The 113,938-nt window shown below is 59.9% G+C and carries 103 protein-coding genes and 5 pseudogenes (1 of these 108 cut by a window edge); 57 read left to right on the top strand and 51 right to left on the bottom strand.

Features of this window, described 5'->3' with window-relative positions; all coding sequences use genetic code 11:
* The 3 genes in view from AB4N84_RS00540 to AB4N84_RS00530 are tightly spaced (at most 30 nt apart) and all read right to left on the bottom strand, a layout consistent with a single transcriptional unit that may run on beyond the window.
* Positions 1–457, bottom strand: partial view of a GMC family oxidoreductase gene (locus AB4N84_RS00540; protein WP_460044793.1) — the start only. Its footprint begins 1,214 nt before the window's first position; only the first 457 of its 1,671 coding nucleotides appear in the window; it begins with the start codon at positions 455–457; the stop codon falls past the left edge of the window.
* Positions 454–1,854, bottom strand: a complete 1,401-nt coding sequence (locus AB4N84_RS00535) for a purine-cytosine permease family protein (RefSeq protein ID WP_460044791.1) — start codon at positions 1,852–1,854, stop codon at positions 454–456. Before AB4N84_RS00535 ends, AB4N84_RS00540 begins: the two co-directional genes overlap by 4 nt.
* A 30-nt stretch (positions 1,855–1,884) precedes the next feature.
* A complete protein-coding gene (locus AB4N84_RS00530) occupies positions 1,885–3,408 on the bottom strand; it encodes an aldehyde dehydrogenase (RefSeq protein ID WP_460044790.1) in 1,524 nt (507 codons plus the stop codon).
* A 240-nt stretch (positions 3,409–3,648) separates the two neighbouring features.
* Between AB4N84_RS00530 and AB4N84_RS00525 the strand changes: the two genes are divergently transcribed.
* Positions 3,649–4,560 carry a LysR family transcriptional regulator gene (locus AB4N84_RS00525; RefSeq protein WP_074754226.1) on the top strand — a complete coding sequence of 304 codons (912 nt, stop codon included), beginning with the start codon at positions 3,649–3,651 and terminating at the stop codon, positions 4,558–4,560.
* A gap of 69 nt (positions 4,561–4,629) precedes the next feature.
* Here the strand turns inward: AB4N84_RS00525 and argE are convergent, their stop codons facing one another.
* From argE to AB4N84_RS00510, 3 genes are all read right to left on the bottom strand, one after another.
* Positions 4,630–5,793, bottom strand: a complete 1,164-nt coding sequence (gene argE, locus AB4N84_RS00520; RefSeq protein WP_460044788.1) for an acetylornithine deacetylase — start codon at positions 5,791–5,793, stop codon at positions 4,630–4,632.
* A gap of 45 nt (positions 5,794–5,838) precedes the next feature.
* Positions 5,839–6,513, bottom strand: coding sequence for a DUF1028 domain-containing protein (locus tag AB4N84_RS00515; RefSeq protein WP_460044787.1), 675 nt, complete (start codon positions 6,511–6,513; stop codon positions 5,839–5,841).
* Between the two features lie 173 nt (positions 6,514–6,686).
* Complete coding sequence (locus AB4N84_RS00510) at positions 6,687–8,069, bottom strand: aspartate aminotransferase family protein (protein WP_074754221.1); 1,383 nt, start codon at positions 8,067–8,069, stop codon at positions 6,687–6,689.
* A gap of 188 nt (positions 8,070–8,257) precedes the next feature.
* Here AB4N84_RS00510 and AB4N84_RS00505 point away from each other — a divergent pair, with 188 nt between their 5' ends.
* The 3 genes from AB4N84_RS00505 (at position 8,258) to AB4N84_RS00495 (ending at position 10,808) form a co-directional block, all read left to right on the top strand.
* Positions 8,258–8,860: a TetR/AcrR family transcriptional regulator gene (locus AB4N84_RS00505; RefSeq protein ID WP_460044786.1), complete on the top strand. Its 603-nt coding sequence runs from the start codon at positions 8,258–8,260 to the stop codon at positions 8,858–8,860.
* 117 nt (positions 8,861–8,977) lie between these two features.
* Complete coding sequence (locus AB4N84_RS00500; RefSeq protein ID WP_460044785.1) at positions 8,978–10,303, top strand: flavin-containing monooxygenase; 1,326 nt, start codon at positions 8,978–8,980, stop codon at positions 10,301–10,303.
* A gap of 67 nt (positions 10,304–10,370) precedes the next feature.
* Positions 10,371–10,808 (top strand): RidA family protein, encoded by a 438-nt coding sequence (locus AB4N84_RS00495; RefSeq protein WP_074754215.1) that lies wholly within the window; start codon positions 10,371–10,373, stop codon positions 10,806–10,808.
* A gap of 67 nt (positions 10,809–10,875) precedes the next feature.
* On the opposite strand, the gene AB4N84_RS00490 is transcribed toward AB4N84_RS00495, so the two are convergent.
* The gene (locus AB4N84_RS00490; RefSeq protein WP_460044784.1) at positions 10,876–11,142 is read right to left on the bottom strand and encodes a hypothetical protein; all 267 of its coding nucleotides are present in this window, start codon (positions 11,140–11,142) and stop codon (positions 10,876–10,878) included.
* 341 nt (positions 11,143–11,483) lie between these two features.
* On the opposite strand from AB4N84_RS00490, the gene AB4N84_RS00485 reads away from it, so the two are divergent.
* Entirely contained in the window at positions 11,484–12,020 is a 537-nt protein-coding gene (locus AB4N84_RS00485; RefSeq protein WP_460044782.1) for a GNAT family N-acetyltransferase, read from the top strand.
* Here AB4N84_RS00485 and AB4N84_RS00480 read toward each other — a convergent pair.
* The gene (locus AB4N84_RS00480; protein ID WP_460044781.1) at positions 12,017–12,421 is read right to left on the bottom strand and encodes a RidA family protein; all 405 of its coding nucleotides are present in this window, start codon (positions 12,419–12,421) and stop codon (positions 12,017–12,019) included. The two genes, AB4N84_RS00485 and AB4N84_RS00480, sit on opposite strands and share 4 nt — an antisense overlap.
* Before the next feature lie 145 nt (positions 12,422–12,566).
* Between AB4N84_RS00480 and AB4N84_RS00475 the strand changes: the two genes are divergently transcribed.
* From AB4N84_RS00475 to AB4N84_RS00465, 3 genes are all read left to right on the top strand, one after another.
* Complete coding sequence (locus AB4N84_RS00475) at positions 12,567–13,481, top strand: LysR family transcriptional regulator (RefSeq protein ID WP_460044780.1); 915 nt, start codon at positions 12,567–12,569, stop codon at positions 13,479–13,481.
* Positions 13,482–13,607: 126 nt separating this feature from the next.
* A complete protein-coding gene (locus AB4N84_RS00470) occupies positions 13,608–14,795 on the top strand; it encodes a GAF domain-containing sensor histidine kinase (protein WP_460044779.1) in 1,188 nt (395 codons plus the stop codon).
* A 137-nt stretch (positions 14,796–14,932) separates the two neighbouring features.
* Positions 14,933–16,501, top strand: a complete 1,569-nt coding sequence (locus AB4N84_RS00465) for an alkaline phosphatase D family protein (protein ID WP_460044777.1) — start codon at positions 14,933–14,935, stop codon at positions 16,499–16,501.
* Between the two features lie 67 nt (positions 16,502–16,568).
* Here AB4N84_RS00465 and AB4N84_RS00460 read toward each other — a convergent pair whose 3' ends face one another.
* Positions 16,569–17,477: a LysR family transcriptional regulator gene (locus AB4N84_RS00460; RefSeq protein ID WP_460047189.1), complete on the bottom strand. Its 909-nt coding sequence runs from the start codon at positions 17,475–17,477 to the stop codon at positions 16,569–16,571.
* Positions 17,478–17,590: 113 nt separating this feature from the next.
* On the opposite strand from AB4N84_RS00460, the gene AB4N84_RS00455 reads away from it, so the two are divergent.
* From AB4N84_RS00455 to AB4N84_RS00440, 4 genes are all read left to right on the top strand, one after another.
* Positions 17,591–18,547, top strand: coding sequence for a hydroxymethylglutaryl-CoA lyase (locus tag AB4N84_RS00455; protein WP_460044776.1), 957 nt, complete (start codon positions 17,591–17,593; stop codon positions 18,545–18,547).
* Between the two features lie 80 nt (positions 18,548–18,627).
* Positions 18,628–19,569, top strand: coding sequence for a D-2-hydroxyacid dehydrogenase (locus AB4N84_RS00450; protein ID WP_460044774.1), 942 nt, complete (start codon positions 18,628–18,630; stop codon positions 19,567–19,569).
* A gap of 36 nt (positions 19,570–19,605) precedes the next feature.
* Positions 19,606–20,904, top strand: a complete 1,299-nt coding sequence (locus tag AB4N84_RS00445; RefSeq protein ID WP_460044773.1) for a dicarboxylate/amino acid:cation symporter — start codon at positions 19,606–19,608, stop codon at positions 20,902–20,904.
* A 100-nt stretch (positions 20,905–21,004) separates the two neighbouring features.
* On the top strand, positions 21,005–21,508 hold the full coding sequence (locus AB4N84_RS00440) for a GNAT family N-acetyltransferase (RefSeq protein WP_074754195.1): 504 nt from the start codon (positions 21,005–21,007) through the stop codon (positions 21,506–21,508).
* 19 nt (positions 21,509–21,527) lie between these two features.
* On the opposite strand, the gene AB4N84_RS00435 is transcribed toward AB4N84_RS00440, so the two are convergent.
* The 3 genes from AB4N84_RS00435 to AB4N84_RS00425 form a co-directional block, all read right to left on the bottom strand.
* Positions 21,528–21,872 (bottom strand): hypothetical protein, encoded by a 345-nt coding sequence (locus AB4N84_RS00435; protein ID WP_460044772.1) that lies wholly within the window; start codon positions 21,870–21,872, stop codon positions 21,528–21,530.
* Between the two features lie 133 nt (positions 21,873–22,005).
* The gene (locus tag AB4N84_RS00430; protein ID WP_074754191.1) at positions 22,006–22,386 is read right to left on the bottom strand and encodes a hypothetical protein; all 381 of its coding nucleotides are present in this window, start codon (positions 22,384–22,386) and stop codon (positions 22,006–22,008) included.
* 171 nt (positions 22,387–22,557) lie between these two features.
* On the bottom strand, positions 22,558–23,295 hold the full coding sequence (locus AB4N84_RS00425) for a lipopolysaccharide kinase InaA family protein (RefSeq protein WP_460044771.1): 738 nt from the start codon (positions 23,293–23,295) through the stop codon (positions 22,558–22,560).
* A 593-nt stretch (positions 23,296–23,888) separates the two neighbouring features.
* Here AB4N84_RS00425 and chrA point away from each other — a divergent pair.
* Both chrA and AB4N84_RS00415 read left to right on the top strand, forming a co-directional pair.
* Positions 23,889–25,250 (top strand): chromate efflux transporter, encoded by a 1,362-nt coding sequence (gene chrA / locus AB4N84_RS00420; RefSeq protein WP_460044770.1) that lies wholly within the window; start codon positions 23,889–23,891, stop codon positions 25,248–25,250.
* A 133-nt stretch (positions 25,251–25,383) separates the two neighbouring features.
* Positions 25,384–26,631 (top strand): annotated as a pseudogene (locus AB4N84_RS00415) (MFS transporter); the annotation flags it as partial.
* 200 nt (positions 26,632–26,831) lie between these two features.
* Here the strand turns inward: AB4N84_RS00415 and AB4N84_RS00410 are convergent.
* Entirely contained in the window at positions 26,832–27,731 is a 900-nt protein-coding gene (locus AB4N84_RS00410) for a LysR family transcriptional regulator (protein WP_074754181.1), read from the bottom strand.
* 99 nt (positions 27,732–27,830) lie between these two features.
* Between AB4N84_RS00410 and AB4N84_RS00405 the strand changes: the two genes are divergently transcribed.
* Together AB4N84_RS00405 and AB4N84_RS00400 are read left to right on the top strand one after the other, a co-directional pair.
* On the top strand, positions 27,831–28,457 hold the full coding sequence (locus AB4N84_RS00405) for an RraA family protein (RefSeq protein ID WP_460044769.1): 627 nt from the start codon (positions 27,831–27,833) through the stop codon (positions 28,455–28,457).
* Between the two features lie 16 nt (positions 28,458–28,473).
* The gene (locus AB4N84_RS00400; RefSeq protein WP_460044768.1) at positions 28,474–29,343 is read left to right on the top strand and encodes an NAD(P)-dependent oxidoreductase; all 870 of its coding nucleotides are present in this window, start codon (positions 28,474–28,476) and stop codon (positions 29,341–29,343) included.
* Positions 29,344–29,628: 285 nt separating this feature from the next.
* Here AB4N84_RS00400 and AB4N84_RS00395 read toward each other — a convergent pair whose 3' ends face one another.
* Positions 29,629–30,735 (bottom strand): alkene reductase, encoded by a 1,107-nt coding sequence (locus tag AB4N84_RS00395; RefSeq protein WP_460044766.1) that lies wholly within the window; start codon positions 30,733–30,735, stop codon positions 29,629–29,631.
* 24 nt (positions 30,736–30,759) lie between these two features.
* Positions 30,760–31,395 (bottom strand): glutathione S-transferase family protein, encoded by a 636-nt coding sequence (locus tag AB4N84_RS00390; protein ID WP_460044764.1) that lies wholly within the window; start codon positions 31,393–31,395, stop codon positions 30,760–30,762.
* Between the two features lie 412 nt (positions 31,396–31,807).
* Between AB4N84_RS00390 and AB4N84_RS00385 the strand changes: the two genes are divergently transcribed.
* From AB4N84_RS00385 to AB4N84_RS00370, 4 genes and pseudogenes are all read left to right on the top strand, one after another.
* Positions 31,808–32,587, top strand: a complete 780-nt coding sequence (locus AB4N84_RS00385; protein ID WP_460044763.1) for an SDR family NAD(P)-dependent oxidoreductase — start codon at positions 31,808–31,810, stop codon at positions 32,585–32,587.
* 179 nt (positions 32,588–32,766) lie between these two features.
* Positions 32,767–33,045 carry a DUF3509 domain-containing protein gene (locus tag AB4N84_RS00380; RefSeq protein ID WP_074754175.1) on the top strand — a complete coding sequence of 93 codons (279 nt, stop codon included), beginning with the start codon at positions 32,767–32,769 and terminating at the stop codon, positions 33,043–33,045.
* Positions 33,046–33,651: 606 nt separating this feature from the next.
* Positions 33,652–34,680: pseudogene (locus tag AB4N84_RS00375) on the top strand (methyl-accepting chemotaxis protein); the annotation flags it as partial.
* Between the two features lie 33 nt (positions 34,681–34,713).
* Positions 34,714–35,586, top strand: coding sequence for a methyl-accepting chemotaxis protein (locus tag AB4N84_RS00370; RefSeq protein ID WP_425262235.1), 873 nt, complete (start codon positions 34,714–34,716; stop codon positions 35,584–35,586).
* A gap of 119 nt (positions 35,587–35,705) precedes the next feature.
* Here AB4N84_RS00370 and AB4N84_RS00365 read toward each other — a convergent pair whose 3' ends face one another.
* The 3 genes from AB4N84_RS00365 to AB4N84_RS00355 form a co-directional block, all read right to left on the bottom strand.
* Entirely contained in the window at positions 35,706–36,635 is a 930-nt protein-coding gene (locus tag AB4N84_RS00365) for a MurR/RpiR family transcriptional regulator (RefSeq protein WP_460044762.1), read from the bottom strand.
* A gap of 77 nt (positions 36,636–36,712) precedes the next feature.
* Positions 36,713–37,825, bottom strand: coding sequence for a succinylglutamate desuccinylase/aspartoacylase family protein (locus tag AB4N84_RS00360; protein WP_460044761.1), 1,113 nt, complete (start codon positions 37,823–37,825; stop codon positions 36,713–36,715).
* A gap of 54 nt (positions 37,826–37,879) precedes the next feature.
* Positions 37,880–38,656 (bottom strand): ABC transporter substrate-binding protein, encoded by a 777-nt coding sequence (locus AB4N84_RS00355; protein ID WP_460044759.1) that lies wholly within the window; start codon positions 38,654–38,656, stop codon positions 37,880–37,882.
* Positions 38,657–39,037: 381 nt separating this feature from the next.
* Here AB4N84_RS00355 and AB4N84_RS00350 point away from each other — a divergent pair, with 381 nt between their 5' ends.
* Positions 39,038–39,337 carry a hypothetical protein gene (locus AB4N84_RS00350; protein ID WP_460044757.1) on the top strand — a complete coding sequence of 100 codons (300 nt, stop codon included), beginning with the start codon at positions 39,038–39,040 and terminating at the stop codon, positions 39,335–39,337.
* Positions 39,338–39,450: 113 nt separating this feature from the next.
* Here AB4N84_RS00350 and phnX (AB4N84_RS00345) read toward each other — a convergent pair whose 3' ends face one another.
* From phnX (AB4N84_RS00345) to AB4N84_RS00320, 6 genes are all read right to left on the bottom strand, one after another.
* Positions 39,451–40,278, bottom strand: coding sequence for a phosphonoacetaldehyde hydrolase (phnX, locus tag AB4N84_RS00345; protein WP_074754117.1), 828 nt, complete (start codon positions 40,276–40,278; stop codon positions 39,451–39,453).
* Between the two features lie 85 nt (positions 40,279–40,363).
* Positions 40,364–41,245 carry a LysR substrate-binding domain-containing protein gene (locus tag AB4N84_RS00340; RefSeq protein WP_074754115.1) on the bottom strand — a complete coding sequence of 294 codons (882 nt, stop codon included), beginning with the start codon at positions 41,243–41,245 and terminating at the stop codon, positions 40,364–40,366.
* 51 nt (positions 41,246–41,296) lie between these two features.
* Complete coding sequence (locus AB4N84_RS00335; protein ID WP_074754113.1) at positions 41,297–42,592, bottom strand: MFS transporter; 1,296 nt, start codon at positions 42,590–42,592, stop codon at positions 41,297–41,299.
* A gap of 119 nt (positions 42,593–42,711) precedes the next feature.
* Positions 42,712–43,803 (bottom strand): iron-containing alcohol dehydrogenase PsrA, encoded by a 1,092-nt coding sequence (gene psrA, locus AB4N84_RS00330; protein ID WP_460044755.1) that lies wholly within the window; start codon positions 43,801–43,803, stop codon positions 42,712–42,714.
* 233 nt (positions 43,804–44,036) lie between these two features.
* Positions 44,037–44,864 carry a phosphonoacetaldehyde hydrolase gene (gene phnX, locus AB4N84_RS00325; RefSeq protein WP_460044754.1) on the bottom strand — a complete coding sequence of 276 codons (828 nt, stop codon included), beginning with the start codon at positions 44,862–44,864 and terminating at the stop codon, positions 44,037–44,039.
* A gap of 25 nt (positions 44,865–44,889) precedes the next feature.
* Entirely contained in the window at positions 44,890–45,993 is a 1,104-nt protein-coding gene (locus AB4N84_RS00320; RefSeq protein WP_460044752.1) for a 2-aminoethylphosphonate--pyruvate transaminase, read from the bottom strand.
* A gap of 106 nt (positions 45,994–46,099) precedes the next feature.
* On the opposite strand from AB4N84_RS00320, the gene AB4N84_RS00315 reads away from it, so the two are divergent.
* Positions 46,100–46,966: a LysR substrate-binding domain-containing protein gene (locus tag AB4N84_RS00315; protein WP_460044751.1), complete on the top strand. Its 867-nt coding sequence runs from the start codon at positions 46,100–46,102 to the stop codon at positions 46,964–46,966.
* Between the two features lie 51 nt (positions 46,967–47,017).
* On the opposite strand, the gene AB4N84_RS00310 is transcribed toward AB4N84_RS00315, so the two are convergent.
* From AB4N84_RS00310 to AB4N84_RS00300, 3 genes are read right to left on the bottom strand one after another with little or no spacing between them, the layout of a single operon-like run.
* A complete protein-coding gene (locus AB4N84_RS00310; RefSeq protein ID WP_460044750.1) occupies positions 47,018–48,040 on the bottom strand; it encodes a putative 2-aminoethylphosphonate ABC transporter substrate-binding protein in 1,023 nt (340 codons plus the stop codon).
* Between the two features lie 45 nt (positions 48,041–48,085).
* Positions 48,086–49,798 (bottom strand): putative 2-aminoethylphosphonate ABC transporter permease subunit, encoded by a 1,713-nt coding sequence (locus AB4N84_RS00305; RefSeq protein ID WP_460044749.1) that lies wholly within the window; start codon positions 49,796–49,798, stop codon positions 48,086–48,088.
* A complete protein-coding gene (locus tag AB4N84_RS00300) occupies positions 49,795–50,880 on the bottom strand; it encodes a putative 2-aminoethylphosphonate ABC transporter ATP-binding protein (RefSeq protein WP_460044748.1) in 1,086 nt (361 codons plus the stop codon). The genes AB4N84_RS00305 and AB4N84_RS00300 overlap by 4 nt, the downstream gene beginning before the upstream one ends.
* Before the next feature lie 493 nt (positions 50,881–51,373).
* Here AB4N84_RS00300 and AB4N84_RS00295 point away from each other — a divergent pair, with 493 nt between their 5' ends.
* The gene (locus tag AB4N84_RS00295; protein WP_460044747.1) at positions 51,374–52,210 is read left to right on the top strand and encodes an EamA family transporter; all 837 of its coding nucleotides are present in this window, start codon (positions 51,374–51,376) and stop codon (positions 52,208–52,210) included.
* Here the strand turns inward: AB4N84_RS00295 and AB4N84_RS00290 are convergent.
* A complete protein-coding gene (locus tag AB4N84_RS00290; RefSeq protein ID WP_074754096.1) occupies positions 52,207–53,064 on the bottom strand; it encodes a LysR substrate-binding domain-containing protein in 858 nt (285 codons plus the stop codon). The genes AB4N84_RS00295 and AB4N84_RS00290 overlap by 4 nt on opposite strands.
* A gap of 119 nt (positions 53,065–53,183) precedes the next feature.
* Positions 53,184–54,137, bottom strand: coding sequence for a LysR family transcriptional regulator (locus AB4N84_RS00285; RefSeq protein ID WP_460044745.1), 954 nt, complete (start codon positions 54,135–54,137; stop codon positions 53,184–53,186).
* 135 nt (positions 54,138–54,272) lie between these two features.
* Between AB4N84_RS00285 and AB4N84_RS00280 the strand changes: the two genes are divergently transcribed.
* From AB4N84_RS00280 to AB4N84_RS00260, 5 genes are all read left to right on the top strand, one after another.
* A complete protein-coding gene (locus tag AB4N84_RS00280; protein ID WP_460044744.1) occupies positions 54,273–55,451 on the top strand; it encodes a M20 aminoacylase family protein in 1,179 nt (392 codons plus the stop codon).
* 56 nt (positions 55,452–55,507) lie between these two features.
* The gene (locus AB4N84_RS00275; RefSeq protein ID WP_460044743.1) at positions 55,508–56,812 is read left to right on the top strand and encodes an MFS transporter; all 1,305 of its coding nucleotides are present in this window, start codon (positions 55,508–55,510) and stop codon (positions 56,810–56,812) included.
* A 210-nt stretch (positions 56,813–57,022) separates the two neighbouring features.
* Positions 57,023–57,427: a g-type lysozyme inhibitor gene (locus AB4N84_RS00270; RefSeq protein WP_074754094.1), complete on the top strand. Its 405-nt coding sequence runs from the start codon at positions 57,023–57,025 to the stop codon at positions 57,425–57,427.
* Positions 57,428–57,535: 108 nt separating this feature from the next.
* Complete coding sequence (locus AB4N84_RS00265; protein ID WP_460044741.1) at positions 57,536–57,856, top strand: CSS-motif domain-containing protein; 321 nt, start codon at positions 57,536–57,538, stop codon at positions 57,854–57,856.
* Between the two features lie 3 nt (positions 57,857–57,859).
* Positions 57,860–59,095 carry an EAL domain-containing protein gene (locus AB4N84_RS00260; RefSeq protein WP_460044740.1) on the top strand — a complete coding sequence of 412 codons (1,236 nt, stop codon included), beginning with the start codon at positions 57,860–57,862 and terminating at the stop codon, positions 59,093–59,095.
* Here the strand turns inward: AB4N84_RS00260 and AB4N84_RS00255 are convergent.
* Positions 59,049–59,525, bottom strand: coding sequence for a GNAT family N-acetyltransferase (locus AB4N84_RS00255; RefSeq protein WP_460044738.1), 477 nt, complete (start codon positions 59,523–59,525; stop codon positions 59,049–59,051). The genes AB4N84_RS00260 and AB4N84_RS00255 overlap by 47 nt on opposite strands.
* Positions 59,526–59,886: 361 nt before the next feature.
* On the opposite strand from AB4N84_RS00255, the gene AB4N84_RS00250 reads away from it, so the two are divergent.
* The 6 genes from AB4N84_RS00250 (at position 59,887) to AB4N84_RS00225 (ending at position 66,133) form a co-directional block, all read left to right on the top strand.
* Positions 59,887–60,288 carry an NUDIX hydrolase gene (locus AB4N84_RS00250; protein WP_074754080.1) on the top strand — a complete coding sequence of 134 codons (402 nt, stop codon included), beginning with the start codon at positions 59,887–59,889 and terminating at the stop codon, positions 60,286–60,288.
* Positions 60,289–60,504: 216 nt separating this feature from the next.
* A complete protein-coding gene (locus tag AB4N84_RS00245) occupies positions 60,505–60,660 on the top strand; it encodes a hypothetical protein (protein ID WP_167362080.1) in 156 nt (51 codons plus the stop codon).
* A 104-nt stretch (positions 60,661–60,764) separates the two neighbouring features.
* On the top strand, positions 60,765–61,565 hold the full coding sequence (locus AB4N84_RS00240) for a GNAT family N-acetyltransferase (protein ID WP_460047188.1): 801 nt from the start codon (positions 60,765–60,767) through the stop codon (positions 61,563–61,565).
* Positions 61,566–61,754: 189 nt separating this feature from the next.
* Positions 61,755–62,996: a DUF1835 domain-containing protein gene (locus AB4N84_RS00235; RefSeq protein ID WP_460044736.1), complete on the top strand. Its 1,242-nt coding sequence runs from the start codon at positions 61,755–61,757 to the stop codon at positions 62,994–62,996.
* 209 nt (positions 62,997–63,205) lie between these two features.
* Complete coding sequence (locus AB4N84_RS00230; RefSeq protein WP_460047187.1) at positions 63,206–65,017, top strand: ABC transporter ATP-binding protein; 1,812 nt, start codon at positions 63,206–63,208, stop codon at positions 65,015–65,017.
* Between the two features lie 270 nt (positions 65,018–65,287).
* Positions 65,288–66,133, top strand: coding sequence for an AraC family transcriptional regulator (locus AB4N84_RS00225; RefSeq protein ID WP_074754072.1), 846 nt, complete (start codon positions 65,288–65,290; stop codon positions 66,131–66,133).
* Positions 66,134–66,177: 44 nt separating this feature from the next.
* Here AB4N84_RS00225 and AB4N84_RS00220 read toward each other — a convergent pair whose 3' ends face one another.
* Positions 66,178–66,687, bottom strand: coding sequence for a YkgB family protein (locus tag AB4N84_RS00220; RefSeq protein ID WP_074754070.1), 510 nt, complete (start codon positions 66,685–66,687; stop codon positions 66,178–66,180).
* 312 nt (positions 66,688–66,999) lie between these two features.
* A complete protein-coding gene (locus tag AB4N84_RS00215; RefSeq protein ID WP_074754068.1) occupies positions 67,000–67,872 on the bottom strand; it encodes a LysR family transcriptional regulator in 873 nt (290 codons plus the stop codon).
* A 127-nt stretch (positions 67,873–67,999) separates the two neighbouring features.
* Between AB4N84_RS00215 and AB4N84_RS00210 the strand changes: the two are divergent.
* Positions 68,000–69,096 (top strand): annotated as a pseudogene (locus AB4N84_RS00210) (oxidoreductase).
* A 134-nt stretch (positions 69,097–69,230) separates the two neighbouring features.
* Here the strand turns inward: AB4N84_RS00210 and AB4N84_RS00205 are convergent.
* Complete coding sequence (locus AB4N84_RS00205) at positions 69,231–70,319, bottom strand: MFS transporter (RefSeq protein ID WP_460044734.1); 1,089 nt, start codon at positions 70,317–70,319, stop codon at positions 69,231–69,233.
* Positions 70,320–70,446: 127 nt separating this feature from the next.
* Between AB4N84_RS00205 and AB4N84_RS00200 the strand changes: the two genes are divergently transcribed.
* Positions 70,447–71,442, top strand: a complete 996-nt coding sequence (locus tag AB4N84_RS00200) for a lactonase family protein (RefSeq protein ID WP_460044733.1) — start codon at positions 70,447–70,449, stop codon at positions 71,440–71,442.
* Positions 71,443–71,533: 91 nt separating this feature from the next.
* Positions 71,534–72,241 carry a transporter substrate-binding domain-containing protein gene (locus AB4N84_RS00195; protein ID WP_460047186.1) on the top strand — a complete coding sequence of 236 codons (708 nt, stop codon included), beginning with the start codon at positions 71,534–71,536 and terminating at the stop codon, positions 72,239–72,241.
* A gap of 19 nt (positions 72,242–72,260) precedes the next feature.
* Here the strand turns inward: AB4N84_RS00195 and AB4N84_RS00190 are convergent.
* Positions 72,261–72,890, bottom strand: a pseudogene (locus tag AB4N84_RS00190) (dipeptidase); the annotation flags it as partial.
* Positions 72,891–72,987: 97 nt separating this feature from the next.
* Between AB4N84_RS00190 and AB4N84_RS00185 the strand changes: the two are divergent.
* Complete coding sequence (locus AB4N84_RS00185; RefSeq protein WP_460044731.1) at positions 72,988–73,299, top strand: hypothetical protein; 312 nt, start codon at positions 72,988–72,990, stop codon at positions 73,297–73,299.
* 150 nt (positions 73,300–73,449) lie between these two features.
* On the opposite strand, the gene AB4N84_RS00180 is transcribed toward AB4N84_RS00185, so the two are convergent.
* Both AB4N84_RS00180 and AB4N84_RS00175 read right to left on the bottom strand, forming a co-directional pair.
* Positions 73,450–74,418: an alpha/beta fold hydrolase gene (locus AB4N84_RS00180; protein ID WP_460044729.1), complete on the bottom strand. Its 969-nt coding sequence runs from the start codon at positions 74,416–74,418 to the stop codon at positions 73,450–73,452.
* 255 nt (positions 74,419–74,673) lie between these two features.
* A complete protein-coding gene (locus tag AB4N84_RS00175) occupies positions 74,674–75,456 on the bottom strand; it encodes an aldolase (protein WP_460044728.1) in 783 nt (260 codons plus the stop codon).
* 131 nt (positions 75,457–75,587) lie between these two features.
* Between AB4N84_RS00175 and AB4N84_RS00170 the strand changes: the two genes are divergently transcribed.
* The 5 genes from AB4N84_RS00170 to AB4N84_RS00150 all read left to right on the top strand — a co-directional run bounded on the left by AB4N84_RS00170 (position 75,588) and on the right by AB4N84_RS00150 (position 85,488).
* Positions 75,588–76,127, top strand: a complete 540-nt coding sequence (locus tag AB4N84_RS00170) for a helix-turn-helix domain-containing protein (protein WP_460047185.1) — start codon at positions 75,588–75,590, stop codon at positions 76,125–76,127.
* Positions 76,128–76,460: 333 nt separating this feature from the next.
* Complete coding sequence (locus tag AB4N84_RS00165) at positions 76,461–77,717, top strand: MdtA/MuxA family multidrug efflux RND transporter periplasmic adaptor subunit (RefSeq protein ID WP_460044726.1); 1,257 nt, start codon at positions 76,461–76,463, stop codon at positions 77,715–77,717.
* Positions 77,714–80,890 carry an efflux RND transporter permease subunit gene (locus tag AB4N84_RS00160; protein ID WP_460044725.1) on the top strand — a complete coding sequence of 1,059 codons (3,177 nt, stop codon included), beginning with the start codon at positions 77,714–77,716 and terminating at the stop codon, positions 80,888–80,890. Before AB4N84_RS00165 ends, AB4N84_RS00160 begins: the two co-directional genes overlap by 4 nt.
* On the top strand, positions 80,887–83,994 hold the full coding sequence (locus tag AB4N84_RS00155; protein WP_460044723.1) for an efflux RND transporter permease subunit: 3,108 nt from the start codon (positions 80,887–80,889) through the stop codon (positions 83,992–83,994). Before AB4N84_RS00160 ends, AB4N84_RS00155 begins: the two co-directional genes overlap by 4 nt.
* 18 nt (positions 83,995–84,012) lie before the next feature.
* Positions 84,013–85,488: an efflux transporter outer membrane subunit gene (locus tag AB4N84_RS00150; protein WP_460044721.1), complete on the top strand. Its 1,476-nt coding sequence runs from the start codon at positions 84,013–84,015 to the stop codon at positions 85,486–85,488.
* Between the two features lie 23 nt (positions 85,489–85,511).
* Here the strand turns inward: AB4N84_RS00150 and AB4N84_RS00145 are convergent, their stop codons facing one another.
* The gene (locus AB4N84_RS00145) at positions 85,512–86,354 is read right to left on the bottom strand and encodes an EamA family transporter (RefSeq protein ID WP_460044720.1); all 843 of its coding nucleotides are present in this window, start codon (positions 86,352–86,354) and stop codon (positions 85,512–85,514) included.
* Positions 86,355–86,500: 146 nt separating this feature from the next.
* Here AB4N84_RS00145 and gcvA point away from each other — a divergent pair, with 146 nt between their 5' ends.
* Positions 86,501–87,406, top strand: coding sequence for a transcriptional regulator GcvA (gcvA, locus tag AB4N84_RS00140; protein WP_460044718.1), 906 nt, complete (start codon positions 86,501–86,503; stop codon positions 87,404–87,406).
* A 3-nt stretch (positions 87,407–87,409) separates the two neighbouring features.
* On the opposite strand, the gene AB4N84_RS00135 is transcribed toward gcvA, so the two are convergent.
* A complete protein-coding gene (locus AB4N84_RS00135) occupies positions 87,410–88,381 on the bottom strand; it encodes a LysR family transcriptional regulator (RefSeq protein WP_460044717.1) in 972 nt (323 codons plus the stop codon).
* A 127-nt stretch (positions 88,382–88,508) separates the two neighbouring features.
* Here AB4N84_RS00135 and AB4N84_RS00130 point away from each other — a divergent pair, with 127 nt between their 5' ends.
* From AB4N84_RS00130 to AB4N84_RS00110, 5 genes are all read left to right on the top strand, one after another.
* Entirely contained in the window at positions 88,509–88,772 is a 264-nt protein-coding gene (locus AB4N84_RS00130; RefSeq protein WP_460044715.1) for a DUF2798 domain-containing protein, read from the top strand.
* Positions 88,773–88,856: 84 nt separating this feature from the next.
* On the top strand, positions 88,857–89,159 hold the full coding sequence (locus AB4N84_RS00125) for a DUF1883 domain-containing protein (protein ID WP_074754002.1): 303 nt from the start codon (positions 88,857–88,859) through the stop codon (positions 89,157–89,159).
* A gap of 141 nt (positions 89,160–89,300) precedes the next feature.
* On the top strand, positions 89,301–89,630 hold the full coding sequence (locus AB4N84_RS00120) for a hypothetical protein (protein ID WP_074754000.1): 330 nt from the start codon (positions 89,301–89,303) through the stop codon (positions 89,628–89,630).
* Between the two features lie 114 nt (positions 89,631–89,744).
* Complete coding sequence (locus AB4N84_RS00115; protein ID WP_460044714.1) at positions 89,745–90,518, top strand: ParA family protein; 774 nt, start codon at positions 89,745–89,747, stop codon at positions 90,516–90,518.
* Positions 90,519–90,608: 90 nt separating this feature from the next.
* Positions 90,609–91,931, top strand: a complete 1,323-nt coding sequence (locus tag AB4N84_RS00110) for a chloride channel protein (RefSeq protein ID WP_460044713.1) — start codon at positions 90,609–90,611, stop codon at positions 91,929–91,931.
* A gap of 34 nt (positions 91,932–91,965) precedes the next feature.
* Here the strand turns inward: AB4N84_RS00110 and AB4N84_RS00105 are convergent, their stop codons facing one another.
* On the bottom strand, positions 91,966–92,277 hold the full coding sequence (locus tag AB4N84_RS00105) for a cupin domain-containing protein (protein WP_074753997.1): 312 nt from the start codon (positions 92,275–92,277) through the stop codon (positions 91,966–91,968).
* A gap of 15 nt (positions 92,278–92,292) precedes the next feature.
* Positions 92,293–93,063: a class I SAM-dependent methyltransferase gene (locus tag AB4N84_RS00100; RefSeq protein WP_460044711.1), complete on the bottom strand. Its 771-nt coding sequence runs from the start codon at positions 93,061–93,063 to the stop codon at positions 92,293–92,295.
* A gap of 244 nt (positions 93,064–93,307) precedes the next feature.
* Between AB4N84_RS00100 and AB4N84_RS00095 the strand changes: the two genes are divergently transcribed.
* Positions 93,308–93,580 (top strand): DUF2790 domain-containing protein, encoded by a 273-nt coding sequence (locus tag AB4N84_RS00095; RefSeq protein ID WP_074753993.1) that lies wholly within the window; start codon positions 93,308–93,310, stop codon positions 93,578–93,580.
* A gap of 64 nt (positions 93,581–93,644) precedes the next feature.
* Here AB4N84_RS00095 and AB4N84_RS00090 read toward each other — a convergent pair whose 3' ends face one another.
* The 4 genes from AB4N84_RS00090 to AB4N84_RS00075 form a co-directional block, all read right to left on the bottom strand.
* A complete protein-coding gene (locus tag AB4N84_RS00090; RefSeq protein ID WP_074753991.1) occupies positions 93,645–94,583 on the bottom strand; it encodes a LysR family transcriptional regulator in 939 nt (312 codons plus the stop codon).
* 150 nt (positions 94,584–94,733) lie between these two features.
* Positions 94,734–96,221 (bottom strand): efflux transporter outer membrane subunit, encoded by a 1,488-nt coding sequence (locus tag AB4N84_RS00085; RefSeq protein WP_460044710.1) that lies wholly within the window; start codon positions 96,219–96,221, stop codon positions 94,734–94,736.
* A 19-nt stretch (positions 96,222–96,240) separates the two neighbouring features.
* The gene (locus AB4N84_RS00080) at positions 96,241–97,740 is read right to left on the bottom strand and encodes an MFS transporter (RefSeq protein ID WP_460044709.1); all 1,500 of its coding nucleotides are present in this window, start codon (positions 97,738–97,740) and stop codon (positions 96,241–96,243) included.
* The gene (locus AB4N84_RS00075; RefSeq protein WP_460044708.1) at positions 97,737–98,876 is read right to left on the bottom strand and encodes an HlyD family secretion protein; all 1,140 of its coding nucleotides are present in this window, start codon (positions 98,874–98,876) and stop codon (positions 97,737–97,739) included. The genes AB4N84_RS00080 and AB4N84_RS00075 overlap by 4 nt, the downstream gene beginning before the upstream one ends.
* 312 nt (positions 98,877–99,188) lie before the next feature.
* On the opposite strand from AB4N84_RS00075, the gene AB4N84_RS00070 reads away from it, so the two are divergent.
* Entirely contained in the window at positions 99,189–99,812 is a 624-nt protein-coding gene (locus tag AB4N84_RS00070) for a TetR/AcrR family transcriptional regulator (RefSeq protein ID WP_074753983.1), read from the top strand.
* 37 nt (positions 99,813–99,849) lie between these two features.
* Positions 99,850–100,374, top strand: coding sequence for a G/U mismatch-specific DNA glycosylase (gene mug / locus AB4N84_RS00065; RefSeq protein ID WP_460044706.1), 525 nt, complete (start codon positions 99,850–99,852; stop codon positions 100,372–100,374).
* A gap of 12 nt (positions 100,375–100,386) precedes the next feature.
* Here the strand turns inward: mug and AB4N84_RS00060 are convergent, their stop codons facing one another.
* Together AB4N84_RS00060 and AB4N84_RS00055 are read right to left on the bottom strand one after the other, a co-directional pair.
* Positions 100,387–101,277 carry a phosphate/phosphite/phosphonate ABC transporter substrate-binding protein gene (locus AB4N84_RS00060; RefSeq protein WP_460044705.1) on the bottom strand — a complete coding sequence of 297 codons (891 nt, stop codon included), beginning with the start codon at positions 101,275–101,277 and terminating at the stop codon, positions 100,387–100,389.
* Entirely contained in the window at positions 101,265–103,619 is a 2,355-nt protein-coding gene (locus AB4N84_RS00055; protein WP_460044704.1) for a bifunctional diguanylate cyclase/phosphodiesterase, read from the bottom strand. The genes AB4N84_RS00060 and AB4N84_RS00055 overlap by 13 nt, the downstream gene beginning before the upstream one ends.
* Positions 103,620–103,839: 220 nt before the next feature.
* Here AB4N84_RS00055 and tcuC point away from each other — a divergent pair, with 220 nt between their 5' ends.
* Complete coding sequence (gene tcuC / locus AB4N84_RS00050; RefSeq protein WP_460044703.1) at positions 103,840–105,141, top strand: tricarballylate/proton symporter TcuC; 1,302 nt, start codon at positions 103,840–103,842, stop codon at positions 105,139–105,141.
* A gap of 28 nt (positions 105,142–105,169) precedes the next feature.
* Positions 105,170–105,946: a substrate-binding domain-containing protein gene (locus AB4N84_RS00045; protein WP_460044701.1), complete on the top strand. Its 777-nt coding sequence runs from the start codon at positions 105,170–105,172 to the stop codon at positions 105,944–105,946.
* Here the strand turns inward: AB4N84_RS00045 and AB4N84_RS00040 are convergent.
* The 4 genes from AB4N84_RS00040 to AB4N84_RS00025 all read right to left on the bottom strand — a co-directional run bounded on the left by AB4N84_RS00040 (position 105,932) and on the right by AB4N84_RS00025 (position 110,106).
* Positions 105,932–106,840, bottom strand: coding sequence for a LysR family transcriptional regulator (locus AB4N84_RS00040; protein ID WP_460044700.1), 909 nt, complete (start codon positions 106,838–106,840; stop codon positions 105,932–105,934). The genes AB4N84_RS00045 and AB4N84_RS00040 overlap by 15 nt on opposite strands.
* Positions 106,837–107,637: an ABC transporter permease gene (locus tag AB4N84_RS00035; RefSeq protein WP_074753969.1), complete on the bottom strand. Its 801-nt coding sequence runs from the start codon at positions 107,635–107,637 to the stop codon at positions 106,837–106,839. The genes AB4N84_RS00040 and AB4N84_RS00035 overlap by 4 nt, the downstream gene beginning before the upstream one ends.
* A complete protein-coding gene (locus AB4N84_RS00030; RefSeq protein ID WP_460044699.1) occupies positions 107,634–108,347 on the bottom strand; it encodes an ABC transporter ATP-binding protein in 714 nt (237 codons plus the stop codon). Before AB4N84_RS00030 ends, AB4N84_RS00035 begins: the two co-directional genes overlap by 4 nt.
* A 283-nt stretch (positions 108,348–108,630) precedes the next feature.
* Complete coding sequence (locus AB4N84_RS00025; protein WP_460044698.1) at positions 108,631–110,106, bottom strand: MmgE/PrpD family protein; 1,476 nt, start codon at positions 110,104–110,106, stop codon at positions 108,631–108,633.
* 111 nt (positions 110,107–110,217) lie between these two features.
* On the opposite strand from AB4N84_RS00025, the gene AB4N84_RS00020 reads away from it, so the two are divergent.
* Positions 110,218–111,117: a LysR family transcriptional regulator gene (locus AB4N84_RS00020; RefSeq protein ID WP_460044696.1), complete on the top strand. Its 900-nt coding sequence runs from the start codon at positions 110,218–110,220 to the stop codon at positions 111,115–111,117.
* 18 nt (positions 111,118–111,135) lie between these two features.
* Here the strand turns inward: AB4N84_RS00020 and AB4N84_RS00015 are convergent, their stop codons facing one another.
* Complete coding sequence (locus AB4N84_RS00015) at positions 111,136–112,059, bottom strand: LysR family transcriptional regulator (protein WP_460044694.1); 924 nt, start codon at positions 112,057–112,059, stop codon at positions 111,136–111,138.
* Between the two features lie 99 nt (positions 112,060–112,158).
* On the opposite strand from AB4N84_RS00015, the gene AB4N84_RS00010 reads away from it, so the two are divergent.
* A complete protein-coding gene (locus tag AB4N84_RS00010) occupies positions 112,159–113,022 on the top strand; it encodes an aldo/keto reductase family oxidoreductase (protein WP_460044693.1) in 864 nt (287 codons plus the stop codon).
* A gap of 349 nt (positions 113,023–113,371) precedes the next feature.
* Positions 113,372–113,770 (top strand): annotated as a pseudogene (locus AB4N84_RS00005) (ATP-binding cassette domain-containing protein); the annotation flags it as partial.
* Positions 113,771–113,938 lie beyond the last annotated feature (168 nt).

The raw sequence follows: 113,938 nt of genomic DNA, 5'->3' as shown, positions 1-113,938 counted from the left end.
GGTCACGCGCAGCTTCCACGTTCAACTCGCCGGTGGTGCCATGCAGGCGTGGGTCCTGGCCAAGCCGGTTGTTCTCGGATTTCTTGAAGTAGGGCAGCACGCTGTTCCAGTCCCAACCGGGGCAGCCGGCCTGCGCCCAGCCGTCGTAATCGCTGGCGTGACCGCGGATGTAGATCATGCTGTTCATCGAGCTTGAGCCACCCAATGCTTTACCGCGCGGGGTGTGCAGGCTGCGACCGTTAAGGTTTTTCTGCGGGGCGGAAAAGAAGTTCCAGCTGTATCTTTTGCTCTTGTACAGCGTGATGGTCCCGGCCGGTGTCTGGATGCGCAGGCTCTTGTCATGACTGCCCGCTTCGATCAAACAGACGCTCACGGCAGGGTCGGCGCTCAGACGATTCGCCAGCACGCAGCCGGACGAACCGGCGCCGACGATGATGTAGTCGTAATCGGTTTTCATGCGTTTCTCCCGAGTGCGCCCACTGAGGGCTTGCGGCTGCGACGGCGGCTGGCGAGGTAGTAGATCGGCGAGATCACCACCAGGCCGACGATCCACGATACGTCGGCGCCGCCCATGGCTTTGGCAATGACCCCGGTGTACAGCTCGGTGGCCATGAACGGGATCTGCACCAGGATGCCCAGCACGTAGCAGCCGACCGCCGTCCAGTTGAAGTAACCGTAGATGCCGCCGTCGCGTCGGAAAAACGAAGCCACGTCGTAGCTGCCGTGGGCGACCAGGTAGTAATCCACCAGGTTGATGGCGGTCCACGGCACGAGCACGTACAGCAACAACAGAATGAAGTTGGTGTAGTTGGCCATGAAGTCGTCCTGCCCCAACAGGGCGAGCGTCAGGGAAATCGAGAACAGCACCAATGCCGTGATGGCGCGGGAGAGGGCGCCTGCCGACCATTTGGGCACCAGCGTCTGGCCGACGGTAATGGCCGAGAGCGTGCCGCAATACAGGTTCATGGCGTTGGTGGCGGCGATACCGATGGAGAACACCGCCACCACCAGCGTGGCGATGCTGCCGGTCATTTCGATCAATCCACTGATGATGTCGCCTTCCACGCACAGGCCGACGATCACGCCCAGGGCCATCGGCAGAATCGAACCCAGGCAGCAACCCCAGTAGCTGGACCAGAAGGCCGCTTTGCCGCCGGTGTCAGCGGGCATGTAACGGGAGTAATCCGACACGTAAGGCGCGTACGCCAGTTGCCACAGCGCCGCAATCGACAGGGTGCCGAGAAAGCCCGCGAGGTTCATGTCGTTGCGCTGCAGGAAGTCTGCGGGCAGGCCGTGTACCGCGATGATCCAGACAAAGCACAGCAGCAGGATGGCCCCGGACAGGTAGGACATCAGCCGGGTGTAAGCGTGAATCAGGCGATAGCCAAACACGGTCGCCACCACGCTGATCAGGCCGACCAGCACGATGCCCTGGTTGGTGCTGAACATCGCGTAGCGGCTGTGCAGTGACTGCCCGCCGAGCACCAGATTGGAGGCGAAGAAACCCAGGTACATGATCACCACCAGGGCGACCACCAACAGCGAGCCGTAGGAGCCGAACTGACCGCGGGTCTGGACCATCTGCGGTACGCCCAGTTGCGGCCCCTGGGCCGAGTGCAGGGCCATGAAGATCCCGCCGATCAGGTTGCCGAGCACCAACGCGACCATGGCGGCGATGAACGGCAGCTTGAACACCGTGACGGCCAGGGCGCCGGTGACGACGGTCAGCAGCATGATGTTGGAGCCGAACCAGATCGTGAACAGATCGCGCGCGCGGCCATGGCGCTGATCAGGTGCAATGGGCTGGATGGTGCTCAATTCGAGGGTGGCGACGCCAGGGTCGTTGTGGCTCATGGGTATTTACTCAAGTAAGGGGGCGACGACTCAGCGCAACTGAAACCAGGTGGTTTTCAGTTGGGTGTATTTGTCGAATGAGTGCAGCGACAGGTCGCGTCCGAACCCGGACTGCTTGCCACCGCCGAACGGAACGGTCACGTCCAAGGCGTCCACGGTGTTGACCGAAACGGTGCCGGCGTTCAAGCGACTGGCGACGCGGTGCGCGCGATTGAGGTCATCGCTCCACACGGAGGCAGCCAATCCATAGATATGGTCGTTGGCCATGTGCACCGCCTCGTCCTCGGTGTCGAACGGGGTGATCGCAAGAACCGGGCCGAACACCTCCTCGCGGGACAAACCCATGTCCGGGGTGACGTGGGTGAACAGCGTGGGTTGAATGAAATTGTTCGAGCCGTTGATCACGACCCGGTCGCCGCCTGCGACCAACCGGGCACCGCTGGCACTGGCCTGGTTGATGTATTCCATCACCCGCGCGGCCTGGTTCGCGTCTACGATCGCGCCCATTCGGCTCGCCGGGTTCAGCGGGTCGCCGGGCTGCCAGTGGCGTGCTTGCTCGATCAGGCGCTCGACGAACGCATCATGAATCGACCGCTGCACCAGCAACCGTGAGTTGGCCGAGCACACTTCGCCTTGATTGAAGAAGATGCCAAAGGCGGCTTTCTCGGCGGCCAAGTCGAGGTCCTGGCAGTCGGCGAACACCAGGTTCGGACTCTTGCCGCCGCACTCCAGCCACACTTGCTTGAGGTTGGACTGCGCCGCGTACTGCATGAAGTACTTGCCGACCTGCGTCGAGCCGGTGAAGGCCAGTGCATCGACGTCCGGGTGCAGCCCCAGGGCGCGCCCGGCCTGTTCACCCAGCCCGGTGACCACATTGAAAACGCCCTCGGGAACACCGGCTTCCAGGGCCAGTTCGGCCAGACGCAACGCCGAAAACGGTGATTGTTCGGCGGGCTTGAGGATCACGCTGTTACCGGCGGCGAGGGCAGGCGCGAGTTTCCAGGCGGCCATGTCCAGCGGGAAGTTCCATGGCACCACGGCGGCAATCACGCCCAACGGCACCCGGGTGATGGTCGCCAGTGTTCCGGGGCCGGTGGGTGCGACCTGGTCATACAGCTTGTCCAGGCTTTCGGCGTACCAGGCGAATACGTGGGCGGCGCCGGGCACATCAATGCTGTACGCGTCCATTACCGGTTTGCCCATGCTCAGTGAGTCAAGCAGGGCCAGTTCTTCGCGGTGAACCAGGATCAGCTCGGACAGGCGCAACAGGATCGCCTTGCGTTCCTTGGGCTGCATGCGCGGCCACGGGCCGTTTTCAAAGCTTCTCCGGGCGACGCTCACGGCCAGGTCGACCTCCGCCTCCGAGCAGGCCGTCACGTTGGCCAACACGGCGTTGGTGGCGGGGTTGATGACGGCGAAGGTTTCGCCGTTGCGGGCCTGATGAGGGCGGCCCGCGATCAGCGCCGCGTCGATGAAGCGTTGATGTCCGGCACGCTGTTGCCAGTGGTTAAAGTCCGTCACTGCACACACTCCTGGATGGCCTCTGCGGGCCATGTTCACGATCAATGGTGCCGATAGTGGGCGATGTGGAGAGGTCAGGAAATGAGTAAAAATGTGTTCGCTGTCGATAAAAAAACTCACCAATAACGCACCTTTGCGGTGCGTCTGCGCACCGTTTTAAGGTCAGTTTTTTTAGCTTCAATGGGCAGGAAATTGCTTGTTTCTCCTGCGCTGGGAACGCCGCAGAATAACGCGCAAGATCTGGTCTGACAGTTCACCGATTTCGAGGTAGCAATGGCCGCGTACAACCTGCGACAACTCAAGTATTTCGTCACCACGGTGGAGTGCGGCAGCGTGGCCGAAGCGTCGCGCAAGCTCTACATCGCACAGCCTTCGGTCTCTACCGCCATCAAACACCTGGAAGAAAGCTTTGCCGTGCAGCTGTTCATTCGGCATCACGCGCAGGGTGTGTCGTTGACGCCCAGCGGCGCGCGCTTCTACCGCAAGGCGCAAGAGTTGCTGCGGGTGGCGCACGAGTTCGAGCAGAACGCCCTGGCGGACAACGATGTCGTGGCCGGTCAGATCGACATCGGCTGTTTCGAGACGGTCGCGCCGCTGTACCTGCCACGCTTGATCGCCGGGTTTCGGGATCGCTGGCCGGGCGTGGAAATTCGCATCCGCGATGGCGAGCAGCAGGAACTGGTGCAGGCCCTGACGTCGGGCAGTATCGATCTGGCGATTCTGTATGAGCACGATCTGGACAGCACCATCGACACCGTGCCGCTGATGGCGCCGCAACAGCCCTATGCGCTATTGCCCGAGGGGCATCGCTTTGCCAGCCAGGCCAAGGTTTCGCTGAACGATCTGGTGCTCGAACCGATGGTGCTGCTGGATGTACAACCCAGCCGGACCTATTTCGTGAGCATCTTCGAGGAGCGCGGACTGACCCCGCACATCCAGTTCAGCTCGCCGTCGATCGAGATGGTCCGCGGCATGGTGGGTCGCGGGTTCGGTTTTTCGATTCTGGTGACCCGACCGAAGTCCGAATACACCTACGACGGGCAGAAGCTGGTGTGCGTGCCGCTGGCCGAGCAGGTCACCGGTTCAGGGCTGTCCGCTGCCTGGCTGCGCCGTTCGCAATTGACCAAACCGGCGCAGTTGTTCGTGGATCATTGCCGGGAAGAGTTGGCGCCGAAAGAAGGGTAATAAGGGTAATAAGGGTAATAAATAAGCCTGCCGCTGATTCGCTCCCACAGGGGAACATGCCCCCCGTTGTTATCGGTGCAGTCCCGTTCGCAAGGCTTCGATCATCCGACGCAGCATCGCGTCACAGGCCTCCAACTGCTCGACGCTGACAAACTCATCCGGCTTGTGCCCCTGATCCATGCTTCCCGGCCCACACACCACGGTGGGGATGCCGATGGCATCGAACAATCCACCTTCGGTCCCAAACGCCACGGTGGTGAATTCTTCCGATCCGCAGAACTGCGCGATCAACCGTGCGGCCTGGCTTTTCTCATCGGTCACCAGGCCCGGATAGGCTGAGAGCGCCGAGAAGCGGATATCGCTGTCCGGGTTGACCGCCTGCATGCGCGGCAGCACCTGGTCTTTGGCGTACTGCTGCAATCGCTGAGCGACTTCAAGGGGATCATGGGCAGGCAATGCGCGCACTTCAAAGTCGAAGCGGCAGTCGGCGGGCACGATGTTCAGCGCCTTGCCGCCGTTGATCACACCGGTCTGCACCGTGGTGAAGGGTGGGTCGAAGCGCGGATCGTGCAGATCCACGGCGCGCAGCGTCGTGCCGATGCGTCCCAGCTCGCCGATGAGCTCCGCGGCGTATTCGATGGCGTTCACACCCTGCGGCGCATACGCCGAATGACAGGCTGCGCCGTGCACATCGCAACGCATGGCCAGCTTGCCCTTGTGGCCCAGCACTGGCTTGAGTTCGGTGGGTTCGCCAATGATGCACAACAGCGGTTTGACCGGTCGCTGTTCAAGCTCGGCCAGCAGTGAGCGCACGCCGAGGCAGCCCACTTCCTCGTCGTAGGACAGGGCGATGTGCACCGGCATCGTCAAGGGTGCCGCCAGCAGGTCCGGCACCGCCGCCAATACGCAGGCTATGAAGCCTTTCATGTCCGCCGTGCCACGCCCGAACAGCTTGCCGTCATGTTCGCTCAGCTCAAACGGCGGCACGCTCCACGGCTGACCGTCCACCGGCACCACGTCGGTGTGGCCGGACAGCACGATGCCCGGGCGATCCGCCGGGCCCAGGGTGGCGAAGAGGTTGGCCTTGCTGCGCTCGGCGTTGTAGATCAGTTCACACGGCACGTCGAGCTGGGCGAGGTAGTCGCGAACGAACTCGATCAATTGCAGGTTCGACTCACGACTGGTGGTGTCGAATCCGACCAGTGCGGCCAGCAATTCCCGGCTTTTGCTCATACGTTGATCCTTGCGGGATTCATAAGCGGGTGATGGATTACCGTTTCACTCATCACCGGGAACGCCATAGCTCGGCGCTTTGGTCGGGTCGAGGGCGCGGGTGATGTAGTCCTGCAGTTGAGGGCGATAGTCGGTCCACAGTTGTGCGAGTTGGCCGATCGGGTCCTCATCGGCCCAGTCCACGCGCAGATCGACGATCGGCCAGGTCAGTTCGCCGACCACCACCAAGGCAGCCGAGTGTACAGGACCTGCTTCGCCGCCGGCCGCGACCGCCGCCTGCATCGCGGCGATCAGCCGATCTGCGAGTTGACCGCCGCTGTTTTCGAAGGTGTGCACCAGCGTTTCGATGACGGCACGATCGGCCAGCATGTTGCCGGCGCCCACGCACTGTTCACCCGCTAAGGCGTTGTGTGTGCCAAGGGTTTCACTGCCGCTGAAATGGGCGGTCTGGCCGAGGTGGTCGATGGCGGTCAACTGCCGAAACTGACTGTAACCGTTGCTGGTCAGGGCCTTGTCCAGCGCTTCGGCAGGGGACAGGCCTTGTTCCAGTTGATCGAGCACGTGCGGGCCCAGCGCGGGGAGGGTGATGTTCTGTGTGGCGACCGCGCCGACGCCGGGGCGCAACCAGGGGCAACGCGCGCCTACCGCAATGCTGGAAGAGCTGATGGCGATGCCCAGTTGTCCGGTTTCGGCGCAACGGCCGACGATTGAAAACGTCATGGTGTGTTCGTCCTGTTTCGTCCTGACCCGCCATCCGGCGCCCGGCGAGCGTGCTTGACGCTGCCCGGGCGTGGATGGGACATGACTGCATTCTGTCCATGGGTTGCGGTTGGCGAAACGAGGTTTTTTGTGGAGCCTGATTACGAAAAAGCGTGCCAGTGCCTCACGGCGTTTTACAGCCGGCCGTACTCGCGGGCGGTGCGGTCCACGGCAATGCGGGTCTTGTCCACCAGTTCGTCCAGCTCCAAGCGTGTGGCGACCAGCGCGGGCGCCATGATCATGCGGCCCAGCGTGGAGCGAATGATGATGCCTTCTTCAAAACCCAGGGTGCGGCAGCGCCAGGCGATGTCGTTCTCGTTGGCGAAGCGTTTGCGCGTTGCTTTGTCCTCGGCGAATTGCAACGCGGCGACCAACCCGACGCCTTGAACCTCGCCCACCAGCGGATGGTTGCCGAAGACTTCGCGCAGGCAGTTCTGCAGGTAAGGGCCCGTGTCGGTCTTCACTTGAGTGACCACGCCTTCGTCGCGCAGTGCCTTGAGGTTGGCAATCGCCACGGCAGCGGCGACCGGGTGCCCGGAGTAGGTCAGACCGTGGGCGAACACACCGCCTTTTTCCACCAGCGCTTCGGCCATGCGCCGCGACAGGATCAAGCCGCCCATGGGGATGTAACCCGAGGTCAGGCCTTTGGCGATTGACAGGGTGTCGGGCTCGAAACCGAAGGTTTGATGCGCGAACCATTCGCCGGTGCGACCGAACCCGCCGATCACCTCGTCGGCACACAGCAGCACGTCGTACTTGCGGCAAATACGCTGAATTTCCGGCCAGTAGGTCGAGGGTGGAATGATCATCCCGCCCGCACCCTGGAACGGTTCGGCAACGAAAGCAGCCACGGTGTCCGCGCCCAGTTCGAGAATCTTCTCTTCCAGTTGGCGAGCCGCGCGCAGCCCGAAGGCTTCGGGGCTTAGATCGCCTTCATGGGCAAACCAGTAAGGCTCGTCGATGTGCGCGACATCCGGAATCGTACCGCCCATTTCGTGCATGAATTTCATGCCGCCCAGCGCAGTCGCCGCCAGGGTCGAGCCGTGGTAACCGTTCCAGCGTCCGATCATGACTTTCTTCTCCGGCTTGCCCATGACCTGCCAGAACTTGCGCACGGTGCGGATCAGCACCTCGTTGGCTTCGGAGCCTGAGTTGGTGTAGATCGCGTGGCTGTAATGGTCGGGTAGCAGGCTGAACAGCAGCTCGGACAGCTCGATCACCGCCGGATGGGTCGTGTGGAAGAACATGTTGTAGTAGGGCAGCTGCTCCAGTTGCGCGCTGGCGGCAGCGGCCAGGTCTTTGCGTCCGTAACCCAGGTTGGTGCACCACAACCCTGACATGCCATCCAGATACCGCTTGCCGTCGTTGTCCCACAGCGCCAGCCGGTCGCCTTTGACCATCACCCGCGGGCCCTCCGCGTTGAGCGCCTTCTGGTCGACGAATGCATGAATGTGGTGGGCGGCATCGGCGGCCTGGTAGTCAGTGGTGGTGCGGGAGGTCTCGGGGCTGATGGACATGTCGCGTCTCCAGGGTCGATGGCGCCCAGCCCCTGCGATCACGGTTTTCCAGTGGGCGGGGCGGGGTGGCCGGGGCTTCGTTGGCAATAAGTTTTGTCACCTAAAAATATTTTTGTAAAGAAAATATTTGTTGAGAAAAACATACGCCCGTAATCTGGGCCGCACTGCACATCCACCTCAGGGGCAACATGACAGGGCTTAGAGAACGGCAGAAGGAACAACGCCGACAGCTGATCGCGGACGCGGCATTGACGTTGTTCAAGGCCAATGGCTTCGGCGCGACCACGCTGGAACACATCGCTAACGAGGCCGGGGTTTCAGCCCCCACCGTCGTGAATTACTTCGGTGGCAAGCAGGAAATCCTGCTGGCGCTGCTCAAAGCGCCGGACGAACAGGCGATGCGCGAGGCGCGGGCCAACCTGGATGAAAACACCGACCCCCTCGACGCCCTGTGCGAGCTTGAAGGGCTGATGACCCGCTACCAGTTGCGCGCCATGCCCGCGTCGTTATGGCGCGAGCTGGCGCCGTTTCTGTTTACCGGCGAACTGGCCCAGGCGTTCCATCCGTGGAATGCCGCCGTGGTCGAAGAAGCCAAGGCACTGCTCCTGCATTTTCAAATGCTGGGCAAAGTGCGCGACTCGGTCGATATCGACGTGGCCGCCACGTTGTTCAACCAGTACGCCAACCTGGCGTTTATCCGACTGGCCACCGAAGCCGTGCCGGATCGCGAGGCTCATGCCGCACATATGCGCAGCGTACTGGGCCTGATGTGCCACGGCATGTTGAGCTGAGCAGCGCAATTCACAGGCCTAGCTTTTTCCTGCTTTGCGACGACAAAAATCATAATTTCGCTATCCCCTGATCCTGCACAGAATGCGCTCACACCCGCCTTCGTGAAGGACACAGGTATGACAGCTGGAAAAACAGAAATCGATACGCTCGTGGTCGGTGCCGGTCAGGCAGGCGTGGCCATGAGTGAGCACCTGAGCAAGCTCGGAATCCCTCACCTGGTCCTTGAGCGCAACCGCATTGCGGAAGCCTGGCGCAGCGGCCGCTGGGATTCACTGGTCGCCAACGGACCCGCCTGGCACGACCGGTTTCCGGGCCTCGAGTTTGATGACCTCAGTCCGGACGGTTTTGCGCCCAAAGAGCGGGTTGCCGACTATTTCGAAGCCTACGCGCGCAAATTCAAGGCACCGATCCGCACCGGCGTCGACGTGCGCAAGGTCCAGCGTAACGTTGGACGTCCGGGCTTTACGGTGGAGACGTCCGACGGTGTCATCGAAGCCAATCGTGTGGTCGTCGCCACCGGTCCGTTTCAACACCCGGTGATTCCCGCCATCGCACCCAAAGACGAACGCCTGACGCAGATTCACTCCGCCCAGTACCGCAACCCGCAGCAGTTGCCGGAAGGCGCCGTGCTGGTCGTGGGCGCCGGGTCTTCCGGTACGCAGATCGCGGACGAACTTCAGCGAGCGGGCAGGCAGGTCTACCTGTCGGTGGGCCAGCACGATCGTCCACCGCGCGCGTATCGCAACCGGGATTTTTGCTGGTGGCTGGGCGTGCTCGGCGAATGGGACCAGGCCGCGATGAAGCCGGGTCGCGAGCACGTGACGATCGCGGTCAGCGGTGCCCATGGCGGCCGTACGGTGGACTTTCGAGAACTGGCGCAGCGCGGTATGAAGCTGGTCGGCGTGACGCGCGGGTTCAACGATGGCAGGGTGAGCTTTCAACCGGACCTGGCCGACAACCTGGCGCGTGGCGATGAGAACTACCTGGCGGTGCTGGACGCTGCAGATGCCTACATCGAACGCAATGGCCTGGACCTGCCGCTGGAGCCCGAAGCACGCCGTGTGTTTCCCGACCCTGAATGCGTGAGCACGCCCATTCTTGAGCTCGATCTGGCCAACGCCGGCATCACCACCGTCATCTGGGCGACCGGCTTTGCCACCGATTACAGCTGGCTGAACGTCGACGCCTTCGACGCCAAGGGCAAACCGCTTCATCAACGTGGGGTGTCCACCGAATCGGGGATCTACTTCCTCGGCTTGCCATGGCAATCGCGACGCGGGTCTTCGTTCATCTGGGGTGTCTGGCACGACGCCAAGTACGTGGCTGACCACATCGCGATCCAGCGCACGTACCTGGAATACCGCGACGCTGAGCAGCGCCAGGCCGTGCAAACCGTGGCGCCGGTAACGGCGACCCAAGGGCAACCCGTCGTCACCGCCTGACCGTGCATACCCGTGCCGACCCACCTGTCGGCGGCGCGACCCGTTTTGTGTTTTCGAGGAGCTTCACATGGCGCAGCCAACCCACACACGCATTCGCATGTTCAACACCAAAGAAACCTACCCGAACCAGTCGCTGGACAATGACCTGTGCCAGGCGGTTCGGGCCGGCAACACCATCTATGTGCGTGGCCAGATCGGCACCGACTTTGAAGGCAATCTGGTGGGCCTCGGCGACCCACGCGCGCAAGCCGAACAGGCCATGAAAAACGTCAAGCAACTGCTGGAAGAAGCGGGCTCCGACCTGTCGCACATCGTCAAGACCACCACGTACATCATCGACCCGCGCTATCGCGAGCCGGTGTATCAGGAGGTCGGCAAGTGGCTCAAGGGCGTGTTCCCGATTTCCACAGGGCTGGTGATTTCAGGGTTGGGGCAGCCCCAGTGGCTGATGGAAATCGACGTGATTGCGGTGGTCCCGGACGACTGGCAGGCAAACCCGGCATAAGCCACGCTGCGATGCGGTCCGCCTGAGTCGTCGCTTCAGGTGTTCGCATCGCGTTGCAGCCAGCGGATCAATAACGCTGATACTGCGAACCGAACTCGGCGCGCACGTCAGCGACGGTTTCGGCAGACTTAAGGTCGAAGCTCACCGCGCCACGCTCGGCGGTGCGGAAGGCTTTCAGGTGATCCGAGCCATCCGACGCCACGCTTTGCTGATTGACGATGTGCGAACCGGCCTGAGCTGTCTGGAACTGTTTGAGGTGTTCCGCGCCATCAGCGGCGAAGACGTTGGCGGCGAGTACGGACAGTGCGATGCTGAGAAGGATCTGGCGTTTCATGGTTGAACTCCTGCGGTCATGACCGATTGGGTTTTCAGGTTTTGATCGCGTTGCCGCTGTGAGGGGCTGCGCTGATCGACGAGCCCAGTAAACCTCTTGGGTGTATCGCGTCTGTGTCCGCTGCTGTCTGCAAATGAGGGTGGATGTATCACTGCGAAGGCTGTACACAGAGCGATACAAAAAGCCCGCTCCCTTCTGTTTTTTTGCACGCCGTCGCTGCCGAGCGGTCATGGATTCTCACAACGGCACCTCACAACGACACCTCACAAACGTCTTGGGGCTATACAGGGCGAAGTGGAAGTGGGTAATGTTTTCCACCTGACTCAAGAGGCCGCACAGACATGCAGAAAACCACCGCCCGACTGGTTTTGCGGCCACCTGTCCTCGACGATCTCGACAGCCTTTTTGCCATTTATGGCGATCCGGCGACCAACCGCTTCAATCCATCCGGACCCCTGTCCAGCATCGAACAAGCGCAGTGGCTGCTGAACGGCTGGATAGCCCACTGGAAAGCTCATGGGTATGGACAATGGGTGATCTGCACACGGGAATCCCCCGACGACATCATCGGCTTCGGCGGGATCGACGCGCGTAAATACCTCGACGTGGAACGCCTGAACCTGGGCTACCGGTTCGGCACCCAGGCGTGGGGCAAAGGCTTCGCAACGGAACTCAGTCAGGCGGCGCTTGACTATGCGTTCACCGAGCTGCACGTGCCGGAAGTCTTCGCGGTGGTCAGGCCCCACCACCAGGCGTCGATACGCGTACTGGAAAAAGTCGGCATGCTGCGTATCGACACGCTGGACGACGTGCCGGGGCAGGCGGCGAGTCTGGTGTATCGATTGAGGCGTGAGGACGCCGGCCCTGGGCGTCATTAGGCGGCATCGCTCTCCGGCAATTTGGCAATGACCTTGATCTCGAAATCAAAACCGTACAGCCAGGTCACCCCGACCGCAGTCACTGTCGGGTGCGGGGCCTGACCCCAGAATTCCGGCACCACTTCCCATATCGATTCAAACCGCGATTGCGGATCGACGATGAAGACCGTGACGTCGATCACGTCATCAAACGTGCAACCTGCCGCATCGAGGATGGCATTGAGGTTGTTGAAAGCCAGCCTGACCTGCGCCTGAAGGTCGGGCTCGGGCGAGCCGTCTTCGCGGCTGCCCACCTGTCCCGAGACGAACAGCAGACCGTTGGATTTGATGGCCGGCGAATACCGGTTGATGTCGTAAAGCGCTTGGCGTCCGGCTGGGAAAACCACGTTGCGAACTGTCATGTGCAGCCTCCATCTGTGGGTCGGGTGTGACCCGTTAGTGACGATGAAGAGACTGTAAAGCGCTTGCGTGCGGCCGATAAACGAGCAACCTTGATCAGGACTGTTTGTAAATCCCAAACAATCCCCTTCATTTTCGGGAGTGGCGATGGACCGTTTTGATGCAATGCAGGCCTTTGTTCGCGTCGTGGAAACCGGCAGTTTCACCAAGGCCGCCGGCACACTGCACATGAGCAAGACCAGCGTGACCCAACTGGTGCAACAACTGGAAGCGCGCCTGCGGGTCAAGCTGCTCAACCGCACCACACGCAAGGTTAACGTGACGGCCGATGGCGCCGCGTATTACGAGCGCGCAGTGCGGGTGCTGGCCGATCTGGACGATGCGGAAACCGGCTTGTCGAGCGCGGCGACGTTGCCCCGTGGACGGTTGCGGGTGGACGTTCCGAGTCCGTTTGCGCGCTTGATCCTGATTCCGGCGCTGCCTGCGTTTCACGCACGCTACCCCGACATCCAGCTCGATCTGGGTGTCAGTGATCGCATGGTCGACATCATCGGCGAGCACATCGATTGTGTGGTGCGCGGCGGTGAGTTGACCGATCAATCGCTGATGGCGCGGCGTATCGGCGATCTGCAGCTGGGGGTGTATGCGGCGCCCCATTATCTGGCGCGGGCAGGACGGCCAGCGCACCCCGGAGAACTGGAAGACACGCATCATCGCATCGTGGGCTATCGCTGGGCGCGTACCGGCAAGCTGTTTGCGATGGTCATGCGCAAAGGCGAAGAAACCGTCCAGGTGCAAGGCCGTTACGTGGTGTCCGTGGACGACGGCAATGCCTACATGGCGGCTGGGGTGGCCGGGATGGGCATGCTCTGGTTGCCGCATTACATGGCCAGGGCGTCACTGGCGAGCGGCGAACTCCTGCCGTTGTTCGAGGACTGGCGTCTGGACACCATGCCCATGTTCGTTGCGTTTCCGCCCAATCGGCACATCAGCATCAAGCTGCGGGTGTTCATCGACTGGATGATCGAGTTGATGGCCGAGCATGCGCCGGTCGTCGGCTGACGACACGGCGAAGGCGAGAACGCCTCGCGGTGGCGGGATTCAGCATTCGTTTTCCTGACCGTTGCGTTAAGATCGAGCGCGTTGTGATGACAGCGACCTTTATTTATTCACTCTCCAGGCGAACCGATGTCTGAAAACGATGCGTTTACCCAGGATATCGCCGCCGTCGCCAGGATCGACGCCGTCCCGATCATTCTGGACATGGTCAAGCATGTGACCGGCATGCGCTTTGCGGCGGTCGCACGGGTCACGGATGCGCACTGGGTGGCGTTGGCGGTCGATGACTCGATCAACTTCGGCCTGAAACCCGGTGGCGAGTTGCTCCTTGAATCGACGATCTGCCATGAAATCCGGCAGAGCCGTCAACCCGTGGTCTTCACCCACGCCAGTGAGCATCCGGTGTACGCGCAGCATCACACGCCCAAAACCTATCAGCTGGAAAGCTATGCCTCGATCCCGATCGTCAAGGCCAATGGCGAGTTTTTCGGCACCCTTTGCGCGATCGACACGGTGCCTGCGCATTTCGACGAGTGCGCTGTCCTCAAATCCTTGGGGTTATTTGCTCAGTTGATTGCGATGCACCTGGATTTGCGGAGCGATCTGGAAAAGTCTGAAAACGCCCTGGCCGATGCGACCCAAGCCGGTCGTCTGCGCGAGCAGTTCATTGCCGTGCTCGGCCATGACCTGCGCACGCCCCTCAGCGCCATCCGCATGAGTGCCGACCTGCTTGAGTCCAGACTCGAGGACAAACGCGAACGCGGACTGGCCAGCGCGATCCGCAAGAGCTCGCAGCGGATGGGCGCCTTGATCGAGGACGTGCTGGATTTCGCCCGTGGCCGACTCGGCGGCGGGATTCCGGTAAGGCGCACGCGGGTGGACGATCTGCAAGGCGTGTTCAGTTCGGTCATTGCAGAGATCCAGGCGTCGGAGCCGGATGTGCAGATTGAGCAGGACTTCGCGATCCCGGCGGACATTTATTGTGATCCGACGCGCATCGGGCAGTTGCTGTCCAATCTGGTGGGCAACGCAGTGACCCATGGCACCCGCGAATCGCCGGTCAGGATCGTGGCAAAAACCGAAGGCGATGATTTTGTTTTGTCGGTGACCAATCACGGGGCGTGCATTCCCGCTGCATTGATGCCGCTGCTCTTTCAGCCCTTCAAGCGCTCGGATGGAGGGCAAAGGGGAGAAGGCCTGGGCCTTGGGCTTTATATCGCTTCGCAGATTCTTGAGGGCCATGGCGGCACGCTTTCGGTCAGTTCGTCGCCGGATCAGGGCACGTGCTTCGTGGCGCGGTTTGCGGCCAGACTCTAGCGGGCTATCGGTATCGTAAAACGAAGCTAGTATGAGTCGTTGCAACCGTATTGGCTTCGCCAGCGATGCGCAGTGGGTAAGCAGTGCAAAGACCGGCATGACTTGGCGTTCACCTCGACCTTCAAAGGATGAAATGTATGAGTGTGTTACTCGGTCCTGTGCTTCAGTTTCGTGGTTGTTCCGACCCTGATTACAACGTGTCCGCCTTGGTTGTCACGCCTCTCGACAGCCCCTCGCCGAAGGTTAGGAAGGATGCGGGCCTTACGGCTGGCAAGCCGGTGCCATTGGCAGACATCCCGCTGCTGAAACCGCAATACCGGGTGTGGCGTATCGATTTGAAGGCGGCTCAAGGCGACAGTAAAAAGACCTTTAACCTGAGCATTGACGACCAGCCGGCCTCCTTTGAAGTGCCCGCCAGGGGCCAGGCGCCGCGTATGGCGTATGCCTCGTGCAACGGGTTTTCGGACCCGAAGCTGATGGACAAGGTCGACAAGAAAAACGATCGCTGGGACGACATGGCCGCAGCGCATGCGCGCAAGCCCTATCACCTCCTGTTGATGGGTGGCGATCAGGTCTACAGCGATGAAATGCGTGGCCTTGTGAAGTCCATGAAGGACTGGTTTGCCAAAAGCATGGCTGGCCGCATCGCGGCGACGTTCACCAAAGTTATCGAGTCGGACCTCGACACGTTCTTCACCATGCTCTACATGGAGCGCTGGAAGCAAACTGAGCCTGCCCGGATGTTTGCGTCCATTCCGTCGATCATGATGTGGGACGACCATGACATCGTGGATGGCTGGGGTTCTTACGATGAAGACTTGCATCTATGCCCTGTTTTTCAAGGGCTGTTTCGAACCGCCAGGCTGTACTTCCGGATTTTCCAGCAACAGTTGATCACCCAACCGGCAGCCAAACCGTCCCCTGACGTACACCCTTGCCAGATCACAGGCATCGAGGACGGTTTTCACATGGGGTTCACCGGCCTGGGCGGTCTCTCGATTCTGGTCCCGGACCTGCGAACGGAACGCCATCCCGATTTCAAACGGGGCGACTTCACGCCCACCCAGATTATTTCCGCGAAGAGTTGGGACGCCATTTTCGCCTGGCTGGACAAGGTTGAAGGGCACCGGCATCTGCTGGTGATGAGCAGCATCCCGGTGGGGTATCTCGATCTGCAGGCCGCTGAGAAGGCGCTTGACCTGCTGCCCGGCCAACAGGAACTTGAAGATGACCTGCGCGATCACTGGCGCAGCCTTCCACACCGGGACGAAAGAAAGCGTCTGATCATGCGCCTGCTTGACTATGCGAGTTCAACAAACGGCTGCAAGGTGACCTTGGTGTCGGGTGACGTTCACGTCGCCGGCGTGTGCGCGATCGAGTCGACCCTTCAGCAACATTCGGTCGGCGGAGCGGGTGTGATCAAACAGCTGATTTCGACCGGTGTCGTGCACCCGTCGCCACCCGCGCTCGCGGTCTATTTTCTGGAATCGCTTGGGGCCGGGCAGGAGCAGATCGATTACAAAATCACCGGGACGATGCTGCCGATCGGCACCCGAGGACGGTACCTGATTCCTGCGAGGAACTGGATGGCGATCGAGCCGGACGAAAACGATCCCCGCGCGCGGCTCTGGATCAATTGGCACGTGGAAGGTCTGGACCATCTGGTCACTCAGGTCATTGATCCGGTCGTGAAAGCGGGCCCCTGAGCGGTCCTTCCCTGAACTCGGGTGTGCGCTTGAGTGGCTGACAGGTTGAGGCCCCTCAAGGCGCCGGTCAGGCTTCGTCCTCCAGGCTGGTCAGAAAAGCGAACAGGTTCGCGGCTTCGGGAGACAGGCGTGCTCCCGACGCCACGCCGACGAACAGCGTGCGCGCGGCCCATGGGTCTTGCAGCGGGATCGCGGTCAGCGTGCTTTCCAGCAGGGCGGGCTGCACTGAACCCAGCGGCAGAATTCCGATACCGAGACCGGCGTCGATCATCCGGCAGATACCGTCGAAGCTGCTGACCTGGATGCGAACCTTCAGCCCTTTCCCCGCGCTGTGGGCCGCGTCGCTGATGCGCTTGAGCAGCGAACTCCCCTGATTCAATGCCACGTAGTCACAGTCCAGCGTCTCGGTAAACTGCACGGACGACCGCTGCGCCAAGGGATGATCGCGAGGCACCAGCACCACCAGCCGGTCCCGCCGGTAAGGCCGCAGGTCCAGATTAGGGGCGGGGACGTTGTCGGCGAAGATCCCGATGTCGGCCCGACCGTCTTCCACGGCCTGAATGGTCATCTCGCTCAGTGCTTCTTCCATGCCGATGCGTACGTGTGGGTTGGCTGAAAGGAAAGTATTGAGGTCCTTGGGCAAGAACTGGATGACCGCCGAGGTGTTGGCGAACAACCTTACGTGGCCGCGTACGCCGTTGGAAAAATCACTGGCGTCATGGGCCATACGCTGCGCGCTTTCCAGAATATGGCGCGCGTGTTCAGCCAGCCCCCGTCCGGCCGGCGTCAGTTGCAGGCCCCTTGGAAGCCTTACGAACAGGGTGCAGTCGGTGATGCGCTCCAGCTCTGCCAGGCGCTTGCTGGCGGCCGACACGGTGAGGTGAGCACTGTCCGCAGCCTTGGTGAGGTTTTCGCTTTCCGCCGCCAGCACCAGCAGGCGCAGGGACACCAGATCCAGTTGAAGCACGTTATGCATGGGTACACCCAGTGTTTCCGTTTCGGAAAGCATAATGGAAATCTTTGAAATTCTCATCGCTCGGGTTTGCGCCGATCATCCAGCCAAGACAAGGCCCAGGAGAGGCAGCCAGAATGAAACGTCTGTTCATGCAGGAAGTGGCGACACGCGACGGTTTCCAGAACGAAAAAACCTTTATCGAAACCGGCGACAAGATCGCCCTCATTGATGCGCTGAGCGAGTGCGGTTACGCCAAGATCGAGGTGACCTCTTTCACCTCGCCCAAGGCGATTCCCGCGCTGCGCGACGCTGAGGCCGTCATGGCCGGCATCACCCGCCGGCCAGGGGTCGAGTACACGGTGCTGGTGCCCAATGTCCGCGGTGCCGAACGCGCATTGGGGTGCGGGATCGATGAGGCGAATCTGGTGATGTCGGTCAGCGAACCGCACAACCGCTCCAATCTGCGCATGACGCGTGAGCAGTCGTTCGCCCAGCTGACCGATGTCATCGGGGTAATAGGGCAGGGGCCGGTTGCGGTCAACGTATCGCTCTCAACTGTCTTTGGTTGCCCGATGCAAGGCGAGGTGTCGGCCGATGAGGTGCTCGCCTGGATTGATCGTTTTGCCGCGCTGGGCGTACGCGGTGTGACGTTGTGCGATACGACCGGCATGGCCTATCCCTCGCAGGTTCAGGCGCTTTCACAGCAGGTCCGAGAACGTTTTCCTCACTTGCAGCTGACCCTGCATTTCCACAACACCCGCGGCATGGCGCTGGCCAACACGCTGGGCGCACTGCAGGCCGGTGTCGATCGTTTTGACGCTTCGCTCGGTGGGCTGGGCGGGTGTCCGTATGCGCCCGGCGCCAGCGGCAACGTGTGCATGGAAGATCTTGTGCACATGCTCGACCTCATGGGGTATCAGACCGGAATGGACCTTGAGCGCGTGCTGGCGGCGTCGGCGCGGTTGCCGGGGTTGATCGGCCACGACACCCCCGGTCAGGTGCTCAAAGCCGGTCGCCGACTGGACCTGCATCCCGTGCCCGAGCACGTTCACACGCTGAGCAAACAGGTCGCCAACGCTGAGCGGGGTTGACGCAGACCCGCTGCGCTTCGGAGTTCTCCGGATCGCAGCACCCACTCACAACGTCACAACGTCACAAAAGAGCACTTGCCATGAACATCGTTTTTCTCGACGGCGCAAGCCTGCCGTCTCCCTTGGCGCGTCCGCCCGAAGCCCGTGAATGGACGGTGCGTGAAACAACACCCCTGGACCAGGTCCTCGATGCCCTGGCGCTGGCCGACGTCGCGATCACCAACAAAGTCCGGATCGACCGTGCAGCGCTGGCGCATCTTCCGAGGCTCAAGCTCATCTGCGTGGCGGCGACCGGTTACGACTGTGTCGACATCGCCGCGTGCCGCGATCAGGGCGTGACGGTCTGCAACGTACCGGCTTACAGCGCCGTCAGCGTCGCCGAGTCGGTCATCGCGTCACTGTTCGCGCTGCGCCGTCATCTGATGGCGTATCGCGCCGCCGCTGCAACCGAATGGCCGGCGTCTTCGCATTTCTGTGTGCATGGGGCGCCGATCCAGGACCTTCAGGGATCAACGCTGGGCATCGTGGGTCGGGGTGACATCGGCAGTCGTGTGGCACGCCTTGCCCGCGCGCTGGAGATCAATGTCCTGTTTGCAGAGCATCGCGGTGTTTCGCGCGTGCGTGAGGGCTACACCGCGTTCGATGACGTGCTCGCGAAGGCCGACGCACTGACCCTTCACTGCCCGCTGACGTCGCACACCCGATACCTGATCGGCGCGGCGCAAATCGCCCGCATGAAACCTGGCGCGCTGCTCATCAACACCGCCCGCGGTCCGTTGGTGGACGAAAACGCGGTGCTGGCCGGTCTTGCCAATGGTCGACTGGGCGGCGCGGCGCTGGACGTGCTCTATGCAGAACCCCCGCAGGCCGACCATCCGTTGCTGCACTGTACGCACCCCAACCTTATCGTCACGCCGCACGTGGCCTGGGCCAGCCAGAGCAGCGTGGCGCGTTTGAAAACAGTACTGACCGCCAACATCGCCGCCTTCGCCGCCGGTGCGCCCATCAACGTGGTGACCTGAACCGCATTCCCCTGAACAACCTCATAAGGCAGAGCCATGACAAAAACAATCAGCTCTACGATCGATACCGCCGCCGTGCACTCGCCGCGCCGCAAGCCGTTCTATCATCACCTGTACGTTCAGGTGCTCGCGGCCATTCTGCTGGGCATCGTGCTCGGGCATTTCAGTCCCGCGCTCGGCGAGCAGATGAAGCCGTTGGGCGACACCTTCATCAAACTCATCAAGATGCTCATTGCGCCGATCATCTTCTGCACCGTCGTCAGCGGCATTGCCAGCATGCAGAGCCTCAAGCGCATCGGCCGTATCGGGTTCAAATCGCTGATCTATTTCGAGGTGCTGACCACGATCGCGCTGGTCATCGGGTTGATTGGCGTCAACGTGCTCAAGCCTGGGGCAGGCATGCACATCGACCCCGCGTCGCTCGACTCATCGGCGATCGCAGGCTACGCCAAGGCCGCCCATGACCAGAGCGTGGTGGGCTTCTTGACGCACATCGTGCCGGGCACGGTGTTCGGTGCCTTCGCTGAAGGCGAGATCCTGCAGGTGCTGTTCATTTCGGTGCTCTTCGCCTTTGGCCTCCAATTGCTGGGCGAGGCAGGCAAACCGCTGTTGGCGATCATTGACCTGGTGGCCAAGGCGTTCTTCCGCATGCTGAAGATCGTGATGTATGTCGCGCCGCTCGGCGCATTCGGCGGCATGGCGTTCACGGTCGGCAAGTACGGCGTTCAGTCCTTGGGCGCCTACGCCAACCTGCTGGTGTGTTATTACCTGACTGCGTTGGTGTTCGTGTTTGTGGTGTTGAACATCGTCGCGTGGCTGGCGGGTTTCAGTCTGTGGAAATTCCTCAAGTACATTCGTGAAGAACTCGTGCTGGTACTCGGCACCTCATCATCGGAATCGGCGCTGCCGCGCTTGATGGACAAGCTTGAGAAGCTGGGCTGCGAGAAATCCACCGTCGGCCTGGTCGTGCCGTCGGGCTATTGCTTCAACCTGGACGGCAGTTGCATCAACATGACCGTGCTGGCGATGTTCATCGCCCAGGCGCTGGACATTGATGTCTCGCTGTACCACCAGGTGACGCTGTTGCTGATTCTGCTGCTGACCTCCAAGGGCGCGGCCAGCGTGACGGGCGGCGCGTTCATTACCCTGGCGGCGACACTGGCCTCCGTCGATGTGATTCCCGCTGCCGGGCTGGTGCTGGTGTTGGGGGTCTACCGTTTCATCTCGGAAGGTGGTGCGCTGATCAATGTGATCGGCAACGGTGTGGCAACCTTGTTCGTCGCGCGGTGGGACGGCGCGCTGGACCGCGAGCAACTGCAGCGTGAACTGGGCTGAGCCTGCCGGACGCGGGTGCACTGAAAGGCGATTCTCGGGCACTATGCCGGCAGCGCATCCGACCTGCGCCGCCATGCACCGATGAAAAAAGGAGAGGGGTTTGAGGGAGTCATTCAGTGTTCGCGAACTGCTCCGCACCGATATCGAAGCACTGCTGGCATTCGAAACGCAGAACCGCGCGTGGTTCGAGTCCCACATCGATGCCCGCGCGCCTTCGTTCTACTCAGTGGAGGGCGTTACCGAGCACATCGACGGGTATCTGTCCGATTTTGCGCGAGGTGTCTGGCATCCTTTCGTGATCGAGGACTCATCGGGAAGAATCGTCGGCCGCGCCAACTTGAAAGGTATCGACACGACTGCACGCCTTGCAGAAGTCGGCTATCGGATCGCGCAAAGCGCCTGCGGCCAGGGACTGGCGACCCATGCGCTGGAACACCTGATCGGGCAGGCACAGACGCGCTGGGCGCTGACGCAACTGGTGGCGTACGTGTTCCCGGAGAATGCGGGTTCAACAAAGGTCCTGGAGCGCTGCGGGTTTCTGCCAGAGCCCCCTTTGAAAAGCGACGCGGTGGCCGCTGAGCGCCGGTTCGTTCGTGCGATCTGATGCCTCGGTCAGCGCTTTATTACTCGGCCCGGTAGTTCCATACCAATTCCACCACGCGTTCCGAGATAAACACGTACAGGACGACGATCATGATCTGCCAGACGATGTGATACCGCAGACGGGCCAACCGGCGAATACCGTCGCTGAGGTTCAGCACCATCAGGATCGCGGCGATCGCGATCAGGCCCCAGCCGGTGGTGCTGGAGTCCACGGGACTCATGAACAACGAATGCCCCTTGCGTAGAGCATCCGTGCCCGCTGCAAGCAACAGGGCACACAGCACCATGTTTTTAAAGTTGTCGAATATTTTGGGGCTGAGATCCTTGTCGAGTAACACCAGATAACGTTGCCAAAGTCGGTGCATGGAGACCCCCTGAACAACAGCGTCGAGTGTGGGCGCAGCTTGGCGCTGCAACCTCGTTGCACAGTCAGGGTAGACCGATACCATGCAAAAAACCGCCGTCAGTGATGACGGCGGCCTTTTTGTCTACAGCGATTTACCAGCGACCGTCGCCACGGCCATGGTCGTAACCTCGATCGTGGCCTCGGTTATCCCAGCCCCGGCGATCATAGCCACCGTGGTAATAGCCGTGAGGCGGTGGCGGGGCGAAGCGGCGGTATTCAACCCGAGTGGCCACCGGCACATACGCTACCGGCTGGTACTGGTACTGCGGTTGATAACGCGGCTGCGGTCGGTATTGCGGGTACTGAGGGCGGTAGTGATCATGGCCCGAATTGCTGAGCGCGGTGGCCAATACGGCACCCACGGCGGCCCCGGCGATGACGGGCACTATCACGTTGCGTTCACCGGCGGATGCTGCACCCCCAGCGACCAGGCAACCGGACAGGATCAAGGCTTGGGTCATCTTCGAAAACATGGTGTCTCCTCAGGCGATGTGTTTGGGTTCGCCATGGATCTATGAAACACCCATTGCGTGTAAACGAACGTCCAGACTCGGTAAACGTTGAGTAAAGGGTCAGGATTTTCGTTTTACATCGCCCTACTTGCTGCACCTGTGAGAGACGTCCGGACTTACATCCCCTCCGGCCTAGACGTTTCGCTCTGCGGGATGCGGTCGCTTTTGGCCCAGACGATGCTGCCGGCTGGACCGGGCGATCGTTTTACCCAGACTCGATTCATAGCGCGACATGAGGGCCTGCCACTCCGACTCGCTCCAGAAAGAGTGGCGCCTGAGTTGGGGAATGTCGTGCCGCGCGGCGCCCAGGGCCGTGAGTCGCCCGTGGGATTTCTCAAGGTCCAGCAGTGCAAGGTCGAATTCATGGCCAGCGTTGCCGTTCCTGACCCTGATGAAAATATGCTTCGAACGCATGCAGCCATGTTGCCAACGGGCCAGGTGCATGCGGGATAAAAGCTGGGCCAGTTGATCCAGGATTTTCAGGTGCTCGTCTTCGGTGAGTCGAGTCCGGCCACCCTCCGAATACCATGTGTCCAGATCTTGAAAGCCGCCTAGATCCTTGGTCACCAGAATCCCGCGCCAAATGCCATCCACTTTCTGCGCGCCGTAAAAAATAGGAGAAGGCGCTGTGACGCCAAGTTGCAATAACTTCGACAGTGCCTTGCCTTCGCGCATGACCGTGGGCCGCCCGAAGGGATAGCGGATGCTGCGGGACAGGTGCCCGGTCTGGCGCTTTACATAGACCAGTTTCCCGTCATGCATGACGCGCTGTACGCCGCTGGTTCCGCTTCTGCGGACATTAGGCTCTTCAACCCACGGTCCTGAAGTATTCCACCAGTAGTCAAAGTTCTTTTCGTGTTGTGCCAGCATCGCTGCTCCTGTTCGCGAATCACTAAGCTCAACACTCAGCGATAAAGCGTGATCCTTCGCAAGTTTCACACCAGTCTGACGGGAAAGTGGGTTATCGCGCGCACCGCTGGTCGATGCGTAGTGCTGTCGTAACGATTTATCCGGCGTTATGGCGGATATGACAGGCAATCTCTTAGATCAACTAAAGGATCAATACCGTTGAACTAACGAGATTGGAGAGTGACGCGATATCTGGATTCGGGAATGACGTTGCTAGCCGAGGGGATCGTCGCTAAGGCGGTGCCGGAGGGTCGGTTGCGACAAATTCTGCCGCGGTGGCAGGCGCCGCCGGTTTGAGTGCGCGCCCTCAATGAAACGCGATTGCTTCCCGCCGAGAGCCAGCGGTACTGAGTTCGGACGCGATCAGCTGAAGGCCGGGGAGCGCACCTTGCAAACGTCCACAAGCGCTATATCGTAACTGCCTCTGGATTGGGGTGGTGATCGCGACATGAACAAATGGATCGCACAGGTGATGGGGCTTCCTGGCACGCCGGGTTCAACCGAACCTCTCCCTGGCTGGCTCATAAGCGCAGACGTCAAAAAAGAAGCCGCCCATGAGTGAGTGGACCACGGATCACACTGAGGCTGCTGCTCCCAAGAAAGTCAGCCTGCGCGAGGCCTTCTGGTTCTGGCTGAAACTGGGCTTCATCAGTTTCGGTGGCCCGGCGGGCCAGATTTCGATCATGCACCAGGAGTTGGTGGAACGCCGTCGCTGGATCTCCGAGCGGCGGTTTTTGCACGCACTCAACTACTGCATGCTGCTTCCCGGCCCGGAAGCACAGCAACTGGCGACGTACATTGGATGGCTGATGCATCGCACCCGAGGTGGCGTAATCGCAGGCGTGCTCTTCGTATTGCCCTCACTCTTCGTACTGATCGCCCTGTCCTGGATGTACATCGCGTTCGGTGAGGTTCCCTGGGTGGCCGGTATTTTCTACGGGATCAAACCCGCCGTGACCGCAATCGTCGTTCAGGCGGCCCACAGGATTGGATCGCGAACGCTCAAAAACACCGGGCTGTGGGGAATTGCTGCGGCATCGTTCGTCGCCATCTTTGCATTTAACGTCCCGTTTCCCCTGATCGTGCTGGGGGCCGCCGTGATCGGCTATCTGGGAGGACGGTTTGCGCCCGACAGGTTCGACACCGCAAACCATCACGCCGTGAATAAATCCTACGGCCCCGCCCTGATTGATGACGACACGCCTTCACCCGAGCATGCCCGTTTCAGTTGGCCGACGCTTGCCGTGATCGCCGCAGTCGGCCTGACGTTGTGGGTGCTGCCCATGGGGTTGCTGACGCTGCTGTTGGGCTGGGATGCCACGCTGACGCAGATGGGCTGGTTCTTCACCAAGGCCGCGCTGTTGACGTTCGGAGGCGCCTACGCCGTTCTGCCCTATGTGTACCAGGGTGCGGTCGGTCACTACGGATGGCTCACACCCACACAAATGATCGACGGTCTGGCCTTAGGGGAGTCAACGCCTGGACCGCTGATCATGGTGGTGGCCTTCGTCGGGTTCATCGGTGCGTACGTGCTGCAGGTATTCGGCCCGAATCACGCGTTCCTGGCAGGCGCCGTCGCGGCATCACTGGTCACCTGGTTTACGTTTCTGCCGTCGTTCCTGTTCATCCTGGCAGGCGGGCCGCTGATGGAGTCCACCCAGAACGCTGTCCGGTTTACGGCTCCACTCACCGGGATCACGGCCGCTGTTGTCGGCGTCATCCTGAACCTTGCGCTGTTCTTTGCGTATCACGTGTTCTGGCCGGCCGGCATGGCGGGAAGCGTTGACTGGGCCTGCGTGATCATCGCGTTGGCCGCCGCCATCGCGCTGTTCAAATACAAGCGTGGGGTCATTACCGTATTGATGGGCAGTGGCATGGCTGGGATGGTGGTGTTTCTGGTGAGGCAAAGTTACTGAGGATCGCGGTCATTTTGATGTCTAGCGCTATGCGCTATCCCTGCATCGATGAGACGCTTAGTCCAATTATTCTCTTAAGGAATGAATGGGGTTTCCAATTTATCGCTTTTTCTACAATGGCTGATTCCCGACCATGGTCACTCCAATAAACATAAAAAGGGGGAGAGCCATGCCTGCAATCGCCACCACGGAGACCGCCGTGCAAACGGCCAGGTCAAAATATCGCTGGGTAGTCCTGTCGGTTATCGTTCTTGTCTACATGCTGGCCGCCGCCGACCGGGCCAACATCGGTATCGCGCTGCCCTACATCCAGAAGGAGTTCGGCGCAACCAACGCCCAGGCAGGGCTGTTGGTCAGCGCGTTCTTCCTGTTCTATTCCTTGGGGCAGATTCCCGCAGGCTTTTTGCTGAGCCGCGTGGGCGTGCGTCTGGTGGCGCCGGTGTCCATTGGCCTGACGTCGGTTGTCACGCTGCTCATTGGCACGGCGCACAACTTTGGGCTGCTCAAGATCTACCGGTCAGCCCTCGGTATCGCCGAAGCGGCGCTGCCGTTGTCGATGCTCAGCACCATCAACCGCTGGTTTCCGGCCCGCGAGAAGGGGCTGGCGACCGGGGCTTTTCTGTCGGCTGCGAAGATGGGGGCGGTGATCGCCCCGCCCATTGGGGCTGCGCTGATCATGTTCGATGGCTGGCGCACGATGTTCTTCGCCTTCGCCATCCCGGGAATTCTGATGGCGCTGATCTGGTGGTGGCTGGTGCCCAACGATCCACGTTCGGGGCAGCGGGTCAACGAGGCCGAAGCCACCTACATCGAGGATCAGACCAAGAGCGAAACGGGCGTTGCACGCGTGCACAAGAACTTCGGCGCGCTGGACAAACTGCTGCGTTACAAACACACGACGCCACTGGCCACGTCGCGCTCGGTGTTTGCGTCGTGGAATATCTGGGGCTGCGGGCTGGGCTACTTGCTGATGACCGGCGTGGTCAATGTGCTGCTGGCCTGGCTGCCGAAGTACCTGGGTGAGGTGAAGCACTTTGAACTGATGCAGATCGGCTTCGTCGCCTCGCTGCCGTTTGCTGGCGGCGTGTTGGGCAACATCGTGGGGGGCTGGCTGTCCGACACCGTTCTGGACCGTCGCAGAAAACCGACCATGATGATCAGCGCCGTGGCCACGTGCCTGATGATGGTCGCGCTGGTCTACGCGCCCAACGATCTGCTGTCGGTCAGCCTGTTGCTGTTTGGCACCGGTTTCTTGCTGAACATCGGCTACTCATCGTTTTCGGTGTATTCGATGGGCGTTACCACGCGCACGACGTACCCGGTCGCTGCCTCGCTGGTCAACAGCGCAGGGCAGGCGGGCGGGGCGATGGCGCCGCTGATCACTGGCATGCTGCTCGATAGCTATAGCTGGACCGCAGTGTTCCTTTTTTGGGTGCCTGTTCACTGGCGGCGCTGGTGTTCGTGCTTACCATTCATGAACCCGTTGACCTCAGCGAGCAGCAAGCTGCCCGGTAAACTGCCTGCCATTCTCCCTATCTGCTTGATCGAACAAGGCGCACGGGCATCAGCCCGTGCGCCTTGTCAGCTCTGCAGTTGTCGCGAGAAATCGCACAGCTCCACGGCCCGAGACGCCACTTCAGTGACGAACGCTGAGGGCCGGTCATTTCGGTACATCGCCATGTACGGCACCGGCGGCAATTCGGGGTCGGTCTTGATGATCGTCAGCTTCCCTTCGTCCACCAGCGGACGAAAGCATTCCAGCGGCAGATAGGTCACGCCCAACCCGGCGGCGGTCAGGCCGAGCATCGCCGTGAGGCTGTCGGAGGACAGCGTCTTGGGCAGGTCGATGCCCAGCGCGCCCAGCCATTTGTTGACGAACAGACCGGAACCCGAGCGTTTGCCCTGCACCAGCACCGGGTATTTGGCCAGCTCTGCCAGGCCCACCACGCCTGAATGCCCGATCAGCCCCGGTGCTGCCATCCAGGCGTTTTCCACGATGGCTAGGGGCACGGCCGTCACCTCGGGCGCCGTGAAGGTGTCGGGGATGATGATGAGGTCGACCAGATCGTCCATGAGCTTTTCGTGGAGGGTGCGACTCATGTCGACCTCAGGCTCGACGGTCAGCCCCGGAAAGTCCTTTACCAGCCGCGCGATCAGCCGTGGCAGCCAGGTGAGCGCGGTGAGTTCGGTCACACCTAGCCTCAAGCGTCGGGTGATGACTTGAGTACCGTCTTTCAATGAGGTGATTCGATCGGCAAGACTGAGTATTTCACGAGCAATGATCAGGAGTTCTTCGCCAGCGGCGGTCAGCCGTGCGCCGCGCTGCGATCGGTCGAAGAGTTGCAGACCCGTTGTCGACTCCAGTTCCTGCACTCGTTTGGAGATAGCGGACTGTGTGGTATGAAGATGTTCGGCTGCACGCTCGAATGTTCCAAGACGTTCGATCCAGTGAAGCGCGGTGAGTTGTCGAAGCGTGATCACCTATATTCCTTATGGGAATGTATTTTCATACAATAATATCGCTTTTTCTATTTAGCGACGCCTTTATTCTCAGAGACATCAGCCATCTGAGGAACACCCATGAACGCTATCGCCTCAACGTTGGAAGTCAGCACCTTGTTGGCAGCCTTCACCCGCACCTCGACCTCAATCATCAGCGACTGCCTGGATCGTCTCCCCGGCGCACGGCTCAAGCCATTTCACCGCATCGAAGGCACCATGGCCGGCATTGCCCTGACCGTGAAAGTCCCTTGTGGCGATAACCGTGCGATTCATGAGGCGCTGGAAATTCTCACCCCTGGCCAGGTGCTTGTAGTCGACGGCGGGGGCGACGTCAGTCGTGCGTTGATGGGCGACATCATGGCCGCAATCGCCGAAAAACGTGGTGCGGCCGGAGTTGTGGTGGACGGCGCCATTCGTGACCTGGCGACCATCGGCCGGGGAACATTCCCGATGTTTGCCCGCGCAGGCTTCCATCGCGGCCCCTACAAAAACGGTCCCGGCGAAATCAACGTGCCGGTCAGCATTGGCGGCATGCTGGTCTCGCCGGGCGACATCGTCGTGGGCGATCATGATGGCATCGTCGCGTTTCCCGCAGCCCAGGCAGAAAGCCTGTTGCAGCGCTGCCTGGCCACCGAGCAAAAAGAAGCAGAGATGCTGGAGCAAATCGCCGCCGGCACTTACAAAGGCGCTTATGCGGCCCACTGAAGCGGAAACCAGAACAATGAAAATCGGAATTATCGGAGCGGGTGAAGTCGGTCTCACGTATGCACAGCCGTGGTCGGCCGCAGGGCATGACATCGTGCTGTGCGATTTGAAACCGTCTCCTCGCGCCCAGGCGTTTGCGGCAGAGCTGGGGCTGAACGTCTCCACGTCCATTGCCGAGGTCGTGCCAGCCTGCGATGTGGTCGTCTCCTGCGTCTTTGGGACGGTCTCCCTGGCGGTCGCCGAACAGGCCTTGGGCAGTCTGCAAAAGAGTGCGCTGTTCATCGACATGACCACCGCCGATCCGGCGCAGATCCGTGTCGCAGCGTCCCACGCGGCGCAACTGGGTGTGGCCTACGTGGATGTTGCTATCCTCGGCGCCATTGCCCTGACCCACGAGAAAACCAACTTGCTCGGTGCAGGGGTAGGGCTTGATCGAGCTATCGAGCTGTTCGCGTCGGCAGGGGCGCCGCTCAAACCCGTGGAAGACGGTGCAGCGGGTGATGCAGCAGCGCTGAAAATCCTGCGTAGCGTGTTCACCAAAGGTCTCGAAGCGCTGACCATCGAGTGCTTCATGGCCGCCGAAAAACAGGGTGTGACTGACAAGCTCCACGACGCTTTGAGCGATATCGATCAGGCCAGCCTGCGCGACTTCCTCGGCGCCCTTATTCGCACCCACGTCGTCCATGCGCCCCGTCGCCTCAAAGAGATCGAAGAAGCTGAGCGCCAACTGCGCGCCGCCGACATGCCGGTGTCGGTACTCCCCGGCGTCAGGGACCTGTTCCAGCGTACGACCGACCAGATCAGCGCTACCCCCGTGCAGGCGCCTGCGCCAACGCTGGAGCAGGCATTCGAGTGGCTTTTCAAGGCCAATGGAATAAGCCGTTAATCCGCTGGGCGGGAAAGGGCTTTTGCCCGCTGCACGTCAGGAGGGAGCACAGGCAGGCTCTCTCTCCCTTTGCACAGGCGATCACACAGGCAGAGGCACGTAAAAAAAGCAGGGGTTTTGCGCTGATATCCTGGTTGGATACGAAGAGGAATCCAGTCCGTTTCCGACCCGAATCAGCCGCTCAGCAGGGATGGAAATTGGCCACTGGCTGACGCTGGTGGGCGAGAGCCCTGGCAGCAAAGTGCACAGCTGGAAAATGCACTTCTCTGCTTGCCGATTACCGGATTATTTCTGAGACACACCCGCGAATGGGTAATCGGTGTAGCCACGCTCGTCACCCCCGTAAAATGAATTCCGGTCGTAGGCGTTCAGTGGCAAGTCCTCACGTAAGCGGCGTGGTAAGTCTGGGTTGGAGATGAAGTGCCTGCCGAACGCCACCATGTCTGCATGTCCCTCGGCAACGATAGCCTCAGCGCTTTTGCGGTCGAAGCCGCCTGCTGCAATGATCGGCCCTTTGAACAAGGTACGCAGGTACTGGACAGCTACCGGCGCAGCATGTGCATCCACCGTTTCGGTGCCTTTGATGCGTGGCTCAACCACGTGCAGATACGCAAGGCCAAGCGTATCCAGCTGCTGGGCCAAGTAACCGAAGGTCGCTTGTGGATCGCTGTCGTGCATGGAGCCATAACTGCTGGACGGGCTCAGCCTTACAGCCACTCGCCCCTTGCCCCAAACTGAAATAGCGGCCTGGGTGATCTCCAACATGAAACGTGCCCGATTTTCCACCGGGCCGCCGTATGCGTCGGTCCGCTTGTTGGTTCCGTCTTGCAGGAACTGATCGGGCAGGTAGCCGTTGGCTCCATGAATTTCGACGCCGTCGAAGCCAGCTTCGAGCGCCAGCGCGGCACCCTTGCGAAACTCTTCAATTACGCCTGGGATTTCGTCGATATCAAGGGCTCGAGGCATCCCAAATGCAACTGGGCCGCTTTCAGCGTAAGCCTCGCCTTCAGCCTGAATCGCCGAAGGCGCAACAGGGTCGATGCCACCTGGCTGCAACAGTGAGTGCGATTGACGACCCACATGCCACAACTGCAGGAAGATCAAGCCGCCCTTGTCATGTACGGCTTTGATCACTTTTCGCCAACCTTCGACTTGGGCCTGTGTGTGTATGCCAGGTGCATGGGCATAACCGTACCCATACGGTGAAACCGGGGTCGCTTCGGAGACGATCAGGCCACCCTTGGTGGTCCGTTGGGCGTAGTACTCGGCCATCATTTCGTTGGGCACGTCACCGGCGCTGGAGCGCATGCGGGTGAGGGGGGCCATCACCACACGGTGCTCCAGTTGGTAAGGACCAACTGAGGTTGAAGTAAACAGTTCTAGCGTTCTCATGGAAAAACTCCGGTTAGAAAGGGATCAGACTTGTGGAATGAGTGCGTTAACTTTCTCGATGGCACGCAACACGGCAGGGCGAGCGTTGACAGCGGCATACCACCGTTCAACGTTTGGGCTGTTGGAGAAGTCGACCCCTGCAAACTCTTTGCGCCACAACCAGCCGAAGTGGGCAATATCCGCGATCGAGAACTCACTGCCAGCAACGAACTCGTGCTGCGCTAAAACACCGTCTAATACCGCGAGCGTGCGTTTGGCCTCGCCGTGATAGCGAGCAATGGCAACTGGATTAGGTTCAGCCGCCAATTTGAGGAAGAAGCCGGACTGGCCGAAAGCCGGGCTTAAGCCCGACGCGTGGAAGAAAAGCTGTTCAAAGACCCGTGCGCGTTCCACGCCGCTGGTGGGCAGCAGTTTCTCTGCACGTTCAGCCAGGTAAACGAGTATTGCTGCAGACTCGCTGAGAACCATGGTGCCGTTGGCTGTCTGCGTATCGATCAACACCGGCACTTTGCCGTTAGGGTTCAACGCAATGAAATCCGCGTTTCTTTGCTCGCCTTGACGAATGTTTACGGGCAGCAGCTCATAAGCGAGGCCCAGTTCTTCCAGGGCAATGACAGCTTTGACGCTATTAGGGGTCGCGAACGCGTGGACGTGCAGCATGTCGAGGACCTTCATTTGAAGTAAGCCGATACAGAAAGCGCTGTCTCAAGTCATCTGAGAAGCGATGAAGCCAGTCTGCGCGCGATAGGTCAGTTCCGGCAGACAGACGCTGGAGATATGAATCATTCCGAAGCGGAATAACGCATCTATGGTGAAGAGCGTTGCGTGTCTCAGCGGCATTCGATCCGAACGTTAGTGGTCAAACCCGGGCATTTCCAAAATCCGCTGTGTATCGACGCAGGTCGATGGTCCGAGCTGTTCAAGGCGCCGCGGCCCCCGGCGTGGATCGTTCGCGTGGTTTTGAAGAGCGTTCGCGTCTGGCCGACTCCCGTCCCTCAGCATCTTCCGTGCATTGATTCGGTCTGGCAGCGTCTACGCTGTATCGCAAGCAGTACATCTGAAGGGGCGGATAATGTTCAATGATTTGAGGGGCCACGTCGCGCTGGTCAGTGGGGCGGGCAGCGAGGGGGGAATTGGTCTCGCCATCGCCAAGCGGCTTGGAGGTCTTGGCGCAAAGCTGATCATCACCGGCAGTAGTGCACGGATCCATGACCGTGTCGCGGAATTGAGCGCGGCGGGTTATGAAGTTGAAGGCCGCGCTGCCGATCTCACAGATCAGTCCCAGGTCGTTGAACTGGTCACTTGGGCTGAATCGCTGTGGGGACGCGTTGATGTGCTCGTGAACAACGCAGGCATGGCGATTCAGGGCGATCCCGAGGCGTTCTCTGAAGTGGCGAGCATGAGTCTTGATGTGTGGAACGCTTCGATTGCCCGCAACCTGACCACCGCGTTTTTGCTGACCCGCTCAGTGTTGCCGGGCATGCAGCGTCGACGATATGGCCGCATCATTAACATCAGTTCCACAACCGGCACCCGTGTCAGTAATCCTGGCGAGGCCGCGTATGCAGCAGCGAAAGCGGGCATGGTGGGAATGAACATGAGCCTGGCTCTGGAAGTTGCGCCTTATGGCGTCACGGTGAATGCGGTTGCTCCGGGATGGATCGCTACGCTGTCCAGTACACCGGAGGAACTGGCCGCAGCGAAGTATGTTCCGGTTGGGCGCGCGGGTAGACCGGATGAGGTCGCCGCAGCCGTTGCCTTCCTCGCGTCTGCTGAGTCCAGCTATATCACCGGCGAGTTGCTCGTGGTCGACGGTGGCAACTGTCTCACCGAGAACAAGAGCCCGCGTTAGCAAGTCCGCACTCGCTAGCGTTATGCAAGATCTCCAGAAGCAAATCAGGCAAAAAGCCCGATGGCAATGACCATAAACGTCTTTAACTTAATGATTTTAAAGGACTTTATTTTTATCTGAATTTGGCACAGTTGCTGCGATATCAGTTGTATTCATCAAACTGCCATGAGCATCCCACTGTGACTAATCATTTCGATCGACTGAGCTCCGCGTTTGCAGGCTTTCAGACCAGCACCCGAAATCGGCCTGATGGCGGCGTTTTATTTGAAATCAAAGATGGCAGCGGCGGCACCATCACCCGGGCCATCTCGCATATGCAACTCCACAATGCCCTGCAGATGGAGTGGTTAATCAGCTCTATCAGACGTGACATGGCAGCGTCGCCTGAACATTTGCCTGCTATTGCGGCGCTTCAGAGTCAGCAACGCTTCGATATGCCCACCTACGTATCGCGATAACCCACCCTCTTCGACACGTCTCTCCTTCAGCCACGATTGACGTCGTGGCTTTTTTATTTCATGTCATCACCCGGTTCACTGCCGTAGACCCACTACGGTGGATCGGGCGAACCGTGCTGCATCGCCGGGGCCTTGCCCTACGCGACACGACTCATCAGCCCGCCGTTTGACGCAAACCCACCTGTCATATCCCGTTTTGACGTCAGAACCACCTGTCCTGAAGAACGCGCCCGTTTAAGCGTCCGCATCATCCTTTCGAACCTGAATCTAGTCTTTAAGCGCGTAACAGAAGCGAGGCATTGCGTGATGGCAAAGTGCTTCATCGGTTGCGAGAAAGTTCAAAAGTTATACAGAAATAAATAAATGTACAACTTTCTCCAAAGCCCATAGCATCCTCGCCGGCCGCAGGTGCTGAAACCTTAAAGCTCGCTCAAGACACTCTGTTTCCAAGTGTTGGGCTGGGGCTTCTGTTCCGCCGGTCGACTTTGAAACTGACCCTGTACCTCGTCTTGGATGACGCCCCCGAACCCGTTGATGGCAACTGTCGTTGCCGAAATTCATGTTGTGCCTCACGGACTGATACGTGCTGGCGTTTGAGGCTGAAAAATGGCAAAGCAAGTGAGATTTCTAGACAATTTAAGGGTTTCCCGAAAGCTGGGGATCGGTTTTGGCACCCTGTTGCTGGCAGTGCTGGCGGTTGCTTTCGTCGGTTACACCAGTAACAACATTCTCGTTGATCGTTTGGATACCACACGCCTGATTGGTACGCTCAACGATGCCGCGCAGGACGTGCGTCTTTCAGAGAAACAGTACGAAGCGTCCGCCGACCCTGCGGCTCTTGAGGCATACCGAACCCAGCTCAGTACCCTGCAAGGGCTTACCTCAAGGGCCTTGCTCTCGCTGACACGTGCCGAGAATCAGCTAGCCCTTACACAGTTGAAAGCCAGGACGGTTGCTTACGACCAAAAGGTCAATCGCCTGGTCGAGACCGATCAATCCACCAGCGGGGCGCTTAAACCGCTAGGGGCCTTGTCTGACAAGTTTGTAAGCACCTTCGCTCAACTGCTTCAAACCACCACGGCCAGTGCTCTGGAACAACCAGGCGCCGAACGCATTATCGAACTGCGCACGGTGGCCGACCTACGCAATGGCATGACGATGTTTCGTCTTGTCTTGCGTCGCTACATCGCTGTTCCTGACGCGACCAATAAAACAGCGCTGCTCGACACAACCGACGTTTTTTTGAACGACATCGTCAAAGCCCGCGCCAGCCTGCCTGCTGCACTTTCCTCTCAGTTGGAGGAAAGTGCAGCAGGCATGCGTCAGTACCGCGACGTACTGGTTCAAGTCGCTGCGTTGTTTGATCTAAAGCAAAGCCTGCGCCAGCAGGTGGATCAGGAAAGCGATGCGATGGATAAAATCATGACCGGCTTGATGGACACCCAGCAAAGCCTGGCGCGTGCCGATCAGCAGAGCGCGTTTATCCAGGTTGCTATCTTGACCTTGGTCGCGTTGCTGGTAGGACTGGTTGCCTCGATCGTTATTTCCCGACAGATCACCTCACCGCTTGCACTCACCGTCGAGCTGGCTCGGCGTATCGCCAAAGGTGACCTCACGGTGCAGGCCAAGTCATCGCGCCGCGATGAGCTGGGGGACCTTCAAAACGCGATGCAAGACATGGCTCAAAACCTGAACACGCTGGTGCAGGGCATCGGCATGGGCGTGACTCAAATCTCGATGTCTGCTGAAAAGCTGTCGGCGATGAGCGAGCAGACCAGCGCAGGTGTTCGTCAGCAAAAAGTCGAAGTGGATCAGGTGGCCACCGCGATGCACGAGATGGCCTCTACGGTTCAGGAGGTCGCGCGCAACACCACCGATGCCTCGGCCGCGGCAACCCTGGCCGAAGAGCAGGCACGTCACGGCGGCGCGGTCGTCAAGCAAGCCACCCTCCAGATCAGTGAGCTGTCGCATGCGATCGAGGATCTGGGCGGCGCCATGAACGTATTGACTCAGGACAGCGAGCAAATTGGCAAAGTCATTGACGTGATCAAGGCAGTTGCCGAACAAACCAATCTGCTGGCGTTGAATGCGGCGATCGAAGCCGCCAGGGCAGGCGAGCAAGGTCGAGGATTTGCGGTGGTTGCCGACGAAGTGCGTTCACTGGCTCAGCGTACACAGGACTCTACCAAGGAAATCGAAACGCTGATTCTTGCGTTGCAGCAAGGTACCCAAGCCGCGGCAACCTTGATGGTCTCGAGCCGCGAGCGCACATTGGACACTGTTGAATTGGCGCACAAGGCCGAGCAGGCCATCACCCAGATCAACCACTCCATCGGCACCATTCAGGAAATGAGCCTGCAGATATCGGCTGCCGCCGAGCAACAAAGCGCCGTGGCCGATGAAATCAATCGCAGCATTCTGAGCGTCCGTGACGTGGCTGATCAGTCTGCCGTGGCGAGCGAGGAAAGTGCTGCGGCGACGATTGAGCTGGCTTCGCTTGGGCACAATCTGCAAAAAATGACATCGCACTTCAAGATCTGAACGCCATGGCCCGGGCTTGGAGAATGTGCCCGTCGACAACGCCGTGGTCGAGAGCCACCGCTGGCTTGGGCATCTGCCACCGCGATTGGATTAAAACGGCGTAAACCGTCCTCCAGGGGTCAGCGGGCCAGCGGTTTTCTCTTGTTTCCCAGAGTAGGTTTTGCAGACACATGGAGGTAGGAGAGCACGCTCTCGGTAAGTTCCGCCGACAGTCTGACCGCCTCCTTGTTACGCGTCATGACGGAGGCGACCAATCCTTCTATCAGCGCCAGCACTGCGGAATTTGAGCTGATCAGCACAGGATGGTTAGCTTCCGCGAACAATATGTGATGGGCAATATTGGCCAAAGGTGATGCGGGCGAGTCTGTGATGGCCAGAACCGAGGCGCCGCGTTCTTTGGCAAATCGCGCTAATTGCAGGGTGTCCTGAGAGTAGCGCGGCAGTGAGATGGCCAGGAGTACGTCGTCGGGGGTGATGGAGGCCAACCGATAGGCTGCGTTTTCGTTGCCGCCTTCCATGCTGATGGCCTGTGCATCAGCGATGAAAGGGATCAGGTTTGAGGCCGCCAGCCCTGCCATGTACGCGCTGTTGCCAAAGCCCAGGATGTAAATCTTGCGCGCCTGAATCAGGGCACTGACGAAGGCGTCGAACAACGCCGGTGGATTGTTTGCGTCGGTCCTGCTCAGGTTGCTCGTGGCGATTTGAATCTGTTCGGTCAAACCAAATTCGCCCGAAGGCCGCTGCGCCATCTCATTACGCAGTTTGTCCACCGGGGACACCATGTCCTGCAAGGTCGCGACCAGCTCCGCCTTTAATTGCGTATAGCCCTTCAGGCCTATGGCCCGCGCCAGCCGATTGACCGCTGCGGGTGAAGTCAGAGATTCCTGCGCCAGTTCTTCAATCGTCAGGGTCGCGGCCTTGAGTGGATGACGCAGGACAAAGTCAGCCACCTTGCGCAGCGAAGGTTGCAGGTCTGGCGCAGCCTCGGCGAGGTTGCGCATGATGGGAGCTGTATAAACGGTGGCATTGCGAGCGGAAGGTTGGAGCATAGGTTGGGCCGGCCTGTCGATCAGTTGCCACAGTGTATCTAAGTATCTGAAGCGAGCGAATTCACGGGAGTCTGGCTTCAGTCGGTCAACAGGCGCCCTTGGCGAATGGGTTCGCTGCCCGCCACCTTGGCCAGCCAGAGGCCGGGCTGCGCAAAACGCAACCGCTCGCGGGCGTAGAGCACGCCATCTGTGGTGGCGCACACACGTGAATGGCGGTCAGTGATGGGATCGAAAACATCAAACAACGCATCGCCCTTGCTGACCCTTGCGCCCAACGGTTTCAGGAACGAGACAACCCCGGCATGGGGGGCATAAGCATACTGCGCGCCTGCAAATGGTGTGGCTTCACAGTGGGAGGAGGGCGCTGTGGGCCAGTCGCCGCTGATCAACTCCAGGCCACCCAGGTACCCCAGGATGGCGTCTGCATGCGCTTCGGCCTCGACGTGACCTGTGTCTGCCATACCGCCCAGTTCCACCGTTGTCGCGATGCACGCCATTGGAATGCTCGCCTCTGGAAATTGCCTGGCCAAGTCAAGCCAGGGCGTGGAGCATGCTTCGTCAAAGGCGTCGCCGCCAGCGGCTTCAGCCAGTAACGCCACGCCGGCGCCGAGTCGGTTTGCCAATGGCTCAAGTGAGTCCCAAAGCTGAGGCAGGCTATAAAGCAGAAGAATGGACTCAAAGTCACAGTGCAAATCAATGACCACATCTGCATCACAGGCGTGAGCCAATAAACGGCGCTGCAAACCTTCAAGCGTTGAGTTCGGCTCAGGCAACTCGTTCAGCACGTCCTGCATCGTGGCTCTGATGAGCTGCACATTCTGTTTGGCATTTGCAGTAAGGCGACCGGCAACGCGGGCAGCCACCGCCTTCCCGAGTGAAGGAAAATCCCGGTTGAAATTCTTGCCGCTGGCAAAGTCGAATCGACCCTGATGCGTCGCTTGAAACATTTGGGACAGCCCGATGGGGTTGGCGACCGGAACCAGCTCAATCGTCGCGTTCAACCGACCTGCGTTTTCCAGCTCGCGCAGGCGTTTTTTCAGCTCGACCGCAACGCGCATGCCTGGCAGTTCATCCGCGTGCAGCGATGCCTGAATGTAGGCTTTTCGTGGGCCGTCACCGAACCGAAAAACTGACAAGCGTCGCTCGATACCGGGGCTGCCCCAAGGGAGCACATGCTCAATATGTTCCATGAAGAATTCCTGAGGAGGGCATGCGTCGTTGACTCACGACGCCCGCGCACGTGATCAGCCGCCGTAGATGTCGAAGCTGAAATACTTGTTCTGGATTTTTTGGTAAGTGCCGTCAGCGCGAACGGCATCGATCGCCGCGTTGAGTTTTTCAGCGGTCGCCGAATCCCCTTTGCGCACGGCAATACCCGCGCCGTTACCGAAGTATTTGCTGTCGGTGAAGTCGGGGCCTACCAGCGCGAAGCCCTTGCCAGCGTCAGTCTTGATGAAGCCTTCATCAGTGTTGACGATGTCGGCAAGGGTCGCGTCCAGGCGACCGGATGTCAGGTCCAGGAACGCTTCACTTTGAGAGCCGTAGCGCACGATCTCAATTCCCGCTGGGGCGAAGTTGTCAGTCGCGTAGCGATCGTAGGTAGAGGCGCGTTGAACGCCGACTCGCTTGCCTTTGAGGTCCACCAGCGGATCGTTGATGACGGTGCCAGCCTTCATCGCCAGTTTGCCAGGCGTGTGATAGTACTTTTTGCTGAAGTCGACCGATTTAAGGCGGTCGGCTGTGATCGACATGGAGGAGAGAATCGCGTCGATCTTGCGAACCTTCAGTGATGGAATCAATCCGTCGAACTGCTGTTCAGTCCACACGCATTTAACCTTCATTTTCTCGCACAGCGCATTCCCGATGTCGTAGTCGAAGCCGGTGATTGCACCGTCGGCTGTTTTGGACGCGAAGGGCGGATAGGCGGCTTCAATGCCGATGCGCAGGGTCTGTTCTTCTGCCACCCCATACGTGCTCATGACAGTCAGCGCCACGGCACCGAGCAGTGCGATCTTTTTCATTGGACGACTCCTATTGCGGGTTATCAGGGTAAGTGGAGCTGATCGACGAGCAGGCATGGCGCCTGGTTTGATCGGATGCCGCTGCGGCGTTATGAAACGATTATTTTCACGTTATGTAAATCAAGAAAATATTATGACCTTTTTTTCAGTGTGGAGAATCGATCTCATAAATTAAATAAATGTCTGAAATTTAAAGATAAATAATGTTTTGTTCATCGCATTTCGTGTTGTTAAAACTCGAATTTCAGGCCTTGATCAGCAAAAAAATGCGGCGTATAAGATTTCAATTAATGAAAAAAATGATGGAAATATTTTCATTTTAGGTGCTGTCGATTCCCGCGGCAGGCCGTCAATGTTCTCCCTGCAACAAGAGCCAGACGGATGAGCAAAATGAGAAAAGGCAGGGTGTTGGTCGCGCTGGCGATCGCGTGTTCTGCGACGTCGGTGTTTGCCGACGGCCATTTACTGGCGGTGGGGGGCATGCTGAGGGCTAGCAACTTGCCCGTGTATCGCAAAAAAACGGTGACCAGGGATGAATGGGTTGAAGCCGTGAATGCCATGGTTGCAAAGGGCCTGGTTACAACAGTGCCAGCTGATGCGCACACAGCCGACGCGACCGTGCGGCGTGACGAAGTGGCCGAATTCATCGCCGGGGCGTATGGACTTGCGGACAACTCCTGAGTGCGGCAAGGCGATGGCAACAGCCCATACCCACTCAATGAATCGGTTGTCGCGCATCTTCACGAAGTGCCCTTATCCCAACGCGGCACTCCGTGACACAGCCACTGATAGGGTCAGTACGCTTGAGGCATTTCACCTCGTGCAAGGCGCGCGTTGATGTGTTCGATGACGCCAGGCAGCTCGACGATGGTGTCGATCAGGTAGTGCGGGCGCGAGCCTTCGAACAGTTCGCCGATGCGCGCGCGCTCGTGTTCGAGTTTTTCGGGGGACAGGGCTTTGAAGGCGTCGTAAGAGAGACCCAGCGCGTTTCCCGAGCAGGTCAACGCGACCGTCCACATGCCTGCTTTGCGACCTTCCAGAATCCCGGGCCACGTGTCGTCGACCTTCACGCACGCCGCCACATCGTCGATGCCCAGCGCGATCACGTTGGCCAACGCTTGTGCGGGGTGAGGGCGGCCGTTAGGCACCTCATCGGTCGCGACAACGTGATCGGCAACGTAGCCGTTGGTGCGCGCCAGCTCCACGACCTTGGCCATCACGACGGCGGGATAACCGGAGCAGGAGCCGATTTTGAGTCCGTTGTCCCGCAGTGTTTTGATCACCTCAAGCGCGCCGGGAATCAGCGCGGAGTGCTCGGCGATCTTTTCAATTTGCAGCGGCATGAAGCGGTTGTAGATCGCGGTGACATCGTCATCGGTTGGCAAGTGTCCGAAGGCAGCTTGATAGCGCTTGGCGATTTCGGGCTGATTGCAGAGGGTGCGGATGTGGTCCCATTTGCCCATGCCCATCGGCCCGCGTGCTTCCTCAAGCGAAACAGCGACGCCAAATTCGGCAAACGCTTCGACGAAGATTTGCGTCGGGGCGAAGGAGCCAAAGTCGACAACCGTGCCCGCCCAGTCGAGGACAACGGCTTGCAGGCGTTCAGGGGATTGATAGTTCATGGGTGTTCTCCTTGTTTTTAGATAAAGGCGGCCCGCTTCTTCAAACAGGAAAAAGGCCGGTGAATCGGGTTTTTTTGGTAAATGTTCAGGTGTGAGATGTTTCCGGCAGCGCGCAGGAGTCGAACAAGTCCGAGATGATCGGTCGGTTGCGGCGCACCCCCAGGCAGCACAGAAAGTAGTGGATGTGCAGAGGGTCTTCGATAAATGACACGGCCTTGGTGCCGGGCTGTTCCGCGTACTCGACCGCCGAGACAAACCCGACGCCGATGCCTTGCACCACGGCATGTACGATGGCTTCGCGGCTGTTCAATTGCATGACGCAGTCCAGGTGGATACCGCGCGTGTGGCAGGCTTCCTCGACGAGTTGCCGCGTGCGCGACGCTTTTTCCCGCAGCACCACCCGCTGCGCGCTGATCTCACTGATGCTGACCTGCGCCTGCTTCGCCCAAGGGTGGTCGTCACGCACCACGCCGAGGATCGGGTAGGTGCGATACAGCTGCGTCGTGAGCCGAGGGTCGAACTCGGAGAGCGCGAGAATCGCGACGTCAATATCGAAGTTGTACAAACGCTCCAGCGTTTCGGCCTCGGTGGTGAAAGAGGTTTCCAGATCGATGTCCGGATACTGCTGCATGAGCGAGTAGGTCAGGCTCATGGCAATCGGAGGCGATACAGCGCCGATTCGCAGCATGCCGTGTTTGCGCTGACTGAAGCTCTGTAGCAATTGCAGCGCTTCATCCTCCTGGCCAAAGACCCCTTGAGTGATCTCGTACAGTTTCACGCCTGCGGCACTCAACTCCACGAACCGGCCACGGCGATGAAACAGTTCGACGGAAAACCGCTTCTCCAGCGCGCTGACCTGTTCGCTGATCGTGGGCTGACCGACGTTCAGGTAATTCGCCGCCAGGGAAAAGCTCCCGGTTTTGGCCACGGCATGAAAGGAACGTAACCACTTGTGATACTGATACATGCGTTCGTTTCCTGAATCGTCGGTGTTTTTAGGGTTGTGATTTGCGCCGCTTCAGCGCCTGACGAACAGCGCCACGAACGCGCTGCACAGGCAGCTGATCGTCACCACAATGAAAATCAGCGAGGTATTGCCTGTGGTGTCCAGCATGCGACCGATCAGTGGCTCCGCCAAGCCCGCGAACAGGTATGACGAGAAGTTCATGATGCCGGTGGCCGTGCCCGCGCGTTTCGCGCCCACCAGATCCGGGCACAAGGCCCAGAAGCTGGACGCAGGCCCATAGACGAAGAACCCGCAGAGAAACAGGGCGATCAGGCCGACCGAGCTGTGCGCCGGCAGGCTCCACATCCACAGGCTGGTCATGGCGCCCAGGCACATGTACAGCATGATCGCCAGATAACGCTTGGACCCGAACAATTTGTCCGACACCCAACCGTTGCTCAAGGCGCCCACCGCCATGCCTACCGGCAGCGCGACCGTGATCCACTTCGGATCGACCAGGCTCTGGCCTTTCTGCCAGTCGGCACCCAGAAAATGCACAGGCACCCAGACGATCAGTCCGTAGCGGGCGGCGTTCTGGAAACCCAGCGAGACGGCGGCGATCAAGAGACGAACGTTTTTCAGCACAGCCTTGTAGCGCTGGGCCGAGGTCTCTTCGTTCTCGTGATGGCCTTCGTGCTGTTTGTCGTCAGCATTGGCAACGCCGGTGTCAGTCAACGGGCTGAAGCCCAGATCCTCAGGTTTCTCGCGGGCGACCAGATAGAAAATGATCCCGCCGGCCAGCATCAGCAGGACGGGGAGCCGGAAGATCCAGCGCCATTCCAGATGAAAGACCTCCAGAACCACCACTGAAGTGACATAGGACAGCACCGACGCGCAGCCTGCCGCGAACACGTAAAAGCCATACATCTTGCCGCGCTCACCGGCACTCCACCAGTTGGAGAGCAGCCGGCTGCCCGGTGCCCAGCCCAGTGCCTGGAAGTACCCGTTAATGCCCCAGGGCAGGATCAGACTGCCGAAGCCTGCGGCAAAACTGGTGACCCAATTGGCGCCGCAGGACAGCACCGCGCCCAAGGTCATGATGCGTCGTCCGCCAAACTTGTCGGCCAGGTTGCCATTGATAGCCTGGCCGATGGCATACGCCCAGAGCATTGCGCTGGATGCCCAGCCCAGTGTTTCCTTGCTCAGACCGAACTCAGCCTGAATGCCGGGGATGGCGAAGCCGAACGTCTGGCGTCCGGTGTAGAAGAACAGATAGCAAAACATGGCCGCCAGCAGCATGCGCCACTGGGCAATACGAAAGCGTGACATCGGTACGGCAAGACCAGAGAGACTTTCGGCACGATTCATGGTGTTTTCCTTTCTTGTTTCGCTCTCGCGTGGCGGCAGCCAGCGAGTCGGCACTCTTTACGGTGCAGCAGGAAATAGAACGATGGGGCGATCGTTCCAGCGTAGTTGCGCAGGGTCCGTCAGGCGGCGCGCGCGCCGATGAAGTTCTTGCCTCGCGCGCCTTGCAGGGCGTATTCGACCATCTCTCGGGCTTCGGTATCGCTCACACCGTAGTCAGAGAACTCAGTCTTCACCTCAAGGCTTTGCAGGAAGTTCTGCAGGTGGTTCTGAGCCTTGGCCAGGTCAGGACCGAAGACCCGTTGAAGCACGCGGTCACGTTCGTGATCACGGCCCCACGCCAGGCCCAGTACGTAAGGCAGGGAGAAGGAACAGGCGATGCCGTGGGGCAAGCCATGGCGCAGGGTCATTTCATAGGAGATGGAATGCGCCAACGCGGTCTTGGTGTTTGAGAACGCCATGCCTGCCTTGAGCGCCGCCAGTGCCATGCGCGAACGCAGCTCCTGGCTGTGCAGGTTCTTGCGCAGGGCCGGCAGACACAGGAACACTTCCTCGATGGCCGAAACGGCAAAGGTGTCCGAGATCGGGTTGGCGTTCACGTTCCAGATCGACTCCAGTGCATGGGACAGCGCGTCAAGTCCGGTGGAAACCGTGACGCTGGCCGGCACTGTGAGCATCAGGTCGGGATCGACGATGGCGGCTTTCGGCCAGGTGCATTCCAGGTGCAGCGAGTATTTTTTCTTCTGCGCCGAATCCCAGATCGTCGCCCATGGCGTGACTTCGCTGCCGGTGCCTGCGGTCGTGGGCGCTGCAATGAGTGATTTACAGCGAGCAGGCGTAAAGGGATTGCCCTGCGCCAGCAGTGCCAGCAACTCATCGAAGTGACCCGATTCGGTGCCCACGATCAGCGCTTTGGCAGTGTCTATCGCACTGCCGCCGCCCAAGGCGAACACCACGTCGCAGTGCTCGGCGTGCTGCCAGAAATGCTCGTAGACCGACCGCAATTGATTGACATCGGGATTGGGCTGAACGTCTTCGAAGACGTAGACCAGGCGCTCGCCCAGCAAGTCTTCGACCTGTTTGATCAATCCCAGACCGCGGGCTTCGGGGAACGTCACCAGCGCCACTTTTTGGCCAGCGGTCAGCGCAGTGATCTGGCTGAGGCTGCCACTGCCAAAGTAAGTGGCGACAGGGTTGTGGAAATGGGCGGGCATGGTGCTTCCTCTTGTTGTTGTTGTTGTTGTTGTTGTTTTCTGGAAGTCATGATCAGGGCGTGGCGAGCAATGCTCAAATCGATTGATTCGGGGTTTGTATCGGTCCAGCCGATAGCGAAAGGTGTGGCAGATGGTTGGGCAATGGCCCACGCCTGCAGATATGAAGCAGCCGATGCGCATTGCATCGGCTGTCGATAGAGCCTACTGAGTTGAGAACTGTCTCAGCGTGTCGGTCATGAGGCCTGAGGCACTTCACCGGCTGCCAGACGTCGGTCGATGTCCGCGATAACGGCCGGAAGTTCGTTGATGGTGTCGATCAGATAGTGAGGGCGAGCGCCTTCGAAGAGGCCGTGAATACGACTGCGCTCACTGGCCAGTGCATCTGAGCTCAACGCTTTGTATTGCTCGTAGGTGAGGCCCAGTGCGTTGCCGGAGCACACCAGCGCCACGGTCCACATGCCCGCACTGCGCCCCTCGAGTATGCCAGGTGCCGTATCGTCGACTTTGACGCAGGCGGCGACATCGCTGATGCCCAAGGCAATCACATTGGCCAGCGCCTGAGCAGGGTGCGGGCGCCCGTTGGGCACTTCATCCGTTGCCACGACGTGGTCGGCGACATAGCCGTTTTGCCGAGCCAGCTCGACCACTTTTTCCATGACCACTGCCGGATAGCCGGAGCAGGATCCGATCTTCAGGCCTTGTTTGCGCAGGCCATCAATGGTCGACAGCGCGCCGGGAATGAGCGCAGAGTGAGTCGCGATTTTCTCGATCTGCAAGGGCATGAAACGGTTGTAAATGGCCGTGACGTCGTCGTCATTCGGCGCGCGTCCAAAGACTTTTCTGTACCGCTCGCTGACCGCCGGAAGGTCGCATAGCGTGCGAATGTGATCCCACTTGCCCATCCCCATAGGGCCGCGTGCCTCTTCGATAGAAACCGCTACGTCAAACTCGGCGAACGCCTCGACGAAGATCTGAGTGGGCGCAAACGATCCGAAGTCGACGACGGTGCCCGCCCAATCGAGAATCAGTGCCTGGGTTTTAGCTGGGTTGTTGTAGTTCATGATTGGATTCCGCTGAGGTGAGGGTTCAGATGGCTTGCATTTCACGCAGGGCCTGGCCGATGGCGTCCACGGCGCCCTGCATGCCGCGGCTGTCAACGCAGCCGATACAGCCGACGCGGAAGGTTTCAACCTGGGTCAGTTTGCCCGGGTACAAAATAAAGCCCTTGGCCTTGACGCGTTCATAGAAGTCCTTGAAGCGGTAGTTCGGACTGTCGGGCGCATGGAAGGTGACGATGATCGGCGCCTGAATGTCTGCGGGGATAAAACTGCTCAGCCCCATCGCGCTCATGCCGTCCAGCAGTGTTCTGCAGTTTTGCGCGTAACGCTGATGACGAGCCGGCAGTCCACCTTCTTCGGCGTATTGCAGAAGCGCTTCGTGAAGGGCTGCGACGACATGGGTTGGGGGCGTAAAGCGCCATTGACCTGTTTTGGCCATGTAGCTGTTCTGGTCGTGGAGATCCATCGCCAACGAATGCGAATTGCCTTGCGCCTGATCCAGTGTCTGCTTGTTGGCGAACACAAAGCCCATGCCCGGAACCCCCTCCAGGCATTTGCCTGACGCGGCGACCAGTGCATCGAATTGCAGCTCACGCGCATCGATGGGCAGCGCCCCGAACGAACTCATCGCATCAATGATCAGCCGCTTGCCGTGGCTTGCGACCACTTCCGAGATGGCTTGCAGCGGATTGAGTATGCCCGTGCTGGTTTCGCAGTGGATCAGTGCGACGTGGGTGATGTCGCGGTCCTCACTGAGCAGTCTGTCGACATCGTCTGCGGTGGTCGGCTGATCCTCGGCCGTTTCGAATGTGCTGTAGGCGCGGCCCAGTACGCTGCAGATCTTTGCCAGTCGCTGCCCATACGCACCGTTGACCAACACCAGTACTTTGCCGTTACGGGGCACCAATGTGCCGATGGCAGCCTCGACGGCGAACGTGCCGCTGCCTTGCAGCGGCACGCAATAGTGGGAGTCCTGGCCATTGATGATCGTGAGCAGTCGCTCACGCAGGCTGGCCGTCATTTCATTGAAGTCCCCGTCCCAAGACCCCCAATCCATCATCATCGCCTGACGGGTACGGGTTGAGGTGGTGAGGGGGCCTGGGGTCAACAGAATCGGCGCAGCAGTGCTCATAGTGATTTCTCAGGGGTGGCTTAAGGTACGGAGCACAGGTTGCAATCGCGCCGGGTATCAAGCAAATTGTTTGTTGTTATCCAAGGTATAAGTCAGGCCGATAGATATGAACCTGTTTCAACTCCGCGCATTTGACGCCGTCGCCCGCGAAGGCAGCTTTACCCGTGCTGCCGCGCGGTTGTTCATCAGTCAGCCCGCGGTCACCGGCCACGTGAAAATGCTGGAGGAGCATTACCAGATCACCTTGCTGCGACGGACGGCCAGGCGCGTAGAGCTGACCCAGGAAGGCATTCAACTGGCGGCCATTACCCGGGCGATGTTCGGACTGGTCGAGGAGGCACAGGCATTGCTGGAGTCCAATCGCCAACTGCTGACCGGACGTCTGGAAGTCGCGGCCGATGGCCCGCACCGGGTCATGCCCATGATCGCCCGCTTGCGTGCCCGATACCCCGGGGTCGTGGTCAACCTTCGGTTGGGGAATGCCCAGGAAACCCTGGCAGCGCTGTTGTCCGAGCACGCCGATGTGGCGGTGATGACTGAGGTCGAACCGCGCAAAGGTCTGCGCTTGCAGGAAATGCCGCCTTCGCAGATCTGCGCACTGGTTCCGCAAGGCCACTCGTTGGCCGGCAAGCGGATCGACATCAACCAGTTGGATCAGCAGATCATGGTGTTGCGCGAGCCGAGCTCGATCACTCGACGTACCTTCGATAAGGCATGCGAACAGGCAGGCGTTCAACCTCGGGTGTTGCTGGAGCTGGACAGTCGCGAAGCGGTGACTGAAGCCGTGGCTGCTGATCTGGGGATTGGCATTGTGTCGTCGGTCGAGCTGAGCCACGACCCGCGAGTGATCGCGGTGCCCATTGTGGGCGAGGGGCTGACCAACCGTCACATGATCGGGTGCCTGGAGCGACGCAGTGAGTCGCGCTTGATCGCGGCCTTCATGGCCCTTGATGGGCGTGTGGATTCAGCGTAAGTCATAGCGGTCACACGCGGTGTGGCCGCTATGGGGAGGCGAGTTCCGGGCTTATTTCTTCGGTTCGGATTTACCGTCGTAGCGAGCGCGCCACTTCTCCAGCACACCAGCACGCTGACTGCCGGCTTTGTCAAAATCAACCGTGATCAGACGGTCATAGTAGGCGGCCGGCATCTCCGCCAGCTTGCTGTTGAACTCCGGACGGGCAAGCGCCGCAGCGTTGGGCTGGTACAGCAGGAATGCCTGTTCGCTCACGGCGAAGTCCTCCAGCTTTTTCGCCGCCTCCAGGTTGTGGCTACCCTTGATCAACGCGACTGCGTTGATGTCCAGCCCGAGCCCTTCGGTAGGGAGCACGATGTCCAGCGGGGCACCTTGGCGTTTCAGGGTGATGGCGCGGAAGTCGAGGGAAATGCCGATCGGGTACTCGCCCATGGCGGCTTGGGTACAAGGCTTGGAGCCCGAGTGGGTGTATTGGCCGATGTTGGCGTGCAGCTTGTCCATGAAATCCCAGGCCTTTTGTTCGCCCATGATTTGTATCCAGGCATTGACCGCTGAATAACCGGTGCCGGAAGAGGCAGGGTTAGGCATCACGATTTTGCCTTGGTACACCGGCTTGGTCAGGTCTTCCCAACTCGTCGGGATGGGGAGGTTCTGCTTTTTCGCCTCCACCGTATTCACGCACACCGCCGTCGCCTCGACCCCGTTGCCGACCCACAGCGGCGGGACCTGCTTGTCCCGAAAACGAGGATCGACTTTCTCCACATCCTTGGGCGCATAAGCCTCCAGCATTCCCTCTTTGCCCAGCAGCGCCACACTTGAGGCGTAGAGTCCCCAGATGACATCGGCTCGCGGGTTGGATTTTTCTGCCAGCAGCTTGGCGGTGATGATGCCGGTGGAGTCCCGTACCCACTTGATCTGGATATCAGGGTTTTTGGCTTCAAAGGCTTTTTTGTAACCGGCCAGCTGTTCGTTTTCCATGGCCGTGTAAACGGTCAGTTCTGTACTGGCGAAGGCGCTGGCGGCAACGCCAAAACCAAGAACGGCGGCAACGGCTGTAGTCCAGGATTTAATCATGGTAGGTCTCTTTAGGTGGAAGGTTGGCAGCAGGAATGTCGGGGGTCAGGCGTGCCCGGTTCGCCAGTGCTGGGTATGCCTGAGCAGGCCGCGCGAGAGCAGGTACAGCGCAAGTGAGACGAGTGCCGAGGTCAGAAGAATCAGCGAGGACAGCGCCGCAGCGGCGCCGATGTTGCCTGCGTCATCCAGGTTGAGCACCGCGACGGCGGCGAGCACGGTGTCGGGGCTGTAGAGGAAAATCAGTGCGGACACGGACGTCATCGAAGAGACGAACAGGTAGCGGAAAACTTCGAGCAGCGCGGGCAGGCAGATGGGCAGCGTGACACGCCGATAGGTGGTGATCAGCGGGACTTTTAACGACAGCGAGGCGTATTCGATCTCTTCGTTCAGCTGACGCAGTGCGGTAGTCGCCGTCATTTGAGCCGGCGTCAGGAAGCGCATCACACAGCACACGACCATCAACGCGATGCCACCGTACATCCCGTTCAATGGGTTATCGGGATGGTTGAAGAAAAATACATACCCCAGGCCCATGACCAGACCTGGCACCGCCATCGGCAGCATGCACAGCAGTCGCAGCAGATTGTCGAGCCACCCGCTGCGGGTTTTTTCCATGAGGTAGGCGCACGTGAAAATCACCGGGGTGCCGATCAGCGCTGTCAGGCTGGCCAGCATCAAGCTGTTGCGGTAGGCCAGCCAGCCAACATCGCCATTGGTTTCAAAGTCGTAATGACGAAGTGAAACCGACAGATCATAGGGCCAGAAGTTGATCAGCGAAGCCCCGACTGCGACCACCACCAGGCTCAACAGCGCGAGGGCGACAATGCCTGCGGCCAACAGCAGAACGGAGTCCCGAAGGCCGTTGTCCGGCGCCACATAGGCGGCTGCCTGACTGCTGACCTGGCCTCCGCGCAAGCGGCGCATCCACACGTCAACCGCAAAACTGATCAGCGCAGGCACCAGCAGGATGCTGCCAATCAGTGCGCCCTCGGAAAACTTCTGCTGGCCCACCACTGATTTGTACGCCTCCATCGCCAGCACCTGATAGTCCCCGCCAATCACGACGGGAATACCAAAGTTGGTGATCGTCTGGGTGAAAACCAGGCAGCTGGCGGCAAACACCGCGTACCGGGTGCTCGGCCACGTGACATTCAGGAAGGTTTTCCAGTGAGTCGCGCCCATGCTCAGCGACGCGTCGTACAGGCGTGCGTCTGCCAGACCCAGCGCCGAGATGAGGATCATCAGGGCCATGGGGAAGTTGTAAAACGCTTGGCCCAGCACAATTCCGCTGTAGCCGTAGATGCCGTCCGGGAACCAGGATTTGAGAAGCCCCTGATTTCCGAACAAGTAAATCAGCGCGATGGCCGAGAGCATCGACGGTGCCATCAGCGGCAGCAGCGAGATGCTGCGCAGCAGCGCCTTGCCGGGTATCCAGCTGCGTTGCAGGGCATAAGCGAAGAGGTACGCGGCGGGCACCACCAACGCAACCGTGCTGAGTGAAACCTTGATGCTGTTGCCCAACAGCCATAAAAATCGGGAACTCGACAGCATCTGCCAAACGCCGGCGATTCCGTTTTGTACATCGGTGACTTTGCTCAGCATGGCGATCAGTGGCAGGGCGAGCCCGACTACGAGCACCATCACCATGACCAGCTTTAATCCGCCGCTGAACAGCAGGTCCAGCTTCGCCGCCGCGGACGAATTGGTTTTCGGCTGAGGTGGCAACTCACGCGACTGGGGCAGGCGCAGACTGGTCATTGGCCGACTCCTGGAAACGCTCGCAAGCAATGGGGCGGAAACGTCAGCCATACCCGGTCAGCGTTCAACTGCACGGCGTTGAGGTCAGCGCTGACTTCTGCAACAAGGTGCTGGCCGCGAAGTTGCTCCAGCTCAACGGTGAGCCGGTAGCGGTTGCCCAGAAACAGCTTTTCGATGACGCGGGCGGCCATGCTGTTCGAGGGTTGGGCCAAGTTATCGACGCGCAGCGCTTCGGGTCTGCAAAAAAGTCGGCCCGGCCCTCCGGCATGAGGCTTATCGAGTTGCAGCGACACCGATCCAACGTGAGCCTGGCCATCACTCAGGCTCTGATACTCAAGCCAGTTGGCATGGCCAATGAAGTTGGCAACAAAAGGCGTGGCGGGCGAGCGATAGATGTTTTCCGGGGTGTCGAACTGCTCGATCCGTCCTTGATTCATCACGGCGATGCGGTCCGCCATCACCATGGCTTCATCCTGGTCATGGGTGACCATGACGGTGGTGATGCCAAGCTTCTTTTGCAGGGCGCGGAGTTCATGGCGCAGGTGTTCGCGCACCTTGGCATCCAGGGCGGACATTGGCTCATCAAGCAGCAGCAACGAAGGGGAAGGCGCCAAAGCCCGCGCAAGGCCCACACGTTGTTGTTGCCCGCCGGACAATTGGCCCGGGTACTTACCTGCAATCGCTGTGAGGCCCACGAGCTCAAGCATTTCCTCCACGCGCTCTCGTATTTGAGCGTGCAGCAGGTTGCGTGTGCTCAGGCCGTAGCCAATGTTCTGGGCAATGGTCAGGTTGGGAAACAAGGCATAAGACTGGAACAGGATGCCGTAATCGCGCTGGTGTGGATGAGCGCGCGTTATGTCCTTGTTGCCGAGTATCAAACGGCCCGCGTCCAGCTTTTCCAGGCCCGCGATAATGCGCAGCAGGGTGGTTTTGCCGCACCCTGAAGGGCCGAGCAGGCATACGAGTTCTCCGGCCTCGACCCCGAGCGACACGTCATCGAGGACGCTCAGTTTGCCGTAGGACTTACCAACGCCTTGAACCGATAGCGGCACGGTAGATAGTTGAGTAACTGTAGGAGCCATGAGGTTTCCCTGTGCAATGCAAGCCACCCATAGCAAGGGTGGTACCGATGTAAAACAACGGAAATGAACAATTGACGGGCAGGTAGGAAAGAAGCGAAGGCCGGCAATCTGTCGTTGCCATGCGGGTGTCAGCTCGCTTGGATTTGATGTATCACGCAGAAAATTGACCCGCAAATACAAAACCGAAAAAAAACCAGGGCGGCGCAAATAACCCGGCTTGATTCACCAGAATAAACCAATAAAAGCTATGTTATTCAATGGCTTGAATTGGGTTTCTTGGATTAATTCCGTCGTTTTCTGCTGCGCAAAAATGGCTATGAATCCATAGCGTTTTTGGCAGTTTCTCAGCCGAATGGACGTTCTTCAGGCCGAGCGCTGCCGTCGGCAAATACACCCGATCATAAGTTCTACTGATGCAGGATCGTTCTAGAACCGATTGGATTGATGGTTGTCGCGTCGGCATGCTGACGGCCTTCCTACAGCGAGCCTCCTCATGTCCGATACCAATCTGGCCACACTGCTGGTCTTGATCTCTGCATTCATGCACGCCAGCTGGAACGCAGTGGTCAAGTCCAGTAATGATCGACTGTCTTCGATGGCGACAGTCGACGGTGTGGCGTTCGTCGTTGCGCTGATGGCCGTGCCCTTTGTCGAATTGCCCTCATTGCCGGTATGGGGGCTGATCGTGCTGTCTGCCGTGGTCAATGTGTTTTATCGGTATTTCCTGATTCGCGCGTACCACTTCGGGGACTTCGGCCAGGTGTACCCATTGGTTCGGGGAGTGCCCCCGTTGCTGGTGGTGGTGTTTGCCGCCTGTTGGCTGGGTGAATCGTTATCCCTGCCGGGGATGGTGGGCGTGGTGATTTTATCCTTGGGCGTCCTGAGCCTGTTACACGTGACCGAACAGTGGCACGCGCCGCGTAATGCGCTGGCGGCCGGCGTGTGTGTCGCGCTGTATACGGTGATAGATGCTCAAGGTGTGCGAAGTGCGCAGGGCGTGCTGTCGTACCTGGTGTATTTCACGTTAGTGCTGAGTGTGCCGATCCCGCTGTTCGCAGCCCGGCGGCGCCGTCAGGCTCTGTGTATTCATCTGCAGAACCATTGGCGGTTATCGGTATTCGGAGGCCTGACGTATTGCGCCGCCTATGCACTGGTGCTGTGGGCCATGACGCTGGATCACGTCGCGAAAATTGCCGCCCTGAGGGAAAGCAGCGTGATCATCGGCGCAGTGATTGCCACGCTGCTGTTCAAAGAACCCTTTGGACGGCGCCGGTTGATCGCGGCGGTCACGGTCACCGTAGGGATCCTGTTGATCAAGTCCGCGGCTTAACCGAAGCGTTTTTGCGCGACTTGCAGGAAGTCATCGATAAGGCGCGCAGCACGACGCTCTTTGAGGCAGTAGAGAAATTCGTCGAGCATGGCCGCCTGATGAATCGTCACGATGCGCAGCTCCTGACTGTCCGGAACTTCATGGCGGGCGATGATGCTGACCCCAATGTTGCGAAGCACCGCTTCACGGATGGCTTCCCGGCTGCCGATTTCAATGACGTTTTCAAGGGTGAGCCGGGCGTTGCCCAGCATCTCTTCAGTGAGCTGGCGGGTGTGGGAGCCTTGTTCCCGCATCAGCACGCAGTGACTGGCGATGGCGCTCAAGGCAATGCGGCTCTGGTTCGCAAGCGGATGGCTACGATGGACCACCAGTACCAGCGGATCCTGCCCCAGTCGCAAACAGTAAAGTCGGGCATCGGTGAGCTGTTGAGATGACGTCACCAGGTCAACGCGGTAATCATCGAGGGCTTCGATCATCTGTTGGGAGTTGCCCAACTCCAGACTGACTTGCGATCCGTGCAGCTCACGAAACGCCTTCACCAGATCGAGAATGTAATAGGGCGCGGTGGCACCGATGCGCAACTTCCCGGCTTTGCTGCTCGCGTTGTTCAGGAAAAACTCGATGTTCGAGCTCTGGGACATCATGGGTTTGACGAGCGGCAGCAAGCGGGCGCCCGTTTCACTCAAGGTCAAACGCCTGCCGCCACGGTAAAAAAGCTCGACCGCGAACTGGCTCTCCAACTGGCGAATCTGATTGGTCACCGTGGGTTGGCTCAGGCCCAGTTTCTTGGCGGCAAGGGTCACGCTGCCCAGCTGGGCAACCATGTAGAAGGCCTTGAGTTCCGATTCAAGCATTTTGCGCACTCTGGCTTGATGTCACCCCGGTCGTTGAAGCCAGGAGTCAGGCGGCCATCTTAATGGGTGAATTCAATCAATGGCGAGAAGCGGTGTGCACGGCCCTGAGCGCGTTCTGCTCAGGTCAGTCGCTGGAGCGTGTCAAACAGGTGTCGATCTTCCGGCTTCGACGAGCGGGATCGGCGCCGTATGACGTGCAGCAGGGACTCTACAAAGCACTGTGCCGCGCTTCCCAGTTGGGCATTGCGCGGGGTCACGATTCCGATGGTGTCGGTCGCACATGTCTCGGACAGCTCAAGCTTTACAATGCGCTCCTTGAACATGGGCACGGTCAGCATGGGCTCGGGGCAATAGCTGAGCATGTTCGTCTGCTCCATGAGCGACAGCATCAGTTGAAGCGAATGTGCCCGTTGGACCCGCTCTACGGCGATGCGCGCATCATGTTGCCAGAACAGTTCGGTCATGAAGCTTTCGTGGTCGGCATCCGGGTAATTGACCACCCAGTCCTGATCCAGCAGATCCTGCATTGAGCGGCAGTGCTGCTTTGGGTGTCCCCGACGCGCAACGACCGCCATCTTGTAGGAAAACAATGGCTCGCTTTTGAACTCCGGTCGGGGCAGCAACCCTGAGACCAGACCGACGGCGAACTCCATGGTGCCGTCCCTTAGCCGAGGCAGGGTGACGGCCATCAAGCCCTCGAAAATCTCCAGTCGCACCTGCGGCATTTTTTGCCGAAACAGCAGCACCACTTCTGGCAGCAGGGTCATTCCCATCCAGGGAGAAATACCCAGCCGCAGATGACCCTCCGCCTGACCACGCAGGTGCGCCAACTCCAGCTCCGCCTGTTCCAGTTGACCGAGCATTTGTCTGGCGTGCAGCAGCAGCGACCGCCCGTATTGGGTGAGCATCACGCCGCTGGCATTGCGAACCAGAAGGGGGAGCTGCAACTGGCTTTCAAGCTCTCGCAACGCCTTGGCCACGGCGGTCTGTGACACCTGCATTCGGCGGGCAGCGGCACGAATACTGCCGCAGTCTGCAATCGCGACCAATGCCTGCAACTGATGCAGTTTCATGAGTGCCTCCTGTAATGGCGCCTGCTAACCAATGGTTGTCAGGCCAACCAATTTGCGACTGCCGGCAAGACAACCAGCTCCCTATGATCGGGTTCGCAGAATGCCCGCCCATGTACATAACAACAAGGAAATATGATGACCCAATCGTCCGTGTTACCCGGCATCCAGGCAATCGAGGAAGAGATGATTTCGCTGCGTCGGCACCTGCATGCTCACCCGGAACTGAGCTTTGAGGAGTTCGCCACCAGTGACCTCATCGCCAGCAAACTGCTGGAGTGGGGCTATGAGGTGGATCGCGGGATGGGCGGCACGGGTGTGGTCGGCCGCCTGCAGGTAGGGGGCGGTCAAAAGGTCATCGGGCTTCGCGCCGATATGGATGCGCTGCCCATTGTGGAGCAGACGGGCCTGCCATACGCCAGCCGCCACGAGGGGAAAATGCATGCGTGTGGGCATGACGGACACACGGCGATATTGCTGGCGGCTGCCAAACACCTTGCACACAGTCGCGAGTTCGACGGGACGCTGGTGCTGATCTTTCAGCCTGCTGAAGAGGGCGATGGCGGCGCACGCAAAATGCTGGAAGACGGCCTGTTTGATCGCTTCCCGTGTGACGCCGTGTTCGCACTGCACAATATGCCGGGATTGCCCGTTGGAAAGTTCGGGTTTCGTTCGGGGCCCTTCATGGCTTCAACGGACACGGTGACCATCACCGTACAAGGCGTCGGTGGACACGGGGCGATGCCACACAAGGCCACAGATACCGTGCTGGCCGGGTCTGCAATCGTCATGGCGCTGCAAAGCATTGTGTCGCGCAACGTCGATCCTCTGGATTGCGCGGTGGTATCGGTCGGCTCGTTTCATGCGGGCATTGCCCCTAACGTGCTACCGGACAAATGCCAGTTGCAACTGAGCGTCAGGGCGCTGAAACCGGATACCCGCGACCACCTGATTGATCGGATTAACGCTGTGGCGACGGCCCAGGCAGCCAGCTTTGGCGCGATCGCCACCGTTGAAGTTGACGAAGCGCAACGCTTCCCGGCGTTGATCAATGATGAGCAGAGCACCAGGTTCGCACAGCAGGTTGCTCTGGACTGGGTCGGGAGTGACGGGCTGATAAGCGACCTCGCGCCACTGACGGGAAGCGAAGATTTTGCCGTGATGCTTGAGCAACGCCCGGGCTGCTACCTGGTGATCGGTAACGGGGACGGTGAGGGGGGCTGCATGGTCCACAACCCCGGGTACGACTTCAATGACGCGTGTCTGGGACTGGGCGCCAGTTACTGGGTTCGTCTGGTAGAAGCCTTTCTGGCTTGATCTCTCACCTTATGAAGGCCCTGGCGTAATGCGTTTGCCAGGGCAGAGGAGTCAATATGCCCACCATCGTTAACCATCACGCGATCGAGGACGGCGACGCACGCCCGGAGCTCAGTTCCCGGGCCATCGCGGCGATCACCCTGGGATCGGCGCTCGAGTTCTTCGAGTTCTCGGTTTTCAGTTTCTTTGCGACATTGATAGGTCGTCAGTATTTCCCGGCTCAGAGCGCGACAGGTCAGCTGCTACTGGCGCTGGCGACGTTTGGTCTGGGGTTTGTCATGCGTCCCCTTGGGGGGCTGATCATCGGCTCGTACGCAGACCGCGCGGGTCGCAAGCCGGCGATGTTGTTGACCTTGAGTCTGATGGCGGTGGGCTCTGCCGCGCTGGCGCTGACGCCCACCTATGCGCAGATAGGCATCGCTGCACCGATCACGATCGTGGCGGCTCGTCTGATACAGGGCTTTGCCATCGGAGGCGAGGTGGGCGCCTCGACCGCGATGCTGATGGAGTATGCCGACGATCACAATCGCGGTTTCTATGGCAGCTGGCAGTTCTTCAGTCAGGGATTGAGCTTTCTGATGGGCTCGGTCATTAGCCTCGCTTTGAGCGCGAGTCTGAGCACCGATGCGCTGGAAAGCTGGGGCTGGCGGGTGCCTTTTTTCGTCGGCTTGCTGGTGTTGCCCGTGGGCGTGTACATCCGTCGCCATCTCCGCGAAACCGCTGCACATACGCGTTCAAAAGCATCGGCGACGCCGGTACTCCGCCAGATATTCACTCACCATCGTCGGGCGTTGGTGGCTGGCGTGCTAATGGCGATCGGCGGGACCGCTACAAGCTATATCGTCCTGGACTATATGACCAACTACACCGTTGCCGTGCTGCACCTGCCCATGCAAGCGGGTATCGGCGCCTCGTGTCTGGGGGCATTGGTGCAAATTTTTCTGTCTCTGTGGGCGGGCAAGCTGAGCGACCGTATAGGACGACGTCGTACGGTTCTGTTGGGCAGTCTTCCGATGCTGTGTCTTATCTATCCCGCTTTTGTCTTGATGTCCCACTACCCGACACTCACCACGCTGATGATGGTCTCGATCAGCACAACATTTTTGATGGTGATGATCACGGTGCCGTCGGTGGTCATGCTGACGGAGTTGTTTCCTCGCGCTATCCGGGCGACGGGGTTGTCACTGGTCTACTGTCTCGGCGTATCGATCTTCGGCGGTTTCGCGCAATTTTTCGCCACCGGGCTGATCAGCGTCACGGGTGACGTACATGCTCCTGCGTTTTACGTGATGCTTTGCCTGTGCGCGACCCTCATCGGTGTGACCATGGTCAAGGAGACTGCCGGCAAACGCCTCGACTGAATGAAGGGGGACAATCGGGCGCTTCTCCGTGCTGCGAGTGATCGTCGAATGGCTCTGAGAATTCCTGTTAAAAAACACCCGCTATGATGTAAAAAAACGCGGATGTAACTGGCCTGGCGTAACGCCTGGCCAGCATGTCACGTAAAGCAATGCTCCACGCTCTTCAGCGTTTATCCAAGTGCACTGTCTGTCATTTACTGAGGAAGGCTCATGAACAACGCGATGATTTACGGTTTGGCCTTCACCTTCATTTCCTCAACCTGCTGGGCCGCCGATAAGGTGACTACTGTGCCGGTCAGCTTTGCCAAAGGGGCGAGCAGTGCGCAGCTCAAAGGAACATTCAAAGGCTATGACAGCGTTCAGTACGTCCTCTCAGCGAAGTCAGGCCAGCATCTGACGGTACGGATCACGGGCAGCCATAACGCCAACTACAACGTTTTCGCGCCCGGCGACAAACCGGGCGAAGCCACTGCGCTGGGCACCGGTGGTGTCGGCTCGGACTGGACCGCAGCGTTGCCCGCGTCGGGCAAGTACACGGTGCAGGTGTTTCAGATGCGTGCATCCGCCAGACGTGGCGAGGCTGTGCCTTATACGATCAGCTTCAGCATTGACTGATCGGCTCACCACTACCGAAGAAGATCAAGCCAGACACATTCTGTCGCGATAAGCTATCGTTTCGCCGTTCGGACAGTCAGTCCATTTCTTTATCAGCAAGGCGGGTCGATGCGGTCGTCAGTAATTTGGCAGGGCGTCATTGCGAGTGCACTCGTCACGTGTCTGGCGTTGGGTGTCATGGGCGGTATTGGATGGCTGCTGACGCTTAACAGCACCGAGCGCCAGCTAGAGGAAATGGCGGGTTTATTGTCTCAGCGTGCTCAGTCGACACTGCTTCAAGCGTCTGAGGCGTTGAAGTCGGTGGCGTCCAGCGACCTGCGCCCCTGCAGTCCGGAAAGCATCGACCAGATGCGCTTGGTGGCGGTCAATACGCTCTCAGTGAAATCGGTCGGCTACGTTCATGAGGACATCTTTGTCTGTGGCTCCTAGGGAATGATCGGTAAGAAAATCGATCCATGGCCTGCGGACTTTACGACGGAAGATGGCATAAAAATCTCGATGGGCGTGTCGCCCCTGCTCGAGTCAGCCAAGCCATTGATGGCGCTGGAATATGCCGCCTTTAACGTGCTTGTGGACTCGGAGCAACTGCTCGATGTGCTGTTCGATCATCGGGTCAGGTTGGCCGTATCAACCATCAATGGTGATCTGGTCCGTGCCAGCAATCAGGGCACTGAATCCATCGTGGCGCTGGCGCATCCGGGCCCGACCAGCGGGCTCAGGGACGGGTACCTCTACACGTCGGTTCGCCAGGGTTCCTGGATCGCGGTCGCTGCGATACCCCGTTCCGAGCTATTGCGCATCCTGTTAAGGCACGCGCTGTACATGCTTGCGCCCGGGGCCTTGCTGGCAGCATTCCCGATACTTGGCATAGTCCGGATATCAAAGCGACGTCTTTCACCGCTGGCCGAACTCGAGCGCGCGGTCAAAAATCAGGAATTCGTTGTGCATTATCAGCCGATCATTGAGCTGGAACACGGTCGATGCGTAGGAGCAGAGGCGCTGGTCCGGTGGATAAAGCCCGGTCAAGGGACAGTACCCCCCGATACTTTCATCCCGTTGGCAGAACAGAGCGGATTGATCCTGGCCATTACCGATCAGGTCATGACCCAAGTGATGCACGATCTGGGCACGCTGCTGGTGAATGACCGCTCACTGCATGTCGCCATTAATTTCTGCGCAGCCGACGTCAGCAGTGGTCGTTTCATTGCCGTTCTGGACGAGATGAGGGAGCGGGCTGGCGTCCTTCCATCACAGATCTGGTTAGAGGCTACCGAGACCGGGTTCATGGATTTGCAACCGGCCAAGGAAACGTTGAGCAAGGTCCGGGCGCTGGGTTACGTCACCGCGCTGGATGACTTCGGAACGGGGTATTCCAGCTTGCAATACCTGCAACAGCTGTCGCTGGATATCCTGAAAATCGACAAGTCTTTTGTCGAGAGCATTTCCCAACGACAGACCTCACCGGTGCTGATCGACCATTTGATCGACATGGCGAATACACTGGGTTTGGCCATTGTGGCTGAAGGCGTGGAAACAGCAGACCAATTGGCCTACTTACGTTCCCGCCAGGTTCGTTATGCTCAAGGCTGGTTCTTCGCCAAAGCCATGCCGGCCCAAGCGTTCATTTCATATCTGAGTGATCAGCCGCAGCCAACACCTTTTCCATGATGACCGTGCGCTCGGCGCCCTGAACCTCATCTCGGCGTTTCACGAACCCGAGAGAACGGTAGAAACCTTGGGCAGTGATCGAGGAGGGGACAAGCAACCGTTCGACGCCAGCCTTCGCGGCCACCGACTCGACAGTCGCCATCAAACCACGGCCTATGCCCCGTCCCTGATACGCCGGGTGGACGAACACGCTTCGCACCGCATTTTGATCAAGACTCCCCGTCGCGACGATACGACTGTCGAGGGTGGCGACATACACCTGACGCACGGTCAGAAAGCGCAGGATGCGTTCGGGTGAAAAACTCTGCACGACCTGATCAATGACTTCGGCTGAATAATCCCGGGCATTGGACTCACGCAGCGCGGCCTCGACGATCTCGCTGATTGCGGGAGCGTCCGTGGATGTTGCCTTTCGGATCACGTAATCCATTGGAAGGTTTCCAGTGTATTGGCAGCTGTACGTCAGTGTCGGGGGCTGATCATCGCTCTACGCGGATGGAGGTCGGTTAAGGAGTCTGTCCTTTGAGCAGGCGTCATGTGACTGAGTATGGCTACGCCGGCGCTAAAAAACGAAATTGCATCCCCTAATCGAGAATCGGTAAACCCACCGGAACTGTCCCTGTCAGCCAGGGTCAAGGTCTGTGCGCGGACGCCGATACCCGTGTTCGCACATGACCGATCCATTTACACCGTCATCAGATCGACACCTTCCAGGGTCAAGATGGTGAAAGCGTCGTAAAACCCCAATCGGATTTCCTAACGACGTGATGTCACTGCCAACGGGATGACCTATGGTTGCCACGCAAGCCAGTACGGCCAAACACAAGGGCTTGAAGCGCCGCGCCACGGTGATCTACCGCCGGGATGGGGAGATACTGTTCGTCCGCAAGCGTCGTTCAAAGTGGAATTTGCCCGGCGGACGCGTTGAGCGAGGGGAGACCCCGCTGCAGGCGGCGAAGCGAGAGATGGCAGAGGAAACGGGCCTCAGTTTTGATCGGCTGGCCTATGTTTCCCAGTACAGGCAAGACAACGTGGTGCACTTCCTGTTCGAGGCCCGGCGGACGTCGTCCAAGAAACCTCGCCCCCTGAATGAAATTGACGATTGCCGTTGGATTAGCCGTAAGGACATGGGCAAACGCAATGTGCGGGAGCCGATTCGTGACCTGCTTAAACGGTGCGCATCGGACCTGTAACAGACCCGTGCGCAATGCCTTTCTGGCTGTTATCCCACTTTTGAAAGCAGACTATGACGGCGCCGTTCGCGCCTTCAAACGAAGCACATAACCGGTCGTCCTTTTTTACGGCTGGACGCGCCAGCAGTGCTAGTCTGCAACCCGCTTAAACTCACCGTCGTTGAACGTTCAGGTTGTCTTCGGTGGCTAACTCTAAACTGAGGGAGGCCTGCACCCATGGTCATCACGATCGAAAAAGCGTTCTGCGGTTCCGACTGGCTGGTGAAGCTGAATGATTATCCGGTGAGCTTCCGTAACATGGCAGAAGCCGTGGCGTTTGCAGACCGGCTGAAAGCCAGGATCGAGGCGCCGCATGTGATCCCTGTCTACTGACCACCCCACTCATCGATCGCCGAGTGGAGTCGGCCGGTTTGCCTGGACGCATGCGTATGGTCGATGCGCTTATCGCGCTTGGAAACTCCAGAAAGGATAACAACATGGATGTTGAACTGGCTCATGGCATTGAGGCCGCAGAAAGCGAGTATTTACGTTCGCGCGTTGAGCGACTGTTAGCGGTCAGCGGAAATCCTTATGGCGCACGTGTTTTTTCCAACGCAGGCTTTCCGTGCTTCCAGGTGAACGCATCGCCCAGCCCGATGCTCAACCGCATCTACGGTGACATCGCGAATGAACCGCAGGCCGTATTGAAGTTGCTGAATGAGTCAGCGGCGCATTCGACCGTGACCCCTCTTATCGGAACACCGTCGGCACTGAAGCCGAGCGCTTTTGTGGGCGAATCAACGCTTGAGCGTTTGAGGGGATGGACTCACTTGCAATTGGTTTGCGCCATTGAAAACGCAGTCTTGAGTGAGCACTCCTTCGAAATTGAGGAAGTCACCTCGCAGACCCAGGCTCTGTTTGCAGATGTGCACGCTGGTGGCTTTCATACCAGGCCAGAGCATCGGTTGCTGAATCAGGCCTCCTTTACAGGGCAGACGCCTGACGCACGTCTGAAACTCTACCTACTGAAAGCGGGCGGGGCCGTGGTCGCAGGGGCTTCGGTCTACCTGGCCAGTAATGGCATTGCTTACCTTGGGACGGCTGCAACCCGAAAGGATGCCCGAGGCAGCGGCTACCACGGAGCGCTGATTTCTCATCGAATAAAGCAAGCACGGCAGCACGGCTGCCACTGGGTTGCTGCGACCGCGCTGCCTGGCTCCCAAAGCCGGCGAAACCTGGAGCGTGCCGGGTTGACGGTGTGCCATGCTCAGGCGCTGTACCGACTGGCAGACCGCTGAGAAAAGCGGTTGAGATGTCCGGTCACCTGTTCAACCAGTCTTTGCTTCCCCGAGCCCATCCCGCTAAAGTCGGCGTTCGGGCGTTTGCTGCGCCTGCGGTCCGCGCGAAGGGGTTGCCCAGGCATGCGTTTTCATCTTTCCATTCCAGCTCCCGGCTTGTCGGCGGACCGAGCCCTGTAAGGAGTTGGCATGCCCGCCATAAACGCTTCACGCCGTCACGGTCTTCTTGACCTACCCTCGCTGCGCAAGCGCGCCAAGCGTCTTTTGAAAGCACTGAACAACGCCGAAGCTGACGATGTCCGTGCGCAGTTGATCGCGATCGGTTTGTCGGGGCCTGACTATCAACTTGCCGACACGCAGTGGCTGGTGGCGCGTGAGGCGGGTTTTCCCAGTTGGCCAAAGCTGATTGCCCATGCCGACAGTATTGCGTTCGCCGCGCGCCATCCGGATTTCACTGCTACAGGCGAGGCGACGGTCCAGCATTGGCGCTGCGGTAACGATATCGAGCACAGCCTGCGGATAGCAGGTTTTTCAGGCTCGTTTCATATGTTTGATGATCCGATGGTCATGGGCCCGGTTCCCGCGTTGCCTGACGATGAGTACTGGTCAGTGCGGGCGGCTTACGTAGCGCAGGCATTTGGTTTGCCGGCACGCGATGTCCAACAGCGTCAGGCCACACAGCGCAAGGCATTAGGGCAACTGGGTGCTGACAGCGAGCTCGTGCTGTGGTGCGAAGCCGATGCGTACGATCAGCTGTTTCTGGTTCGGATTCTCGCGAGTTTGCCCGCCTTGCCGCGCAGGCTTGAATTGATCGAGATTGATCGGGTTCCAGGCGTTGAGCGATTCATCGGGATCGGGCAACTGGCCCCGGATCTGCTTGCCTGGCTCTGGCCGCAGCGGCGTTCGTTAGGCGCAGACGCTCTGGTATTAGCGCGTGAAGCATGGACGGCCTACACCTGCGCAAACCCTGGCGACTGGGCGCGGCTCGCCGCCCAGGTGCACCCGGCGTTGCCGTTGCTCGGGCCTGCTCTGGCGAGGCAACTGCAAGAGCTTCCGGGGGCGGGCGATGGGTTGAGTCTGACCCAGCGCTTGATATTGCGCGTGTTGACAGACCACGGCGAGCTGCCCTCAGGAAAAGTCTTCGGCCACCTCAGCCTGAGCTATGAGCCTCTGCCTTATCTGGGTGATTTGATGTTCCATGCGCTGCTGCGACCGATGATCGATTCGCCGCAGCCTTTGGTGCATGAGCAGCCGGAGGGCGAGTGGCAGAAACGCGCTATTCGCGTCACGGCTCTCGGTGAGCGCGTTTTGCTGGGACGCACGAACTGGCTGGACTGCGCGCCAGCAGAGCGCTGGGTGGGCGGGGTTCACATCGTCGCCGATCAACAGCCGTGGGTCGTGAGTGATCAAGGGCAGGTATGGCGCCGTTGAGTGGACCGGGATAGGGGAGCAATGCCTGCCTGGGATGAGCGCTGGTACCCGTACGGGAAGAAAGTGTTTGAGAGGCGCTATCGTTGCCCGAGTGTGCAAGGCGGCATCCCTTGACGGTGAATTCAATGAGCAATCAACAAGACCGGCGAAGCCTGCCGAACTCGCCGGTACAATTGCCTGTCACTGACCACCCGGAGCCTGCGCCTTTAATGTCGTTGTTCAATCGTTTGACTGCATTTTCAACCCAGAGCGGCAGGGCGGTCGGTCTTGTCTGGGCGACTTCCCGCCCCTTGTTCAGCGGCTTGATCGTGGCAACGCTGGTCGCCGGCCTATTGCCCGCGCTCGCCGCCTGGATCGGCCAGCGGATCGTCGATGCGGTGGTTCAGGCGATGCAGATCCATGGCAATGGCAGCCAGGCGCCGGTATGGCCTGTCCTGCGTTACGTGTTGGCCGAGGGGGGCGTATTGGCGTTGCTGGCCGCGGCGCAACGGGCGCTTTCAATGCAACAAGCGCTACTGCGGGTGCAGTTGGGGCAGAAGGTCAACCTGATGATCCTGGAAAAGGCCCAGACCTTTTCGCTGCTGCAGTTCGAGGACTCGGCCTTTTACGACAAGTTGGTGCGCGTGCGCCGCGATGCGTCGACCCGGCCACTGGGCCTCGTCACAAAAGGCCTGGGGCTCACGCAAAACCTTATCTCGCTGGTCAGCTTTGCGGTGCTGCTGGTGCATTTTTCCCCGTGGGCGCTGCTGATCCTGGTGCTCGGCGCGCTGCCGGTGTTTTTCGCCGAGACGCATTTTTCGGGTAATGCCTTCCGCCTGTTTCAGCGTCGCGCCCCGGAAACTCGCCATCAAAATTACCTGGAATCATTGCTGTCCCATGAGGCGCATACCAAGGAGGTGAAGCTTTTCGGCATGGCGCCGTTGTTGCTGCAACGCTATCGCGACAATTTCATGCGCTTGTACGCCGAAGACCGCCGGCTCACCGTGCGACGCGACGCCTGGGGCTTTGCCCTCGGGCTACTGGGCACTGCCGCGTTCTACGTGGCCTACGCCTGGGTGGTGTTGGACACCGGGCGCGGCCAGACCACACTGGGGCAGATGACGATGTACCTGGTGCTGTTCAAGCAAGGCCAAGTCGCCATCACTGCCAGCCTCAGCGCGATTGCCGGTTTGTACGAGGACGGCCTGTACCTGTCTGACCTCTACGAATACCTTGAGGTGCCGGTGGCACCGATACGCGGTACGCTGAAGGCCGGTGCACGCCCAGGTGACGGCCTGCGCTGCGAGCGCGTGGGCTTCCGCTACCCGGGTGCCGAGCACCCCACGCTCAGCGACATCAGCCTGCACCTGACGCCGGGCATGAGCTTGGCCCTGGTGGGCGAAAACGGCTCGGGTAAAACCACACTGATCAAACTGCTTACCCGACTCTATACGCCCGACGAGGGCCGAATCCTGCTGGACGGCAGCGATTTGCAGGACTGGGACGAACAGGCCTTGCACCAGCGCATCGGGGTGATCTTTCAGGACTACATCCGTTACCAGATGACGGTCGGCGAAAACCTTGGGGTGGGGGACGTCGACGCTTTCGATGACCAGGAACGTTGGCGGGATGCGGCCACTCAAGGGATCGCCGCCGACTTCATCGAGCGCTTGAGCAACGGCTACCACACGCAGTTGGGCCGCTGGTTCGTTGGTGGGCAGGAACTGTCCGGTGGGCAATGGCAAAAGGTGGCGCTGTCACGGGCCTACATGCGCCGTGAGGCCGATCTGCTGATTCTGGACGAACCGACCGCGGCCCTCGACGCTGGGGCCGAGGCTGCCGTATTCGAGCACTTCCGCGAGTACGCCGAGGGGCGCATGACGCTGCTGATTTCTCACCGATTCTCCAGCGTGCGCAACGCTGATCACATCATCGTGCTGGATCAGGGCCGGATCCTGGAACAAGGAACCCACGTGCAACTGATGGCGGGCGGCGGGCGCTATGCCAGCCTGTTCAACATCCAGGCGCGTGGGTATCGGTAACCGCCCCGGCTACCCACTGACGAGGCAACACTCGTTTAGTCATCCAGGTAGTCATGGTTGAACAAACCGGCGGCCTGCAGGCCGATCAACGGGTGGCCGGGATTGCAGATCAGATCGTGCCAACCTCAACTCTTCAGGTACGTCGATCCGCTCTTTTTTCTCTGTCCCGTTTCCCTGCTCACTCAAGGTTTCAATAGAAGGCCGGCCACAAGGTGGCGCATTCCTTCGGTGTTATGATTTGAACGTGCATTTCCTGCCAAGAGACTGTCCATGGATCGCTTGTCTACTTTGTTATCGCAGTTCGGTGTGCGCGCAAACCTGTTTTACAGTGGCAAGCTGTGCGGTTTGTCGACTTATGACGGTGCAGAAGGACGTGGTTATATCCATTTGCTACAGGCCGGCAGCGTTACATTGCTGGGACCTGATCGTAAGGACTTGCTGCTGATCCGGCCCAGCCTGATTTTTATGCCGCGTCCAAGTCGGCATCAACTGTTTGCCGGTGAGTCCGAAGGCGCTCAGTTGTTGTGTGCAACGATGGAGTTTGAGGGAGGGGTCGACAATCCGGTGTCGGCTTCATTACCCGATTGTCTGGTGCTGTCGCTGGATGAACTACCCATGCTGGCCGATACGCTGAAATGGATGTTCCGCGAGGCGGCGGACTCGCACTGTGGCAGGGAGGCAGCCCTTGAACGGTTGTTCGAGTTGCTGGTCATCCTGTTGTTTCGACATCTGCTCGATCACCACCAGTTGCATACCGGGGTCATGGCGGGTCTGGCCGATCCGAGGTTGTCACGCTCTCTTTTGCAGATTCACAACTCACCTCATCTGGCGTGGTCAATTGCGGGACTGGCGAGCGAATCGAACATGTCGCGCGCGGCCTACGCAGTGCACTTTCGGGCGGTCATCGGGCAAACGCCCGCCGATTATCTGTTGAGTTGGCGTATCAGCCTGGCGCAGAAGCGTCTTCGTGAAGGCCGATCGATTACTCTCATTGCCTCCGAAGTGGGTTATGAAAGTCCCTCGGCACTTGCCCGCGCGTTTCGACGCAAGACTGGCTACAGTCCTCGGGACTGGATGAAGGACGTGGCAGGCGGAGAAGAGGGGGCAATGACCTGAAAGCGTTGAATCGCTTCAGGCCATTGCAGTGGCAAATCATCGGCTCATCGGCGTTCCAGGGCCATCAGCGAATGGCCGGCCACAAAGATCGAGGCGGCAAGCAGCCCGATATCTTTCAGTAAAAACTGGCCTGGAGCGACGGAAATAGCGGGAAAACCGAGGCCGGGCTCGATGACGCCGGGTGTCGAGAACATGAAGCTCAAGGTGGTGAAAAACAGTCCGGCAGACAGCACGCCACCTATCAAAGAAAGCTTCGGTGACAGCAAGCGACCAGCAATGAGTGTTCCGATCGATACTTCCAGCACACCGAGCAGGCTGGAGAAGGTATCGACGCTGAAAATATTATAAACCCAGCCCAGAAATGGACTGTTGCTCACCAGCGGAACAAGCCCGGCTGCTTCGTAGTGCGTGAACTTCATTCCGCCGAACCAGAAGTAAATGACGGCGAGCGCAAAATAGGCCCCATAGATGCCAAGCGCCATGATTTTGAACCCGAGCGTAGAAGGGGTCTGTGCGGTGTTGGTTTCGTCGTTTTCGAGTCTTAAGGTTTTCATGATCAATGCTTCCAAGAGTGTGATGAGGAACGCTGATTAACGACCCTGCGCCGTGCGCAGTGGGAGTGGAAACAGTGTTGCCTTTGTGTGCACGCTCGTGGCGTTTGAACGTATTGCGTTCGGTGCAGATCGTCTTGACTCATCCAGATTGAAAACAATCGCCGTGTTGTAACGCGTCATCATTAAAACGGACTTGGCACGTTGAAAGCATGGCGGCATGCATCAATCGCCACCTGAGAGGACTATGGACTTGTTGCACATCCTCCCGGCGGCCAGCCGCCCCTTGAGTCAATACGCCGCTAAATCTCTTCTCTACTTCAGGGCCCGTTCAAGGTGTTCAAGAAGTACGCGCACGCGGTTGGGTACGTACTGACGAGTGGGAAGCACTGCCGCGATGGACAGTTGCTCAGGCACGACATCCTCCAGCTCGACGAGAGCCAGACTGCCATCCGCGAGCTCGTTGCGTACGTCCCAGTAAGTCAGCATGGCCAGGCCTAGTCCCAATTTGCTGGCCGCTCTGACGGACTCGACACTGTTGGCCGAGAACGATGCCTCAGCACGGATGGATACCGCCTTTCCCTGATGGACAAATGGCCAATAAGGCATGCCATGCAAGCCAATGCATTGATGATTCTTGAGGTCTTCAAGGTGGGTAGGCGTACCCTGCCTGGCGAGATAATCAGGACTTGCGCAGACGACGCGTGGGTTCGGAGCAAGCGCGCGGGCTACCAGCCCTGAATCGCTCAGCGTCGCGATGCGGATAGCGACGTCGATACCCAGGCCCACGATGTCGACGATGCGATCAGACAGTGTCAGGTCAACCTGCAGTGCCGGGTTTTCTGCGAGCAGCCGGGGAATCACCGGCATGATCAGTTCCTGGCCAAACACAGTGGGGGCGGTGACTCTCAGTAAACCACTGGCCGTTCCGGCATTGGCTTTCAATGTGGCGCGCGCGGCCTCGTCAGCCTCCAGCATGCTTCTGGCGAACGGTAACAGCACTTCTCCCTCGGGCGTGAGGGACGCAGAGCGGGTTGTTCTTTGGACAAGCCGCACCCCTAACTCTTTTTCCAGAGAGGCAAGCCGTCGGGACACTGTCATGGCTGACAGCCCAAGTCGTCGCGCGGCCCCTGAAAGGCTGCTGGCGGTTGCCACGGCAGCGAACACTTCAACATCCGGAATCTGCATCGATTATATCTCTTTGCGTTACGCCGCCTTATCTCCCTGGTCGGCTTCTGCCTTCACCTGATTGGGGATATCGTCTACAACCATAAGGCCTTGGAAATGAATCTCTGGCCAACGAAGGCTCAATCAAATGAACACGTCCAGCAAGAAGATTCTAGCCACATTCGATATTGGCGATCTGAAATTAAAGAACCGGCTCGCTGTTTCCCCCATGACCCGCGTCAGCGCAACTGAACAGGGCAGCGCCTCGGAGAAGATGGGTCAATACTACGAACGCTTTGCCAAGGGCGGTTTTGGGCTGGTGATTACTGAAGGGATTTACACCGATCAAAAATTCGCCCAAGGCTATCCGTTTCAACCCGGGATCACGGATGCTGAACAAGCCCTGGCCTGGCGAGCCGTTACCCGGCGGGTACACGATCATCAAGGCGTCATGTTCGCGCAACTGATGCACGCAGGCGCTTTGAATCAGGGAAACCGTTTCCTGGGTGAAACGGCCGGCCCTTCCGCTGTACGCCCTAAAGGGGAGCAGATGAAGTTCTACTATGGCGAGGGCCAATACGCCATACCCAGGGTCATGACGGATGAAGACATCGCCGATGCAATTGAAGGGTTTGCCAATGCCGCAAAATTGGCAGTCGGGAGCGCAGGGTTCGATGGCGTGGAAATTCATGGCGCCAACGGTTATTTGCTCGACCAGTTCCTCACCGACTACACAAACCAGAGAACTGACCGCTGGGGGGAAGCGTAGGGAATCGAATCGCCCTGACCCTGGAAGTCATCAAAGCCGTAAAGGCTGTCGTTGGGGGCGCTCCCGTTGGTGTTCGAATCTCGCAGGGCAAGGTCAACGATTACGCACACAAATGGGCTGAAGGCGAAGCCGCCGCTGAGACCATTTTTGGATCTCTGAAAGACGCAGGTATCCATTACATTCACGTCACAGAACACAAAGCCTGGACGCCCGCATTCAGCGAGAGCGGGCCCAGCCTGGTCAGCTTGGCGCGTCGTCATGCTCCTGGGGTCGCTATCGTCGCAAATGGCGGTCTGGACAACCCTCAGCATGCTGAACAGGTTCTCAACGACGGCGCTGACATCGTCGCACTGGGTAAAGGAGCGCTGGCTAATCCTGATTACCCGACCCGGCTGGTGATGAATCAGCCTTTGAAGGCGTTTGACTTCTCACTGCTAGGGCCTATCGCGAACATCAAGGACAGTGAGCTGGTTTAAAGTTATCAGGGCGTTGAAGAACGCCCCAACAAAAGCAGTGACCTGATTGGCAAACTCGGGTATCGATGGCCAGGCCAGGCCAGGCCTGGCTGGGCTTAGCCCCTGACGCTCGAACACCGCGTATGCAGGAGGGTTCAGGCGGTTTTTGCGACCAAGGTTTGCGCAGCCAATTGCTCCACCCGAATCATCGGCTTCCTGGTCATGCTCAGGATCACAACGGCGCCAGTGACGAGCAATCCACCTGCAATGGCAAACGCCCAGTTATAGCTCCCTGTTGCAGTGATGACGTACCCCGTCACAATCGGCGCCAACATCCCAAATATGTTCCCGCCGACCACGACGAACGCCATGGCGCGGCCTACGTCTCCCGAGCTTGGAAGCAGGTCGTTGAGCAGAGAGAAGTTGAGCGACGTAGTCGATGCGATACCTGCCAGGGTCAGCGAGAAAATCAGCACCAGCACTGCGATATCGTCAGCGAAGGGAATCAGCAGGATGCAGCTTGCAACCAGCATGGTCAGCGCGATGACGTTGCGACGTTTACCCGAGGCAGCACCACTGCCGTTCTTCAGGTACTGGTCGCTCAACTTGCCGATTACAATGCACAACACCACAGCGGCGGCGTACGGAATGGCTGTGAACAGACCGCTCTTGGCAATGGTCAGGTGCCGTACTTCCTGCAGGTAGCTTGGCAACCAGGTAAGGAATAAGTACTGGGTGTAGACGTTGCAGCCTTGAGCGATGGCCAACCCCCACAGCGTTGGAGTCTTCAGCAGTTTTTTGAGGCCATACGCCGTCGTAGCAGCGCCACCAGCCGAGCTGCTGGTGCGAGTGGCAACGATGTGTTCGCGCTCGTCTTTCGCAAGCCACTTCACCTGCTCAGGCTTGTCGTAGAAGCAATACCACGCCACCAGCCAAATAAACCCAATGGCGCCAGCGATCACGAACGACATACGCCAGCCGAATGCTGCAACCAGGGCAGCGAGCACCACTGAGCAGATCGCTGGGCCAGCGTATGAGCCACTGTTGAAAATGGCAGTGACCGTGCCGCGCTCCGTACTCGGAATCCATTCACGGATCACCTTGGCACCCACTGGATTGCTAACCGATTCGCCAGCGCCCATGACCAGCCGTGCGGTCAACAGGCTGGCGAAGCTGGACGCTGCACCCGTAAGTGCCGTCGCCAGAGACCAGATAAAAATACCTAGGCCACCGACACGTTTCACGCCGTACTTGTCGATCAGCAGGCCGACCGGAATCAGGAACAGCGCATAACCTTCGCAGACCCCTCGGTTTGCTTACGTTGGATCACGCACGACCAAAGAGCGGAACGCCCGTGGCGTTGGTATCACTGTGTACCGTTATGCGCCTGAAACTGGCGCCTGCACCCTGATTCAAACGCTCAATGATCTGGTGAACCCTTCGTTTTTGACCTTCGATCACTCACAGACTCGTCTCTATTGCGTGCATGGTGATCTCAGCGAGGTGAGTTCCTTCGCCATCGATGCCAAAACCGGTGAGCTGACCAGGCTTAATACAGTTGGCAACCAAGGCAAGAATCCTGTTCACCTCAGCGTTGATCCGACCAACACATTTTTGGCTGTCGCTAACTATGCAACCGGTGGTTTCGCTATTTTCCCTATTCAGGACGATGGGAGCCTCGGCGAGCTGGCTCATCTTGAATCGCTGCCTGGAGAGCCTGGGCCGCATAAAGTGGAGCAAATCAGCTCTCATCCACACATGATTCCATTCGATCCGTCGGGCCGATTCGTCGTCGTCCCTGATAAAGGTCTGGACAGTGTCTTTGTTTATCGCGTACAGCAAAACAACGCCAAGTATGGTGCTACACACGTCAGCATGATCAAGGCTCGCGAAGGATCAGGCCCACGCCATGTTGTATTTGCGCCGAACGGCAAAAACGCTTATGTAGTCAACGAGCTTGATAGCAGCGTGACGGGTTATGCCTATGATCCTGAGCAGGGCGCGCTCACGCCGCAGGAAATTGTTCCCACGCTGCCGTCGAGTTTCACGGGCAACAGCCGTGCAGCGGCAATCGTAATGGCGCCTTCCGGAAAGTACCTCTATGTCTCAAACCGGGGCCACGACACTGTGGCTAGCTTCTCGATCGAACAGGGAGGTGTGTTGACTGCCAAAGGGCATACATCGTCGCAAGGTCGCAAACCTCGCTTCATGAATCTGACCCCGGATGGCGCACGCCTGTTTGTGGCCAACGAGGAGAGCGACACGATCGCCAGTTTCGACGTTGAGCAGAACTCGGGAGCGCTGACCTCGAGCGGCCAGGTCATCAAAACCGGCAGTCCAGTGTGCATGATTTTTAAAACCGTCTGATGGTTCGGCCTCTGGCCAGGCTCATTTTGATCGAACTCATAAAAAGGAGCGCGTAGCTGTGGAATTTGATCTTGAAGCTGTACGTGGGGACATGGCTCCCCATGGGGAGCTGCGGGTTGCAATCAATCTCGGTAATCCAGTCTTGGCGCAGCGTGATGAAAATACCGGGACTCTCTCGGGTGTGTCGGTGGCATTGGCATACGCGCTCGCGGATGAACTCGAAATTTCCCTGTCCCTGACGTCCTATGACGCCGCCGGTAAGGTTTTCGGTGCGCTCGAAGAACAGGCTTGGGATCTTGCGTTTCTCGCCATTGAGCCGGTCAGGGCTGAGAAAATCTCCTTCACAACCCCCTACGTCTGCATTGATGGAACCTATCTGGTGAAAACCGAGAGTAAGTTCCAGTGCGCTTCTGCCCTGGACACGGGCGGCTGCCGAATTGCGGTGGGTGAGGGGGCAGCGTATGACCTGTACTTGTCGCGAACATTGAAGAATGCAGAGCTCATCAGGGCTACGACCTCTGCCGGTGCTGTCGATACCTTTCTGGAATTAGGGCTGGAAGCTGCGGCCGGGGTTCGCCAGCCGCTGGAGCGTTTCGCGAGGTCGGCCTCAGGCGTCAGAGTACTTCAGGACAACTTCACTGAAATCCGACAGGCTATGGCTGTTCCGAAAGGGAGGGCGGCTGCGGCTGATTACGTTCAGAGCTTTATCAATCGCTCTATACGGAGCGGGTTTGTCGCCAGAGCGCTGGAGGCTAGCGGTGTACAAGACGCTCGTGTTGCGCAGCCTTCTGGCGCATAACCCGATGTCGTCGGCGATAATTCACTGACGTCGCGCCGGCGGATGTACCGAATTGATTGGCCATGTCCAGGTTTTCCGTGGCGACGGAGAGCAGGGCTTTTACCCACTCGCCTTCAGGATTGCGGTACATCGGTTCGGGAATGGACAGCTCGAAAACGGGCGTAATGTGGCTTTTCCGAGTCCAGGCATCAAGCTTCCCGGCGATGTCGGACTTGAGCGTCTCCGGCGATTTGCCTTTCGGCACGCGCAGGTTGACGGCGAGCTTGAAGGCTTTATCGTCCAAGGCGACGTAAGTCAGCGAGGCGGTCAGCGGGCCCATGAATTCGTCCGGGAAACCGACGCCGAGCTTGCCACCCAGGTAGTCCAGGCCCTAGTTATCGGCGGCGTATCGCGCGGCGTCGGTGATGTGATTGCGTTTGAGAGCAATGTTGCCGTCAAGGCTGTTGATGAAGTCCAGCATTCTGGCAACCGGAGTGACGCCTGATTGCAGCTCGGAAGAGTGGGCGAAAACGCCGGTCATGGACGTGATTTGCGCGCCGGTGCGTTCAGCATTGCGCCAGGCAAACGTGGCCATGACAGCGCCGTACCCTGTTTCGGCAATCACCACCAGGTAGCTGCCGTCGAGTCGGATTGCGTTAGAAGTAGTAGGGAGCTGACGCACGGTTGGGTTCAGGACCACTGGCCAGAGTCAGGCAGGCACCTGATCTGGCCAGACATTACACCGCTGCGCGGTGCTTGACCGCCGCTTGAATCGCTATTTGGAACTTGAGCCCGCGCCCGCTGATGAGGAGTTGCCGGGGCTTGAATTGCCCCCGCTTCCTGCCTCACCACCGGAGCCAGGCAAGGCGGTGCCTTTGGTGTTGGCGCCATTTTCGCCGCTGGGTCTGGACGACTCACCCGAGCTTGAGGAATTGCTGCCGGAAGACGAGGACGGGCCGCTCATGCTGCTACCGCTCGAGCTGCTTGGCGAGGAAGAACCGGCCATCGAAGGCGCCGAGAGCACGCAGGTAAGACCGGCCACTGCCAGCGCGATGCTTAATTTCTTGTTCATTGGGTAATGCCTCTTCATCAAAAAAGTCAGAAGGTCACACAAGGTCCAAGGACGGGCGGTGTTGCCCGTCCTTGTAAGCGTGTGACTCTCCGAGGCATTGGAAAAGTTTGAATAAATCGCTAATCGGCGATGAACGGTGCTTGTTAGACGACGGTGTTCATTGGGCGCTTAGCGTTTTGTGCAGAAAACCGTCGATCAGGCTCGCGATTTCATCGGGCTTCTCATCAAGTGCGAAGTGGCCTGCCTCCAGCACGTGAATCTCAGCCTTGGGCAGATCGCGGCGATAGGCCTCGGCTTCAGCGACATCGAAAGAAGGGTCGTATTTGCCCCATACCACCAGTGCCGGCGGCTGGTGCTCGCGCATCCATGCCTGCCACTTCGGATAGCTGGCGACGTTGTTTCGGTAGTCGTAGAACAGGTCGCTCTGCAGGTCCGCCTGGCCTGGCTGGTTCAGGAAATTGAATTCGTCGACCCAAAGGTCAGGGTTGAAATGCTCGATGTTCGGGCTTGAACCGATGTGCCGCTGGCGGGTGGTGGAAAACGAAAAGAAGCTGGCCCGCAACCCGGCCTCATTGGCCGCACGATTGGCCCAGAACTCGCGCCGTTTCTGCCACAACGGTCCCAGTCCATCCTCGTGTGACACCGCGTTCTGAACGATCAACGCCTGCAGCCTTTCCGGGTGAGCCACTGCCATGCGAAACCCGACAGGGCCGCCATAGTCCTGCATCAACAGCGAATAGTGTTGCAAGCCCAACGTCTGCGTGAAGTCCTGCATGACAGCGGCCAGATGGTCGAAGGTGTAGGCGAAAGTTTTCGGGTCTGGCGAATCACTGTGGCCAAAGCCCGGATAGTCCGGCGCCACCAGATGATAACGCTCAGCCAGCCGAGCAAAGAGCGGGTCGTACATGCGCGACGAACTCGGAAAGCCGTGCAGCATCAGCAGCGTTGGAGCATCTGGACGACCGGCTTCGCGATAAAAAATATTCAAGCCGTCGACGGTGACGGTGCGATAGGCAACAGATGAGCGTTCCATTGAATGGCCTTCGGTTTCGGCTGCCTGAGCGGCCCCTACCATAGGGGCACTCAGCGCGCACATCAGTGTGACGGTGGAAAATAACTTGAGCATCGATAGCCTTCCAGTTCAGAGCGGTAATGGGCTGGGTCGATGGCGACGGCAGGCAATTTGGTCACCCGCCGACAGTCAGCTGATCGCGTTTAGCAACACGCAAAGAACAGCTGGGCCATGTCGAGATGGCCGATTTAATCATGAGGCCGCACTCGAAAAAGCGTGGGTTTGTATGCGTTTGTAGGGCGCGGTATCCGGGATACAGTCCTATACAAAAAGTGCTGTAAGCGTGGGGGACATTCACTGAAGTGGCCGTTAACCCAAGCAGTCGCCGTGTCCGCGCAGCGCCCGTCGCGCGTAGTAATTGAAGGCAGCGCCGTGGCGCTTGGGCGTTGAAATCCAGTCGTGGGCTTCTCTGCCCAACGTCTCCGGAATCGGGCGGATTTCACCCGCGCTCATGGCCAGCAACTGCATCTTGGCCGCTCGCTCGAAAAGCAGCGCCAGCACACAGGCCTCCTCGATGGAGCCCCCCGCGATTAGCAGTCCGTGATGAGCGAGTAGAATGGCGCGCTTGTCGCCGATCGCATTGGCAATGATTTCGCCTTCCTCGTTGCCCACGGGGATGCCGGGCCAGTCCTTCAGAAACGCGCAGTCCTCGAACAGTGGGCAGATGTCCATGTGCGACACCGCCAGCGGCACTTCGAGCATCGACAAGGTCGCGCTGTGCAGTGCGTGGGTGTGGATGATGCAGTTCACGTCGGGCCGGGCGCGGTAGAGCCAACTGTGAAAACGATTGGCAGGATTGGCCATACCCTGACCCTGAAGGACATTCAGGCCTTCGTCGACCACCAAAAGACTGGACGCCGTAATCTCGTCGAAACCCAGGCCCAGGCGCTGCGTATAATACGTGCCCGGTGCTTGCGCACGGGCAGTGATCTGGCCCGCGAGGCCAGAGTCGTGGCCGCCGTCAAACAGGATGCGGCAGGTGAGCGCGAGCTTTTGCCTGGCGCTGTAATCGTTGTCGATCAGGGCGGTCATCATCTGTTGCTCGGCGAGCTTTACGAGCTGGTCTTTCGGGGCGTTCAGGGTCGTGGTCACGGTCAGCACCTGTTTGAGAGCCGTTCAAAATATTGGCGGGCGCTGCAACGCCCTCAAGACACAATGTGATCCTAATGACACCTTGTGTCATTATCAAGCTGTGTGTCATGACCTTTGAGGAACAACGCGGGATGGCGGTACACCTGAGAATCTTGCGCAAGAAGATGGGCATCACGCTGGAGCAACTGGCCGGCCTGACCGGGTTGACCAAAAGTTACCTTTCCAAAGTGGAGCGGGGCGTGAGTTCCCCCTCGATTGCTGTCGCCCTGAAACTGGCCAAAGCCCTCAATGCCCAGGCCGAGGAGCTGTTCAGCACTGAGCCGTTGCCGCTGGAGGGCTATAGCCTTGTTCGGCGTCAGCCGCGCGGTGTATCCGATGGCGCATCTGCGCCTGCTCACGTGCCGTTGGCGCGTCATATCGGGCAAAGGGCGCTGTTGCCTTTTCTGGTGTATCCGCCGCGTTCATTCGGCCATTCGGCGTTCAAGGAGCACCTGGGCGAGGAGTTCATCTTCGTCGTGCGCGGACGCGTGGAGGTCGATTTCGGTGACGAGCGCCAGACCTTGGACGAAGGGGACGCGCTGCATTTCAACGCGCAGAAATCCCATCGGTTGCGCACCGTGTCCGACGAGCAGGCGGAGTTGCTGGTGGTTGTACACAGCACCGACGAGTGATTCGGGGCGGTGGGCATGGACATCACATTGGTGCCAGGCCTGGCGCTGTTGGGGCCAAAGCCGTGTCGCTCGCCGTACTGACCCTGTTTGCAGCGGAATGTAAATAATCTGCAAAGGTCGGCCGCGTCGCTTGTTCGTCCGGGCCATGCAGGGCTAAATGGCGCAACAATTCGAAACATCCCCGGCTGCTTGAACCTCTTTGGCCCGCCCGCTGTCATTGGCGGTGCCCTGTGCGCGGCTGCCTCGTGGCTGACCGATGCATGCCCGGCGCCATGCCGTCGAACGTGCCCGTTTTTCCTGTCCATTCGTTTCTTGTCCACGCAGAAGTATCCAATGACCCAGATTTCGGCAGCCCGCTCACGAAAGCGCCTTGTATTTGCGCTCCTGATAGCCGCAGCCATTGGCGCTGTTTTTGTCTACATCGAACGCACACCGTCGTCAGCGCCCGGAGCGTCCGCGAGTGGTGCAGCTGCGTCGAGTCCAGGAGGACGTCACGGCGGGCCGGGCATGACCGATCCCAATGTGGCGGTCAGCGTTGCCGTTGGCACGGCGGCCACGGCGGACGTGCCGGTGATTCAACAAGCGCTGGGCACGGTTGTTCCTAACTACTCGGTCACGGTCACCAGTCGTGTCGACGGCGAACTCATGGCCGTGTATTTCACCGAGGGACAGTACGTGAAGAAGGGTCAGTTACTGGCGCAGATCGATCCGCGCGCGTATCAGGCCACGCTGGATCAGTACCAGGGCGACATGGCGCAGAACCAGGCGTTGCTCAAGAGCGCGCAGCTGACCGAAGAGCGTTACAAGCGGCTGTTCGCCAAAGACTCGCTCGCCAAGCAGGACCTGGACACCCAGACCGCCACGGTCGGGCAGTACGCCGGTGCAGTGAAGGCGGATCAGGGCCAGATCGACGCCGCGAAACTGAATCTGCTGTACGCCAAAATCGTTTCGCCCATCGACGGCTATGTCGGCCTGCGTCTGGTCGACCCGGGCAACATCGTCTCGTCCAGCAGCACCACCGGCATCGTCACTGTCACCCAGACCAACCCCATCGCCGTTACCTTCAGCTTGCCTCAGGCGCAGCTGGCGACACTGTTGCCCAAGGTGCGCAAAGGGGAGGCGTTGAGCGTGCAGGCGCTGGACCAATTGGGCACGACGCCGTTGGCCAGCGGTACGCTGAAATTCATCAGCAACGAAATCGATACCACCACCGGCAGCATCAAGCTCAAGGCGCTGTTCGATAACCCGGACGAGAAGCTCTATCCCAACCAGTTCGTCAACGTGAAGCTGACCACGGACACGCTGCGCAACGCCGTAGTTGTGCCTTCCGCCGCAGTGCAATTGAGCAGCGACGGCGAGTTTCTGTACGTGGTCAAGGACGCCAAGGTCACCCGCCGAAGCATCAAGGTGGGTCCGGTCATGGGCGAGCAGACGGTGGTGACCCAAGGCGTGCAGCAAGGCGAACAGGTGGTCACTCGCGGCATCGACCACCTGCGTGAAGGCAGCAAGGTTGAAATCGAGAAGCCCGCTAGCTCCAACGTCATTGCAACCGCAAGCGGGAAGCCAGCCACGGGCAATGTCAATCCATGAACCCGTCACGACTGTTTATCCAGCGGCCGGTCGCGACGCTGCTGTTGATGATGGCGGTGATGTTGGCAGGCATCTTTGCTTACCGGTTGTTGTCCACCTCGGCCTTGCCTGAAGTCGACTACCCGACCATCCAGGTCAGCACGTTATACCCGGGCGCCAGTTCGAGCGTGCTGGCCTCGGCCGTTACCGCGCCGCTCGAACGCCAACTGGGGCAGATGTCGGGTCTGACGCAGATGTACTCGACCAGTTCGGCCGGGGCGTCGGTGATCACCCTGAAGTTCTCGCTGGATCTGTCGCTGGACGTCGCCGAGCAGGAGGTGCAGGCGGCCATCAACGCCGCCGACAGCCTGCTGCCCACTGACCTGCCAAACCCGCCGACCTACAAGAAGGTCAACCCCGCCGATACCGCCGTGCTGACCCTCGCCGCGACGTCCGACAGTCTGCCGCTGACCCGGGTGCAGGATCTGGTCAACACCCGCGTTGCGCTCAAACTCTCGCAGATTTCCGGCGTGGGCATGGTCAGCCTCGCGGGAGGCCAGCAGCCAGCGGTGAAGATCGAGGTCAACCCCACCAGTCTCGCTGCCCACGGTCTGACCCTCGAAGACGTGTATGACAAGGTCAACGCGGCCAATGTGAACGGCTCCAAAGGCGGCTTTGACGGCCCGTCGCATTCGATCACCATCGACGCCAACGACCAGTTGCGTGACGCAGTGGAGTATGGCGAGCTGGTGCTGGCTTACGAAAACGGCGCGGCGTTGCGACTCAAGGACGTCGCGACCACTGCCGAAGCGCCCCAGGACCAATACCTGGAAGCCACGGCCAACGGCCAGCCGGCCATCGTGATTGCCGTGCAACGCCAGCCCGGCGCCAATGTCATCGAAGTGGTCGATAGCATCAAGCAGAAGCTGGCGACGCTGCAAACGGCGTTGCCTGACTCGGTCAAGCTGACCGTGATCAGCGACCGTACCCAGACCATCCGCGCCTCGATCAAAGACGTGCAGATTGAACTGCTGCTGTCCATTGGACTGGTGGTGCTGGTGACCTTCGCGTTTCTGGGCAACTTTACCGCGACACTGATTCCCAGCCTCGCGGTCCCGCTTTCCCTGGTGGGCACATTTGGGGTGATGTACCTGGCGGGTTTCAGCATCAACAACGTGACGCTGATGGCCCTGACCATCGCCACCGGTTTCGTCATCGATGACGCGATCGTGGTAGTGGAAAACATCACCCGGCACCTGGAGGAGGGCGAGGAACCGATGGCGGCCGCTTTCAAGGGCTCGCGAGAAATCGGCTTCACCATCATTTCGCTGACCTTTTCGCTGATCGCGGTCCTGATCCCGCTGCTGTTCATGGGCGATGTGGTCGGGCGGTTGTTCCGCGAGTTCGCCATCACGTTGGCGGTGGCGATTCTGGTGTCGATGGTGGTCTCGCTGACCCTGACGCCGATGCTCTGCGCTCACTTGTTGCGCCACGTGCCCGACGACCAGAAAGGTCGCTTTGCGGCGTGGGGCGATCGTCAGTATCAGAAAGTGCTGGACGGCTACGACCGTGGCCTGATGTGGGTTCTGGATCACCAACGCCTGACCCTGCTGATGGCGCTCGGAACTGTAGCGCTGACCGCGCTGCTTTATCTGGTCGTGCCCAAAGGCTTTTTCCCGACCCAGGACACCGGTTTGATCCAGGGCTTCACCCGCGCGTCGCAAGACGTATCGTTCGCGGAAATGGCCCGCCGTCAGCAGGCCATGGTCGAGGTGGTGCGTCAGGACCCCGCCGTGCAGTCGGTGTCGTCCACGATCGGCGTCGACGGCAGCAACAGCTCGCTGAATAACGGCCGTCTGCAGATCGAACTCAAGCCGTTCGATGAGCGCGACGAAACCGCCACTCAGGTCATTACGCGTCTGGAAAAGTCCGCTACAGCCGTGGCGGGTATCCAGTTGAACCTTGTCTCATCACAGGACCTGACCGTAGACGATCAGCTGACGCCCAGTCAGTACCAATTCACGCTGGACGATTCGGAGAGTGCCAACCTGTCGGGGCTGGTGCCCAGGCTGATGGAGAAGCTGCAGCATCGCCCGGAAATGCGCGATGTCATCGACAACCTGCAGGATCAGGGGTTGGTGGCGTATGTCGAACTGGACCGTGCCGCCGCCATGCGCTACGGCATCAGTGCTTCTGATGTCGACACGGCGCTGTATAACGCCTTCGGCCAGCGCCTGATTTCAACCATCTTCACTCAGTCCAACCAATACCGGGTGGTGCTGCAGGTGCCGGGCAAATTCCAGCAATCGCTGGCGTCCTTCAACGACATTTACCTGGCAGCCGTCACACCCAATACCACCACGGGGACTTCCACCGTCAGTGGCACCTCGTCGAGCACAGGCAGCACGACCAGCACCGCCAGCACGGCGGCACAGATGGTCCGCCTGACCGACATCGCCAAGGTCGGTCAGCGAACCGGCTCCCTGTCACTCAGCCGCCTTGATCAGTTTCCGGCCGTGACCCTGTCGTTCAACCTGGCCGATGGCTACTCGCTGGAGCAGGCCCAGCAAGCGATCAGCCAGGTCATGACCGAACTCGACGCGCCCAGCAGTATCACGCTGCGTTACCAGGGCGCGGCCGAGGCGTTTCAGACCGCGACCGGCAACACGCTGTGGTTGATCCTCGCGGCACTGGTCACGATGTATATCGTGCTGGGCATGCTGTACGAGAGCTTCATTCACCCGGTGACCATTCTCTCGACGCTGCCATCGGCGGCCATCGGGGCGTTGCTGGCGCTGATACTGACGGGCACCGAGTTCGGCCTCATTGCTTTGATCGGCGTGGTGCTGCTGATCGGGATCGTCAAGAAAAACGCGATCATGATGATCGACTTCGCGCTCGAAGGTCGCCAGCACCTTCGCCTTGATGCGCGTGCGGCCATTCACCGTGCGGCGCTGTTGCGCTTGCGGCCGATCCTGATGACCACGCTGGCAGCGCTGTTTGGCGCGTTGCCGCTGATGCTGGCCACGGGCGCCGGTGCTGAGCTGCGCCGACCGTTGGGTCTGGTGATCGTGGGCGGTCTGCTGCTGAGCCAGGTGCTGACGCTGTTCACCACACCGGTGATCTACCTGATGTTTGACCGTCTCTCGGAGCGGGCCAAGGCACGTGTGAACCGGGGCAGGGCGCAGGCATGAACCTTTCCCGGCTGTTCATTCGTCGTCCGGTGGCGACGCTGTTGCTGAGCCTGAGTATTACGCTGGCCGGGATCCTGGGATACATGCTGCTGCCGGTGGCGCCGCTGCCTCAGGTGGATTTCCCGACCATCATGGTCAGCGCCTCGCTGCCCGGTGCCAGCCCCGAAACCATGGCGGCCACGGTGGCGACACCACTGGAACGCAGCCTTGGACAGATCGCCGGTATCACCGAGATGACGTCGACCAGCAGCCAGGGATCCACCACCCTGATCCTGCAGTTCGAGCTCAATCGCGACATCAACGGCGCTGCCCGTGACGTGCAGGCGGCCATCAACGCCTCGCGCAGCCTGCTGCCCAGTTCCATGCCGTCGCTGCCGACCTACCGTAAGGCCAACCCTTCCGAAGCGCCGGTGCTGATGCTGGCGTTGACCTCGTCGACCCGCAGCCCCGGCGAGCTTTACGACCTGGCCTACAGCAAGCTGCAACAAAAGATCGCTCAGGTGAACGGCGTGGGCGAGGTCTCGGTCCGCGGCGGCGCGTTGCCCGCGGTGCGCATCGACATCCAGCCCAACCTTTTGAACCACGCCGGTATTTCGCTGGAGACGGTGCGCGAGGCCGTCAACAACGCGACCAAGGCCAAGCCCAAGGGCATTCTGCAGGGCGATGCGCAAAGCTGGGTGGTCGATGGCAACGATCAGATCGACAAGGCCAGTGATTACCAGGCACTGGTCATCACCTACCAGAACGGTGCGGCCGTGCGCCTGCGTGATGTTGCGAACGTCTACGACTCGGTGGAAGACACCTTCGTCGGTGGTTACTACAACGGCCAGCCTTCGGTGACGCTGGGCGTGACACGTCAGGCGGGCGCGAACATGCTGCAGACCATCGACAGCATCAAGGCGCTGATTCCGGAGCTGCAGCGCGAGATTCCTGGCGACGTGCAGTTGATCAGTGTCATTGACCGTGGGCCGACGGTGCGTTCGTCACTGCACGACACGGAAGAAACGTTGTTGATCGCGACCTTGCTGGTGATTGCCGTGGTCTTCGTGTTTCTGCGCAACCTGCGCGCCACCTTGATTCCGGCGGTGGTGCTGCCGGTTTCGTTGATCGGCACGTGCTCGGTCATGTACCTGCTCGGCTACAGCCTCGACAACCTGTCGCTGATGGCCTTGATCATCTGCACCGGCTTCGTGGTGGACGATGCCATCGTGGTGCTGGAGAACATCGCGCGGTATCAGGAGCAGGGCATGCGCCCGTTGCGCGCCGCGTTGATGGGCACCCGCGAAGTCGGCTTCACGGTGCTGTCCATGACCCTGTCGCTGATTGCGGTGTTTATTCCCATCCTGCTGATGGGCGACATCGTCGGTCGGTTGTTTCGCGAGTTCGCGGTGACATTGAGCATCGCCTTGTGCCTGTCGATGATCGTCTCTCTGAGCCTCACGCCGGTCCTGTGCGTGATGCTGCTCCGTCAGCCTGCGCATGATGCCAAGGAACCGCGTGTCTACCAGTGGATTGAAGCAGGGCTCGCGCGGTTACAGGGGGCGTACATCGCGGCCTTGGCCTGGGTCATGCGCCATCGCCTGCTGACGCTGTTCAGCCTGCTGTTGACGGTCGGCTTCAACGTTTATCTGTATGCCACGGTCGCCAAGGGTTTCTTTCCGGCGCAGGACACCGGCGTGCTGATGGGCGCGGTGCGCGCCGATCAAAGCATCTCGTTTCAGGCGCTCAAACCGCACCTGATGCAGATCGCCCATGACCTGGCGGCTGACCCCGATGTGGAAGCGGTCATGTCGTCGACAGGCAGTGGCCGTGCAGGCTCGCGCAACACCGGTGATTTCTTTGTCCGGCTCAAGAATTACACCCTTCGCACCAGCAGCGCGGCGGCCGTGGCGAATCGCTTGACCAAAGCCAATAACAAAGTGGCGGGCATCCAGTTGTTCCTGACCCCGGCCGAAGACATTCGCGTGGGCGGCCGCAGTGCCAACGCCACTTACCAGTTCAGTTTGCAGGCCGATGATCTGGATGTGCTGCGCCTGTGGGCGCCCAAGGTCGAGGCGGCGTTGCGTACCTTGCCGCAATTGACCGGCATCGATTCCGACTCTCAGACCGGTGGCCAGGAGCTCAAGCTGCACATCGACCGCGCCGCCGCCAGCCGTCTGGGCGTGAGTGTCACCGACATTGATAACCTGCTGAACAACGCCTACAGCCAGCGGCAAGTCGCCACCCTTTACAAAACCCTGAACCAGTACCACGTGGTCATGGGCCTCGATCCGTTCTACACGAGCGACGCAACCATGCTCGATCGCATGTACGTGATCAACAGCGACAACCAGCAGGTGCCGCTGACCGCATTTGCCACCTTCGCCCCGGACAATGCACCGCTGGCGGTGGCCCACCAGGGTCAGTCGGCGACCAGCACCATTGCCTTCAACCTGCAGGACGGCGTGTCCCTCGATCAGGCGACGGCGGCCATCAACGCTGCGGTGGACAAGGTCGGGCTGCCGCGAGACATACAATACGGTTTTGCCGGGACCGCGCAGGCCTACGCCGCGCTGGCGGCGAGCATGCCGTGGTTGATCGCGGCGGCCTTGCTGGCGGTCTACATCGTGCTAGGTGTGCTGTACGAGAGTTATATCCACCCGCTGACCATCCTCTCGACCTTGCCGTCGGCGGGGGTGGGCGCACTGTTGCTGCTCAAGGCGGTGAACATGCAACTGACGGTGATTGCCCTGATCGGCATCCTGCTGTTGATCGGCATCGTCAAGAAGAACGCCATCATGATGATCGACTTCGCCTTGATGGCCGAGCGCGACCGCAAGCTGTCGCCGGAACAGGCGATCATCGAGGCCTGCCGCATGCGGTTCAGGCCCATCATGATGACCACGCTGGCCGCGTTCTTCGGCGCGTTGCCGCTGGCGTTGGGCAGCGGTGGCGATGCCGACCTGCGCAAACCTCTGGGCGTGGCCATCGCAGGCGGCCTGGTGCTGAGCCAGCTGTTGACGCTGTTTACCACGCCGGTGGTGTACCTCTATCTCGATCGCCTGAGCCGCGCGTCCCGCACCTTATGGCACACGCGTATTCGCCGCACTCACGTGCCCGGCTGACTGACAGGGTTTAACTGAATGAACGCATTTCCTTTGTCCCGCCTCTGTACCGCCCTGTTGCTCAGCAGCACCCTGTTGGCCGGCTGCATGGTCGGCCCTGACTATCAGAAGCCGACCGCGCCCCTCTCTGCGACCTTCAAGGAAGCGCAAGGCTGGAAGGCGGCCAACCCGCAGGACGAACTGCCGAAGGGCGCCTGGTGGACGCTTTACCAAGACCCGCAACTGGACGCGCTCGTCGGCCAGGTGCAGCTCAATAACCAGAACGTTGCGCTGTACGCTGCCCAGTACCAGCAAGCGCTGGCCTTGGTCCGTCAATCCCGCGCCGAACTGTTCCCCGTACTGACCGGCACGGGATCCAGCACCCGCAGTGAGACGGGCACCGGATCGTCATCCACGGGTTCGTCGTCCGGCAGCAGTGCTGGCGGCGTGAGCAAGGAACATTCGGCGAGCCTGGACCTGAGCTGGGAAGCGGATATCTGGGGCAGGTTGCGCCGCACTAACGAGCAAGACCGCGCCAGCGCCCAGGCCAGCGCCGCCGACCTCGCCAACGCGACCCTGAGCGCGCAATCGTCGCTGGCTCAGAATTACTTCCAGCTGCGCCTGCTCGATCAGCGGATTGCCTTGTACCGGGAAACCATCGCGGGTTATGAGCGCTACTTGCAGATCATTCAAAACAAGTACGACGAGCAGATTTCCTCGCGTGCCGATCTCGCGACCGGCAAGACCCAACTGCAGAGCGCTCAGGCCTCCATGCTGGACCTGCAATGGCAGCGCGCGCAGTTGGAGCACGCCATCGCGCTACTGATCGGCAAGCCGCCTGCGGATTTCACCCTGTCAGCTGATCCGGCCTGGCAGTATCACGTGCCCGCCGTGCCATTGGGCGTGCCGAGTCGCCTGTTGGAGCGACGGCCCGACATCGCCGCCGCCGAGCGTCAGATGGCCGCTGCGAACGCGGCGGTCGGGGTGGCGACGGCGGCCTATTACCCTGACCTGACACTGAGCGCCAGTGGCGGTTATCGAAGCTCGACCGTGAGCAATCTGTTTTCGTTGCCCAACCGTTTCTGGTCCATCGGCCCGAGCCTGACCGGGACGATTCTCGATTTTGGCGCGACGCGGGCGGGCGTCGATCAAGCGCGGCACGCATACGATGCGACGGTGGCAACCTACCGCCAGACCGTGCTGACCGGTCTGGGCGAAGTCGAGGATTACCTGGTGGAGTTGCGCACCTTGCAGCCTGAGCTGGAAGCACGGCGTAACTCGGCTCAATCGGCCGAAGAGTCGGCGGCGGTCAGCCGCGACCAGTACGAAGCCGGCGTCATCGATTACCTTGACGTGGCCACGACTCAGGCCACCAGCCTCAACGAGCGCCAGACGTTGCTCAGTCTGGTGGCGACTCAGTTGGTCACCAGCGTCCAGTTGCAGGCAGCGCTGGGTGGTTCCTGGAATCCTGAGCAACCGTTTTCCATGGCGGCCGGAAACGCCGGAACGCAGTGACGTTCGAGGGCATCGTGTGCCGCTCAAAGCCCCAGGCACACGGCGCCAGCAGCGACGACAGCGCACACGGTCCAGCGTTTGGCGCTCATGTCTTCGCCCAGGAACACGCGCCCGATCAGCGCGGCGAACACCACGCTGGTTTCGCGCAGTGCCGACACGCCGCCCATGGCGCCCGATTGCATCGCCCAGATCACAATCCCGTAGGCACCGATGGACACCAGTCCGCCGCCCAGCGATGAGCTCACCGAAAGCGGGTGGGTGCGGATCGGGTTCAACAGCGCGGCCCATCCGCGCTTGGCGATGAAGAGCAGTGGCATCGACCAATAGAACATGAACATCCAGGCGGTGTAAGCAAACGCCTGGCCGTTGGACTGACGCACACCAATGCCATCGATCACCGTGTACAGCGCGATGATCACACCTGTGCTGAGTGCCGCGAGCACATCGGCGCGGGACACACGGCGGTCAAGCAACGCCAGCGCAAGAATACCGCCCGATATCATGACGATCCCGAGCACGTGCAGAGGGCTGATCGCCTCCTGAGCGAACAGCGCCGCGCCGAGGGTTACTAGCAAGGGCGATGACCCTCGCGCAATGGCATAGGCCACTGAGAGGTCGCTGCGGCCGTATGAACGGATGAGGCTGATGTTGTAGACGATGTGGACCAAGCCAGAGGCAACGATGTACGGCCACGCCCCGGCGGCTGGCAGCGGCAGGTTCAGGGCGACCAGCGTGGAGACAATGGCGATGACGATGCTCATCCAGGCCATGGACAGGTGTCGGTCGCGGTTGCCATGCAGCAGGGCGTTCCAGCTGGCATGAAGGACGGCGGCAAGCAGGACAAAACCGCCAGTGGCGCTGAGCATGGTGTTGTTTTCCAAAATTAGGGCAGAGGGGAGTGCTTCAAAATAGACATCGTCGGCCGACGCTGGCGTGATCAGCAAAATATCTATCTTGGTGGGCCCTGACAAACCAGATAAATTGGCGCTTCACATCAGACAGGCTATTGCGAATGAATCGGGTATTGCCTCCCCTCAATGCGTTGCGTGCCTTCGAGGCGGCTGGCCGGTTGGGCAGCTTCAAGGACGCAGCGGCGGAACTGCATGTCACGCAAGGGGCGGTCAGCCAAAGCGTTCGTCTGCTTGAAGACTGGCTCGGCGCCGCGTTATTCGAACGGCACAACCGGCGAGTGGTGCTGACGCCTGCGGCCAGCGCGTATCTGGCGGATGTCGGGCCGCTGTTCGAGCAGCTGTCGCAGGCGACTGCGAGGTTCGGCTTCCCGGTCTCTGCGACGCGTACGCTGTCCGTGAATGCGTCCGCGACGTTCACACTGCGCTGGCTGGTGCCACGACTGGAAGGACTCCGTGCCCGGTATCCCGGCATTGAAGTTCAAGTAGAGACCTCCAACAGACCGGTGGAAAGTTTGCGGACGGCTTATGACGTCGTCATTCGCGGCGGACCGGACACGCTTTACGGTTATTCCACCCACGTGTTCCTGCGCGAGGAACGGGTGCCGGTGTGCAGCCCTGCGCTGTTGCAGCGTCTGCCGCTGCAAACACCCGAAGACCTGCGCCAACACACGTTGCTGCACACCTCAAGCCTTCCACGGCTCTGGCCGGACTGGCTGGCGAGCGCCCGGATTCCCACCTTGAAACCCGCTGCGGCCGTGGTCTTCGATCATTTCTACCTGACCTTGCAGGCGGCCATTGACGGCGTGGGTATCGCAATGGGACCGGTTGCGCTGGTGTCCAGCGATCTGGAGGCCGGCCGGCTGGTCATTCCGTTTGCCCAGCCGCGGCTCAAATCCCGCAGTTATTGCGCTTACGTTCCGGCCGACAAAGCCGCAGACGAAACCATCTCGCTGTTTTGTGCATGGCTGCAGGAGGAGGGCAGCCTCAGCGGTCCGACACTGCGCTAGCGCTCACACTATGTGGATTGGGCGGGTGATGCCCGGTGAAGCGGCGTTCTGCTGCCGCGCACGCCTATCGGCCTGCATCGCCGCCTCAATGAACTCGATGAACGCGCGCACCTTGGCGTTCAATGCCGAGCGCTCGCTCACACAGGCGTAGATCTCCATGGGTTCAGGCTCCGCACCAGTAGTACCGGCAGGGTCTGACTCGAACAGTGGCAACAGCCTGCCGCTGTCAATCAGCGGCTGAGCGATGAAGCTTGCCAGGCGCGCGATTCCGCCGCCGTTCAAGGCGATTTGCGCGAGGGTGTCGATGTCGTCGCAGATGAAGCCCGGCTGGAGTTTCGCTTCAAAACGTTTGCCGTTGAGCCGAAAGCTCCACGGCAGGAAGCGTCCATCGGTGGGGTAGCGAAACACCAGGCACGCGTGGTGTTGAAGGTCTTCGGGCGTGAGGGGGATCCCTGCGCGCTCAAGGTACGACGGTGAGGCACAGAACACGAACGGGATCGAGGCAATGCGCCGGGCAATCAGTTGATCGTTCAGTTGTGCCTCGATACGCAGGCTGACGTCGACACCTTCAAGCCTGTGGTCGACGCGCCGGTCAGTGCTGATCAACTCGATATCGATGCGTGGGTACAGTGCTTTGAACGCGGGCATCAGCGGCGCCAGCACGTAACGTCCGAAAGCGGTGGTGGTAGCGATGCACAGCGAACCTTGCGGGGCGGTCGCAACGGCCGCTGCCTGCGAGGCAAGGTCGATGTCGTGGGGGATGTGGCGCACCTTCTCGAAGTAACGCGCGCCGCTTTCAGTGAGCGCCATGCGGCGGGTCGTGCGCGACAGCAGGCGTGCGCCCAGATGAGTTTCGAGCCGGGTGATGCTCTGGCTGACCGCGGCAGGGCTCATGCCCTTGGCACGTGCCGCTGAGGCAATGCTGCCGTTCTCCACCACGCTGATGAACGTCTTGATCAATCCCAGTATGTCCATCGGCTCCTCCTGATCGATTCGTCGATTTTACTTAAGAGTCAATCAAGCGCAACCCGCCTACCGGGCGGGCGGGCAGCTTGTTAGGTTAGCCGCTCACTTTCTTCCACCCATCAGCAAGGACTTCACGATGGACGCCAGAACCCTGCGCAGTACCGCAAAAATCCGTTTCCCCAAAGCCATGACCGCGTACGTCTTCGCGCTCTATATGGCCACGATCATGGCCTTTCTGATGTGCCTCGTCATCACGCTGGCAGAGTTCGGCTTTGATGACCATTACATGAGAAACGTGATGAGTGCCTACCGCGTGGCGATGCCATCAGCGTTCGTGTGCGTGCTTGTCGTGCGCCCGATCGTTGCCCGGCTTGTGGCCTGGACCGTGCGTTGCGAATGAAAGCGTAGGGCGAGGTGCAGTCAGCGAGGGACGCCGACGGCGTGATATTCTTCGCACCTTGCCAATCTTTCCAGTGGAACCTCCGTGAAATTCATTCACCAGCGCGAACACCTCAACGAAGACGACATTGTGGTGATCGAAGCCTCCGGCATCTGCAACATTCGTCTGATGAGCGACGCCAATTTTCGCAGTTTCAAGAACGGTGGACGTCACACCTATCACGGCGGCGCGTTTGATACGTTTCCGGCGAAAATCGTGGTGCCGAGCAGCGGCTTCTGGAACATCACAATCGATACCGTTACCAAACGGGCCATCAGCGTGACCCGCAAGCCTGACGTCAAACACTCGATCAAGATCGTCCGCCGGTCCAGCTCGTCCTTGCGCTGAGCGCCCGGACGCATCGCTATCCATCGTCGGCGTCGATAGTCAGCATCATGTCTTTCAAGTTCAGTTCTGGTGCCGGAACTGGACAATGGCCTGTATTGAAGCGCCTGCCAGCAGGGCAGCATTTGTTACAGGAGACCGCCGATGCGTCGTTTATTTTTTTCCGCTGTATTGATGATGTCCGGCTCGCTCTTGGCGGGCTGTGCGTCCGCGCCCAACGAGCCGACGCTGACCCTGGTCACCCAAAAGTCCCCCGAGCAGTTCACCGCCTGCGTGATGCCAAAACTGCAAGACAATGCACTGAGCCCCAGCCTGTCTCAGACCCAGCGGCATTATCGGATTGTGGTCTCAAGTTCCGTCGCCGCCGATAACGTCATCGAAGCCTACAAGGCCTCGAACGGCGGCAAGGTGTTTGTGTATGAACGCAGTCTGCTGAGTTCCGGGTTTGGGCGGGCGGCGAAAGACTGCGTTTGAGATCTGAGTGGGCTTTTGTCACACAGCTGTCACGTAACTGTCTGTGACCTGCCACATAAAACGAAAACATTCACTGGTATGATCGATGACTTTTTTTCACGGGTCATCTGTCTCATGCGTCGCGCAGTATTCAATCAAAAGGGAGGGGTGGGCAAATCCAGCATCGCCTGTAATCTGGCCGCTGTGAGCGCCGCCGAAGGGTATCGGACGCTGTTGATCGACCTCGATGCACAAGCCAACTCAACCCATTACCTGACCGGTCTCACGGGCGATGACATGCCCGTCGGCATAGCCGATTTTTTCAAGCAGACCCTGTCGTCGTCCTCTTCGGGCAAGAAGAACCGGGCCGAGATCAGCGAGACCCGCTACGACAACCTGTTTCTGATCGCCTCCAGCGCGGAGCTTTCCGATCTGCAGCCCAAGCTTGAATCCAAGTTCAAGATCAACAAGCTGCGTCGTTTGCTGGTTGAGCTGTCGGGGGATTACGAGCGGATCTACATCGACACGCCGCCCGCGCTGAATTTCTATTCCTACAGCGCCCTGATTGCCGCCGACCGGGTGCTGATCCCGTTCGATTGCGACAGCTTTTCCCGCCAGGCGCTGTACAACGTCATTGCGCAGGTCGCCGAGCTGCAGGCCGATCACAACGAATCCCTGACCGTCGAAGGCATTGTGGTCAATCAGTTCGTCAGCCGCGCCAGCCTGCATCAGAGCCTCATCGACGAATTGATCGCAGAAGGCTTGCCCGTGCTGTCGACCTACCTGAACAGTTCAGTGAAGATGCGTGAGTCCCATGAGGCGTCGGTGCCGCTGATTCACCTCGATGCACGGCATAAATTGACGTTGCAGTTCGTGGCGTTGCTGACCGAGCTGGAGCGGGCCGCCTGATCCTCGGCACTCGAAGTCATTTGGCGATCACCGGTTCTTTGGTTAGTCTGCCTGCATCTTCGTGTCGTCTTTCAACGGGAATTGCTTCGGGTGATCAAACCGGTAACGCTCCTTCGCCGTCGTTTTGCCTCCATGCGCTGGCGCACCCGCGTCACGCTTTGGGTAGCCGCCACGCTGGCCGGGCTGCTTGTCGTGATGTTCGCGCGGCTTGCCGACCTGGCGCTGGCGCAATTCGCCCAACAGACCAGCGAGCGGCCTTGGCTGCCGTTCATCTACACCCCGTTGGTCGGGATGCTGGTGGTGTGGCTGACCACCCGTTTCTTTGCCGGTGCGCAGGGCAGCGGGATCCCGCAGGTGATCGCGGCGACGCGGCTGGTCCACCAAGGGAAGCCGGTTAACACATTGGTGTCACTGCGTATCGCCTTCGCCAAGATCAGCCTGGGAACGCTGGCACTCACTGGCGGTTTTTCCGCGGGACGCGAAGGGCCGTCGGTTCAGGTCGCGGCGTCGATCATGCATTTCTTTCACCGGTTTTTGCCGAATGCGCGAATCGTTCGTGCCGAGGATCTCATCCTCGCCGGTGGCGCCGCGGGCATTGCTGCGGCTTTCAATACGCCGCTGGCGGGTATCGCCTTCGCGGTAGAGGAGCTGGGGCGCAAGCTGGAAACCCGCACCAGCGGCGTGCTGCTCAGCACCATCATTCTGTCCGGCATGGTGGCGATTGCCCTGCAGGGCAATTACAACTATTTCGGCCATTTCGGCGTTCAGGACATCAGCGTCGACATCGTTGTCCCGGCGTTGGTGATCGGCATCGGCTGTGGGTTACTGGGCGGGCTGTTCAGCCGGATGCTGTTGTGGCCGCAACGGCACCGACACTTTGTTTTATGGGAGTGGCGCCGCATGCATCCAGTCTGGTTCGCCGGCGCATGCGGGCTGATCGTTGCGATACTGGGTTGGGTCAGCGGCGGAATGTCGTTCGGCAGTGGTTACGGCATCACCTCGCAGGTCATCGCGTCTGAAGTCGGGCTGCCGTGGCATGCGCCCGTGACCCGATTCCTCGCCACGGTCGTGACGTATTTCTCAGGCATTCCCGGCGGTATCTTCGCCCCGTCCCTGGCGGTGGGCGCCGCCGTCGGCAGCAATGCCGCCGAGTTGTTCCATCTTGCGCTTCAACCGACCATTGCCTTGTGCATGGTCGGCTTTCTGGCGGCGGTCACTCAGTCGCCGATCACGTCAGCCATCATTGTGATGGAGATGATCGACAGCCACGGCATGGTGATCAGCCTCATGGCCGTTGCTTTGATTGCCAAGGCGGTGAGCTCGCGCATGGGGCCGGAGTTGTACCAGCAATTGGCGCGCGGGTTTCTGCAGGCGGCGCACACCGACACTGCACCACGCAAGACCGAGGGATGACCCGGTCGGGCGATGCAGTGCGCAGCGGGCCCGCTTAAACGCTGCCTTCGCTTTCCACCACCAGAATGCGCGCGACGCCCAGCGGGTGAGCGACGTGCGCGGTGCCGACCGAGGCATAAAAGACATCACCGGTTTCAAGGATCGTCGACTGCTCGACACCGTTGTCCTTGAAGTGCATTTCCACACGGCCGTCCAGCACCGCAAAGACTTCCTGGCCGTCGTTCACGTGCCACTTGTAGGGTTGGTCGGTCCAGTGCAGCCGGGTGGTGATGCCGTTCATGTTGGCGATGTCGAGCGCTGCCCAGGCGCGCTCGCCGGTGAAGGATTTACTGCGGATGATCTTCACGGTTTTACCTTCTCTTCAGTCGAGTCGACGGCACAGGTAGGCCTGTGTCTGGTACGGAAAGGCGATGGTCTCTTGCCCGCGCAGCGCCGGATGCGTGCTGATCAGCTCGCGCAATTGGTCGGTGACGATGGCTTTGTCGGCGGGGGGCAGGGCAGCGATGAAGCTCACCGACAGAAACCGGTTCATGATCACGGTCTCGGCGCTGCCGGTGTGGGTGTACGGAAAGCAGGCCATGTCGGGCTGAGAAAACGAGGCCCCGTTGAAGGGTCGCCGCCAGTCACCGGTGTGAAAGCGCGGCGTGTCGCCTTCGTAGGGGGTGATGATGCGGGTGATTTCCGCGACCCAGTCGACTGATTCGTCCCGCACGTTCCAGATCAGCCCCAGACGACCACCGGGTTTGAGTACCCGGTGTATTTCCGAGAGCGCCGCTTCCTGGGCAAACCAGTGAAAAGCCTGAGCGCACACCAGGGCATCGGCTTCGCCATCGGCCAGCGGCATGGACTGCGCGGTGCCTGGCAAAATCGTCGTGTCGGGCAGATGGGTGGAAAACTCCTGCCGCATGGCGTTGACCGGCTCGATGGCGATCAGGCGTTCGGAAAGAGGTTTGAGTAAGCGGGTGAACTTGCCGGTTCCAGCGCCCAGATCAACGACCGTGGACGTGGACGTGATGCCGAGAGTGTCGCGCAACCACGTGCTGATTTCATTCGGGTAATCCGGCCGGCCTTGGGTGTACGTGCCCGCCTGCGTTGAAAACCCCACCTGAGCCGCTTTGTGAACAACTGTCATCGTCAGCCTTCCTCTGAGTGGAAAATGGCCGGCGCATTATGCGCCAGATTCCGGCGGCCAGGCGCTCATTTCCAAGCCTTGATTCATGCCGGATTCGTCAACAGTCTTTGTTCCGTCGATGGCTATTTGGGACATGGCTTAACACTTAGCATTTGTTCTACCCGCTGAGCAAAAGAAACACGTCAGTGGCTCATACGGGAACTGGAACGCGCTGTGTTACTTCCTCGACGACAAGGTGAATGAAATGAGCTTTTCAAAAATTGCGATGTATATAGTCATGGGCAGTGTGTGGGCGCCTGCGTTTGCAGACGACCATCAACCCGCTGAAACGGCCGGTAATATGGCGGTTGAAACCTACACTTACTCGACGCCTCTGGACATCCAGAAAGTGATTTCGGTAACCGATGTTTCCGACAAGTGCGGTGCAACGCCGGTGCGCATGACCTATCAGGATTCTCACGGTCAGCAGCACGTCATTGAATACCAGGGCGTCGGTATTGCCTGCACCAACGGTTGATGGTCATGCGGGCGATGGAGGGTCGACACTCCATACTGTCGCTGACTGACCGACGCCCTGATCATCACCTTTTTCTTGCAGAACCCGCGACTTTCTCATCCGACGCCAGCAAAGCCGGAATGGCACTTTTAAGAAATTCCACCCAGGTCTTTATCTTTGCGTCCACGAACTTTCTCGACGGATAGATCGCAAACAGATTCAACTCCTCCAGATGATAATCCGGCAACACGCGCACCAACGTCCCCGCTCTAAGTCCCTCGACCGCCGACGCAATTGGCTGTATCCCGATACCCATTCCGTTCTTGATCGCGACCGTCATGCCATCGGCTGTATTGAGGTGGAGCGGAGAGGTGGGCACGTTGACCGTTTCCACCCCTTCAGGTCCATCGAATGTCCAGCTTTGCGCCGGCATGACCGTGTTTACGATCCGCAGGCAATCATGGTCGTGCAAGTCGTTGGGCGATTGCGGAATGCCGCGTTTACTCACGTAGGCCGGTGACGCGCACACGATGCTGTAGGTGATGCCCAGCCGTTGCGCCACGAATCCTGAGTCGGGCAGGTCCCGCGCCAGTACGATGGACATGTCGTAGCCTTCCTCGATCAGGTCGGGCACGCGGTTAGTCAGGTTCAAATCGAACCTGACCGACGGATGAATCTCTCTGTATCGGGCAATCGCACCGATGACGTAATGGTTGCCGATGGCCGACATGGCGTGAATTTTCAAACGCCCCGACGGCTTGACGTGTGCGGTTGCGGCTTCTTCGTCAGCGTCGCGCACTTCATCGAGGATCTTTTCGCAACGCTGCAGATAACGTGCGCCAGCTTCGGTCAACGCCAGACGACGCGTGGTGCGATTGATCAAGCGGGTCTGCAGTCTGGCCTCCAGACCCGAGACGGCCTTGGACACATTGGTGGTGGTCGTGTTGTGCAGGGCGGCGGCTGCGGTGAAGCTGCCACTTTGAGCGACGGCGATGAAAAAACGCATGGTCTGAAAGGTGTCCATCGTTTTTACCTTAAGGGAATGACAGGAAAGTCAGGAGCGCAGGAAGCGTTCGATGGCAAATCAAAGGTGCAAGGTTAGCTGCTGACGGGGCGCATCGATCGCGCTGAAGGGCACGTTTCCGGTCTGGGAAACGTGCCCGGTCACACGCGTTCAGTTCGCAGCGGTTGCCGTTTCGCGACGGTCAGCGCGTGGGTCGAAGACTCCCACTGAATTTCCACCCAGGGCGACGAACAGCCGCACGGTGTCGAGGTATTGCGCTGTCTTCACGCGGATCTGACCCAGTAACGCCTGTTCGTAGGCACGCTCGGCTTCGAGCACCTGCAGGAGGCTGTTTTCGCCTTGCGCATAAGCCTGCTGGTTGAGTTGCAAGCTGGTTTGTGCGGAACGCAACGCGTCGTTCTGAGCCTGGAATTGTTCGGCGTCATGGTTGATCGCCTGCAAGGTGTCGGCGACCTGGCCAAACGAGGTGATGACGGTCTGCTGATAACCGGCCAGCGTGGCTTTGTAGCCATCAACGGCCGCCTGACGCTCGGCTTGCAGTGTGCCGCCATTGAAGATCGGTGCCGTCAAGCCCGCCGCCAGACCCCAAAGGGCAGCACCGCCATTGCCCGAAGCCGACTGTGTCAGTGCGGCGGACAGTTCGACATGGGGGTACAGATTGGCGGTGGCGATACCGACTTCGGCGCTTGCCATGTGCAACTCGGATTCTGCCTGCCGTACATCAGGGCGATTGCGCGCGGTTTCCGAAGGCAGACTGACAGGGACGCTGGCGGGCAAGACGAACTCGGCAAACTCGAACGCTGGAGGCGTCCAGTCACCCGGGCCTTTGCCGGTCAGGATCGCCAATGCATGACGGGCGGCGTCACGTTGCTGGGCCAGTGGCGGCAGCAAGGTCTTGTCTTGAGCCAGCCGCGTTTCAGCGAGCGACACGTCGATCTGCGTGGTACTGCCGCTGGCGTGCGCCAAGCGCACGAGCTTCAGGTTCTTCTCGTCGTTGGCGAGCAGGTTCTGAACGGCGGTCATCTGGGCATTGGCAGAGGCGATCAGGATCGCCTGACTGGTCACGTCGCCGGTCAGTGTCAGGTACGCCGCTTCGTAACGATGCTTCTGCAGTTCGGCGAAAGCGGCCTGTTGTTCGACGCGACGCTTGTTACCGCCAAAGGCGTCCAGGTCGAAGCTGACCCGAGGGCCGATGGCATACGCGTTATCGACCGACGTTTGCGGGGCGTTGTGGGTCTTTTGACGGCCGCCTGACGCGGCGAAGTCCACTTGCGGATACAGCGCGCCTTCAGCCGCCGCGACAGACGAGGCCGCCTGGCGAATCGTGGCGTCGGCGGCGACCAGCTCAAGGTTGCCGTCGATGGCGCGGCGCACGACCTGATCGAGCGTCGGCGACTTGAAGGCCGTCCACCAGTTGCCGTTGACGGCCTGGCCCAGCTCGATGCGTTGTTCACCGACGGTGTCGCCGTTCTTGCCCAGGCGTTGTTCGGCTTGTTGATCGTAGTGTTGCGAGGTGGCAGGCGCGGGTGACTGGAAGTCAGGACCGACGGAGCAGGCGCAGAGCAACATGAAGACGGACAGGGCACCGATCTTGAGGGTGAAAGGTGGTCTGTTGGCAGCAAAGGCAGTGAGGATCATTGGGCAGACTCCACGAACATTAGTTGGCCGGACCGGGCTTGCGAAGAAACACAACCAGTGGAATCACCACGACCATCGCCAGCATCAAAATCTTGAACTGGTCGACCACCGCGATGAAGGCCGCCTGGCCCGTGATCATTTCGTTGAGCGCCCCAACACCTTGCAGGGGTGTCGACGCCGTCACGGAATGTACGGCGCTGCGATAGGGCGTCAGGTGACTGGCGAGCGCCAGGTGCATCGCTTGGGTGTTGTTGTAGAAACAGGCTTGCACGATCGCAATGCCGAGCGTGCTCCCGTAGACCCGGGCCAGGTTGAACAACCCCGTGCCTTCCGGGCGAAATGTCGGGCTGAGCGTGCTGAACGCCATTTTGGTAATCGACGGCATCAACATGCCCATGCCGACGCCCTGCACGAACCCGGCGACGGCGACCGGCGTCCAGTCCATCAGCGGCGAGTAGCCCAACATCAGCCAGTTGGCATAGATCACCACGGCCACGCCGCTGGCGATGACCAGGCGGTTGTCGATGAGCGGGGGCATCCGCGTCATCAACAGGAACGTGCCGACCAGTCCGACACCGCGTGGAATGGTCATGCCGCCGGTGGTGATCGGTGGGTAGCCGAGGATCTCATCGAGCATGGGCGATGTCAGTGCCAGCGTCGGCAACAGCACGAAGCCGAAGGCGAAAAACAGGATCGTCGAGAGTACGTAGTTGCGGTCCTTGAACAGGTGCTTGCCCAGGAAATGCGTTTTGGCGGTCAGCACATGCGTGAAGAACAGATAAAAGGCCAGCGTCGAGGTCATGGCTTCGATCCAGATCTCGCGGGACTCGAACCACTCCATGCGCTCGCCGCGGTCAAGCAGCACCTGAAGCATGATCATCCCGACGGTGAAGGTGCCGTAGCCGAAAAAATCGAACGGAGGGGTCGTCGGCGCCTTCTTTCTTTCCAGCGAACACTGCGCCACCCCAACGATCACGGCGGCCACCGGGATGCTGCTATAGAACACCGTGTGCCAGCCGTGGTACTCCGCGATAAGCCCGCCGATGGCCGGCCCGCTGACGATGCCCAGTAACACCGCCGCGCCATATGGCACGCCGAACGTGGGTCGCTGCGCGGGCGGCAAGGTGTCCAGCGCGATGCTTAACGACAGTGGCGCGATGATCCCGGCTGCAACGCCCTGAATGATGCGCGCACCCATGAATTCCAGTGGCGTGGTGGTGCAGGTGGCGATCCACAGCCCGACGATGAACAGGATCAGCGCGGCCTGATACATCGTTTTCACCCCGAAACGCGCGGCCAGCCACGACGCCACCGGCATGGAGATCGCCGAGGCGGCCAGATACGACGTGAAGATCCAGCCAGCCTGATCGTCCGCCATCGAGGTGCTCGCCTGAATGAAACGCAACACCGCATTGGGGATCGAAACGTTGACCGATTGAACGTAGGTCGCGAGCAGCGCTGCGTACCTCAAGGTGCGCAAGGCGCCTGCCGCAGGTGTTCCTGCAGCACCCGCGTTCATGAGTGGTTACCCGCGGTCAACAAGGTTTTGAATGGCATCCACCATGGGCTGCTGACACCGGTGTCGACGTTGACCGTGGCGCTGATGCCTGAATACAACGGGTGCTGATGGTCGATCTCGTCGAGCTCGAGGCGAACCGGAACCCGCTGAACCACCTTGACCCAGTTGCCGGTTGCGTTTTCCGGCGGCAGAAGGGCGAAGTCCGACCCCGCACCCGGACTCATGCTGATCACGTGGGCCTTGAAGACTTTGCCCGGGTAGGTGTCGATACGGACGTCGGCTGCCTGACCGGGCCGCATGTGGGTCACTTCGGTTTCGCGGAAGTTGGCTTCGATCCAGACGTGTTTGTCGGACAGCAAAGCGAACGCCGGCGTGCCGTTGCTGACGAAGTTGCCGACCTGCAGGTCGTCCACCTTGGCCACGATGCCGTCTTCCGGCGCATAGACCGTGGCGTAAGAGAGGTAGAGTTTCGCCTCGTCGAGTTGCGTCCTGGCTTCACGAACGCTCGGATGGCTGTCGATATCCACGTTTGGATTGCCGTTCAACGCAACGACGGTGTTGGCGATCTGTTGCTCGATGGACGCGATGCGTTGGCGGGATAACTTCAGATCGGTGTCCGCACGCTCAAAGATGGCGCGCGAGACAAACTCGGTCGCGACCAGGGCCTTTTTGCGGGCAAATTCCTTCTGGTCGAAATCCGCCTGCTCTTTGGCCGATTGCAGCTCGGCCTGTTGCTGACGGTAGCTGGCCTTGAGGCTGTCGATGCGCAAGCGCGCAACGCTCAGTTGGGCCTCTGCACGATCCACGGCGATCTGGAACGGCTCTGGGTTGATGCGATAGAGCATCTGGCCCTTGCGAACCCACTGGTTGTCTTCAACCGAGATTTCCACGACCTGTCCGGAAACCCGGGCGTTGATCGCGGTCTTGGCGATGCGGGCGTAGGCGTTGTCGGTCGAAACGAACGGCGCGCGGGCGGTGTAGTGAGCGATGCCGGCAACGGCCACGATCAGCGGGACGCCGATCATGAGCCACGGTCGCGCTTTTTCTCTGAAGGGCTTGCGCGCAGGTTTTGCGATTGCGCCGGGGCCTGGGTGTTCGGAAGATTGCATCGCTGAGTTATCGAACGGTTGAGTCATGATCGAATTCACCTGTTAACCGGGAAGTCGGACGGCAGCGCTGTTGCTGGCGGCCCTGTTGTCATTGATTGCTGTGAGGACTCACACCCGGTGGCACTGGCAAAGACGCGATTCCAGCCAACCTCTCTCACAACAAAGCCATAAGCGCGTGCGGTAGGGAGGGTTGCTCCACCGCACCTGTTTCGTCGCCGCAACGCTGGGTTCGGGTTGGGCCACAACAAACTCTGGACTCAGAAATTTATGGCTTCTGAATTTTGTGCGATGATGTAAGAATATAGCCACATCCGATGAGACTCAAGGATTTTATACGACATGGCACAAAATAAAGATGGAGGAGGAAAAGGCCGCGGCCGTCCTCGTGCGTATGACCCCGACGTGGCCCTGCAACAGGCGCTTGGGGTGTTCTGGAACACGGGCTATTCGGGATCCTCGCTGGACAGCATCGCCTCGGCGGCGGGCATGAACCGCCCGAGCCTGTACGCGGCGTTCGGCGACAAGCATGCGCTGTACATCAAGGCGCTGGAGCAATACTGGGACTTCGCTGCGGCCGACATGCACGAGGCGCTGACCCACCCGGACTTGACGTTGCCCGAAGCGTTGATGCGTTTTTACGAAGGGCAGTTGTCAATCTATTACTCAGGCGATGGCTTGCCCCGTGGGTGCTTCGCGATTGGCACGGCCACCGCTGAGGCGGTCGAAGATGCCGCGATTCGCGAGGTGCTGGCCGACCGCCTTGGCAGGCTCGATGCTGAGCTCGAAGTGCGACTGCGCACCGCTGTCGACGCGGGCGAATTGAGCCCGGATGTTGATCCCGCCGCACTGGCGGTACTGGCCTCGGCGATGCTGCACAGCATTTCAATTCGCGCCAGGGCCGGGAAGTCCCGGGATGACCTCACCGCACTGGCGCGTAATGCGGTCAACGTGATCTGTGGATGAGCGATTGCGGTGCGTCGGCCAGGTGAGGGAGGTTCGCGTGGCTGAATCACTGGAAGACATTGTCGCGAAAGACCTCGCCGTGATTTTCTGCGGCATCAATCCAGGCCTGCTCGCAGCGGCTCAAGGGCATCACTTTGCGGGCAGAGGCAACCGGTTCTGGCGCACGCTTCACCTGGCCGGTTTCACGCCGGGGGAAGTGCGTCCGGAAGACGATCGAACGATTCTGGATTACCGGTGCGGCTTGACCGCCGTGGTGGATCGGCCCACCGCGCGTGCCGATCAGTTATCACTGCTTGAGTTCGAGGCAGCCGCCGCTAAGTTCGAAGAAAAAATTGCGCGCTCTGCGCCACGGTTTGTCGCCTTCCTCGGAAAAACCGCTTACGCGGCGCTGTCTGGCCAAAAGCACGTGAATTGGGGCCGGCAGGCGAGGCGCTTTGGTGATGCAGCGGTGTGGGTGCTGCCCAACCCGAGTGGCAGGAACCTTGCGTTTTCCCTCGAGCAATTGGTGCACGCTTACCGTGAGTTGCGGCTGGCCGCCGAACTGGGCGACCACGATTGCTGATGTCTGCCGTGATCAGTTCAACGCGGGCGTCGCCTGCATCGAGCGCAGCAAAGGTGCGTACTCGGCGTGGCTGACGGGGACGATGCCTGTCGCCTCCTGCGATTCGAGGAAGGTGGCCAGTCCAGCCTGATCGCTCAGCATCGCCGTGCGAATACGTTCTTTCAGCGCGCTGCAGAGTGTGCCGCTGAAGACGAAGGGGTCGTAGTAGATCGGCGAGGAGCGCCAGAGGACATTGAAGGTGTTGCGGTCGATCAAGCCCCGTTTCAGGTACTCATCGGCGCGCACGCTGGACACAAACGCGGCATCCGCTTTGCCCGCCAGCAACGCATCCAGCGATTTGTCGTGGGAGCCGGAATAGGCAATCGAGCCAAAAAAGCGCGCCAATGGCATGCCGACCGTGTCCGAGAACTCGGCGTTGGGAATGATGTTGCCCGATGTGCTGGCCGGGTCGGTCAGCACAACCCGTTTGCCACGAAGCGCCTGAACGTCGCGGGCGACCTCGCGGCGCACCAGTAGCAGTGCCTGGTAATCATGCCCGGCGGGCGTGAAATAGCCGCGGCTGATGGTCAGGCTGGCGAACGGCTCGATGCGTGGGTCGCGCTGGTACGCAAGCAGGTACGAGGCGGGGCCCAGCCACGCGATGTCGACACCGCCCGAGACAATGGCGTCGACCACGCTCTCGTACGAGGATGACGGGACGATTTCCACGGCAATACCGGTCGCGCGGCTGAGCCGATCGATCAGCGGTTTCTGCTCCTTGAGCAGCTCGTCCATGCTCTTCTTGGGAATGACCGCGATACGCAGGCTCTGCTGCGTGCATTGTGCCTGGGCGTTGTCCGCCAGCAGTAAAGCGTTGAGCAGCATGGCGCTTAGCATCAGGGTGAGGCGTTTCACTGCACGCATGTGGGTTCCGCATCCATGGAAGGCGCATCGATCAGGGTTGTCTGGGCAAACGGGGGATAGTCGCGCAGTTGTTCGGCCGATAACGGGCGGCTGAAGTGATAGCCCTGCGCGACATCGCAGCCTGCAAGCTTCAGGCACACCACTTGTTCACGGGTCTCGACACCCTCGGCGACCACCTGCAGGCCCAGGCGTTTGGCCAGAATGATGGTCGAGGAGACGATCGGGCTGTCGTCAGGGCTGTTGGACAAAGGCGCGATCAGTGTGCGGTCGATTTTCAGCTTGGTCAGCGGCAGTGATTGCAGGTGCGCGAAACCTGCGTAGCCTTTGCCGAAGTCGTCGAGGCTGATGTTCATCCCGGCCTCGCGCAGGCGGTGCAAGTGCTCGATGGCCTGACCTTCCTGATCGAGCAATGTGGTTTCGGTGATCTCCAACTCCATCCAGTGCGGGGCAATGCCATGGCGCGCCAGTTTGCCCAGCACCCGGTCACTGAAATCGGCCTGGTGAAGCTGCATCGCCGAGACGTTGACCGCCAGGCGCAACTCCCGGCCTTGTGACAGCCAGAGTTCCAGGGTTTCGCAGGCGCGGCGCAGCACTTCCCAGCCCAGCTCGATGATGAAGCCACTGCGCTCGGCCAAGGAAATGAACCGGTCCGGGTACAGCAGGCCGAACTCGGGGTGTTGCCACCGCACGAGCGCTTCGTAGCCGTCCACCTGCATTGAATCCAGACGGATTTGTGGCTGGTAATGCAGCACGAACTGACGTTCGCTCAAGGCGTTGCCGAAGGCCTGTTCGAGGATGAATTCCTCGACATCGGCCACGTTCAGCGACGGGTCGAAAAAACGGAACTGCCCGCGGCCGGCGCGCTTGGCCGAATACATGGCGGCGTCGGCGCTGCGAATCAGGTCCTCGACGTCCTGGCCGTCACGAGGACAGATGCTTACACCAACGCTCGGGCTGGTGGTGACTTCGTGATCGCCCAGGGAATAGATCGCTGACAATTTCTGTACCAGAGACCTGACCCAGGCGTCGATCTGATCTTCGGTGCGTTCACCGGCCAGCAGGACGACAAACTCGTCGCCGCCAAAACGCGCTGCTTCGTCATCCTGCTCGAGCATCCGGCTGATACGGCCAGCGACTGCTTGCAGCAACATGTCGCCGATCTTGTGGCCCAGCGAGTCGTTGATTGACTTGAAGCGGTCCATGTCGATGAACAGGATCGCCATCAGGCGTCGTTTGCCACGTTGGCTGGAGAGGGTGCGTGCCGCCACCTCGAGGAACTGACGGCGGTTGTGCAGCCCGCTGAGGTGATCGGTGGCGGCGGCATGGCTGCTGCGACGATGTTCGTCTTCCAGGCGATCGATCAACTGCTGATTGACCTGCTGCGCCAGCTCCAGCGCATTGAACGCTTCCTGGCGTTTGCGCAGTACGCGCAGTGTCCAGAACAGGGTGCCGAGGATCAGCAGCGTCATGCACAGGTTCAGCCACAGTTGGCGCTGGTAGGTGAGCCGGGAGGAGGCCAGGATTTCGTCGGTGCTCTGACTCACCACCACGCTGAAGCCCCGCTGTGGCACCCGCAGGTACATGCTCTGATAACCGCCGTTTACCGTGTGCTGGATGAGCATGCCGGTCAGATCGCCGGTGGCGGGCAGTTCGGGCGTCATTGAGGCGCCGGACACCATCACGCCGCTGTTGCTGATGCGCAGGCGTTCCTGGCCGTCGTTGTCGAGCAAGCGCATCATGCCGCTCTGACCCAAGTCGATGTGTTCGAACAGCGCGGCGAGATACCCGACGTCCAGTTGCACCACCAGCACGCTGTCCATCTTGCCGGTTGACGAATTGACCAGCGGCAGCAGGAACGGCAGCCGCCAGTTAGGTGACAACACGTTGCCTGTCGACGGCAACGATCCCGGCAGCAGGGCCTTGAAGCCGTAATGCTCGGTGTGCTGCTGCAATTGTGTGAGCCACGCAGCCGGCAACTGATGAGGCTCATCGAGGTGGCTGGCGGACACCAGTTCGCCATTGCTGTCGTACAGACTCATGCGTTTGAAGACCGGGTCTTCGGCGAGCATGCGCACCAGCCCGCGATGACGCTGGCCGAGGTCTTCTATGTCGCCTCGGGTGACGCGGCCGATGGCTTGGGCTCGGTCGACCAGTTGGCGCAGATTTTCTGCAGCGATGGTGGCCAGGTTCAGGTGTTCTGCGGATTTGGCGGTCAGCGCTTCGTGATGTGAGGTGGCTTTCTGCTGGAAATACAACGCCCACAGAAACACCAGCGTCGCGGCGCACAGCGTCATGAGCAGCCACTGCAGAAAGCTGAGAGAAGAGAAAGATCGGCGGATCACTGCTTATATTCCTGCCGCGAGATGATGGCAGAATACTACTAGTTTGTTGCGGGTTCGTGACGATCCTGTGCCCGTCCTTTTCCCGCGCAGGCGGCTTCCACTGATAAGCTCTGTGCATCAATCGATGAAAACATAGCACTTATCGTTTCAAAGTGTGTCGATCAAACTCCCGGTCATAAAGCGCCGAAAGGCTCATTAACAAGATCGCTGGAGAACAATCATGCATGGCTCCCCCCATCCGCGGGCGACGTCCGCCACGTCCAAAGCCGGTGCCGTCTTTCGCGTCACCTCAGGCAACTTCCTCGAACAGTTCGACTTCTTTCTCTTCGGCTTCTACGCCACTCAGATCGCCTCAGCGTTCTTTCCCGCTTCCAGTGAATTCGCATCATTGATGATGACCTTCGCCGTGTTCGGTGCCGGATTCCTGATGCGTCCACTAGGTGCCGTCATTCTCGGGGCTTACATTGATGACGTCGGGCGCCGCAAGGGGTTGATCGTCACCCTGTCCATCATGGCCAGCGGGACGTTGCTCATCGTGCTGGTACCGGGTTATTCGAGTATCGGCTTATGGGCGCCGGCGCTGGTGTTGGTGGGTCGCCTGCTGCAAGGCTTTTCCGCCGGTGCGGAGCTGGGTGGCGTGTCGGTGTACTTGGCCGAAATGGCCACGCCCGGACGCAAGGGCTTCTACACCAGTTGGCAGTCCGGCAGCCAGCAAGTGGCAATCGTGGTAGCGGCCGGGCTGGGGTTTGCGTTGAATCAATGGATGGCGCCTGCCGTCATCGCGGATTGGGGATGGAGGATTCCCTTCGCCATCGGATGCCTGATCATCCCGTTCATTTTTGTGCTGCGCCGCAGCCTTCAAGAGACCGAAGAATTTGCTACCCGCACCCACCGGCCCACGATGAAGGAAGTCATCGCCACGCTGTTGCAGAACTGGCGCGTGGTCGTGGCCGGCATGCTGATGGTCGCCATGACCACCACGGCGTTCTACCTGATCACGGTGTATGCGCCGACCTTTGGCAAAACCGTACTGAACCTGAGCACGGCCGATGCGTTGCTGGTGACCTTGTTGGTGGGCGTATCGAACTTCATCTGGCTGCCCATCGGCGGGGCCTTGAGTGATCGGTTCGGCCGCAAGCCGCTGCTGATTGCCATGACCGTGTTGACCATTGTCACGGCCTATCCGGCCTTGTCGTTTCTGGCCCAAGCGCCCAGCTTTGGTCACATGCTCGAAGTGTTGCTGTGGTTTTCCTGCCTGTATGGGCTGTACAACGGCGCGATGATTCCTGCGCTCACCGAAATCATGCCGGTGGAGGTGCGTGTCGCCGGCTTCTCGCTGGCGTACAGCCTGGCAACCGCCGTTTTCGGAGGCTTCACGCCTGCCATTTCGACCTGGCTGATTCACCTCACCGGCGATAAAGCCGCGCCCGCTTACTGGATGACGTTCGCCGCCGCCTGCGCCCTGGGTGCAACGTTGATGCTGTACCGGAACATCTCCGCTCGCCCTCAGTTGGCTGTCTGACCCACTGTTTGAAGTAGAAGGATTTGATATGAAAGCGTTGTTCAATGTTGTGGCTGCGCTGAGCCTTGGTTCGCTGCTGGCGAGCTCCTTTGCCCAGGCCGAAGAGCTCACCGTCATGACGTCCGGGGGCTTCACTGCCGCCTATAAATTGCTGGGCCCGCAATACGCCGCCGCCAGCGGCGACACGTTGGAGACGGTCCTCGGTCCATCGATGGGCAAGGCGCCGGAGGCCATTCCCAACCGGTTGGCGCGTGGAGAGCATGCCGACGTGGTGATCATGGTGGGTTATGCGCTGGATGAGCTCATCAAACAGGGCAAGGTCGATCCCGCCTCGCGCGTTGAGCTTGCTGATTCGCGCATCGGAATGGTGGTCAAACAGGGTGCCGCCAAGCCGGCCATCGCCACCGATGCCGAGCTCAAGGACGTGCTGCTCAAGGCCAGATCCGTGGCGTACTCCGACAGCGCCAGTGGCGTGTACATCGAGAATGAGCTGTTCAAGAAGCTGGGCGTTCAGGATCAGGTCGGGCCGAAGGGCAAGATGATCGAGCGTATTCCGGTGGCATCGGTGGTGGCCAAGGGGGATTACGAACTAGGCTTTCAGCAGGTCGCCGAACTGTTGCCCGTACCGGGTGTAACCTTCGTCGGCAAGATTCCGGAGAATGTCCAGTCCGTGACACGTTTCGCCGCCGGCATCCCGCGAAATGCAGAACATCCGCAGCAGGCAAAAGCGTTGCTCGAATATCTGTCGTCAGCCAAGGCGCAGGCTCAAGTGCAGTCCACGGGCCTGGACTCAGTGCCCCGCTGAGCGAGCGGGCATCTGCCTGACCAGTTGTTCCAGCTCGATGGCCGCGGGTGTCAAGGTACGCCCGCGGCGTTTGATCAGCCCGACGTTGCGCAGCACTTCGGGCTCGATCAGCGGGACGCTCACCAGAATCGGGTGACCCGCTGCCGGCATCGCGATGGAGGGCACCGCCGCGACCCCCAGCCCGGCTTCGACCAGACCGATCATGGTGGTCACGTGCCGCGTTTCACAGATGCTGGGCTTTTTGGCAGGCGAGCGCAGCAGCGCCTGATCCAGCACCATCCGGTTGCCTGAGGTCTTGTCCAGGCTGATGTAGTCATATTCGTACATCTCTTCCCAACTGACCTGTTGACGCTCGGCCAGGGGATGGTCGCGTCGGCAGGCGACCACGTAGCGTTCCTGCAGCAGCAATTCGAAATCGACTTCCGCCGCCAGCGTGCCGCTGAAACTCACGCCGAAATCCGCTTCGCCCAAGGCCACGGCACTGTTGACCTCGTTGGCGCTGGCGTCGAGCACCCTGACCTTGATCCTGGGGTACAACCGGTGAAACGCGCTGATCACTTGCGGCATGAAGTAGTAGGCAGCGGAGGGTACGCAGGCGATGGTCACATGCCCCATGCGCGTGGACGCAACCTCACTGATGCTCATCAGCGCGATGTCCAGGTCATCGAGCATGCGCTCGACCTGAGGCAGAAAAGCCAGCCCGACCGTGGTGAGGCTGACCTTGCGAGTCGTGCGCTCGAACAGTTTGACATTGAGCGCTGATTCGAGCTTTTCAATACGTCGACTCAGCGCCGGCTGGGTGATCCTGATCGCGTCGGCGGCTTTGCGGAAGCTGCCGTTTTCAACCACCGCCCGAAAAGCCTGCAGGTCATTGAGGTCAAAGTTGATACTCATGCATGACGCCTCGCAACCAGTCGGTGAACCATGAAACGGTGATCCGCCGAGAACAACCGCCTGAAGGTCAGCAGGACCGCGCAGACCGTGCCCAGCGCCGAGCCCGCGGCAATCAGGAACATGATCATGATCTGATAGCGGACGGCGCTTTCGGGGTTTTCGCCCGCCAGCACCTGACCGGTCATCATGCCGGGCAGGCTGACGATGCCGACCACGGTCATCTGGTTCAGCGTGGGCATCATGCCCGCGCGAACCGCTTGCCGGGCGGCCGATTGTGCCGCCTCCCAGCGGGTGCCGCCGAGTGCCAGGATCATTTCGATGGTGTTGCGGCCCGACATCAATTCCTGGGTCATGCGCTCCATGCCCAGCGACACCGCCGTCAGCGTGTTGCCCAGGATCATGCCGAGAATCGGGATCGCGTATTGAGGCTCGTACCAGGGCCGGATGCGGATGATCACGAACAACCCGATGGCCGCCACCAGCCATGAGCTGCTCCAGACCGACACCACGCTGTCGATCAACTGGCCGGCGTATGTGCGCTTGCCCCGACTGGCTGCAGAGAAGCCGGCGACCAGCGTCATCAGGCAAATCAGAGGCAGCACCACGTACCAGTCGGCATGGGCGAACACCCAGCCGAGCAGGTAACCGACTGCCAGCAATTGCACGATGGTACGCACCGAAGCCCACAACAACTGGCGCTCCAGCCCGAGCTTCAACATCAGCGACAACGCACCGTTGATGAGGATCAGCGCGGCGGCGATGGACAGGTCGGTGGCCGACAGATTCTCGTAATTCATGCTGCGTCTCCCGCGCCCAGCACGCCATTGTTCATCGTCAAGCACCGGGTGCTCATGCGTCGGGCTTGCTCGGGGTCGTGGGAAGTCCAGACATAAGCTCGCGAGCCGGCGCCTGCGTTGAACCAGTGCAGCACCAGTGATTCCACCGCTGCCGCCGATTGCGGGTCGAGCGCCGAGGTGGGTTCATCAAACAGCATCACCTGCGGCGCCAGTTGCAGCGTGCGCACCAACGCGACGATCTGCGCTTCGCCGCCCGAAAGGTCCGCGCTCGACTTGCTCAGAAACGAGGCGTCCTTACCGGCCTGCGCGAGCAGATCGGTTGCTCGTTCCAGGTTGAACCTGCGGGCCCGCAAGCTTTTCAGGGTAAAGGGAAACTGCAGGTTGTCGAGCACCGTGCCTTCGATCAACGCGGGGCGTTGCGACAGGTAAGACACGCACGTGCGGTACGCGGGAATGCTGTCATTGGAGAGCGGCGTTTGCTGCCACAGCAGTTCACCGCTGGAGGGCGCATCGAGCAAGGCCAGCGTGCGCAGGAACACACTTTTGCCCGATCCCGACGCGCCGGTAAGCGCGACTTGTGCGCCGGGCATCAAGGTAAAGTCGGTGGGTTTGAGAAGCTGATTGGCACCGCTCTGGTCCAGACGAGTCAACCGCCTGACTTCGAGCAAGGGCACGGGTGACGGAGGGGGCGATGGCACATTCGGCGGCACGGTCGTTCCTTTGGGCGGGATGAAACGCCGTGCATTATTGCCCACTTTGCAATACCAGGCATCCAAGATGCATGAACCTCCGCATTCGTCGGAATGCCGCCCAGACCAAGCTCGCTCCCAAAGGTCATGCGTCCGCCGTAGATTCTGATAAAGCCGCGATACCTGTAGGAGCCCGAGGTTACGAGGGTCTGGGCCGCACTCGGACGAATGCGGTGGGTCATTGACCCATGATGCTGCTGACCCACCGCGTTCGCCAGGCTGGCCGCCAGGAACCAGACTCCGATTACACCACTGCCGCCTTGGCGATGTCCGCCGCGCTGCCCAGGTTTTCCACCGACCAGCAGGTTTCGATCAACCTGCGCACCTGAGCATCGGGCAGGATGCCCTTGGCCAGATCCGTGAATTTGGCCTCCAGTTGCTGATCGCTCATCGGGACTTCCAGGCTGCCAATCGCGTGCTCGATGAATTTATGCAGGACGCGACCGTCTTTCAGCGTAATCGTCATGTCGACCTGCTCCGGTTTGATCGCAGGATCGATGGTTGCGGTCACCCGTTCGCGCAGGGCAATCACTTTCGGATCGTTCACTGCGCGGTCGCTGTACTGCCGCTCCCCCGCGGCCCCTTCAATGAGCGCGACGGCCACCGAATGGTAGATGCTGAACTTGCCCTCCAGACCGATTTTCGGTGTCTTCTTGCCGGTCAGCTCGATCACCAACGGGTGCACCTTGAGGTCGACACGGCTGATCTGATCGTCGGTGAGTGCGTACTGATTGCGCAACTGAATGGCAGCGTCCAGCGCCGGGTGAATCACAATGCCGCAGGCGAACGGTTTGTAGGTATTGAGCGCCGACTCATAGCGTTGCCCAAGCCCCTCGGTGATCTCGCGATAGTCCTGCTTGGTGCTGATGGTGTTGGCCCAACCGCGCTTGGCTTCGATCATGCCGTCGGAACTGGTGTAGTCCTTGGAGGCCAGGAGTGCGGCGAACAAGCCATTGCTGGCGGCGCGACCTGGGTTGAAGCTCTTGTTCATCGACCCGAACGATTCACGCAGACCCACCGGTTGCGATGCTGCCAGGCCCAGCGCCCAGACCATTTGTTGTTCGCTCAGACCGAGGATCTTCCCGGCGGCCGCCGCTGCGCCAAACACCCCGGCGGTTCCGGTGATGTGCCAGCCAACGTCATAGTGATTCGGGTACACCGCATTGCCGATCCGGCATTCGGTTTCGACACCGAGCACCAGCGCGTTAAGGAAGTCTTTGCCAGACACCGGGTGGTATTCCGACAGCGCGAGAATCGCCGAGACGACCGGACCTGCCGGGTGAATGATGGTTTTGAGGTGGGTGTCGTCGAAGTCGAAAATGTGACTGGCGACGCCGTTGAGGAATGCGGCGTTCATGATGTCCAGTCGGTCCGACCGACCCAGCAAACCCGCTTGCGGCGGTCCCGAAAAAGGCTTGAGCGCGGACAGGGCGCGCGCCACCGTTTCATGGTGCGAGCCGCCCACGGCGACGCCGACCCAGTTCATCAGGGTACGCGTGCCTTCTTTACGCACGTTGGCGGGAAGGTCCTCGTAGCGAGCATTGACCAGGTAATGCGCCAGTATCCGGGTGACCGGTTCGGGCGGTGACGAGGGGGCGGGTTCGGCTGTTTTCATTTTTTCCCCCTGCGCCAGGGCTGAAAGGGACAGGCCGGGCGTGGCGGCCGCCACCGAGGCAATAGCGCCCGCCTTGAGAAGTCCGCGTCGATTGATCGTTGTCATGGGAGTGCGCTCCTTATTTATGATTGTTTGAATGCACGTGCCGAGCAGCACCCAGCGATCATGAAGCAGCAGTGGTAGCATTTGAATTGCAACAATCTCATGGATCTATGCATGCCAAACATGAATCTGGAAATGAGCGATCTGCGCGCCTTCGTTGCGGTCGCAGAGCTGGGGACGTTCAGCGCGGCGGCGCTGGACCTGCATTTGTCACAACCCGCGCTTTCAAGGCGGATCTCGAAGCTGGAAGCCAAGATGGGCGTGCGCCTGCTTGAGCGGACCACTCGCCGTGTCGATCTCACCGTTTTTGGCCGCGATTTTGCGCGCAAGGCCCGGGACATACTCAACAGCCTCGATGAGTCACTGATCGGGTTGGGGGATGTGGCGGGGCGCATGAGCGGCGAAGTCACCGTGGCCTGCGTGCCGTCCGTTGTGCGTTATTTTCTGCCCCACGTCCTGCGCGAATTTCACGAACGCTACCCGGGTATCGTCATCCGGGTCATGGACGATGGCGCCAGTGATGTGCTGTCGAGCGTTGTGCGCAGCGAGGTGGATTTCGGCCTGAACTACATTGGCGTGCAGGAAGCCAACATCGATTTTCAGGCCGTGCTGAAGGAGACGTTCGTGGTGGCCTGCCGGCGCGATCATCCTCTGGCGGACAGGGACCAGGTGACGTGGGCCGAGCTGACGCAGTACGACTACATGAGTGTGGCCAAGGCCAGCGGCAACCGGTTGCTGCTGGATCTCGCGCTTGCGGACAGCGCGGATCTGCCGCGCTCGTTCTGCGAGGTTCGGCATGTCATGAGCGTGGTCAGCCTTGTCGAAGCCGGCGTTGGCATCGCCGCGGTTCCGCGACTGGCGATGCCCGAAGACGGTCACCCGATACTGGTCAGCGTTCCGCTGGTCGATCCCGTGGTCAGCCGCACGGTCGGTCTGATTCGTCGTCGGGGCCGGGTGTTGTCGGCGGCGGCGCAGCAGCTGTACGACATGATCGGGGAGAGGGCGCGGACGTGATTCTCAAGGATCAAAACGTCAGGGGACAGGTCCTGCGTTCGATGCCTGGCCCGTCTTGATGAAGTCCACAAACGCCCGAAGCGGCGAGGGCAGGTAGCGGCGCCCCGAGTAATAAAGGAAGGGGCCGCTGAAGCTCTGCCACCATGGCTCCAGCACCGGTTCCAGTGCGCCGCTGTCCAGGTGAGGCCGCAGCCAGTCTTCGAAAAGGAAGACAATGCCGAGCCCGTCGATGGCGGCCTGTACGGCGAGGTCGACAGCGCCGGCGATGTTGACGAGCAGCGGGCCGGTCGGGTCGACGCGCAGGATTTCGCCGTCACGCTCATACTCCCACAAGGGTATCGCGCCGCTGGGGAACTTGCCGCGCAGGCAATCGTGTTCGAGCAGATCGCGAGGATGCTCGGGGCGACCTCTGGCATCCAGGTAAGCGGGCGATGCTGCCGTGGCGAAGCGCTGAATCCGGGGCCCGATCGGCACGGCAATCATGTCCTGCTCCAGGCGATCGTCATAACGAATGCCCGCATCGCAACCGGCGGCCAGCATGTCGACGAAGCTCTCTTCAACGATCACCTCCAGACGGATGTCGGGGTGTGCCTGCAGAAAGGGCGTGATGATCGCGGGCAATACCAGGCGCGCGGCACTGGCGGGCACGTTGAGCTTCAGTGTGCCTGAGGGTCGGTCACGGAAATCGTTCACCACATCCATGGCGGACTCGACTTCGCCCAGCGCTGGAACGATCCGCTCCATCAGTCTGGCGCCAGCCTCGGTCGGCACTACGCTGCGCGTGGTCCGGTTGAGCAAGCGCACGCCGAGCCGGGACTCGATGCGTCGCACGGCGTCACTCAGGCTCGACGCCGACTTACCGCTCGTGCGGGCACCCTCACGAAAGCCACCCGCGTTCACCACGGCCACGAAGGCCAACAAGTCTTGAATATCCGCTGCCATTGTTCGCTCACCCGTACGACCTGTGCCGATTGCACCTGATTATCAGCGAAGTGGTCAATGCCTATAGTGGCCGAACACTTCTTGAAAGAGGCAAACGGCATGAGTAACGCAAACAAGGCAGGCACCTTCCACATCGGCGATCGCAGCGTCAATCGCATGGGGTACGGTGCGATGCAACTGGCCGGGCCGGGCGTGTTCGGTCCGCCCAAGGACCCCAAAGCAGCCGTCGCGGTCCTTCGCGAGGCGCTGGCGCTGGGCGTCAACCACATCGACACGTCCGACTTCTACGGCCCTCACATCACCAACCAGTTGATCCGCGAAGCGCTGCATCCCTATGCAGACGAGCTGGTCATCGTCACCAAGGTCGGTGCTCAACGGGGTGAAGACGCTTCCTGGAATCCGGCACAAAGCCCGGCTGAGCTGATCAAGGCTGTGCACGACAATCTGCGCAATCTGGGGGTGGAAGTGCTGGACGTCGTGAACCTGCGCGCCTGGGGCAACATGCATTCACCGGGCGAGGAGTCCATCGAAGAACAGTTCACCGCGCTCGCCGAGCTGCAGCGCCAAGGGCTGATTCGGCATCTGGGCCTGAGCAACGTCACGGCGGTACAGGTCAAGCAGGCGCAATCCATCGCCGATGTCGTGTGCGTGCAGAACCATTACAACCTGTCTCACCGCGACGACGAGCAACTGATTGCCGACCTGGGCAAACAAGGCATCGCCTACGTACCGTTTTTCCCGCTGGGCGGCTTTACGCCACTGCAATCGGACATCCTGTCCAGCGTCGCGACGCGAATGGACGCTTCACCGCTCCTGGTGGCGCTGGCCTGGCTGCTGCAACGTGCCCCGAACATCCTGCTGATTCCGGGCACGTCGTCGGTGGCGCATCTGCGGGAAAACCTCACCGCCAGTGAGCTGACCATCACGCCGCAGATGTTGGTGGAGCTGGATGCCGTGGCGTAGTGACGTCAGCGCGCTGACCACGCGCTCAGTTCTTGACAGGACGGGCGCGGAATCTGCCAGCTTGCGAGGCTTCGCATAGGAGCCGCCGATTCGCTTGAAACCGGCGATAGCAGAGGTAAAGCGAAACTGGTCAGGCCAAATCCAAAAAATTAAAATTGGTCTTGCCACTCTTTTCGAGCTCATATAGTTTGGTCGCAGTGATTCTCCAAGCGGGCCATGGCCCTCGATAAAAATAAATGAGAGCGCCATCTTGAACGTTTTGTCTTCTCGGCCTGACGGGCCTGCAGTTGAACCTTTCACGCGTCTTCCTTGTTTGCATCTGGAAGGTATCGTCAAGCGCTTCCCAGGCGTGTTGGCGCTCAAAGGCGTCACTCTCGACCTGCAGGCAGGCGAGGTGCATGCGATCTGCGGCGAAAACGGTGCCGGCAAATCCACCTTGATGAAGGTCATTAGCGGTCAACTATCCCCCGATGAAGGCAGCATTACGTATTTAGGGGAAAAGCGAACGTTCAAATCCGTAAATGATGCGGAGCGGATGGGCATTGCCATCATCCATCAGGAGTTGAATCTGGTACCGCACCTATCGGTGGCTGAAAACGTTTATCTGGCCAGAGAACCGGTGCGGCTTGGGTTCATCAACCGCCGCAAAATGATCGCCGATACTCAAGATTGCCTGAACCGCCTGGCGGTCAATATTGATCCAACGACGTTGGTCAACACGCTTTCGGTTGCTCAGCAGCAGATGGTCGAAATCGCCAAAGCGCTCTCGCTCAATGCCAAAGTGTTGATACTGGATGAGCCCACTTCATCCTTGACGGAGACCGAGACAGCGCAGCTTTTCCGTATCGTCAAAGAACTCAAGGTGGAGGGCGTGGGAATGCTCTACATCTCCCACCGTTTGGACGAGATGCAGCAT

The sequence above is a fragment of the Pseudomonas sp. S2_H01 genome, assembly GCF_054668305.1.
This window is presented reverse-complemented; position numbering and strand designations above follow the sequence as displayed.

Bases quoted from the DNA above. Each gene is read 5' to 3' on its own strand.
- AB4N84_RS00535 (WP_460044791.1), bottom strand. From the start codon at position 1,854: ATGAGCCACAACGACCCTGGCGTCGCCACCCTCGAATTGAGCACCATC.
- AB4N84_RS00530 (WP_460044790.1), bottom strand. From the start codon at position 3,408: ATGGCCCGCAGAGGCCATCCAGGAGTGTGTGCAGTGACGGACTTTAAC.
- AB4N84_RS00525 (WP_074754226.1), top strand. From the start codon at position 3,649: ATGGCCGCGTACAACCTGCGACAACTCAAGTATTTCGTCACCACGGTG.
- argE (WP_460044788.1), bottom strand. From the start codon at position 5,793: ATGAGCAAAAGCCGGGAATTGCTGGCCGCACTGGTCGGATTCGACACC.
- AB4N84_RS00515 (WP_460044787.1), bottom strand. From the start codon at position 6,513: ATGACGTTTTCAATCGTCGGCCGTTGCGCCGAAACCGGACAACTGGGC.
- AB4N84_RS00510 (WP_074754221.1), bottom strand. From the start codon at position 8,069: ATGTCCATCAGCCCCGAGACCTCCCGCACCACCACTGACTACCAGGCC.
- AB4N84_RS00505 (WP_460044786.1), top strand. From the start codon at position 8,258: ATGACAGGGCTTAGAGAACGGCAGAAGGAACAACGCCGACAGCTGATC.
- AB4N84_RS00500 (WP_460044785.1), top strand. From the start codon at position 8,978: ATGACAGCTGGAAAAACAGAAATCGATACGCTCGTGGTCGGTGCCGGT.
- AB4N84_RS00495 (WP_074754215.1), top strand. From the start codon at position 10,371: ATGGCGCAGCCAACCCACACACGCATTCGCATGTTCAACACCAAAGAA.
- AB4N84_RS00490 (WP_460044784.1), bottom strand. From the start codon at position 11,142: ATGAAACGCCAGATCCTTCTCAGCATCGCACTGTCCGTACTCGCCGCC.
- AB4N84_RS00485 (WP_460044782.1), top strand. From the start codon at position 11,484: ATGCAGAAAACCACCGCCCGACTGGTTTTGCGGCCACCTGTCCTCGAC.
- AB4N84_RS00480 (WP_460044781.1), bottom strand. From the start codon at position 12,421: ATGACAGTTCGCAACGTGGTTTTCCCAGCCGGACGCCAAGCGCTTTAC.
- AB4N84_RS00475 (WP_460044780.1), top strand. From the start codon at position 12,567: ATGGACCGTTTTGATGCAATGCAGGCCTTTGTTCGCGTCGTGGAAACC.
- AB4N84_RS00470 (WP_460044779.1), top strand. From the start codon at position 13,608: ATGTCTGAAAACGATGCGTTTACCCAGGATATCGCCGCCGTCGCCAGG.
- AB4N84_RS00465 (WP_460044777.1), top strand. From the start codon at position 14,933: ATGAGTGTGTTACTCGGTCCTGTGCTTCAGTTTCGTGGTTGTTCCGAC.
- AB4N84_RS00460 (WP_460047189.1), bottom strand. From the start codon at position 17,477: ATGCATAACGTGCTTCAACTGGATCTGGTGTCCCTGCGCCTGCTGGTG.
- AB4N84_RS00455 (WP_460044776.1), top strand. From the start codon at position 17,591: ATGAAACGTCTGTTCATGCAGGAAGTGGCGACACGCGACGGTTTCCAG.
- AB4N84_RS00450 (WP_460044774.1), top strand. From the start codon at position 18,628: ATGAACATCGTTTTTCTCGACGGCGCAAGCCTGCCGTCTCCCTTGGCG.
- AB4N84_RS00445 (WP_460044773.1), top strand. From the start codon at position 19,606: ATGACAAAAACAATCAGCTCTACGATCGATACCGCCGCCGTGCACTCG.
- AB4N84_RS00435 (WP_460044772.1), bottom strand. From the start codon at position 21,872: ATGCACCGACTTTGGCAACGTTATCTGGTGTTACTCGACAAGGATCTC.
- AB4N84_RS00430 (WP_074754191.1), bottom strand. From the start codon at position 22,386: ATGTTTTCGAAGATGACCCAAGCCTTGATCCTGTCCGGTTGCCTGGTC.
- AB4N84_RS00425 (WP_460044771.1), bottom strand. From the start codon at position 23,295: ATGCTGGCACAACACGAAAAGAACTTTGACTACTGGTGGAATACTTCA.
- chrA (WP_460044770.1), top strand. From the start codon at position 23,889: ATGAGTGAGTGGACCACGGATCACACTGAGGCTGCTGCTCCCAAGAAA.
- AB4N84_RS00405 (WP_460044769.1), top strand. From the start codon at position 27,831: ATGAACGCTATCGCCTCAACGTTGGAAGTCAGCACCTTGTTGGCAGCC.
- AB4N84_RS00400 (WP_460044768.1), top strand. From the start codon at position 28,474: ATGAAAATCGGAATTATCGGAGCGGGTGAAGTCGGTCTCACGTATGCA.
- AB4N84_RS00395 (WP_460044766.1), bottom strand. From the start codon at position 30,735: ATGAGAACGCTAGAACTGTTTACTTCAACCTCAGTTGGTCCTTACCAA.
- AB4N84_RS00390 (WP_460044764.1), bottom strand. From the start codon at position 31,395: ATGCTGCACGTCCACGCGTTCGCGACCCCTAATAGCGTCAAAGCTGTC.
- AB4N84_RS00385 (WP_460044763.1), top strand. From the start codon at position 31,808: ATGTTCAATGATTTGAGGGGCCACGTCGCGCTGGTCAGTGGGGCGGGC.
- AB4N84_RS00370 (WP_425262235.1), top strand. From the start codon at position 34,714: ATGCAAGACATGGCTCAAAACCTGAACACGCTGGTGCAGGGCATCGGC.
- AB4N84_RS00365 (WP_460044762.1), bottom strand. From the start codon at position 36,635: ATGCTCCAACCTTCCGCTCGCAATGCCACCGTTTATACAGCTCCCATC.
- AB4N84_RS00360 (WP_460044761.1), bottom strand. From the start codon at position 37,825: ATGGAACATATTGAGCATGTGCTCCCTTGGGGCAGCCCCGGTATCGAG.
- AB4N84_RS00355 (WP_460044759.1), bottom strand. From the start codon at position 38,656: ATGAAAAAGATCGCACTGCTCGGTGCCGTGGCGCTGACTGTCATGAGC.
- AB4N84_RS00350 (WP_460044757.1), top strand. From the start codon at position 39,038: ATGAGCAAAATGAGAAAAGGCAGGGTGTTGGTCGCGCTGGCGATCGCG.
- phnX (WP_074754117.1), bottom strand. From the start codon at position 40,278: ATGAACTATCAATCCCCTGAACGCCTGCAAGCCGTTGTCCTCGACTGG.
- AB4N84_RS00340 (WP_074754115.1), bottom strand. From the start codon at position 41,245: ATGTATCAGTATCACAAGTGGTTACGTTCCTTTCATGCCGTGGCCAAA.
- AB4N84_RS00335 (WP_074754113.1), bottom strand. From the start codon at position 42,592: ATGAATCGTGCCGAAAGTCTCTCTGGTCTTGCCGTACCGATGTCACGC.
- psrA (WP_460044755.1), bottom strand. From the start codon at position 43,803: ATGCCCGCCCATTTCCACAACCCTGTCGCCACTTACTTTGGCAGTGGC.
- phnX (WP_460044754.1), bottom strand. From the start codon at position 44,864: ATGAACTACAACAACCCAGCTAAAACCCAGGCACTGATTCTCGATTGG.
- AB4N84_RS00320 (WP_460044752.1), bottom strand. From the start codon at position 45,993: ATGAGCACTGCTGCGCCGATTCTGTTGACCCCAGGCCCCCTCACCACC.
- AB4N84_RS00315 (WP_460044751.1), top strand. From the start codon at position 46,100: ATGAACCTGTTTCAACTCCGCGCATTTGACGCCGTCGCCCGCGAAGGC.
- AB4N84_RS00310 (WP_460044750.1), bottom strand. From the start codon at position 48,040: ATGATTAAATCCTGGACTACAGCCGTTGCCGCCGTTCTTGGTTTTGGC.
- AB4N84_RS00305 (WP_460044749.1), bottom strand. From the start codon at position 49,798: ATGACCAGTCTGCGCCTGCCCCAGTCGCGTGAGTTGCCACCTCAGCCG.
- AB4N84_RS00300 (WP_460044748.1), bottom strand. From the start codon at position 50,880: ATGGCTCCTACAGTTACTCAACTATCTACCGTGCCGCTATCGGTTCAA.
- AB4N84_RS00295 (WP_460044747.1), top strand. From the start codon at position 51,374: ATGTCCGATACCAATCTGGCCACACTGCTGGTCTTGATCTCTGCATTC.
- AB4N84_RS00290 (WP_074754096.1), bottom strand. From the start codon at position 53,064: ATGCTTGAATCGGAACTCAAGGCCTTCTACATGGTTGCCCAGCTGGGC.
- AB4N84_RS00285 (WP_460044745.1), bottom strand. From the start codon at position 54,137: ATGAAACTGCATCAGTTGCAGGCATTGGTCGCGATTGCAGACTGCGGC.
- AB4N84_RS00280 (WP_460044744.1), top strand. From the start codon at position 54,273: ATGACCCAATCGTCCGTGTTACCCGGCATCCAGGCAATCGAGGAAGAG.
- AB4N84_RS00275 (WP_460044743.1), top strand. From the start codon at position 55,508: ATGCCCACCATCGTTAACCATCACGCGATCGAGGACGGCGACGCACGC.
- AB4N84_RS00270 (WP_074754094.1), top strand. From the start codon at position 57,023: ATGAACAACGCGATGATTTACGGTTTGGCCTTCACCTTCATTTCCTCA.
- AB4N84_RS00265 (WP_460044741.1), top strand. From the start codon at position 57,536: ATGCGGTCGTCAGTAATTTGGCAGGGCGTCATTGCGAGTGCACTCGTC.
- AB4N84_RS00260 (WP_460044740.1), top strand. From the start codon at position 57,860: ATGATCGGTAAGAAAATCGATCCATGGCCTGCGGACTTTACGACGGAA.
- AB4N84_RS00255 (WP_460044738.1), bottom strand. From the start codon at position 59,525: ATGGATTACGTGATCCGAAAGGCAACATCCACGGACGCTCCCGCAATC.
- AB4N84_RS00250 (WP_074754080.1), top strand. From the start codon at position 59,887: ATGGTTGCCACGCAAGCCAGTACGGCCAAACACAAGGGCTTGAAGCGC.
- AB4N84_RS00245 (WP_167362080.1), top strand. From the start codon at position 60,505: ATGGTCATCACGATCGAAAAAGCGTTCTGCGGTTCCGACTGGCTGGTG.
- AB4N84_RS00240 (WP_460047188.1), top strand. From the start codon at position 60,765: ATGGATGTTGAACTGGCTCATGGCATTGAGGCCGCAGAAAGCGAGTAT.
- AB4N84_RS00235 (WP_460044736.1), top strand. From the start codon at position 61,755: ATGCCCGCCATAAACGCTTCACGCCGTCACGGTCTTCTTGACCTACCC.
- AB4N84_RS00230 (WP_460047187.1), top strand. From the start codon at position 63,206: ATGTCGTTGTTCAATCGTTTGACTGCATTTTCAACCCAGAGCGGCAGG.
- AB4N84_RS00225 (WP_074754072.1), top strand. From the start codon at position 65,288: ATGGATCGCTTGTCTACTTTGTTATCGCAGTTCGGTGTGCGCGCAAAC.
- AB4N84_RS00220 (WP_074754070.1), bottom strand. From the start codon at position 66,687: ATGAAAACCTTAAGACTCGAAAACGACGAAACCAACACCGCACAGACC.
- AB4N84_RS00215 (WP_074754068.1), bottom strand. From the start codon at position 67,872: ATGCAGATTCCGGATGTTGAAGTGTTCGCTGCCGTGGCAACCGCCAGC.
- AB4N84_RS00195 (WP_460047186.1), top strand. From the start codon at position 71,534: ATGGCTCCCCATGGGGAGCTGCGGGTTGCAATCAATCTCGGTAATCCA.
- AB4N84_RS00180 (WP_460044729.1), bottom strand. From the start codon at position 74,418: ATGCTCAAGTTATTTTCCACCGTCACACTGATGTGCGCGCTGAGTGCC.
- AB4N84_RS00170 (WP_460047185.1), top strand. From the start codon at position 75,588: ATGGCGGTACACCTGAGAATCTTGCGCAAGAAGATGGGCATCACGCTG.
- AB4N84_RS00165 (WP_460044726.1), top strand. From the start codon at position 76,461: ATGACCCAGATTTCGGCAGCCCGCTCACGAAAGCGCCTTGTATTTGCG.
- AB4N84_RS00160 (WP_460044725.1), top strand. From the start codon at position 77,714: ATGAACCCGTCACGACTGTTTATCCAGCGGCCGGTCGCGACGCTGCTG.
- AB4N84_RS00155 (WP_460044723.1), top strand. From the start codon at position 80,887: ATGAACCTTTCCCGGCTGTTCATTCGTCGTCCGGTGGCGACGCTGTTG.
- AB4N84_RS00150 (WP_460044721.1), top strand. From the start codon at position 84,013: ATGAACGCATTTCCTTTGTCCCGCCTCTGTACCGCCCTGTTGCTCAGC.
- AB4N84_RS00145 (WP_460044720.1), bottom strand. From the start codon at position 86,354: ATGCTCAGCGCCACTGGCGGTTTTGTCCTGCTTGCCGCCGTCCTTCAT.
- gcvA (WP_460044718.1), top strand. From the start codon at position 86,501: ATGAATCGGGTATTGCCTCCCCTCAATGCGTTGCGTGCCTTCGAGGCG.
- AB4N84_RS00135 (WP_460044717.1), bottom strand. From the start codon at position 88,381: ATGGACATACTGGGATTGATCAAGACGTTCATCAGCGTGGTGGAGAAC.
- AB4N84_RS00130 (WP_460044715.1), top strand. From the start codon at position 88,509: ATGGACGCCAGAACCCTGCGCAGTACCGCAAAAATCCGTTTCCCCAAA.
- AB4N84_RS00120 (WP_074754000.1), top strand. From the start codon at position 89,301: ATGCGTCGTTTATTTTTTTCCGCTGTATTGATGATGTCCGGCTCGCTC.
- AB4N84_RS00115 (WP_460044714.1), top strand. From the start codon at position 89,745: ATGCGTCGCGCAGTATTCAATCAAAAGGGAGGGGTGGGCAAATCCAGC.
- AB4N84_RS00100 (WP_460044711.1), bottom strand. From the start codon at position 93,063: ATGACAGTTGTTCACAAAGCGGCTCAGGTGGGGTTTTCAACGCAGGCG.
- AB4N84_RS00095 (WP_074753993.1), top strand. From the start codon at position 93,308: ATGAGCTTTTCAAAAATTGCGATGTATATAGTCATGGGCAGTGTGTGG.
- AB4N84_RS00090 (WP_074753991.1), bottom strand. From the start codon at position 94,583: ATGGACACCTTTCAGACCATGCGTTTTTTCATCGCCGTCGCTCAAAGT.
- AB4N84_RS00085 (WP_460044710.1), bottom strand. From the start codon at position 96,221: ATGATCCTCACTGCCTTTGCTGCCAACAGACCACCTTTCACCCTCAAG.
- AB4N84_RS00080 (WP_460044709.1), bottom strand. From the start codon at position 97,740: ATGAACGCGGGTGCTGCAGGAACACCTGCGGCAGGCGCCTTGCGCACC.
- AB4N84_RS00075 (WP_460044708.1), bottom strand. From the start codon at position 98,876: ATGACTCAACCGTTCGATAACTCAGCGATGCAATCTTCCGAACACCCA.
- AB4N84_RS00070 (WP_074753983.1), top strand. From the start codon at position 99,189: ATGGCACAAAATAAAGATGGAGGAGGAAAAGGCCGCGGCCGTCCTCGT.
- AB4N84_RS00060 (WP_460044705.1), bottom strand. From the start codon at position 101,277: ATGCGTGCAGTGAAACGCCTCACCCTGATGCTAAGCGCCATGCTGCTC.
- tcuC (WP_460044703.1), top strand. From the start codon at position 103,840: ATGCATGGCTCCCCCCATCCGCGGGCGACGTCCGCCACGTCCAAAGCC.
- AB4N84_RS00045 (WP_460044701.1), top strand. From the start codon at position 105,170: ATGAAAGCGTTGTTCAATGTTGTGGCTGCGCTGAGCCTTGGTTCGCTG.
- AB4N84_RS00040 (WP_460044700.1), bottom strand. From the start codon at position 106,840: ATGAGTATCAACTTTGACCTCAATGACCTGCAGGCTTTTCGGGCGGTG.
- AB4N84_RS00035 (WP_074753969.1), bottom strand. From the start codon at position 107,637: ATGAATTACGAGAATCTGTCGGCCACCGACCTGTCCATCGCCGCCGCG.
- AB4N84_RS00025 (WP_460044698.1), bottom strand. From the start codon at position 110,106: ATGACAACGATCAATCGACGCGGACTTCTCAAGGCGGGCGCTATTGCC.
- AB4N84_RS00020 (WP_460044696.1), top strand. From the start codon at position 110,218: ATGCCAAACATGAATCTGGAAATGAGCGATCTGCGCGCCTTCGTTGCG.
- AB4N84_RS00015 (WP_460044694.1), bottom strand. From the start codon at position 112,059: ATGGCAGCGGATATTCAAGACTTGTTGGCCTTCGTGGCCGTGGTGAAC.
- AB4N84_RS00010 (WP_460044693.1), top strand. From the start codon at position 112,159: ATGAGTAACGCAAACAAGGCAGGCACCTTCCACATCGGCGATCGCAGC.